General features: G+C 64.5%; 107 protein-coding genes and 1 riboswitch (2 of these 108 only partly in view). Of the genes, 54 read left to right on the top strand and 53 right to left on the bottom strand.

The window, feature by feature from the left end; all coding sequences use genetic code 11:
- A protein-coding gene (gene ptsP / locus AC3RCP_RS30285; protein WP_007927345.1) for a phosphoenolpyruvate--protein phosphotransferase crosses the window boundary here: on the top strand, window positions 1-1,697 show its 3' portion. It extends 583 nt beyond the left edge of the window; 1,697 of the gene's 2,280 nt are visible here — the last part of the coding sequence; its start codon lies beyond the left edge, outside the window; the stop codon is at window positions 1,695-1,697.
- A gap of 102 nt (window positions 1,698-1,799) precedes the next feature.
- Here the strand turns inward: ptsP and AC3RCP_RS30280 are convergent, their stop codons facing one another.
- Entirely contained in the window at window positions 1,800-2,546 is a 747-nt protein-coding gene (locus tag AC3RCP_RS30280; RefSeq protein WP_101336214.1) for an NRDE family protein, read from the bottom strand.
- Window positions 2,547-2,669: 123 nt separating this feature from the next.
- On the opposite strand from AC3RCP_RS30280, the gene AC3RCP_RS30275 reads away from it, so the two are divergent.
- The 3 genes from AC3RCP_RS30275 to AC3RCP_RS30265 all read left to right on the top strand — a co-directional run bounded on the left by AC3RCP_RS30275 (window position 2,670) and on the right by AC3RCP_RS30265 (window position 5,371).
- Complete coding sequence (locus AC3RCP_RS30275; RefSeq protein WP_053263017.1) at window positions 2,670-3,452, top strand: sulfite exporter TauE/SafE family protein; 783 nt, start codon at window positions 2,670-2,672, stop codon at window positions 3,450-3,452.
- A gap of 78 nt (window positions 3,453-3,530) precedes the next feature.
- Window positions 3,531-4,352 (top strand): prolipoprotein diacylglyceryl transferase, encoded by an 822-nt coding sequence (lgt, locus tag AC3RCP_RS30270; protein WP_007927350.1) that lies wholly within the window; start codon window positions 3,531-3,533, stop codon window positions 4,350-4,352.
- 47 nt (window positions 4,353-4,399) lie between these two features.
- Complete coding sequence (locus AC3RCP_RS30265; RefSeq protein WP_053263016.1) at window positions 4,400-5,371, top strand: thymidylate synthase; 972 nt, start codon at window positions 4,400-4,402, stop codon at window positions 5,369-5,371.
- A 138-nt stretch (window positions 5,372-5,509) separates the two neighbouring features.
- Here the strand turns inward: AC3RCP_RS30265 and cadR are convergent, their stop codons facing one another.
- Window positions 5,510-5,959: a Cd(II)/Pb(II)-responsive transcriptional regulator gene (gene cadR / locus AC3RCP_RS30260; protein ID WP_007930346.1), complete on the bottom strand. Its 450-nt coding sequence runs from the start codon at window positions 5,957-5,959 to the stop codon at window positions 5,510-5,512.
- Between the two features lie 85 nt (window positions 5,960-6,044).
- Between cadR and AC3RCP_RS30255 the strand changes: the two genes are divergently transcribed.
- From AC3RCP_RS30255 to AC3RCP_RS30225, 7 genes are all read left to right on the top strand, one after another.
- On the top strand, window positions 6,045-8,414 hold the full coding sequence (locus tag AC3RCP_RS30255; RefSeq protein WP_492570613.1) for a heavy metal translocating P-type ATPase: 2,370 nt from the start codon (window positions 6,045-6,047) through the stop codon (window positions 8,412-8,414).
- A 20-nt stretch (window positions 8,415-8,434) separates the two neighbouring features.
- The gene (locus tag AC3RCP_RS30250; RefSeq protein ID WP_101336212.1) at window positions 8,435-9,298 is read left to right on the top strand and encodes a LysR family transcriptional regulator; all 864 of its coding nucleotides are present in this window, start codon (window positions 8,435-8,437) and stop codon (window positions 9,296-9,298) included.
- 230 nt (window positions 9,299-9,528) lie between these two features.
- Window positions 9,529-10,605 (top strand): putative 2-aminoethylphosphonate ABC transporter ATP-binding protein, encoded by a 1,077-nt coding sequence (locus tag AC3RCP_RS30245; RefSeq protein ID WP_007921288.1) that lies wholly within the window; start codon window positions 9,529-9,531, stop codon window positions 10,603-10,605.
- 1 nt (window position 10,606) lies between these two features.
- Complete coding sequence (locus AC3RCP_RS30240) at window positions 10,607-12,331, top strand: putative 2-aminoethylphosphonate ABC transporter permease subunit (RefSeq protein WP_087092473.1); 1,725 nt, start codon at window positions 10,607-10,609, stop codon at window positions 12,329-12,331.
- Between the two features lie 51 nt (window positions 12,332-12,382).
- Window positions 12,383-13,408 carry a putative 2-aminoethylphosphonate ABC transporter substrate-binding protein gene (locus AC3RCP_RS30235; protein WP_007921284.1) on the top strand — a complete coding sequence of 342 codons (1,026 nt, stop codon included), beginning with the start codon at window positions 12,383-12,385 and terminating at the stop codon, window positions 13,406-13,408.
- A gap of 120 nt (window positions 13,409-13,528) precedes the next feature.
- Complete coding sequence (locus tag AC3RCP_RS30230) at window positions 13,529-14,662, top strand: TIGR03364 family FAD-dependent oxidoreductase (protein WP_492570614.1); 1,134 nt, start codon at window positions 13,529-13,531, stop codon at window positions 14,660-14,662.
- Window positions 14,662-15,216 (top strand): phosphonate degradation HD-domain oxygenase, encoded by a 555-nt coding sequence (locus tag AC3RCP_RS30225; protein ID WP_492570615.1) that lies wholly within the window; start codon window positions 14,662-14,664, stop codon window positions 15,214-15,216. Before AC3RCP_RS30230 ends, AC3RCP_RS30225 begins: the two co-directional genes overlap by 1 nt.
- A 111-nt stretch (window positions 15,217-15,327) precedes the next feature.
- Here the strand turns inward: AC3RCP_RS30225 and AC3RCP_RS30220 are convergent, their stop codons facing one another.
- Both AC3RCP_RS30220 and AC3RCP_RS30215 read right to left on the bottom strand, forming a co-directional pair.
- Window positions 15,328-16,716 (bottom strand): GTPase/DUF3482 domain-containing protein, encoded by a 1,389-nt coding sequence (locus AC3RCP_RS30220; RefSeq protein WP_492570616.1) that lies wholly within the window; start codon window positions 16,714-16,716, stop codon window positions 15,328-15,330.
- Window positions 16,709-18,088 (bottom strand): DUF2868 domain-containing protein, encoded by a 1,380-nt coding sequence (locus AC3RCP_RS30215; protein WP_492570617.1) that lies wholly within the window; start codon window positions 18,086-18,088, stop codon window positions 16,709-16,711. The genes AC3RCP_RS30220 and AC3RCP_RS30215 overlap by 8 nt, the downstream gene beginning before the upstream one ends.
- A gap of 96 nt (window positions 18,089-18,184) precedes the next feature.
- On the opposite strand from AC3RCP_RS30215, the gene AC3RCP_RS30210 reads away from it, so the two are divergent.
- Window positions 18,185-18,697 (top strand): dihydrofolate reductase, encoded by a 513-nt coding sequence (locus tag AC3RCP_RS30210; RefSeq protein WP_087092516.1) that lies wholly within the window; start codon window positions 18,185-18,187, stop codon window positions 18,695-18,697.
- Window positions 18,698-18,789: 92 nt separating this feature from the next.
- On the opposite strand, the gene AC3RCP_RS30205 is transcribed toward AC3RCP_RS30210, so the two are convergent.
- The gene (locus tag AC3RCP_RS30205; RefSeq protein WP_101336204.1) at window positions 18,790-20,181 is read right to left on the bottom strand and encodes an L-cystine transporter; all 1,392 of its coding nucleotides are present in this window, start codon (window positions 20,179-20,181) and stop codon (window positions 18,790-18,792) included.
- 240 nt (window positions 20,182-20,421) lie between these two features.
- On the opposite strand from AC3RCP_RS30205, the gene AC3RCP_RS30200 reads away from it, so the two are divergent.
- On the top strand, window positions 20,422-21,477 hold the full coding sequence (locus AC3RCP_RS30200) for an HAD family hydrolase (RefSeq protein ID WP_101336203.1): 1,056 nt from the start codon (window positions 20,422-20,424) through the stop codon (window positions 21,475-21,477).
- A 169-nt stretch (window positions 21,478-21,646) separates the two neighbouring features.
- Here AC3RCP_RS30200 and ilvD read toward each other — a convergent pair whose 3' ends face one another.
- The 3 genes from ilvD to AC3RCP_RS30185 all read right to left on the bottom strand — a co-directional run bounded on the left by ilvD (window position 21,647) and on the right by AC3RCP_RS30185 (window position 25,694).
- Complete coding sequence (gene ilvD, locus AC3RCP_RS30195; protein WP_101336202.1) at window positions 21,647-23,488, bottom strand: dihydroxy-acid dehydratase; 1,842 nt, start codon at window positions 23,486-23,488, stop codon at window positions 21,647-21,649.
- Window positions 23,489-23,829: 341 nt separating this feature from the next.
- Window positions 23,830-24,288, bottom strand: a complete 459-nt coding sequence (locus tag AC3RCP_RS30190; protein WP_007921264.1) for an REP-associated tyrosine transposase — start codon at window positions 24,286-24,288, stop codon at window positions 23,830-23,832.
- Between the two features lie 209 nt (window positions 24,289-24,497).
- Window positions 24,498-25,694, bottom strand: coding sequence for a class I SAM-dependent rRNA methyltransferase (locus AC3RCP_RS30185; protein ID WP_007921262.1), 1,197 nt, complete (start codon window positions 25,692-25,694; stop codon window positions 24,498-24,500).
- Window positions 25,695-25,969: 275 nt separating this feature from the next.
- Here AC3RCP_RS30185 and AC3RCP_RS30180 point away from each other — a divergent pair, with 275 nt between their 5' ends.
- Window positions 25,970-26,782: an HDOD domain-containing protein gene (locus tag AC3RCP_RS30180; RefSeq protein ID WP_164485824.1), complete on the top strand. Its 813-nt coding sequence runs from the start codon at window positions 25,970-25,972 to the stop codon at window positions 26,780-26,782.
- 34 nt (window positions 26,783-26,816) lie between these two features.
- The gene (mutM, locus tag AC3RCP_RS30175) at window positions 26,817-27,629 is read left to right on the top strand and encodes a bifunctional DNA-formamidopyrimidine glycosylase/DNA-(apurinic or apyrimidinic site) lyase (protein WP_007921258.1); all 813 of its coding nucleotides are present in this window, start codon (window positions 26,817-26,819) and stop codon (window positions 27,627-27,629) included.
- 128 nt (window positions 27,630-27,757) lie between these two features.
- Here mutM and AC3RCP_RS30170 read toward each other — a convergent pair whose 3' ends face one another.
- The 5 genes from AC3RCP_RS30170 to AC3RCP_RS30150 form a co-directional block, all read right to left on the bottom strand.
- Window positions 27,758-28,009, bottom strand: a complete 252-nt coding sequence (locus AC3RCP_RS30170; RefSeq protein WP_007921257.1) for a YfhL family 4Fe-4S dicluster ferredoxin — start codon at window positions 28,007-28,009, stop codon at window positions 27,758-27,760.
- A gap of 157 nt (window positions 28,010-28,166) precedes the next feature.
- Window positions 28,167-28,646, bottom strand: a complete 480-nt coding sequence (coaD, locus tag AC3RCP_RS30165; protein ID WP_003229157.1) for a pantetheine-phosphate adenylyltransferase — start codon at window positions 28,644-28,646, stop codon at window positions 28,167-28,169.
- 115 nt (window positions 28,647-28,761) lie between these two features.
- Window positions 28,762-30,357: a GMC family oxidoreductase gene (locus AC3RCP_RS30160; protein ID WP_007921255.1), complete on the bottom strand. Its 1,596-nt coding sequence runs from the start codon at window positions 30,355-30,357 to the stop codon at window positions 28,762-28,764.
- A 156-nt stretch (window positions 30,358-30,513) separates the two neighbouring features.
- The gene (locus AC3RCP_RS30155) at window positions 30,514-31,059 is read right to left on the bottom strand and encodes a twin-arginine translocation pathway signal protein (protein ID WP_492570618.1); all 546 of its coding nucleotides are present in this window, start codon (window positions 31,057-31,059) and stop codon (window positions 30,514-30,516) included.
- Between the two features lie 26 nt (window positions 31,060-31,085).
- Complete coding sequence (locus AC3RCP_RS30150) at window positions 31,086-32,516, bottom strand: coniferyl aldehyde dehydrogenase (RefSeq protein ID WP_102680472.1); 1,431 nt, start codon at window positions 32,514-32,516, stop codon at window positions 31,086-31,088.
- 145 nt (window positions 32,517-32,661) lie between these two features.
- Between AC3RCP_RS30150 and AC3RCP_RS30145 the strand changes: the two genes are divergently transcribed.
- Window positions 32,662-33,333 (top strand): TetR/AcrR family transcriptional regulator, encoded by a 672-nt coding sequence (locus AC3RCP_RS30145; protein ID WP_492570619.1) that lies wholly within the window; start codon window positions 32,662-32,664, stop codon window positions 33,331-33,333.
- 75 nt (window positions 33,334-33,408) lie between these two features.
- Window positions 33,409-34,263, top strand: a complete 855-nt coding sequence (locus AC3RCP_RS30140) for a sulfurtransferase (RefSeq protein WP_492570620.1) — start codon at window positions 33,409-33,411, stop codon at window positions 34,261-34,263.
- Window positions 34,264-34,384: 121 nt separating this feature from the next.
- On the opposite strand, the gene AC3RCP_RS30135 is transcribed toward AC3RCP_RS30140, so the two are convergent.
- The 5 genes from AC3RCP_RS30135 to AC3RCP_RS30115 all read right to left on the bottom strand — a co-directional run bounded on the left by AC3RCP_RS30135 (window position 34,385) and on the right by AC3RCP_RS30115 (window position 39,741).
- Window positions 34,385-35,218: an AraC family transcriptional regulator gene (locus AC3RCP_RS30135; RefSeq protein ID WP_053262997.1), complete on the bottom strand. Its 834-nt coding sequence runs from the start codon at window positions 35,216-35,218 to the stop codon at window positions 34,385-34,387.
- Window positions 35,215-36,219, bottom strand: a complete 1,005-nt coding sequence (locus AC3RCP_RS30130) for a hydrolase (RefSeq protein ID WP_150053297.1) — start codon at window positions 36,217-36,219, stop codon at window positions 35,215-35,217. The genes AC3RCP_RS30135 and AC3RCP_RS30130 overlap by 4 nt, the downstream gene beginning before the upstream one ends.
- Before the next feature lie 63 nt (window positions 36,220-36,282).
- Entirely contained in the window at window positions 36,283-36,903 is a 621-nt protein-coding gene (gene rsmD, locus AC3RCP_RS30125) for a 16S rRNA (guanine(966)-N(2))-methyltransferase RsmD (protein WP_274335409.1), read from the bottom strand.
- A complete protein-coding gene (locus AC3RCP_RS30120) occupies window positions 36,903-38,393 on the bottom strand; it encodes a M16 family metallopeptidase (protein ID WP_007921222.1) in 1,491 nt (496 codons plus the stop codon). The genes rsmD and AC3RCP_RS30120 overlap by 1 nt, the downstream gene beginning before the upstream one ends.
- Window positions 38,386-39,741 (bottom strand): M16 family metallopeptidase, encoded by a 1,356-nt coding sequence (locus AC3RCP_RS30115; protein WP_007921220.1) that lies wholly within the window; start codon window positions 39,739-39,741, stop codon window positions 38,386-38,388. The genes AC3RCP_RS30120 and AC3RCP_RS30115 overlap by 8 nt, the downstream gene beginning before the upstream one ends.
- A gap of 358 nt (window positions 39,742-40,099) precedes the next feature.
- Between AC3RCP_RS30115 and ftsY the strand changes: the two genes are divergently transcribed.
- From ftsY to rpoH, 4 genes are all read left to right on the top strand, one after another.
- On the top strand, window positions 40,100-41,677 hold the full coding sequence (gene ftsY / locus AC3RCP_RS30110) for a signal recognition particle-docking protein FtsY (protein ID WP_492570621.1): 1,578 nt from the start codon (window positions 40,100-40,102) through the stop codon (window positions 41,675-41,677).
- Window positions 41,674-42,345, top strand: a complete 672-nt coding sequence (gene ftsE, locus AC3RCP_RS30105; RefSeq protein WP_007921216.1) for a cell division ATP-binding protein FtsE — start codon at window positions 41,674-41,676, stop codon at window positions 42,343-42,345. Before ftsY ends, ftsE begins: the two co-directional genes overlap by 4 nt.
- Window positions 42,342-43,364: a permease-like cell division protein FtsX gene (gene ftsX, locus AC3RCP_RS30100; RefSeq protein ID WP_009046038.1), complete on the top strand. Its 1,023-nt coding sequence runs from the start codon at window positions 42,342-42,344 to the stop codon at window positions 43,362-43,364. Before ftsE ends, ftsX begins: the two co-directional genes overlap by 4 nt.
- Window positions 43,365-43,479: 115 nt before the next feature.
- The gene (gene rpoH / locus AC3RCP_RS30095; protein WP_007921212.1) at window positions 43,480-44,334 is read left to right on the top strand and encodes an RNA polymerase sigma factor RpoH; all 855 of its coding nucleotides are present in this window, start codon (window positions 43,480-43,482) and stop codon (window positions 44,332-44,334) included.
- 111 nt (window positions 44,335-44,445) lie between these two features.
- Here the strand turns inward: rpoH and mtgA are convergent, their stop codons facing one another.
- The gene (gene mtgA, locus AC3RCP_RS30090; protein ID WP_087092515.1) at window positions 44,446-45,168 is read right to left on the bottom strand and encodes a monofunctional biosynthetic peptidoglycan transglycosylase; all 723 of its coding nucleotides are present in this window, start codon (window positions 45,166-45,168) and stop codon (window positions 44,446-44,448) included.
- A 73-nt stretch (window positions 45,169-45,241) separates the two neighbouring features.
- Here mtgA and AC3RCP_RS30085 point away from each other — a divergent pair, with 73 nt between their 5' ends.
- From AC3RCP_RS30085 to trmB, 4 genes are all read left to right on the top strand, one after another.
- Window positions 45,242-45,613, top strand: a complete 372-nt coding sequence (locus AC3RCP_RS30085; protein ID WP_101336195.1) for a DUF423 domain-containing protein — start codon at window positions 45,242-45,244, stop codon at window positions 45,611-45,613.
- 90 nt (window positions 45,614-45,703) lie between these two features.
- The gene (thiS, locus tag AC3RCP_RS30080) at window positions 45,704-45,904 is read left to right on the top strand and encodes a sulfur carrier protein ThiS (RefSeq protein ID WP_007921206.1); all 201 of its coding nucleotides are present in this window, start codon (window positions 45,704-45,706) and stop codon (window positions 45,902-45,904) included.
- 209 nt (window positions 45,905-46,113) lie between these two features.
- Entirely contained in the window at window positions 46,114-46,908 is a 795-nt protein-coding gene (locus AC3RCP_RS30075) for a thiazole synthase (protein ID WP_007921204.1), read from the top strand.
- Window positions 46,909-46,917: 9 nt separating this feature from the next.
- Window positions 46,918-47,643, top strand: a complete 726-nt coding sequence (trmB, locus tag AC3RCP_RS30070) for a tRNA (guanosine(46)-N7)-methyltransferase TrmB (RefSeq protein ID WP_016704842.1) — start codon at window positions 46,918-46,920, stop codon at window positions 47,641-47,643.
- Between the two features lie 121 nt (window positions 47,644-47,764).
- Here the strand turns inward: trmB and AC3RCP_RS30065 are convergent, their stop codons facing one another.
- The 10 genes from AC3RCP_RS30065 to AC3RCP_RS30020 form a co-directional block, all read right to left on the bottom strand.
- The gene (locus AC3RCP_RS30065; RefSeq protein WP_007921199.1) at window positions 47,765-48,088 is read right to left on the bottom strand and encodes a DUF3392 domain-containing protein; all 324 of its coding nucleotides are present in this window, start codon (window positions 48,086-48,088) and stop codon (window positions 47,765-47,767) included.
- Between the two features lie 22 nt (window positions 48,089-48,110).
- Window positions 48,111-49,313, bottom strand: coding sequence for a radical SAM family heme chaperone HemW (hemW, locus tag AC3RCP_RS30060; RefSeq protein WP_101336194.1), 1,203 nt, complete (start codon window positions 49,311-49,313; stop codon window positions 48,111-48,113).
- Entirely contained in the window at window positions 49,310-49,906 is a 597-nt protein-coding gene (gene rdgB, locus AC3RCP_RS30055; protein WP_009046030.1) for an RdgB/HAM1 family non-canonical purine NTP pyrophosphatase, read from the bottom strand. Before rdgB ends, hemW begins: the two co-directional genes overlap by 4 nt.
- Window positions 49,903-50,337 (bottom strand): DUF4426 domain-containing protein, encoded by a 435-nt coding sequence (locus AC3RCP_RS30050; RefSeq protein WP_007921193.1) that lies wholly within the window; start codon window positions 50,335-50,337, stop codon window positions 49,903-49,905. The genes rdgB and AC3RCP_RS30050 overlap by 4 nt, the downstream gene beginning before the upstream one ends.
- Before the next feature lie 24 nt (window positions 50,338-50,361).
- Window positions 50,362-50,982 (bottom strand): methionine biosynthesis protein MetW, encoded by a 621-nt coding sequence (gene metW / locus AC3RCP_RS30045; RefSeq protein ID WP_007921185.1) that lies wholly within the window; start codon window positions 50,980-50,982, stop codon window positions 50,362-50,364.
- 7 nt (window positions 50,983-50,989) lie between these two features.
- Window positions 50,990-52,129: a homoserine O-succinyltransferase MetX gene (gene metX / locus AC3RCP_RS30040; protein ID WP_007921181.1), complete on the bottom strand. Its 1,140-nt coding sequence runs from the start codon at window positions 52,127-52,129 to the stop codon at window positions 50,990-50,992.
- 209 nt (window positions 52,130-52,338) lie between these two features.
- The gene (locus AC3RCP_RS30035; RefSeq protein ID WP_053262984.1) at window positions 52,339-52,632 is read right to left on the bottom strand and encodes a DUF167 domain-containing protein; all 294 of its coding nucleotides are present in this window, start codon (window positions 52,630-52,632) and stop codon (window positions 52,339-52,341) included.
- A 13-nt stretch (window positions 52,633-52,645) separates the two neighbouring features.
- Window positions 52,646-53,236, bottom strand: a complete 591-nt coding sequence (locus AC3RCP_RS30030) for a YggT family protein (RefSeq protein ID WP_007929986.1) — start codon at window positions 53,234-53,236, stop codon at window positions 52,646-52,648.
- A gap of 10 nt (window positions 53,237-53,246) precedes the next feature.
- Window positions 53,247-54,065: a pyrroline-5-carboxylate reductase gene (proC, locus tag AC3RCP_RS30025; RefSeq protein WP_101336192.1), complete on the bottom strand. Its 819-nt coding sequence runs from the start codon at window positions 54,063-54,065 to the stop codon at window positions 53,247-53,249.
- A gap of 34 nt (window positions 54,066-54,099) precedes the next feature.
- Entirely contained in the window at window positions 54,100-54,798 is a 699-nt protein-coding gene (locus tag AC3RCP_RS30020; protein WP_101336191.1) for a YggS family pyridoxal phosphate-dependent enzyme, read from the bottom strand.
- Between the two features lie 57 nt (window positions 54,799-54,855).
- On the opposite strand from AC3RCP_RS30020, the gene AC3RCP_RS30015 reads away from it, so the two are divergent.
- Complete coding sequence (locus tag AC3RCP_RS30015; RefSeq protein WP_492570622.1) at window positions 54,856-55,890, top strand: type IV pilus twitching motility protein PilT; 1,035 nt, start codon at window positions 54,856-54,858, stop codon at window positions 55,888-55,890.
- A gap of 76 nt (window positions 55,891-55,966) precedes the next feature.
- Here the strand turns inward: AC3RCP_RS30015 and AC3RCP_RS30010 are convergent, their stop codons facing one another.
- The gene (locus tag AC3RCP_RS30010; RefSeq protein WP_007929981.1) at window positions 55,967-56,599 is read right to left on the bottom strand and encodes a C40 family peptidase; all 633 of its coding nucleotides are present in this window, start codon (window positions 56,597-56,599) and stop codon (window positions 55,967-55,969) included.
- Between the two features lie 250 nt (window positions 56,600-56,849).
- Here AC3RCP_RS30010 and AC3RCP_RS30005 point away from each other — a divergent pair, with 250 nt between their 5' ends.
- Complete coding sequence (locus AC3RCP_RS30005; RefSeq protein WP_085532999.1) at window positions 56,850-57,269, top strand: NINE protein; 420 nt, start codon at window positions 56,850-56,852, stop codon at window positions 57,267-57,269.
- 88 nt (window positions 57,270-57,357) lie between these two features.
- Here AC3RCP_RS30005 and AC3RCP_RS30000 read toward each other — a convergent pair whose 3' ends face one another.
- The 7 genes from AC3RCP_RS30000 to gshB form a co-directional block, all read right to left on the bottom strand.
- Window positions 57,358-58,629, bottom strand: a complete 1,272-nt coding sequence (locus AC3RCP_RS30000) for a dihydroorotase (RefSeq protein WP_101339360.1) — start codon at window positions 58,627-58,629, stop codon at window positions 57,358-57,360.
- The gene (locus tag AC3RCP_RS29995; RefSeq protein ID WP_007929978.1) at window positions 58,626-59,630 is read right to left on the bottom strand and encodes an aspartate carbamoyltransferase catalytic subunit; all 1,005 of its coding nucleotides are present in this window, start codon (window positions 59,628-59,630) and stop codon (window positions 58,626-58,628) included. The genes AC3RCP_RS30000 and AC3RCP_RS29995 overlap by 4 nt, the downstream gene beginning before the upstream one ends.
- Before the next feature lie 26 nt (window positions 59,631-59,656).
- Complete coding sequence (pyrR, locus tag AC3RCP_RS29990) at window positions 59,657-60,163, bottom strand: bifunctional pyr operon transcriptional regulator/uracil phosphoribosyltransferase PyrR (RefSeq protein ID WP_492570623.1); 507 nt, start codon at window positions 60,161-60,163, stop codon at window positions 59,657-59,659.
- Window positions 60,164-60,284: 121 nt separating this feature from the next.
- Complete coding sequence (gene ruvX, locus AC3RCP_RS29985) at window positions 60,285-60,722, bottom strand: Holliday junction resolvase RuvX (protein WP_009046019.1); 438 nt, start codon at window positions 60,720-60,722, stop codon at window positions 60,285-60,287.
- Entirely contained in the window at window positions 60,722-61,291 is a 570-nt protein-coding gene (locus AC3RCP_RS29980) for a YqgE/AlgH family protein (protein WP_053262979.1), read from the bottom strand. Before AC3RCP_RS29980 ends, ruvX begins: the two co-directional genes overlap by 1 nt.
- A gap of 224 nt (window positions 61,292-61,515) precedes the next feature.
- On the bottom strand, window positions 61,516-62,415 hold the full coding sequence (locus AC3RCP_RS29975; protein WP_007929970.1) for an energy transducer TonB: 900 nt from the start codon (window positions 62,413-62,415) through the stop codon (window positions 61,516-61,518).
- A gap of 170 nt (window positions 62,416-62,585) precedes the next feature.
- On the bottom strand, window positions 62,586-63,560 hold the full coding sequence (gshB, locus tag AC3RCP_RS29970; RefSeq protein ID WP_007929968.1) for a glutathione synthase: 975 nt from the start codon (window positions 63,558-63,560) through the stop codon (window positions 62,586-62,588).
- A 236-nt stretch (window positions 63,561-63,796) separates the two neighbouring features.
- Between gshB and pilG the strand changes: the two genes are divergently transcribed.
- The 16 genes from pilG to madM all read left to right on the top strand — a co-directional run bounded on the left by pilG (window position 63,797) and on the right by madM (window position 82,398).
- A complete protein-coding gene (gene pilG, locus AC3RCP_RS29965; RefSeq protein ID WP_007929962.1) occupies window positions 63,797-64,204 on the top strand; it encodes a twitching motility response regulator PilG in 408 nt (135 codons plus the stop codon).
- A gap of 43 nt (window positions 64,205-64,247) precedes the next feature.
- Entirely contained in the window at window positions 64,248-64,613 is a 366-nt protein-coding gene (gene pilH / locus AC3RCP_RS29960) for a twitching motility response regulator PilH (protein WP_492570624.1), read from the top strand.
- 11 nt (window positions 64,614-64,624) lie between these two features.
- Complete coding sequence (locus AC3RCP_RS29955) at window positions 64,625-65,164, top strand: chemotaxis protein CheW (protein ID WP_101339359.1); 540 nt, start codon at window positions 64,625-64,627, stop codon at window positions 65,162-65,164.
- A gap of 97 nt (window positions 65,165-65,261) precedes the next feature.
- Window positions 65,262-67,325: a methyl-accepting chemotaxis protein gene (locus tag AC3RCP_RS29950; protein ID WP_037035562.1), complete on the top strand. Its 2,064-nt coding sequence runs from the start codon at window positions 65,262-65,264 to the stop codon at window positions 67,323-67,325.
- A 30-nt stretch (window positions 67,326-67,355) separates the two neighbouring features.
- Window positions 67,356-73,310, top strand: a complete 5,955-nt coding sequence (locus tag AC3RCP_RS29945; RefSeq protein ID WP_492570625.1) for a hybrid sensor histidine kinase/response regulator — start codon at window positions 67,356-67,358, stop codon at window positions 73,308-73,310.
- Window positions 73,303-73,758 (top strand): chemotaxis protein CheW, encoded by a 456-nt coding sequence (locus AC3RCP_RS29940; protein ID WP_009046013.1) that lies wholly within the window; start codon window positions 73,303-73,305, stop codon window positions 73,756-73,758. The genes AC3RCP_RS29945 and AC3RCP_RS29940 overlap by 8 nt, the downstream gene beginning before the upstream one ends.
- A gap of 935 nt (window positions 73,759-74,693) precedes the next feature.
- Window positions 74,694-74,954, top strand: a complete 261-nt coding sequence (locus AC3RCP_RS29935) for a hypothetical protein (protein WP_101339357.1) — start codon at window positions 74,694-74,696, stop codon at window positions 74,952-74,954.
- 147 nt (window positions 74,955-75,101) lie between these two features.
- Window positions 75,102-76,772 carry a malonate decarboxylase subunit alpha gene (mdcA, locus tag AC3RCP_RS29930; RefSeq protein ID WP_492570626.1) on the top strand — a complete coding sequence of 557 codons (1,671 nt, stop codon included), beginning with the start codon at window positions 75,102-75,104 and terminating at the stop codon, window positions 76,770-76,772.
- Complete coding sequence (locus tag AC3RCP_RS29925; RefSeq protein WP_492570627.1) at window positions 76,773-77,648, top strand: triphosphoribosyl-dephospho-CoA synthase; 876 nt, start codon at window positions 76,773-76,775, stop codon at window positions 77,646-77,648. It begins immediately after the preceding gene.
- The gene (locus AC3RCP_RS29920; protein ID WP_007932573.1) at window positions 77,648-77,947 is read left to right on the top strand and encodes a malonate decarboxylase subunit delta; all 300 of its coding nucleotides are present in this window, start codon (window positions 77,648-77,650) and stop codon (window positions 77,945-77,947) included. Before AC3RCP_RS29925 ends, AC3RCP_RS29920 begins: the two co-directional genes overlap by 1 nt.
- Window positions 77,940-78,791 carry a biotin-independent malonate decarboxylase subunit beta gene (locus tag AC3RCP_RS29915; protein WP_101339353.1) on the top strand — a complete coding sequence of 284 codons (852 nt, stop codon included), beginning with the start codon at window positions 77,940-77,942 and terminating at the stop codon, window positions 78,789-78,791. Before AC3RCP_RS29920 ends, AC3RCP_RS29915 begins: the two co-directional genes overlap by 8 nt.
- Window positions 78,788-79,591, top strand: coding sequence for a biotin-independent malonate decarboxylase subunit gamma (gene mdcE, locus AC3RCP_RS29910; protein ID WP_492570628.1), 804 nt, complete (start codon window positions 78,788-78,790; stop codon window positions 79,589-79,591). The genes AC3RCP_RS29915 and mdcE overlap by 4 nt, the downstream gene beginning before the upstream one ends.
- Before the next feature lie 5 nt (window positions 79,592-79,596).
- Window positions 79,597-80,217 carry a malonate decarboxylase holo-ACP synthase gene (locus tag AC3RCP_RS29905; protein WP_492570629.1) on the top strand — a complete coding sequence of 207 codons (621 nt, stop codon included), beginning with the start codon at window positions 79,597-79,599 and terminating at the stop codon, window positions 80,215-80,217.
- Window positions 80,214-81,149 (top strand): malonate decarboxylase subunit epsilon, encoded by a 936-nt coding sequence (gene mdcH / locus AC3RCP_RS29900; protein ID WP_492570630.1) that lies wholly within the window; start codon window positions 80,214-80,216, stop codon window positions 81,147-81,149. Before AC3RCP_RS29905 ends, mdcH begins: the two co-directional genes overlap by 4 nt.
- Window positions 81,150-81,215: 66 nt before the next feature.
- The gene (gene madL / locus AC3RCP_RS29895) at window positions 81,216-81,632 is read left to right on the top strand and encodes a malonate transporter subunit MadL (protein ID WP_492570631.1); all 417 of its coding nucleotides are present in this window, start codon (window positions 81,216-81,218) and stop codon (window positions 81,630-81,632) included.
- A 1-nt stretch (window position 81,633) separates the two neighbouring features.
- Entirely contained in the window at window positions 81,634-82,398 is a 765-nt protein-coding gene (gene madM / locus AC3RCP_RS29890) for a malonate transporter subunit MadM (RefSeq protein WP_007932567.1), read from the top strand.
- Between the two features lie 99 nt (window positions 82,399-82,497).
- Here the strand turns inward: madM and AC3RCP_RS29885 are convergent, their stop codons facing one another.
- On the bottom strand, window positions 82,498-83,415 hold the full coding sequence (locus AC3RCP_RS29885) for a LysR family transcriptional regulator (RefSeq protein WP_007932558.1): 918 nt from the start codon (window positions 83,413-83,415) through the stop codon (window positions 82,498-82,500).
- A gap of 153 nt (window positions 83,416-83,568) precedes the next feature.
- Between AC3RCP_RS29885 and trhA the strand changes: the two genes are divergently transcribed.
- Window positions 83,569-84,186 carry a PAQR family membrane homeostasis protein TrhA gene (gene trhA, locus AC3RCP_RS29880; protein ID WP_101339350.1) on the top strand — a complete coding sequence of 206 codons (618 nt, stop codon included), beginning with the start codon at window positions 83,569-83,571 and terminating at the stop codon, window positions 84,184-84,186.
- A gap of 35 nt (window positions 84,187-84,221) precedes the next feature.
- On the opposite strand, the gene AC3RCP_RS29875 is transcribed toward trhA, so the two are convergent.
- Entirely contained in the window at window positions 84,222-85,136 is a 915-nt protein-coding gene (locus AC3RCP_RS29875; protein WP_009051293.1) for a LysR family transcriptional regulator, read from the bottom strand.
- Between the two features lie 107 nt (window positions 85,137-85,243).
- Here AC3RCP_RS29875 and AC3RCP_RS29870 point away from each other — a divergent pair, with 107 nt between their 5' ends.
- Genes AC3RCP_RS29870 through AC3RCP_RS29860 form a run of 3 tightly spaced genes read left to right on the top strand, consistent with a single transcriptional unit; the run spans window position 85,244 to window position 87,793 of the window.
- On the top strand, window positions 85,244-86,485 hold the full coding sequence (locus AC3RCP_RS29870) for a D-amino acid dehydrogenase (protein ID WP_492570632.1): 1,242 nt from the start codon (window positions 85,244-85,246) through the stop codon (window positions 86,483-86,485).
- Window positions 86,486-86,512: 27 nt separating this feature from the next.
- Window positions 86,513-86,863, top strand: coding sequence for a RidA family protein (locus AC3RCP_RS29865; protein ID WP_101339348.1), 351 nt, complete (start codon window positions 86,513-86,515; stop codon window positions 86,861-86,863).
- A gap of 27 nt (window positions 86,864-86,890) precedes the next feature.
- Window positions 86,891-87,793 carry a transporter substrate-binding domain-containing protein gene (locus tag AC3RCP_RS29860; protein ID WP_007932538.1) on the top strand — a complete coding sequence of 301 codons (903 nt, stop codon included), beginning with the start codon at window positions 86,891-86,893 and terminating at the stop codon, window positions 87,791-87,793.
- 109 nt (window positions 87,794-87,902) lie between these two features.
- Here AC3RCP_RS29860 and AC3RCP_RS29855 read toward each other — a convergent pair whose 3' ends face one another.
- The gene (locus AC3RCP_RS29855; RefSeq protein ID WP_007932537.1) at window positions 87,903-88,622 is read right to left on the bottom strand and encodes a 16S rRNA (uracil(1498)-N(3))-methyltransferase; all 720 of its coding nucleotides are present in this window, start codon (window positions 88,620-88,622) and stop codon (window positions 87,903-87,905) included.
- Between the two features lie 97 nt (window positions 88,623-88,719).
- A complete protein-coding gene (locus AC3RCP_RS29850; protein WP_492570633.1) occupies window positions 88,720-90,126 on the bottom strand; it encodes an adenosylmethionine--8-amino-7-oxononanoate transaminase in 1,407 nt (468 codons plus the stop codon).
- 280 nt (window positions 90,127-90,406) lie between these two features.
- On the opposite strand from AC3RCP_RS29850, the gene AC3RCP_RS29845 reads away from it, so the two are divergent.
- Window positions 90,407-90,961, top strand: a complete 555-nt coding sequence (locus tag AC3RCP_RS29845; protein ID WP_053262962.1) for a cytochrome b — start codon at window positions 90,407-90,409, stop codon at window positions 90,959-90,961.
- 32 nt (window positions 90,962-90,993) lie between these two features.
- On the top strand, window positions 90,994-91,593 hold the full coding sequence (locus AC3RCP_RS29840; RefSeq protein WP_007932534.1) for a YceI family protein: 600 nt from the start codon (window positions 90,994-90,996) through the stop codon (window positions 91,591-91,593).
- 107 nt (window positions 91,594-91,700) lie between these two features.
- Here AC3RCP_RS29840 and rhlE2 read toward each other — a convergent pair whose 3' ends face one another.
- The 5 genes from rhlE2 to ahcY all read right to left on the bottom strand — a co-directional run bounded on the left by rhlE2 (window position 91,701) and on the right by ahcY (window position 98,263).
- Complete coding sequence (gene rhlE2, locus AC3RCP_RS29835; protein WP_007932533.1) at window positions 91,701-93,557, bottom strand: RNA helicase RhlE2; 1,857 nt, start codon at window positions 93,555-93,557, stop codon at window positions 91,701-91,703.
- A gap of 225 nt (window positions 93,558-93,782) precedes the next feature.
- Window positions 93,783-94,598 (bottom strand): substrate-binding periplasmic protein, encoded by an 816-nt coding sequence (locus AC3RCP_RS29830; protein WP_101339344.1) that lies wholly within the window; start codon window positions 94,596-94,598, stop codon window positions 93,783-93,785.
- A 55-nt stretch (window positions 94,599-94,653) separates the two neighbouring features.
- A complete protein-coding gene (locus AC3RCP_RS29825; protein WP_101339343.1) occupies window positions 94,654-95,736 on the bottom strand; it encodes a hypothetical protein in 1,083 nt (360 codons plus the stop codon).
- Window positions 95,737-95,818: 82 nt separating this feature from the next.
- Window positions 95,819-96,664, bottom strand: coding sequence for a methylenetetrahydrofolate reductase [NAD(P)H] (gene metF, locus AC3RCP_RS29820; protein WP_007932530.1), 846 nt, complete (start codon window positions 96,662-96,664; stop codon window positions 95,819-95,821).
- 189 nt (window positions 96,665-96,853) lie between these two features.
- Complete coding sequence (ahcY, locus tag AC3RCP_RS29815) at window positions 96,854-98,263, bottom strand: adenosylhomocysteinase (protein ID WP_009045993.1); 1,410 nt, start codon at window positions 98,261-98,263, stop codon at window positions 96,854-96,856.
- A 22-nt stretch (window positions 98,264-98,285) separates the two neighbouring features.
- Window positions 98,286-98,392, bottom strand: a riboswitch (S-adenosyl-L-homocysteine riboswitch).
- A gap of 197 nt (window positions 98,393-98,589) precedes the next feature.
- On the opposite strand from ahcY, the gene AC3RCP_RS29810 reads away from it, so the two are divergent.
- Together AC3RCP_RS29810 and AC3RCP_RS29805 are read left to right on the top strand one after the other, a co-directional pair.
- Complete coding sequence (locus AC3RCP_RS29810) at window positions 98,590-98,994, top strand: acyl-CoA thioesterase (protein ID WP_007932525.1); 405 nt, start codon at window positions 98,590-98,592, stop codon at window positions 98,992-98,994.
- 100 nt (window positions 98,995-99,094) lie between these two features.
- Complete coding sequence (locus AC3RCP_RS29805; RefSeq protein ID WP_101339342.1) at window positions 99,095-99,982, top strand: formate/nitrite transporter family protein; 888 nt, start codon at window positions 99,095-99,097, stop codon at window positions 99,980-99,982.
- On the opposite strand, the gene AC3RCP_RS29800 is transcribed toward AC3RCP_RS29805, so the two are convergent.
- Both AC3RCP_RS29800 and AC3RCP_RS29795 read right to left on the bottom strand, forming a co-directional pair.
- Window positions 99,976-101,235, bottom strand: a complete 1,260-nt coding sequence (locus tag AC3RCP_RS29800; protein ID WP_101339341.1) for a cation:proton antiporter — start codon at window positions 101,233-101,235, stop codon at window positions 99,976-99,978. The two genes, AC3RCP_RS29805 and AC3RCP_RS29800, sit on opposite strands and share 7 nt — an antisense overlap.
- A 181-nt stretch (window positions 101,236-101,416) precedes the next feature.
- Window positions 101,417-102,586, bottom strand: coding sequence for an MFS transporter (locus AC3RCP_RS29795; protein ID WP_492570634.1), 1,170 nt, complete (start codon window positions 102,584-102,586; stop codon window positions 101,417-101,419).
- A 209-nt stretch (window positions 102,587-102,795) separates the two neighbouring features.
- Here AC3RCP_RS29795 and AC3RCP_RS29790 point away from each other — a divergent pair, with 209 nt between their 5' ends.
- Entirely contained in the window at window positions 102,796-103,629 is an 834-nt protein-coding gene (locus AC3RCP_RS29790) for an EamA family transporter (RefSeq protein WP_062824360.1), read from the top strand.
- A 36-nt stretch (window positions 103,630-103,665) separates the two neighbouring features.
- Window positions 103,666-104,052 carry an MAPEG family protein gene (locus AC3RCP_RS29785; protein WP_274301955.1) on the top strand — a complete coding sequence of 129 codons (387 nt, stop codon included), beginning with the start codon at window positions 103,666-103,668 and terminating at the stop codon, window positions 104,050-104,052.
- 51 nt (window positions 104,053-104,103) lie between these two features.
- Here the strand turns inward: AC3RCP_RS29785 and mltA are convergent, their stop codons facing one another.
- Window positions 104,104-105,279 carry a murein transglycosylase A gene (mltA, locus tag AC3RCP_RS29780; protein WP_009045987.1) on the bottom strand — a complete coding sequence of 392 codons (1,176 nt, stop codon included), beginning with the start codon at window positions 105,277-105,279 and terminating at the stop codon, window positions 104,104-104,106.
- Between the two features lie 128 nt (window positions 105,280-105,407).
- On the opposite strand from mltA, the gene AC3RCP_RS29775 reads away from it, so the two are divergent.
- The gene (locus AC3RCP_RS29775; RefSeq protein WP_007922344.1) at window positions 105,408-105,857 is read left to right on the top strand and encodes a c-type cytochrome; all 450 of its coding nucleotides are present in this window, start codon (window positions 105,408-105,410) and stop codon (window positions 105,855-105,857) included.
- Window positions 105,858-105,909: 52 nt separating this feature from the next.
- Here AC3RCP_RS29775 and AC3RCP_RS29770 read toward each other — a convergent pair whose 3' ends face one another.
- From AC3RCP_RS29770 to AC3RCP_RS29755, 4 genes are all read right to left on the bottom strand, one after another.
- Entirely contained in the window at window positions 105,910-106,305 is a 396-nt protein-coding gene (locus AC3RCP_RS29770) for a DUF1090 domain-containing protein (RefSeq protein ID WP_062824362.1), read from the bottom strand.
- Window positions 106,306-106,402: 97 nt separating this feature from the next.
- Window positions 106,403-108,088 carry an NAD-dependent DNA ligase LigB gene (gene ligB / locus AC3RCP_RS29765; RefSeq protein ID WP_492570635.1) on the bottom strand — a complete coding sequence of 562 codons (1,686 nt, stop codon included), beginning with the start codon at window positions 108,086-108,088 and terminating at the stop codon, window positions 106,403-106,405.
- Between the two features lie 245 nt (window positions 108,089-108,333).
- Window positions 108,334-109,524 (bottom strand): methionine adenosyltransferase, encoded by a 1,191-nt coding sequence (gene metK / locus AC3RCP_RS29760; protein WP_009045984.1) that lies wholly within the window; start codon window positions 109,522-109,524, stop codon window positions 108,334-108,336.
- A 19-nt stretch (window positions 109,525-109,543) separates the two neighbouring features.
- On the bottom strand, window positions 109,544-110,502 hold the 3' portion of the coding sequence (locus AC3RCP_RS29755) for an ArsR/SmtB family transcription factor (RefSeq protein ID WP_037033913.1). Its footprint extends 37 nt past the window's final position; the window shows 959 of its 996 coding nt (coding positions 38-996); its start codon lies off the right edge, out of view; the stop codon is at window positions 109,544-109,546.

Raw genomic sequence — 110,502 nt, 5'->3', positions numbered from 1 at the left:
TGCTGCCGCCCGCCGACCTGGACGTGGTGCCTGACAAGAGCATTACCGACATCGACGCCGAGCTGGCGTTGTTCAAGACCGCCATCGAAGGCGTGCGCGCCGACATGCGCACCCTCTCGGAAAAACTCGCCACCCAGCTGCGTCCCGAAGAACGGGCGCTGTTCGACGTCTACCTGATGATGCTCGACGATGCCTCCCTGGGCAGCGAAGTGACCACCGTGATCAAGACCGGCCAATGGGCTCAGGGCGCGTTGCGCCAGGTGGTCACCGATCACGTCAACCGTTTCGAACTGATGGACGATGCCTACCTGCGCGAGCGGGCGTCGGACGTCAAGGACCTGGGCCGCCGCCTGCTGGCCTACCTGCAGGAAGAACGCCAGCAGACCCTGGTCTACCCCGACAACACCATCCTGGTCAGCGAAGAACTGACGCCGGCCATGCTCGGCGAGGTGCCCGAAGGCAAGCTGGTCGGTCTGGTCTCGGTATTGGGTTCGGGCAACTCCCACGTGGCGATCCTGGCCCGGGCCATGGGCATTCCGACAGTGATGGGCCTGGTCGATCTGCCGTACTCGAAAGTCGACGGCATCCAGATGATCGTCGACGGCTACCACGGCGAGGTCTACACCAACCCCAGCGACGTGCTGCGCAAGCAGTTCGCCGATGTGGTCGAGGAAGAGCGGCAACTGGCCCAGGGCCTGGATGCACTGCGCGACCTGCCATGCGTGACCCTGGACGGCCACCGCATGCCACTGTGGGTCAACACCGGCCTGCTGGCGGACGTGGCGCGGGCGCAGAAGCGTGGCGCGGAGGGCGTGGGCCTGTACCGCACCGAAGTGCCGTTCATGATCAACCAACGCTTCCCGAGCGAAAAGGAGCAGCTGGCGATCTATCGCGAGCAACTTTCCGCCTTCCACCCGCAACCGGTGACGATGCGCAGCCTGGACATCGGCGGCGACAAGTCACTGTCGTATTTCCCGATCAAGGAAGACAACCCCTTCCTCGGCTGGCGCGGCATTCGCGTCACCCTCGACCATCCCGAGATTTTCCTCGTCCAGACCCGCGCCATGCTCAAGGCCAGCGAAGGCCTGAACAACCTGCGCATCCTCCTGCCGATGATTTCCGGCACCCATGAGCTGGAAGAAGCATTGCACCTGATCCACCGCGCCTGGGGCGAAGTGCGCGACGAAGGCACCGACGTTCCGATGCCGCCAATCGGGGTGATGATCGAGATCCCGGCCGCGGTGTACCAGACCAAGGAGCTGGCGCGCCAGGTGGACTTCCTGTCGGTCGGCTCCAACGACCTGACCCAGTACCTGCTGGCCGTGGACCGCAACAACCCGCGGGTGGCGGACCTCTACGACTACCTGCATCCGGCGGTGCTGCAAGCCTTGCAGACCGTGGTGCGCGACGCCCATGCCGAAGGCAAGCCGGTGAGTATCTGCGGCGAGATGGCCGGCGATCCGGCGGCGGCGGTGCTGCTGATGGCGATGGGCTTCGACAGCCTGTCGATGAACGCCACCAACCTGCCGAAAGTGAAGTGGATGCTGCGTCAGATCAATCTCAGCAAGGCCAGGGAACTGCTGGCCGAGCTGATGACCATCGACAACCCGCAAGTTATCCACAGCTCGCTGCAACTGGCGCTGAAGAACCTGGGACTGGCGCGGATGATCAATCCGGCGTCGGCCAAGACCCTTTAAAGGCGATCGCGAGCAAGCTCGCTCCTACAGAGACGCTGCCAAACCCTGTAGGAGCAGCCGGTCGACGCCCGATTGCTCGCGATAGCGTACTTTCAGACGCCGCTAAACCCTCAGCTCCACTTCCCCCAGATGCCCGCCATAGGGCCCGAAGCTGCGCTCGACTATGTGCCTGGAACCATCGGCCTGGACGATCAGCGCCGTGCTGGCCCGCGTGCCGTAGCTGGGGCTGGCGATAAACACGCTCGACAGCAGGCTCTCGGTGGCCAGGCCGACCCCGGTATCGGGAAGGTCGGCAAACGGCGCGGTCTGCGTATCGCTGAGCAGGGCGAGCAGAGCCTGGGGCTGCGGGTCATGCAGTACTTCCTGTAATGCTGCCTTGGCCTTGAGCAGCTTGGGCCAGGGCGTGTCGAGGCCGGCATTCGACAGGCCATACACGCCGCTGCCCAGTTGCTGCGGCTCACGGGCCTGGGCGTTGTAGTGCCAGAGCTGATCGGGGGTACCCACCAGCAGATTGAAGCCGGCATATTCCAGCGATCGGCCGACAACGTCGCTGAAATAGTCGTTTATCGACATCCTGCTGCTGAGAAAACGCGCCACCAGTTCGCCTCGGGAGCGGCGCGCGGGGGGCTGATGGGGATTGCGGATATTGGTCAGGGCGGCGAAGCGTCCGTCGGCGCCCAGGCCGAGCCAGGTACCGCCCGCTTCCAGGTCGCGTCCGGCATAGATATCGGGGGCTTCGGGCCATTGCGCCAACGGCAGGCTGGGGCGGGCGTAGAACTCGTCACGGTTGGCCGCGACGATCAGGGGCAGGGCGTGGCCCGGCCGCCAGGCGAATACGATCAAGCACATCAGGTTGTCCCTTTTGTGTTTTTTGCTCACTTTACGCACAGAACGACTGGGTATCCATCGCCATCCAGTGGAGCCAAGGGCCGTGCATCCGTTACCATGCCGCTCTCTTTTCGGGATGCCTCCATGGAATTTCTGCTCTATCTGCTGCTGGGGGCCTGCGCGGGCATATTGGCCGGTCTGTTTGGCGTAGGTGGCGGCATCATCATCGTTCCCGTGCTGGTGTTCAGCTTCACCCTGCAAGGTTTCGATCCGTCGATCCTGACCCACCTGGCCGTTGGCACGTCGCTGGCGACCATCATTTTTACCTCGGTCAACGCGGTTCGCGAACACCAGCGCAGGGGCGCGGTGCGCTGGCCGATCTTTGCCTGGATGACCCTGGGCATCCTGCTCGGCGCCGGAGTCGGGGCGCTGACGGCCGAAGCGATCTCCGGGCCGAACCTGCAGAAAATCATCGGCGTCTTCGCCCTGGTGGTCGCCCTGCAGATGACCCTGGACCTGCGGCCCAAGGCCAGCCGCGACGTTCCCGGCAAGCTCGGGCTGACCCTGGCCGGCAGTGTAATCGGCTGGGCCTCGGCGATTTTCGGCATCGGCGGCGGCTCGCTGACCGTGCCGTTCCTGACCTGGCGCAGCGTGCCGATGCAGCAGGCGGTGGCCACGTCCTCGGCCTGCGGTTTGCCGATTGCCGTGGCCAGTGCAATAAGTTTCATGATTCTGGGCTGGCATGATCCGTTGCTGCCGGCTCATAGTCTGGGTTTTGTGTATTTGCCGGCGCTGCTGGGCATCGCCCTGACCAGCATGGTCTTTGCCCGGTTCGGCGCGCGCCTGGCCCATCGGCTGTCGGCGCGCCTGTTGAAGCGCTTGTTCGCCGGCCTGCTGTTTGTGGTCGGGCTGACGTTCCTGCTCTGACAGGTTCCGCAATCCTGGCTTAATCCGCGCGTGACATGGTCGCGGCGCAATCGAGTTTCACTCTAACGAGGAGTCGCAATGCTGCCTTACCCGCAGATCGACCCGGTGGCCCTGGCCATCGGCCCGCTGAAAATTCACTGGTACGGCCTGATGTACCTGATCGGCATCGGTGGCGCCTGGCTGCTGGCGTCGCGCCGGTTGAACCGCTTCGACCCGACCTGGACCAAGGAGAAGCTCTCCGACATGGTGTTCTGGATGTCGATGGGGGTCATTGTCGGCGGGCGCCTGGGCTATGTGCTGTTCTATGACCTGAGCGCCTACCTGGCCAACCCGACGCTGATCTTCGAGGTCTGGAAAGGCGGCATGTCGTTCCACGGCGGTTTCATCGGGGTGATGCTCGCGGCCTTGTGGTTCGGCAAGAAGAACGGCAAGTCGTTCTTCCAGCTGATGGACTTCGTCGCGCCGATGGTGCCGATCGGCCTGGGCGCCGGGCGCATCGGCAACTTCATCAACGCCGAGCTGTGGGGCAAGCCGACCGACCTGCCGTGGGCGATGATCTTCCCGCCGTTCAGCGACCCGGCCCAGCTGCCGCGCCATCCTTCGCAGCTGTATCAGTTCGCCCTGGAAGGCGTGGCGCTGTTCCTCATCCTCTGGCTGTTCTCGCGCAAACCCCGCCCAACCATGGCGGTTTCCGGGATGTTCGCCCTGTTTTACGGTATTTTCCGTTTTATCGTCGAGTTCGTCCGGGTCCCGGATGCGCAACTGGGTTATCTGGCGTGGAACTGGCTGACCATGGGCCAGGTGCTGTGCCTGCCGATGATCATTGGCGGCCTGTTCCTGATCTGGCTGGCCTATCACCGCGCTCCAGCGGCACCGGCGGCGAAAGACGCCGCGCTCTAATTCGGATCGCAGGGCGCGAGCCCTGCCTTCAAGGACACAGGTAATACATGAAGCAATATCTCGATCTGGTCGCCCACGTCATCAAGAACGGCACCAAACAGGCCAACCGCACGGGCGTGAACACCATCAGCTTCCCCGGCGCGATGCTGCGTTACGACCTGAAAGACGGTTTCCCGGCGATCACCACCCGCAAGATGGCCTTCAAGTCGGCCATCGGCGAGATGTGCGGTTTCCTCCGTGGGGTGAACAACGCCGCCGAATTCCGTGCCCTGGGCTGCAAGGTCTGGGACCAGAACGCCAACGAAAACGCCCAGTGGCTGGCCAACCCCTTCCGCCAGGGCGAGGACGACCTGGGTGAAATCTACGGCGTGCAATGGCGCAAGTGGCCGGCGTACAAGCAGATCCCCCTGAGCAACCCGGCCGCCATCGAGCAGACCCTGGCCCAGGGCTACCGGCAGATCGCCGAAGGCGAGGAAAACGGCCAGGCCTATGTGGTGCTGTACAAGGCCATCGACCAAGTGCGCCAGTGCGTGGACACCATCATCAAGGACCCGGGCAGCCGTCGTATCCTGTTCCACGGTTGGAACTGCGCCCAGCTGGATGAAATGGCCCTGCCGCCGTGCCACCTGCTGTACCAGTTCCACCCGAATGTCGAGACCCGGGAAATTTCCCTGACCCTCTACATCCGCTCCAACGACCTGGGCCTGGGCACACCGTTCAACCTCACCGAAGGCGCGGCGCTGCTGAGCCTGATCGGTCGCCTGACCGGCTACACCCCGCGCTGGTTCACCTATTTCATCGGCGACGCCCACGTCTACGAAAACCACCTGGACATGCTCAACGAACAGCTCAAGCGCGAGCCGTTCCCGATGCCGAAGCTGGTGATTTCCGAACGTGTACCGGAGTTCGCCAAGACCGGTGTGTACCAGCCGGAGTGGCTGGAAAAGGTCGAACCGAGCGACTTCTCGCTGGAAGGCTACGAGCACCACGCGCCGATGACCGCGCCGATGGCGGTCTGATCGATACACCCGGCGGCGGCTTCTGTAGCCGCTGCCGCAGGCTGCGATAAGGCCCGCAGGGCCTTCTAGCAATCCCGGAGACCACGCCTACACGTGGTCGATACGGGGCATCTGCCTCTCTGTAGGGGGGTGATGGTTTCAATGCCCGTGGCTACGGCCCACATGAGAGTCCTCGGCTTCGCTGGGGGCCACCGAGCCGCTGACTTCCAGGCGCTGCAAAATCCCGCACTGATCCAGGTCCGGCCCTTCGCTGCAGCGTTGGCGCAGGTCGAGCAACTGTGTCTGCAAGGCCAGCAGCCCGTCGATCCGCGCCTTGACGTGGTGGATGTGTTCGTCGATCAGCGCATTCACGTTCTGGCACTGGTCCTGGGGGCTGTCGCGCAGGTTCAGCAGGCTGCGGATTTCCTCGAGGGTCATGTCCAGGCTGCGGCAGTTGCGGATGAAGGTCAGGCGTTCGGTGTGGGCCTGGGTATACAGACGGTAATTGCCCTCGCTGCGGGCCGGCTCCGGCAGCAGGCCTTCGCGCTCGTAGTAACGGATGGTTTCGACCTGACAGTCGGTCAGTTTCGCCAGCTCGCCAATTTTCATCGCGACAATCTCCGAAAGGGTGCTTGACCCTATAGTGGCTACAGGGTGTTCACTTGGCAACAGGCACCTTTTCGGACGCGACCTTATGAGCGATTCCCTGCACACCCACGGCAAGCCCGGCGCTGACTCCAAGCATGCTGGCCACGATCATGATCATGATCATGATCATGGCCATGGCGCAAAACTGCATCCGCTGAAAAAACACGACCATGCTGGCCACGGCGCTTCCTGCTGCTCGTCGCCGTCGCTGGTCCAGTTGAGCGAGCCCCAGGCTGCCAGTCATGGCGATTCCTGCTGTTCGTCGGCCGCCGCGCCGTCGCGGGTTGTGCTCAGCGCGGCGTCGAGCGCCAATGCGCGCCTGAGCAGTTTCCGCATCGAGGCCATGGACTGCCCGACCGAGCAGACGCTGATCCAGAACAAGCTGGGCAAGCTGGCGGGCGTGCAGCAACTGGAGTTCAACCTGATCAACCGGGTGCTGGGCGTGACCCATGACCTGCAGGACGTCGCCCCGATCATCGCCGCCATCAAGTCCCTGGGCATGGAGGCCGAGCCCATCGGCCTGGGCGGCGAGTCCGATGCCCCGGTCGCGGCGCCGGTGAAAAAGCACTGGTGGCCGCTGGCGCTGTCCGGTGTCGGCGCGCTGGCCGCGGAGGTGATCCACTTCACCAGCGCCGCGCCGACCTGGGTGGTGGCGGTGATCGCCCTGGTATCGATCCTCAGTGGTGGCCTCGGCACTTACAATAAGGGCTGGATCGCCCTGAAGAACCGCAACCTCAACATCAATGCCTTGATGAGCATCGCCGTGACCGGCGCCGTGCTGATCGGCCAATGGCCGGAAGCGGCGATGGTGATGTTCCTGTTCACCGTGGCCGAGTTGATCGAGGCCCGGTCCCTGGACCGCGCGCGCAATGCCATCAGTGGCCTGATGCAGATGACCCCGGAACGGGTCACGGTGCAGGAGGCGGACGGCAGTTGGGTCGAACGGGAAGCGAAAAGCATCGAGCTGGGCGCGTTGGTACGGGTACGTCCGGGTGAACGCATCGGCCTCGACGGCGAGGTGGTGGCCGGCAGCTCGACCATCGACCAGGCACCGATCACCGGCGAAAGCCTGCCGGTGGAAAAGACCCTGGGCGACAAGGTCTTCGCCGGCACCATCAACCAGGCCGGCTCGCTGGAATACAAGGTGACCGCGGCGGCCAACAACTCGACCCTGGCGCGGATCATCCATGCCGTGGAACAAGCCCAGGGCGCGCGCGCGCCGACCCAGCGCTTCGTCGACAGCTTCTCGAAACTCTACACCCCCGCGGTGTTTGCCTTTGCCCTGGCCGTGGCGGTGATTCCACCGCTGTTCATGGGCGCCGCCTGGTTCGACTGGATCTACCGCGCCCTGGTGCTGTTGGTGGTGGCGTGCCCGTGCGCGCTGGTGATTTCCACCCCGGTGACCATCGTCAGCGGCCTGGCCGCGGCGGCGCGCAAAGGCATCCTGATCAAGGGCGGGGTCTACCTGGAGGGCGGTTACAAGCTCGACTACCTGGCGCTGGACAAGACCGGCACCATCACCCACGGCAAGCCGGTGCAGACCGATTTCCTGTCCCTCGACCCGCTGGCGGACAATAGCGCCCCGGCCATCGCCGCCAGCCTGGCGTCCCGTTCCGACCACCCGGTGTCTTTGGCCATCGCCAATGCGGCTGTGGATAAACAACTGAGCCTGCACCTTGTGGATAACTTCCAAGCCCTGGCCGGCCGCGGTGTGCGTGGCGAAATCAACGGCCAGCTCTACCACCTGGGCAATCACCGCCTGGTGGAGGAGCTGGGGCTGTGCTCGCCGGAGCTGGAAGAGCAGCTGTTCGCCCTGGAGAAACAGGGCAAGACTGTGGTGCTGTTGCTCGACAGCGCCGGCCCCCTGGCCCTGTTCGCCGTGGCGGACACGGTCAAGGAGTCCAGCCGCGAAGCGATCCAGCAGTTGCACGAACTGGGCATCAAGACCCTTATGCTGACTGGCGACAACCCGCACACCGCCGAAGCCATCGCCGCCCAGGTGGGCATCGATCAGGCCCGCGGCGACCTGCTGCCCACCGATAAACTGCAAGCCATCGAAGACCTGTACGCCCAAGGGCACCGGGTCGGCATGGTCGGCGACGGCATCAATGACGCCCCGGCCCTGGCCCGCGCGGAGATCGGTTTCGCCATGGCCGCGGCAGGCACCGACACCGCCATCGAGACCGCCGATGTCGCCCTGATGGACGACGATCTGCGCAAGATTCCGGCGTTTGTCCGGCTGTCCCGGCAGACCTCGAACATCCTCGTACAAAATATCGCCCTGGCCCTGGTCATCAAGGCGATCTTTCTTGGGGTAACCTTCTTCGGGTTGGCCACCATGTGGATGGCCGTGTTCGCCGACATGGGCGTCAGCCTGTTGGTGGTCTTCAACGGTTTGCGCCTGTTGCGCAAATAAAGGGATAACGAGAGCGTGCAGTGCTGAGTGCCGAGCTGAAGGCGTTTTACCTGGTGGCCCGCCTGGGCAGCATCACCCTGGCGGCGAAAAAGCTCGGCCTGAGCCAGCCCACGGTGACCACCCAGATCCGTCATCTGGAAAGCCAGTATGCGGTCGAGCTGTTCTATCGCGGCGGCCGCCGCCTCAGCGTCAGCGAAGAGGGTGCCCGGCTGTTGCCGATGGTCAAGGCGCTGTTGCAGCAGGAAGCCGATATCGAGTTTTTCCTGCGCAATAGCGGCCAGCTGCAAGGCACCCTGCGGATTGCCGCCACGGCGCCGTATTACATCCTCGATCTGGTGAAGACCTTCCGGGAGCGCCTGCCCCAGGTGGAAGTGTCGGTGGAAATCGGCAACTCGCAGCAGGTCCTGGAATCGCTGGAGGAATACCGGGTCGACATCGCCGCGTCGTCGCAGCTGCTGGAAGATTCGCGCTTGATCCGCCGGGTGCTCGGCAGCGACCCGCTGGTGCTGGCGGTGCACCGCAATCATCCGTTGGCGGCCCTCGACCACGTGCCCTTGAACGCCCTGGCCGGGCATACCCTGCTGATGCGCGAGCCGGGCTCCACCACCCGGCGCCTGACCGAAGAGCTGCTCGACGGCGCCCGGGTCAGCTTCGGGCCGCTGCTGGAGATCGGCAGCCGCGAGTCGATCCGCGAGGCGGTGCTGCGCAATATCGGCATCAGCATCATTGCCCGTCAGGAAGTCCCCCACGATCCGCAGTTGCGGGTGCTGACCATCGAGAACGCGCCGCAGATCGCCGAGTACCTGTACTGCCTCAAGGAGCGCAAGGGTGCGCGCCTGCCGGCGGCCTTCCTCGGGCTGGCGCAGGAAATGGCGCCGGCCTGATCCGCCCACACCTCATCCGTAGCCGCTTCCGAGCGCAGCGCCCGCAAAAGGCGCCCTGCGGTTGCTGCGCAACCGTTCGCAGCCTCGCGGGCTCGGCAGCGGCTACAAGGCTCTGCGTTCTCTTGAACCCAAATCCGCCAATACCACTATCGGCAGCTTTTGCCTCACTGCCACAGTAACTACGCATTCGTTCCCTAGGATGGCCTGCATCTGCTTGATGAGGTCCGTCCATGAACAACCCGATCGCAACTGCCCTGAGCAACCCCGGCGCGCCGATGAAAGTGCGCGGCATGCAGAAACGCTTTGGCGCTTTCACCGCCCTGGATAACGTCTCCCTGGACGTGGCGGCCGGCGAGCTGGTGTGCCTGCTCGGTCCGTCGGGCTGCGGCAAGACCACCTTGCTGCGCTGCATCGCCGGCCTCGAGCGCCAGGACCGGGGCGAGTTGTACCTGGGCAGCCGCGACGTCTCGCACCTGGCGCCCCAGGCCCGGGACTACGGCATTCTGTTCCAGTCCTATGCGCTGTTCCCCAACCTCAGCGTCGAAGCCAACATCGCCTATGGCCTGGCCGGCAGCGGTCGCGACGAAGTGCGCAAGCGCGTGGCGCAGATGCTGGAACTGGTGGGCCTGACCGGCAGCGAAAAGAAATACCCCGGCCAGCTGTCGGGCGGCCAGCAGCAGCGGGTGGCCCTGGCGCGCGCCCTGGCCCCGGCGCCTTCGTTGTTGTTGCTGGATGAACCGATGTCGGCGCTGGATGCGCGGGTGCGCGAGCACCTGTGCACCGAGCTGCGCCAGCTGCAGCGGCGCCTGGGCATCACCACCCTGATGGTCACCCACAACCAGGACGAGGCCATGTTGATGGCCGACCGCATCGCGGTGATGAACAACGGCAAGGTCGAGCAGTACGCCACGCCGCAGGAAATCTATGATCGCCCGGCCACCCCGTTCGTCGCCGAATTCGTCGGCCAGGGCAACTGGCTGCCGTTCCGCCGCAGCAGCGACAGCCACGCCCAGGTCGGCGGGATGAACGTGCGGTTGGCGGCCGACTCCGGCAAGGCCGCCTCGGGTCGGTTGTTCTGCCGCCCGGAGGCGATCAGCGTCAACCCGCCGGTGCACGAGGAAAACCTGTTCCCGGCCAAGGTCCGGGAGATCACCTTCCTCGGCAACCGCTGCCGCATGAGCTTCGAACTCAACCAATTGCCCGGCCATCCGCTGCTGGCCGAGCTGGCCCCGGAAGCCATGCCGCGCCTCGGTGCCCAGGACATCTGGGTTGCCTTGCCACCGCGCAGCCTGCAGGTGTTTGCCTGAGATGGCCGTTGACCTGACCCTGCCGCTACCCACAAAACGGGCGCGCCAGGCGGCCCGTGCGCAAATCGGCGACCGCCTCTTCGTGCTCGGCGGCAAGCTGGTCCTGCTGATGCTGCTGGGCCTGGCGGTGTTGCTGCCGTTGCTGGCGATTTTCTGGCGCGGTTTCAGCGGCGAAGCCGGGCAGGGCGGTGGCCTGGTTGCGGCCCGTGAGCTGGTGACCAGCGCCAACTTCCACTGGCTGTTGGGCAACAGCCTGAAAGTCTCCCTCAGCGTGGCCGCCATCGTGGTGCCGCTGGCCTACCTGTTCGCCTATGCCCTGCAACGCACGCTGATTCCCGGCAAGGCGATCTGGCGCGGCCTGTCGCTGCTGCCGCTGATGGCGCCGTCGATGCTGCCGGGGATCGCCCTGGTCTATCTGTTCGGCAACCAGGGCCTGCTCCGTGGCCTGCTCTCGGACAATATCTACGGTTTCTGGGGCATCGTTCTCGGCGAGGTGATCTACACCTTTCCTCACGCCCTGATGATCCTGCTGTCGGCCCTGTCCCTGGCCGATGCGCGGCTGTTCGATGCCGCGTCGAGCATGGGCGCCAGCCCGGCCAAGGCCTTTCGCAGCATCACCTGGCCGGCCACCCGGCAGGCGGTGTTCGCCGCGTTCTGCCTGGTGTTCACCCTGACCATCACCGATTTCGGCGTGCCGGTGGTGGTCGGTGGCGACTATCAGGTGCTGGCGCTGGAAGCCTACAAGGCGGTGGTCGGCCAGCAACAGTTCGGCCGTGGCGCCTTGATCGGCATGGTGCTGTTGCTGCCGGCGCTGTTCAGCTTCGGTGTCGATGCCTGGCTGCGCCGTCGTCATGGCGATTCCATGAGCGGCCGGGCTCAGGTGTTCCAGCCGGCGCCTTCCCGGCTGCGGGACGGTTGCTACCTGGCGATCGTCCTGCTGATCTGCGCGGCGCTGCTGCTGGTGTTCGGCATGGCGGTGTTCTCGTCGCTGGTGAAGTTCTGGCCCTATAACCTTTCGCTGTCGCTCAACCACTACCAGTTCAACGACACCGCCGGCGGCGGCTGGCTGGCCTACCGCAACAGCCTGACCATGGCCCTGTGCACGGCGCTGATCGGCAGCGCGCTGATCTTCACCGGCGCCTACCTGATGGAGAAGACCCATACCCAGCGCGGCCTCAACCTGGCGCTGCGCATGCTCAGCTTCGTGCCGATGGCGGTGCCGGGCCTGGTGCTGGGCCTGGGTTACGTCTTCTTCTTCAACCTCAGCGGCAACCCGCTGCATGTGTTCTACGGCAGCATGACCCTGCTGGTGGTGTGCACCATTGCTCACTACCTGACCACCGCGCAGATGACCGCCACCACCGCGCTGCGCCAGCTCGATGCCGAGTTCGAGGCCGCGGCGCTGTCGCTCAAGGCCCCGCTGTACCGCCATTACCTGCGGGTCACCGTGCCGATCTGCCTGCCGGCGCTGCTGGATATCCTGCGCTACCTGTTCGTCTCGGCCATGACCACTGTCTCGGCGGCGATCTTCCTCTACAGCCCCGACACCATCCTCGCGGCGGTGGCGGTGCTGAACATGGACGACGCCGGCAACGTCGGCGGCGCGGCCGCCATGTCGACCCTGATCCTCTTTACCTCGGCGGGCGTGTCCCTGCTCCTGGCCTGGGCTTCGCGCGGTTTGCTGCGCCGCTCCCAGGCCTGGCGGCAGACCGCGCCCGGCCATTGAATCTGCCCAACCCCCCACTAACAAGCCCCCACCCCAGAAAGGAACCGCACCATGTTCAAGCCCCTGGCTGTTGCCGCTGCTGTCCTCACTGCCTTCAGCATGAACGCCTTTGCCGCGAAGACCGAACTGACGGTCTATACCGCCCTCGAAGCCGAACAGCTCAAGAGCTACAAGCAAGCCTTCGAAGCCGCCAACCCGGATGTGGAAATCAAATGGGTGCGTGATTCCACCGGGATCATCACCGCCAAGCTGCTGGCGGAAAAAGCCCGGCCGCAGGCGGACGCAGTGTGGGGCCTGGCCGCTTCCAGCCTGGCGATCCTCGATCAGCAGGGCATGCTGCAAAGCTATGCACCGAAGGATCTGGGCAAGATCGGCGGCAACTACCGTGACGCCGCCAACCCGCCGGCCTGGGTCGGCATGGACGTCTGGGCCGCGACCATCTGCTTCAACACCGTCGAGGCACAAAAGCAGGGCCTGACCAAGCCAGTGAGCTGGCAGGACCTGACCAAGCCTGAGTACAAGGGCAAGATCGTCATGCCCAACCCGGCCTCGTCCGGCACCGGCTTCCTCGACGTCAGCGCCTGGTTGCAGACCTTTGGCGAGAAGCAGGGCTGGCAGTACATGGACGACCTGCACCAGAACATCGGCCAGTACGTTCACTCCGGTTCCAAGCCGTGCAAGCTGGCGGCGGCCGGCGAATTCCCGATCGGCATCTCCTTCGAATACCCGGCCGTGCAGCTCAAGCGCCAGGGCGCGCCGCTGGACATCGTGCTGCCCAAGGAAGGCCTGGGCTGGGAAATCGAAGCCACCGCGGTGATCAAGGGCACCCCTCATGAAGAAGCCGCGAAGAAGCTCGCCGACTTCTCCGCCAGCCCCGCGGCCATGGAGCTGTACAAGGAAAACTTCGCCGTGCTGGCCCAGCCGGGGATCGCCAAGCCGCAGACCGAACTGCCGGCCGACTACGAGCAGCGCCTGATCAAGAACGACTTCGCCTGGGCCTCGAAGAACCGCGACGAGATCCTCGCCGAGTGGCGCAAGCGTTATGACGGCAAGTCCGAGAAGGTCGCCGCCCAGTAACCAATAGACCGCTATCGCGAGCAATCGAGCGTCGACCGGCTGCTCCTACAGGGTTGGCCTTTGTAGGAGCGAGCTTGCTCGCGATTGACCTCGTAGGGTCATTTCCCAAGGACCACACCCATGAGCAACCACAACGACCTGCTGATCGTCGGCGCCGGCATTCTCGGGCTGTCCCATGCCTATGCCGCGGCCAAGCGCGGTTTGCGGGTCAAGGTTTTCGAGCGCAGCGCCACGCCCCTGGGCGCGTCGGTGCGCAATTTCGGCCAGGCCCTGGTGACCGGCCAGCCGCCGGGCGTGATGCTCGACCTGGCCAGGGCCAGCCGCGGCATCTGGGGCGACTGGGCACAATTGGCCGGCCTGCCGCTCAAGCGCAACGGCTCTTACCTGTTCGCCCGCACCGAGGCCGAGGAGCAATTGCTGCAGGCCTTCTGCGCCGGACGTGCGCAGGAACACGGCTACCGGGTCGAACTGCTGCGCGGCGCGGCGTTGAACGATCTGTACGGCGGCCGCTTCCGTCATCATCGCGCGGCGCTGCATGGCCTGGATGACCAGCAGCTGTATTCCCGGGAAGCCATCCCGATGCTGATCGACTACCTGCGCCGCGACCTCGGGGTGGAGTTTCATTTTTCCACCCTGGTGCGCGACATCGAGCCCGGCCAACTGCACAGCACCGCCGGCAGCTTTCGCGCGGGGCAGATCCTGGTCTGTTCCGGGCATGACTACCAGACCCTGCTGGCCGAGCCGATTGCCGCGCTGGCGCCGCAGGTCTGCCGCCTGCAAATGCTCCGCGCCCGGCCCGAGGTGTCACTGAACCTGCAACACGCGTTGCTCACCGGCCTGAGCTGCGTGCATTACGGCGCCTTTGCCGACCTGCCCGAAGCGGCGGCGGTACAGGCGCAGATCCTGCGGGACGCGCCGTACCTGCACGAAAACGGCATCCACCTGCTGATCAGCCCGACGCCCTATGGCGAGCTGATCATCGGCGACTCCCACCATTACGGCAGCGATCCCTCACCGTTCAATGCCGAACAGGTGGACACCTGGATGCTCGAGCTGGCCGAGCACACCCTGGGTTGCAAGGTGCAGGTGATCGAGCGCTGGCAGGGTGTCTATGGCGCCAGTGGCCCGGGGCCGTTTTCGTTCCTGCGCCCGGCCGTCGGGGTCAGCGTGGCGCTGATGCATACCGGCGTGGGCATGAGCGTCGGCCCGGCCATGGCCGAGGGCAATATCGCCCGTTTGCTGGAGGAAGCCTGATGGGGCCTGAGCAGCGGATCGCCGAGGTGTTCGGCCTGTACGAGCGCTTTGGCGACAGCGACTACATCGGCGAGCCGGTGTCGCAGATCGAACACATGTCCCAGGCCGCACAGCTGGCCATGGCCGAGGGCTTCGACGACGAAGTGGTGCTGGCGGCGTTCTTCCACGATATCGGGCATATCTGTGGGCAGGATGCCGAGAACATGGGCGGTTTCGGCGTGGCCGGCCATGAGCGGCTGGGCGCCGACTACCTGCGCCGCGCCGGTTTCAGCGAGCGCCTGGCGCGGCTGGTGGAGTACCACGTGCAGGCCAAGCGTTACCTGACCTGCAAGGAGCCGGGTTACTACGAGCGGCTCAGCCAAGCCAGCCGGCGCACCCTGGAATACCAGGGCGGGGTGATGAGCACCGAAGAGGCCCGGGCCTTCGAGCAGGACCCGCTATGCGCGGTCAGCCTGCGCCTGCGCCATTGGGACGAACAGGCCAAGGAGCTGTGGGTGCCGGTGATGGATTTGCAGGTGCTCAAGGACAAGGCGGCGCGGTTGTTGACTGCCTGACCCTGTGCTGTCTGGACGATAGCTATCGCGGGCAAGCCTCGCTCCTACAGAAGACTGGCGTCTGTAGGAGCGAGGCTTGCCCGCGATGGCGTCCGCGAGAACAGCGCCGACCTAATCCTCGACCACCAGCTTCTGCGCCAACACCTCGATCTGCTCCTGACGCTCGGCCTGGCTCAGGCGCGGCGCCGGGTTCAGCGACGACCACTGCGGGTGGGCGCGGGCCTTGTTCAGGGCTTCCGGCAGCTTGCCCTCGCGCCAGCTCTGGTCCTGGGGCGTGGCCAGCTGGATGCTGCCCAGCGCCGCATGCCCGCGCACATTCAACGCCTGCACCAGTTGCCGTTGGCGCAGGGCCAAGAGGCGCAGCACGCTGTCGTCCACGGTCAGTTCGCGCTGGCCCTTGAGCTTGCCCAGCAGGCGGCCGCCGTAGCTGCGGGCGGTTTGCAGCGCGCCACCGGCAATCGCCCCGGCCAGGGCCGCCGCGCCCAGGGTCAGGCCGCCCACCAGCAGATCGACGCCGGCCCCGGCCGCCGCGCCGGCGGCGATCCCGCCACCGACCCGGACCCCGAGTTGCTTGAGGGTTTCCGGGTTGAACAGGTCATCGCCCCAGCGTCCGTCGAGCAGCGGCACATCGCTGGCGGCGGCATCCTGCGGGCGGAAGGCGTAGAGCTTGAGCAGCGCCTCGACACAGCGCTGTTCGCGCTGGCGCACGGCCTGGCGCAGCTCGCCGATGGCCTGTTGTTCCTGCTCGACCTCGCTGACCACACTGCGCCGGCAGGCGGCGCAATCGATCAGCAGTTCGGCGATCAGTCGCGCGGCGCTTTGCTGGCGGGCTAGGCGCTGCGCCTGCTGGTCGGCGATCAGGCGTTCCAGCTGCGGCCGCGAGCTTTCCAAAAGCAACGCCAGGCTTTCATACAGCCGCCGCTCGCCATCCTCCGGCGGTGCCACGCTGTCGAAGCGCACCAGCGCGTGCAGGCCCAGGCGGGCCAGGGCTTCGCGCCAGTCCGGCTCACGGTGACTGGCGCTGCTGACGAAGTTCAGCACCGGCAGCAACGGCTTGCCGCAGCTGGCGAGGACTTCCAGCTCGTCGCGGTACTTGGCCAGTACCGGCTCGCGAGCGTCGATCACATACAGCCCGGCGTCGGAGTCCAGCAGCTGGCGCAGCACCTTGGCTTCCTGTTCGAAACGCTGGCGCGCCTCGCTGCCTTCGAGAAACCGCGCCAGGCGGGCCGGGCCGTCCAGGCGCTCGCCGGGGTGCTCCAGGCGTTCCAGGTAGTCGAGCAGGGCGATGGCGTCTTCCAGGCCGGGGGTGTCGTACAGGTCGAGCAGCGGTTCGCCGTCCACCGACAGCCGCGCGCCCTCGACATGGCGGGTGGTACTGGGGCGATGGGAGACCTCGCCGAACCCCACGTCCCGGGTCAGGGTACGCAGCAGGGAGGTCTTGCCGACGTTGGTGTGGCCGACCACCGCCAGCTTCAACGGCGGTTTGCGAGGATCAGTCATGCCCGGTCTCCAGCCAGTTCAGCGGTGCGCAATCGGCGAATGGCAGCTCCAGCTGTTGCAGCGCCACGTGCCAGTCGCCCAGGCGTTCGGCGTCCAGCGCTTCGCCGGGCGGCGCCTGCAATAGCCAGACCCGGGTGGCAGTGGCGCTGCGGGCCAGCTCGGCGATCAGCGCCAGGCTGCCACGGTCCGGCGAGCGCCGTGGATCGCAGGCGATGGCCAGGCGCGCCGGCGGAAAGCGGCTCATCTGTTCCAGCAGCTTGTGCCGGGATTCGCGGCTGTCGAGGATGCCGGCGTCTTTCACCGTGGCCGGCAATTGCGGTGGCCAGGGGCGCTGGTCGTCCAGTTCGATGGCCACCAGCAGGGCGCCATCGCTGTCCTGCGCGCTGACGCCGCCTTCGATGCGGTGCAGCAAGTCGGGGGCGGCATCGTTGATCCCCAGGCGTTCGCTGCTGGGCATCAGCGCTTCGCGCAGCTGGCTGTAGCCAGGGAGGTTGAGGTCCAGTCGCAGGCGCGCCTGCCCGTGCCTCCAGCGCCAGCGACAGAACAGCATCAATAGCAGGCGCGGCAGAACGCCGTAAATGATCAGCGAGGCCACCAGCCAGACGGCCCACATCTGGCGCACCAGTTCAGTGTTGTAAACATCCCGGGTGCTGGCGTGAATCATCTCTACGGTCGGTACCCCGAAACCTATGGCCCGGGGTATGGCGCTGAGGGCGTTGGTGATCGCCACGAAGGCATCCGCGCCGAGCAGGGTGCTTTCCCAGTAGAACCCGTAGCGCTTGGTGATCAGCAGCATCAGCAGGATCGCCACGGCGCTGAGCAGGGCCAGCAGCCACAGGCCGTTGACCAGGGTGCCGATGGCCCAGCGATTGAGTTTGCGCCGTTGCAGCAACAGCAGCAGGGCGGGCGCCAGCTGCGCGGCCTTGGCGTCGCGGGCGAGCTTGGCGCTGAGCCACAGCCACAGGCGGCCGAGGCTGGCGCCCTGTTCGCCGGCGAACAGCAGGCCGATGGCCCAGCTCAGCAGCAGAAGCAGGTTGAGGCCGAGCAGGCTGCCCAGGGCCCAGAACACGTTGACCGGCGCCTGCCCGTTACCCAGGGCGGCGAAGGCCAGGCCGGCACCGCTGACCATGGCCAACACGGCCATCAGCAACAGCGCCAGGCGCGCGCCCTGGACCCAGTGGCGCAGGGCAGCGGCCAGGCCGTCGCGTTCGGCCAGCCACAGCGCGCGGTATTGGAGGCGGCTCGCCAGGTCGCCGCCCGCGGTGCGCGCCAGGCGATTGGCTTCCTGGTCCTCCAGGGCGCCGGCGTGTTCCTCGCGCAGGCGTACGGCTTCGGTGAGCCAGAGTTTTTCCAGTGGGGTCAGTGCTGTCACGCGTCATTCCGTTGCTCAAATGAGCGGTGAGCATAACCGCTGTCACGCCTGTCGGGGTACGTTGCGGGATGCTGAGCCTCTGGTATGCTCGCCCGCATGAAAAAAACTCTTACTTTAAGTCTGATCGCAGCTCTTGGTGAAAACCGGGTGATTGGTGTCGACAACAGCATGCCCTGGCACTTGCCGGGGGATTTCAAGTACTTCAAAGAAAATACGCTCGGCAAACCGATCATCATGGGTCGCAAGACTTGGGATTCCCTTGGTCGTCCACTGCCGGGTCGCCTGAATATCGTGGTCAGCCGTCAAGCTGAACTGCAATTAGAAGGGGCGGAGGTTTATCCGTCTTTGGAGGCAGCGGTGACTCGGGCTGAAGAGTGGGCCCGTGAACAGTGTGCTGATGAAGTGATGCTGATTGGCGGAGCTCAATTGTATGCGCAAGGGTTGGATCACGCTGATCGGCTGTATCTCACTAGTGTTGCTCTGAGCCCGGAAGGGGATGCTTGGTTTCCCAAGTTCGACCAGAGCCAATGGAAAAAGGTGTGGGACAGCCCGAATCCGCCGCAAGGGGATAAGCCGGCCTATACATTCGAGGTCTGGGAAAAAGCCTAAAAGCTTCGCGGGCAAGCCTCGCTCCTACAGATGAAGGCGTTCTTCTGTAGGAGCGAGGCTTGCCCGCGATGACATTCTAAAGGTCGCAGCCCTCAAGCCTGCGCCAGCTCCGCATGCTCATCGGCATCGAGCTTTTCTTTATCGGTCTGCTGCATGATCTGGCTGGTGATCGCCCCGGCGGTCATCGAACCGCTGACGTTCAGTGCGGTACGGCCCATGTCGATCAGCGGCTCCACGGAAATCAGCAGCGCCACCAGGGACACCGGCAAGCCCATGGCCGGCAGCACGATCAGCGCGGCGAACGTCGCGCCACCGCCTACTCCGGCCACACCGGCCGAACTCAAGGTCACTATCGCCACCAGGGTCGCGATCCACAGCGGGTCCAGCGGGTTGATGCCCACGGTCGGGGCCACCATGACCGCCAGCATCGCCGGGTACAGGCCGGCGCAGCCGTTCTGGCCGATGGTCGCGCCGAACGAGGCGGCGAAGCTGGCGATGGACTGCGGAATGCCCAGGCGGCTGGTCTGCGCCTCGATGCTCAACGGGATGCTCGCGGCGCTGGAGCGGCTGGTGAAGGCGAAGGTCAGCACCGGCCAGACCTTGCGGAAGAAGCGCAGCGGGTTGATCCCGGCCAGCGAAACGAGCAGGCCGTGGACCACGAACATCAGGCCCAGGCCGATGTACGACACCACCACGAAACTGCCGAGCTTGATGATGTCCTGCAGGTTGGAGCTGGCGACCACCTTGGTCATCAGCGCCAGCACGCCGTAAGGGGTCAGCTTCATCACCAGGCGTACCAGGCGGGTGACCCAGGCTTGCAGGGTGTCGATGGCGTTGACCACTTTCTGGCCCTTGTCGGCGTCGTCCTTGAGCAACTGCAGGGCGGCGACGCCGAGGAAGGCGGCGAAGATCACCACGCTGATGATCGAGGTCGGCTTGGCCCGGGCCAGGTCGGCGAAGGGGTTCTGCGGAATGAACGACAGCAGCAGTTGCGGGATATTCAGGTCGGCGACCTTGCCCGCGTAATCGCTCTGGATCACCTGCAGGCGGGCCATTTCCTGGGTCCCGGCCACCAGCCCTTCGGCGGTCAGGCCGAACAGGTTGGTCAGGGCGATGCCGATCAGCGCGGCGATGGCGGTGGTGAACAGCAGGGTGCCGATGGTCAGGAAGCTGATCCGGCCCAGGGACGAGGCGTTGTGCAGGCGCGCCACGGCACTGAGGATCGAGGCGAACACCAGCGGGATCACGATCATCTGCAACAGTTGCACATAACCGTTGCCCACCAGGTCGAACCAGCCGATGGAGGTTTTCAGGACAGGGTTGCCGGCACCGTAGATGCCGTGCAGGGCAACACCGAAAACCACGCCCAGCACCAGCGCCAACAGGACCTTCTTGGCCAGGCTCCAGGTGGTGTGACGGGTTTGTGCCAGGCCCAGCAGCAAGGCGAGGAACACCAGCAGGTTGAGGATCAGCGGCAGGTTCATTAAGGCTCCATAAGACTTGTGCCAATCGCTTATGACTGCGATTGCGAACCGGCAAGCCTAACAGCTTGATATCTAATGAATTAATATCAAAAACGCATTGGGACTGTCGTTTTTGGAATAAGCCGCTGACGTTCAGGCACATGCCGATGACGGGATCAGGACGCGGGCGGTCGCCCACAGGCGAGGATTGTCACAGCGATTTGTTAGCGTCGATCTCTTTAAATCAGGGAGAAAACGCCGATGAAACTCGCTCCGAAATTTCTGGTTGCCGCACTCTGCCTGGGCCTTGCCGGCCAGGTTCTCGCCACCGACTTGAAGCACTGGCCCGCGGACCAGGCCAAGCAACTGGACGCGATGATCGCGGCCAACGCCAACAAGGGTAACTACGCGGTGTTCGACATGGACAACACCAGTTACCGCTACGACCTGGAAGAGTCGCTGCTGCCGTTCATGGAGAACAAGGGCCTGATCACCCGCGAGACCCTCGACCCCTCCCTGAAGCTGATGCCGTTCAAGGACACCGCCGAGCACAAGGAAAGCCTGTTCAGCTATTACTACCGCCTCTGTGAAATCGACGACATGGTCTGCTACCCCTGGGTGGCGCAGGTGTTCTCCGGCTTCACCCTCAAGGAACTCAAGGGCTATGTCGACGAATTGATGGCCTCGGGCAAGCCGGTGCCGGCCACCTATTTCGAAGGCGACGTGGTCAAGAACACCGAGATCAATCCGCCGAAAATCTTCACCGGCCAGAAAGAGCTGTACAACAAGCTGATGGAGAACGGCATCGAGGTCTACGTGATGACCGCCGCCTCCGAGGAACTGGTGCGCATGGTCGCGTCCGATCCGAAGTACGGCTACAACGTCAAGCCGCAGAACGTCATCGGCGTGACCACCTTGCTCAAGGACCGCAAGACCGGCGAGCTGACCACCGCACGCAAGCAGATCACCGCCGGCAAGTATGACGAGAAGGCCAACCTCGGCCTGGAACTGACCCCTTACCTGTGGACCCCGGCGACCTGGATGGCCGGCAAGCACGCGGCGATCCTGACTTACATCGACGAGTGGAAAAAACCGGTGCTGGTGGGCGGCGACACCCCGACCAGCGATGGCTACATGCTGTTCCACGGTGTCGACGTGGCCAAGGGCGGCATCCACCTGTGGGTCAACCGCAAGGACAAGTACATGGCCCAGATCAACGGCATGATGGCCAAGCACGCCGCGGCCCAGGCCAAGGAAGGGCTGCCGGTGACGGCGGACAAGAACTGGGTGATCGTCAAGCCGGAGGACATTCAGTAAGAACGGGTTGAATCCATCGCGGGCAAGCCTCGCTCCTACAGGATCAGTGCCGCCTGTAGGAGCGAGCGGGCGGCGATCCGACTTACCCGCGACAGGCCTCGCAGAGGCCGATCTCCAGACAAAAAAATGCCCCGCACTTGGCGGGGCATTTTCATTCAGTGGCTGGCAATCACAGACCGTCGAGCATCGCCTTGTTGCGCACCGCGCCCTTGTCGGCGCTGGTGGCCAGCAGGGCGTAGGCCTTCAGGGCAGTGGTCACCTTGCGTGGGCGTTTTTCCACCGGCTTCCAGCCTTTCTTGTCCTGCTCGACACGGCGCGCGGCCAGTTCTTCGTCGCTGACCAACAGGTTGATCGAGCGGTTCGGAATGTCGATCAGCACCTTGTCGCCGTCCTGAACCAGGCCGATGGCGCCGCCCGCCGCTGCCTCTGGCGAAGCGTGGCCGATGGACAGACCCGAAGTACCGCCGGAGAAGCGGCCGTCGGTCAGCAGGGCGCAGGCTTTGCCCAGGCCCTTGGACTTCAGGTAGGAGGTCGGGTAGAGCATTTCCTGCATGCCCGGGCCGCCTTTCGGACCTTCGTAGCGAATGATGACGATGTCGCCTTCCTTCACTTCGTCGGCGAGGATGCCGCGCACCGCGCTGTCCTGGCTTTCGAAGATCTTCGCGTTGCCTTCGAAGACGTGGATCGACTCATCGACGCCGGCGGTCTTCACCACGCAGCCGTCCAGGGCGATGTTGCCGTACAGCACGGCCAGGCCGCCTTCTTTCGAGTAGGCGTGCTCGACACTGCGGATGCAGCCGTTTTCACGGTCGTCGTCGAGGCTCGGCCAGCGGGTCGACTGGCTGAATGCGGTCTGGGTCGGGATACCGGCCGGGCCCGCCTTGAAGAAGTGATGCACCGCTTCGTCGTTGGTCTGGGTGATGTCCCACTTGGCGATGGCTTCTTCCATGCTACGGCTGTGCACGGTCGGCAGGTCGGTGTGCAGCAGGCCGCCGCGGGCCAGGGAGCCGAGGATGCTGAAGATGCCGCCGGCACGGTGCACATCTTCCATGTGGTACTTCTGGATGTTCGGCGCCACCTTGCACAGTTGCGGCACGCTGCGGGACAGGCGGTCGATGTCGCGCAGGTCGAAATCGATCTCGGCTTCCTGGGCGGCGGCCAGCAGGTGCAGGATGGTGTTGGTCGAACCGCCCATGGCGATGTCGAGCATCATGGCGTTCTCGAACGCCTTGAAGTTGGCGATGTTGCGCGGCAGCACCGACTCGTCGTTGTCGCCGTAGTAGCGCTTGCACAGCTCGACGATAGTGCGGCCGGCCTGCAGGAACAGCTGTTCGCGGTCGCTGTGGGTGGCCAGGGTCGAACCGTTGCCCGGCAGGGCCAGGCCCAGGGCTTCGGTCAGGCAGTTCATCGAGTTGGCGGTGAACATGCCGGAGCAGGAACCGCAGGTCGGGCAGGCGCTGCGCTCGTACTCGGCGACCTTCTCGTCAGAAGCGCTGGAGTCGGCGGCGATCACCATGGCGTCGACCAGGTCGAGGCCGTGGGCGGCGAGCTTGGTCTTGCCGGCTTCCATCGGGCCGCCGGAAACGAAGATCACCGGGATGTTCAGGCGCAGGGCGGCCATCAGCATGCCGGGGGTGATCTTGTCGCAGTTGGAGATGCAGACGATGGCGTCGGCGCAGTGGGCGTTGACCATGTACTCCACGGAGTCGGCGATGATCTCGCGGCTCGGCAGCGAATACAGCATGCCGTCGTGGCCCATGGCGATGCCGTCATCCACGGCGATGGTGTTGAATTCCTTGGCCACGCCGCCGGCGCGTTCGATTTCGCGGGCGACCAGCTGGCCCAGGTCCTTGAGGTGCACGTGGCCCGGGACGAACTGGGTGAAGGAGTTGGCAATGGCGATGATCGGCTTCTTGAAGTCGTCATCTTTCATCCCCGTGGCGCGCCACAGTGCGCGGGCGCCGGCCATGTTGCGGCCGTGGGTGGATGTTTTCGAGCGGTAATCAGGCATGGAGCACTCCGGGCGGCTAATCAGGTAACAAATGGGGAGTGAGCTTCTATTGACCCCTGGAACACTCAGAAATGGCCGTGTGTCCTGAAGCTGCCGATGACGCCGCGGGATCGCCGCGCGCCTCAGCCTGAGCTCATAAACCCGCCGGGGGATGACTGGCGATGAATCTCGCGATTCTACACCGCTGGCGCCAGGAAGGAATGGTGCGAATGACCGGCAGTACGAACACGCAGGCCCCTGTAGGAGCGAGCTTGCTCGCGATCAGCCGCCAGGCTGAAATCCGGCGGCGCCTGCAAAATGGCTATCGCGAGCAAGCTCGCTCCTACAGGTCGATCGGGGCATCAGAGCCAGATGGCGTCCCATAGGGGGTAGTCGCCGATGCGCCGGACCAAACCAGCGCGCAGCGGGTTGGCGATAATGTAGCGGGCCATGGCTTTCAGGTCTTCGTCACGGCGCAGGGCCCGGTCGAAATAGCCTTTCTGCCAGACAGGTTGCGAACTGTTGCGGATGCGGTTGATAGCCCTGGCACTACGGGATTTGCTGCCTTGCATCAGTTTTGGCAAGTCGCCGCTGTGCAGTTCGATCAGCCAGTGGAAGTGATCCGGCATGACGACCCAGGCCAGAGATATGGCGGTATCCGACTGTTGAGCGTGCCTGAATTCATTGGCCAGCAAGCGGCCGAGGCGCCAGTCGTGAAAGATGGGCTCGCGGCATTGGGTGACGGCGGTGAGCAGGTAGATACGGCCTGATTCCGAATAACGACCGATGCGCAGACGATGGGCATGGGGAGTGTTGGACATTCCGTTGTCCTCTTCGATGGATGGAAGAGCAACGGTAGGTGCTGTGAAGAAGGCTGTCGTAGTGACAATGGGGCTGGATGTATCTGTAGGAGCGAGCTTGCTCGCGAAAAAACATCAGGCACCGCGATCCGGCAGGACGGGCGCGTTATCGTTGACGTTTTTCGCGAGCAAGCTCGCTCCTACAGGTTTTGTGACGCCTTGTGTAGCGATTAGCTGTTAGGCAGCAGGCGGCAGGTGATGCTCTTGATGTAGCGGGTTTCCGGGATGGCCGGGTGCACCGGGTGGTCCGGACCCTGGCCGCCGCGTTCCAGCAGCTGGATATTGCGGTCCAGGTGGCGGGCGCTGGTGAGCAGGATGTTCTGCAGGTCGTCTTCGGGCAGGTGCATCGAGCACGAAGCGCTGACCAGGATGCCGTCCTTGCTGAGCAGGCGCATGGCCTGTTCGTTCAGGCGGCGGTAGGCGCCTTCGCCGTTCTTCAGGTCTTTCTTGCGTTTGATGAAGGCGGGCGGGTCGGCGACGATCACGTCGAAACGCTCTTCGGCGGCCTTGAGCTCTTTCAGGGCTTCGAACACGTCGCCTTCGATGCAGGTGACTTTCTCGGCGATGCCGTTGAGCGCGGCGTTGCGCTCGACACCGTCAAGGGCGAAACCCGAGGCATCGACGCAGAACACTTCGCTGGCACCGAAGGCGCCGGCCTGCACGCCCCAGCCGCCGATGTAGCTGAACAGGTCCAGTACGCGCTTGCCCTTGGCGTAAGGCGCCAGGCGGGCTCGGTTCATGCGGTGGTCGTAGAACCAGCCGGTCTTCTGGCCTTCCATCACCGGGGCCTCGAACTTCACGCCGTTCTCTTCCAGGGCGACCCACTCCGGCACCAGGCCGAACACGGTTTCCACGTAGCGGTTGAGGCCTTCGGCATCGCGCGCGGCGGAGTCGTTCTTGAACAGGATGCCGCTTGGCTTGAGGACCTGGACCAGGGCGGCGATCACGTCGTCCTTGTGCTGTTCCATGGTCGCCGAAGCCAACTGCACGACGAGGATGTCGCCGAAACGGTCGACCACCAGGCCCGGCAGCAGGTCGGAGTCGCCGTAGACCAGGCGGTAGAACGGTTTGTCGAACAGGCGCTCGCGCAGCGACAGCGCCACGTTCAGGCGGTGCACCAGCAGCGACTTGTCCAGCGCCAGCTTGGCGTCGCGCGACAGCAGGCGGGCGCAGATCAGGTTGTTCGGGCTCATGGCGACGACGCCCAGCGGCTTGCCGCCGGCGGCTTCCAGCACTGCCTGGTCGCCTGCCTTGAAGCCGTGGAGTGGGGTGGCGGCTACATCGATTTCGTTGCTGTAGACCCACAGGTGGCCGGCGCGCAGGCGGCGATCGGCGTTGGCTTTGAGGCGCAGGCTTGGCAGGGACATGACGTCGCTCCGGAAAAAAGAGCGGGAGTATAACGTGTTGCGCTCGCCGAGAGGCTGGCGAGTGGATATGCGGTGACATGGCAAACTCGCCGTGGATATCCCGCGCCGGCCCGGCATTGCCCCGAGGCGCCCGTTGTAAAGTTCCTTTCGGCTGGCCATGGGCGCCATCTAAAGGGTTAGAATCGCCGCCTAGCCCAGAGTGCGTACCTATGTCCCAAGCGATGTCCCAAGAGCTTTCCGCCGAACAGATTCAACAGGCCCTGCAAGGCATCAGCGTGCCGCCCCAACCGCAGATCATGGTGGATTTGCAGATGGAGCAGTACATGCCCGACCCTGACCTGGAAGTGATCGCGCGGCTGATCTCCCAGGACCCTGGCCTTTCCGGCGCCCTGCTGAAAATCGTCAACTCGCCGTATTACGGGCTGAGCAACAAGATCGCCTCGATCCAGCGCGCGGTGAACCTGCTGGGCAGCCGTTCGATCATCAACCTGATCAACGCGCAGTCGATCAAGGGCGAGATGAGCGACGAAACCATCGTCACCCTCAACCGCTTCTGGGACACCGCCCAGGATGTGGCGATGACCTGCCTGACCCTGGCCAAGCGCACCGGCTCGCAAGCGGTCGACGAGGCTTATGCCCTGGGTCTGTTCCACGATTGCGGCGTGCCGCTGATGCTCAAGCGCTTCCCCGACTACATGACGGTGCTGGAAGAGGCCTACGCCAGCGCGGGCCCCGAGAACCGCGTGGTGGATACGGAAAACCGTGCGTTCAATACCAACCACGCGGTGGTCGGTTACTACACGGCCAAGTCCTGGCGCCTGCCGGAGCACGTGACCAACGCCATCGCCAATCACCACAACGCCCTGGCGATCTTCAGCGACGAGTCGTCGCGCAACAGCCAGCTGAAGAACCTGCTGGCGATCCTGAAAATGGCCGAGCATATCTGCGCGTCCTACCGGGTGCTGGGCAATCAGGTCGATGATCATGAATGGAACAGCATCGGCCATCTGATCCTCGATTACGTCGGTCTGTCCGACTACGACTTCGAGAACCTCAAGGAAACCGTGCGCGAACTGGGCGCGCACTGATTCCCGACCACGTTATAGAGAACACGAGGCGCACATGCCTGAATTACCGGAAGTCGAAACCACCCGGCGCGGTATCGCGCCGCACCTGGAAGGGCAACGCGTCAGCCGCGTGATCGTGCGCGAGCGGCGCCTGCGCTGGCCGATTCCGGAGGACCTCGATGTGCGCCTGTCCGGCCAGCAGATCGTCAAGGTCGAGCGCCGCGCCAAGTACCTGCTGATCAATGCCGAAGTCGGCACCCTGATCAGTCACCTGGGCATGTCGGGCAACCTGCGCCTGGTGGAGGTCGGCTTGCCGGCGGCCAAGCACGAGCACGTCGACATCGAGCTGGAGTCCGGCCTGGCCCTGCGCTACACCGACCCGCGGCGCTTTGGCGCGATGCTCTGGAGCCTGGACCCGCTCAACCACGAGCTGCTGATCCGCCTGGGGCCGGAGCCGCTGACCGACCTGTTCGACGGCGAGCGCCTGTATCAGCTGTCGCGGGGACGTTCGATGGCGGTCAAGCCGTTCATCATGGACAACGCGGTGGTGGTGGGGGTGGGCAATATCTACGCGACCGAAGCGCTGTTCGCCGCCGGCATCGACCCGCGTCGCGAAGCCAAGGGGATTTCCCGGGCGCGCTACCTGAAGCTGGCGATCGAGATCAAGCGCATCCTGGCCGCGGCCATCGAGCGCGGCGGCACCACCCTGCGCGACTTTATCGGCGGCGACGGGCAGCCGGGCTATTTCCAGCAGGAACTGTTCGTCTACGGGCGCGGCGGGGAACACTGCAAGGTCTGTGGCACGGGGCTGCGAGAGATCAAGCTGGGGCAGCGTGCGAGCGTGTTCTGCCCTAAATGCCAGAGCTGATCGCCTGTAGCCGCTGCCGAAGGCTGCGATAGGTCCGTAGGACCTGTGGCGATCTTACTGGCGTCGCGGCCGTTTCGGCCGATCGCAGCCTTCGGCAGCGGCTACGGTCGCAAGTTTCGATGGCTGTGTTATGCCTTGCCGGTGATCTTCCGGTACTTGGCCATCAACTCTTCTTCGGTTTCCGGGTGGGCCTCGTCCAGCGGGATGCAATCCACCGGGCAGACCTGCTGGCATTGCGGCTCGTCATAGTGGCCGACGCATTGGGTGCACAGGTTCGGGTCGATCACGTAGATCTCTTCGCCTTGAGAGATCGCGGCGTTCGGGCACTCGGGTTCGCAGACGTCGCAGTTGATGCAATCGTCGGTGATGATCAGGGACATGGGGCACTCCGGCCGGGGCGGCGGGCCCAGGCATTTGAAAAACCAATGGCGCAATTGTGCCGCATTGGCGAGCGCAGTGCACGCGGGCGCGATGGGAGGGGCGTTTGCAGGTCGACTGCGCGGGAGCTGGCGCGGGCTGCGCCAGCTCCCGCGGGGGTTATTTCTTGAAGCGCAGAGTCAGGGCGTCGGCCACGGCCGGATGCACGAACTTGCTGATATCGCCGCCCAATGCCGCGATTTCTCGGACCAGGGTCGAGGAAATGAACGAATAACGCTCCGACGGTGTGAGGAACAGGCTTTCCACGTCCGGCGCCAGTTGGCGGTTCATGTTGGCCAGCTGGAATTCGTATTCGAAGTCCGAAACCGCCCGCAGCCCCCGCAGGAAGACATTGGCGTTCTGCTCCTTGGCGAAATGCGCCAGCAGCGTGGAAAAACCGACGACTTCAACGTTCGGCAGATGCTTGGTGACCTCGCGAGCCAGTTCCACACGCTGTTCCAGGGGAAAAAGCGGGTTTTTCTTCGGGCTGGCGGCGACGGCGATGATCACATGATCGAACAGGCGCGAGGCGCGTTCGACCAGATCGCCATGGCCCTTGGTAATAGGGTCGAAGGTACCTGGGTACAACACTCGGTTCATCGCGTCGTCCTGGCGGGAGTCCGTTGGGGAGTCGGATGGTATCGCAGCCTTTCCGGTCGGCCAAGTCGCCTGTAACGGAAGAAAGCACTATAGACGACGAAAATAAGCGGCGTTTTCACCCGCTTTTCAGCCGTTCGGCCAGGGCCGTGGCCAGTTGCGCGGTCAGGCCGTAGACCGACAGTTGCGGATTGGCGCCGATGCTGGTGGGGAACAGCGAACCGTCGTGGATCGACAGATTGGCCAGCTGGTGATGCCGGCCCAGGCTGTCGGCGACGGCGTTTTTCGGGTCTTCGCCCATGGCGCAGCCGCCCATCACATGGGCGCTGCCCAGGCGGGTGCGGTACAGCGCAAGGTTCAGGCCGTCGATCAGTGTCTTGGCCTCGGCCAGGGTCTTCACGTAGCGGGCATCGCTGTGCATCGGCATGACTGCCTTGGCGCCGCCGGCGAACTGGATCTGCGCCATGCTATGAAAGGCCCGGCGCACGCCATCCCAGGCGTAGTCCGAGACCTGATAGTCGAGCACCGGCGAGCCATCGCCGCGCAGTTCCACACTGCCGCCGCTGCTGTCCGGGTGAAAACCGTCGCGCAGCAGCGCGAGCATGGCGTGGGTATGGGGCAACTGCTGCATGTTCAGGGCGCTCTGCGGGCCGAAACCGCCGAGCAGGGTGGCGGCCAGCGCCGGTTGCAGCGGCGGCACCTCGAGTTTGTAGGACATTTTGCCGGTGGTGCCGTCCAGCCACTGGAAATGGTCGGAGTAGATCGACTGCGGCGCCCCGTAAAAGGGGTTGATCACCTGGTCGAACTGCCCGGCGGAAAAATTCACCAGGTGCAGGAAGGTGCGTTTGCCCAGGCGCTTGTGCGGGTCGGCAGCATCGGAGCGCAGCAGCAGGGCCGGGCTGTTGATCCCGCCACCGGCCAGCACATAGTGCCGGGCCTTGACCTTGATGGTGCGCCCGGTGGGCGCCACGCAGCGCTCGTCCATGGCCAGGCAGAGCAGGCTTTCGACCTGGTCACCCTTGATCTGCAGGCGCTCGGCGCGGGCCAGGTACAGCAGCTCGCCGCCTTTCTCCAGGGTCGCGGGAATGGTGGTGACCATCATCGACTGCTTGGCGTTGGTCGGGCAGCCCATGCCGCAATAGCCGAGGTTCCAGCAGCCGCGCACGTTGCGCGGGATCACGTGCCAGCTGTAGCCGAGTTTCTCGCAGCCGATCCTGATCACGTCGTTGTTGGCGTTGGGCGGCATGATCCACGGGGCGATCCCCAGGCGTTGCTCCATCTTCGCGAACCAGGGGGCCATCTCGGCCGGGCTGTGGCCCTTGACGTCGTGCTCCTTGGCCCAGTGCTCCAGGGTCGGCTCGGGGGTACGGAAGCTGGACGTCCAGTTGATCAGGGTGGTGCCGCCGACCGCGCGGCCTTGCAGGATGGTGATGGCGCCATCCTTGCTCATGCGGCCGATGCCTTCCTGATAGAGGCTGGCGTAGGCCTGGTCCTCGAGCATCTTGAAGTCGTCGCTGGTCTTGAGTGGCCCTTCCTCGATCAGCAGCACCTTGTAGCCGGCGGCGCTGAGGATCTCGGCGGTGGTGCCGCCGCCCGCGCCGCTGCCGATGATGGCGACATCCGCTTCGAGGGTCAGGTCCTCCTGCAATTGCGCGCCGTTGTAGGTTTTCCAGCCTCGGGCCAGGCCTTCGCGAAACAGATCGGGTACAGGCATATCAGGCACTCTCTAGTTGTTCTGGGGCTTCTGGGTGCTTGTGTAGCCGCTGCCGAAGGCTGCGACAAGGTCCGTAGGACCTTCCGAGGGCTTTAGGAGCGCGTCTCCTGCGGAGCCGATCGCAGCCTTCGGCAGCGGCTACAGAGCGAGCAGTCTTCAGATCCTGGGCGGCCCGGGATAACCGCAATGGGCCCAGGATTCGGGGCGGCTGTACCAGGCCATCATCACCAGTTGCAGCAGGGATGCGTGGCCCATGCGCAGCAGGCTGAGGGAGCTGGTTTCCCAGCGCTTGAGGAAGTGCCGGATATCGTCGGCGCTGGCGTTCTCCCAACTGCCCCAGATGCCGGTCAGGGGGCCGCGCGTGATGCCCATGCCCAGTACGTCGAACAGCTGCTGGGTGAGCTTGAGCATTTCCGGCGACAGGTGGTCGAGGCTGTAATCCAGGCTTTTCAGGGTGGCGTCGAGCGCCGCCGGCAACTTCTCGGCGGCCACGGCACCGTCGAGCATGACCGGGAGCAGCGCCCGCAGAATCGGCAGGTCGCTGCTGCGCAATGCGGCAAAGCCGCTGGCAGGGGTGCCGGACGAGCAACCACTGAGGCTGGCGCCGAGGCCGGCGGTGGTCAGGAACGCGCTGGCGCACAGGCCGATTTTCAACAGGCCACGGCGCGACAGTACGGGTGCGGCAGGCAGGCTGGGAGTCATTATTGTTATTACCCGCAATGGTCTGGTTAACGGATGAACAGCTTCTGGATCAGCTTCTGGATCGGTTTGCCATAGGGCGGGTAGATCAGCCGCGCGGCATTCAGGCGCTGCTTGCTCAGCACCCCCTTGGCCTTGCTGAAGGTCAGGAAACCCTCGTGACCGTGGTAATGGCCCATGCCCGAGTGGCCGATGCCGCCGAACGGCATGTCGTCCTGGGCGACGTGCAGCAGGGTGTCGTTGAGGCAGACCCCGCCCGAGTGGGTTTCGTTGAGTACCCGGTCCTGCTCGGCCTTGTCGTAGCCGAAGTAATAGAGCGCCAGCGGGCGAGGGCGCTGGTTGATGTAGGCGAAGGCCTGGTCCAGGCCGGTGTAGGGCACGATCGGCAGGATCGGGCCGAAGATCTCATCCTGCATCACCGTCATGTCGTCGCTGACATTCAGCATCAGGCTGTGGCCCATGCGCCGTTCCTGGTTCTCTTCGAACAGCGGGATCAGCAGCGCGCCCTTGCTGGTGGCGTCGCTGATGTAGCTGTTCAGGCGCGCCAGCTGCCGCGGGTTGATGATCGCGGTGTAGTCGGGGTTGTCGACCAGGGTCGGGAAGAAACCACGGACCACCTGGCGATAGACGTCGACGAAGGCGCCGACGCGGTGTTCCGGGACCAGCACGTAGTCCGGGGCGACGCAGGTCTGGCCGGCGTTCATGGTCTTGCCGAAGGCGATGCGTTCGGCGGCGTCCTTGAGCGGTACGTCGTCGGACACGATGGCCGGAGACTTGCCGCCCAGCTCCAGGGTCACCGGGGTCAGGTTTTCCGCCGCGGCGCGCATCACATGCTTGCCGATGCTGGTGGCGCCGGTGAACAGCAGGTGATCGAAGGGCAGCCGGGAGAAGGCCACGCCCACGTCGGCTTCGCCCAGCACCACGGCGACCAGGTCCTCGGGGAACGCCTTGGCCAGCAGGCGCTTGAGCAGCAGGCCGGTGGCGGGGGTCGATTCGCTAAGCTTGAGCAGTACCCGGTTGCCGGCGGCGAGCGCGCCCACCAGCGGGCCGATGGCCAGGTACAGGGGGTAGTTCCACGGCACGATCACCCCCACCACGCCCAATGGTTGGTAGACGACCTTGGCCGAGGCCGGCTGGAAGGCCACGCCGACCTTGCGCCGCGAAGGTTTCATCCAGCCCTTGAGGTGTTTGCTGGCGTAGTGGATGCCATGCAGGCTGGGCATGATTTCGGCGAGCAGGGTTTCGTCGGCGCTGCGATGGCTGAAATCTTCGCTGATGGCATCGATCAGGGCCTGGCGTTCGCTGTCGAGCAGCTCGCGCAGGCTCTTGAGCCATTGCTGGCGCTGGGCGGCGGGCGGCATGGGGTTGGCCGCGAAGGCCTGGCGCTGGGCGGCGAACAGACGGTGGAGCTCATCCAGCTGCTGGTGGGCTTCCGGCAAGTAGGCGATTTCGGCAGACATGGGCGGCTCCGGTTTTTGTGGGTGGGAGATTTTTAGAGTTTATGCTCTAAAATGTCAAATGACATCCCGGGCCGGCTTTGATTTATCCCGTTGGGGATAGGTCGTAAGATGCCGGGCAACGCCTTCTCGATTAAAGCCCACGCTCATGGCCCCACGCATAAAAACCCGCGAACGTATCGTCCAGAACAGCCTGGAGCTGTTCAACCAGCAAGGCGAACGCAGTGTCAGCACCAACCACATTGCCGCCCACATGGAGATTTCGCCGGGCAACCTGTATTACCACTTCCCCAACAAGCAGGCGATCATCGCCGTGCTGTTCTGCGAGTACGAAGCCTTGGTCGACAGCTTCCTGCGCCTGCCCCAGGGCCGCACCGTGACCGTCGAGGATAAGCGCTATTACCTGCAGGAGTTGCTGGCCGCTATGTGGCGCTATCGCTTCTTGCACCGCGACCTGGAACACCTGCTCGACAGCGACGCCGAACTGGCCGCCCGTTATCGGCGCTTCTCCCAGCGCTGCCTGATCCACGGCACGGCGATCTACGAAGGTTTCGTCGAGGCCGGCATCCTGCGGATGGACAAGGTGCAGATCGAGTCCCTGACCCTCAATGCCTGGATCATCCTTACCTCCTGGGTGCGTTTTTTGTGCACCACCCGGGAAAACTCCGCGCACCTGAGCGAAGAAGCCATCAAGCGCGGCGTGTATCAGGTGCTGGTGCTGGAAGCCGGATTTGTCACCGACCAGGCCCGGGGGGCAGTCAACGCGCTGTTTGGTGAGTTTTACGTGCCCCTGGCGCAAGCCCTGGAAGAAGTGCAGTAGGATCGCAAACAAACTGGCTACGCGTTTGCGTGCACATCATTGGATCAAGTCATCGTTCAATTACTGGAGCCCGTCATGCCCATCGCGCAACTGATCAGTCCACAGCAATTGGCCGCTCGCCTGGAGCAGCCCGGGCTGGTGATTCTCGATTGTCGTTTTGCCCTGGAAGACCCGGATTACGGCCAGCGCAGTTATGCCGGGGGGCATCTGGCCGGCGCGCATTTTGCCGATCTGGAACGCGACCTCAGTGGCCGGGTGGTCAAGGGCGTGACCGGGCGCCATCCGTTGCCCGAACCGGCGACGCTGATCGCGCGCCTGCAAGCCTGGGGCATCGACGCCGACAGTGACATCGTGCTTTACGACGACGGCCCCGGTGCCTATGCCGCCCGCGCCTGGTGGCTGCTGGCCTGGCTGGGCAAGCGCGATGGTGTGTTCATTCTCGATGGCGGCTTGAAAGCCTGGCACGCCGCAGGCCTGCCGTTGAGCCTGGATCCGCCGACCAATGTTCTCGGCCATTTCACGGGCCAGCCTGACAAAACCCTGTTGTTGAGTGCCGAGCAACTGCAAAAGCGCCTCGGCCAGCCGACCCTGACCCTGCTCGACGCCCGCGGCCAGCCACGTTTTCGCGGCGAGGTGGAGCCGATCGACCCGGTGGCCGGGCATATCCCCGGCGCGCAATGCGCGGCTTTCACCGACAACCTGGACAGCGACGGCCGTTTCCTGCCGGCCGATCAGCTCAAGAAGCGCTTTGCCGCGAAGCTGGGCGAGCGTTCGCCGAGCGAACTGGTAGCGTACTGCGGCTCGGGCGTGACCGCCTGTCACAACCTGTTCGCCCTGTGCCTGGCCGGTTATCCCCTGGGCAGGCTGTATGCCGGCTCCTGGAGCGAATGGATCACCGATCCGCAGCGCGCGGTCGCCACGGGCGACTGAGGCCCCTCACCGTAGGAGCGAAGCTTGCGCGCGATCCAGGCGCTGCGTTGTTTCTGCAGGGCCGCGTCGCCTGAGATGTTTTTCGCGAGCAAGCTTCGCTCCTACAGGGGCAGGCGCTGTTTCAGAGGGACTGGCGGGCGCTGCGATAGGCCGCCGGCCCCACGCCGTAGACCTGCTTGAACTGCCGGCTCAGATGGCTCTGGTCGGCGAACCCCAATTGTGTCGCCACTTCCAGCGGCAGGCAGCCGTCGCGCAGCAGTGCCCGGGCCTGGGCGATGCGCTGTTGCATCAGCCAGGTGTGCGGCGGCATGCCGGTGGCGCGGCGGAACACCCGGGCGAAATGGAACGGCGAGAGATTCACCGCCGCGGCCAGTTCCTCCAGGGAGGGCGGGGCCGCCAGCTGCGCTTGCAGCAACTCCTTGGCCTGGACGATCGCCCGGTGTTCCCGTCCGGGTTTGCCCGGCGCCTTGACTCCGGCGTGACGCCGCAGCAGCAAGAGCATCATTTCCCGCCACAGGGTCTGTTGTTGCAGGGCGGTGGCCGGGCTTTCCAGCAGTTGATGCAACTGGCAGAAACCGCTGACCAGATCGGGGTCGCGATACAGCGTGGCGCCGAAGGCCGGCAGGCTGTCGGTGGGCAACTCCAGTTCGCCGAGCATGGCGAGGATCTGCGCGTTGTCCGGATAAAACGCCCGGTACAGCCAGCCGTCCTCGGTGCCTTTGTGGCCGGTGTGCAGCTCGTCCGGGTTGATCAGCACCAGGGTGCCGCGCCCCGCCAGATGCTCGGCGCCGCGATAACGGTAGCGCTGGGCGCCGTCCATGATCATGCCGATTACATAGCCGTCATGCACATGGGGCACGAAGCGATGCTCGATGTAGCGCGCGGCCAGCAACTCCACGCCGGCCAGGGGCGCGGTCTGCCAGAAACGGATCGACTCGCCTTGGCCGCCATTCATCGCAACTCGCCCCCCAGGTTGGACAGCCACTGGGGAATGCGCCGCTCCAGGTAGTAACCCGGAGTCTTCACCGAACCCTCGACAAAACCGACGTGCCCACCCTTGGCCTGCAGCTCGAGGTGGGTGCTGTCGGAAAGCTCGCCGGCTTCCGGCAGGCTGTGGGGGAACACGAAAGGATCGTCCGCGGCCTGGATGATCAGGGTTTGCGTGCGGATTTCCCCGAGGAAATAACGGCTGGAGGCGCGCCGGTAATAGTCCTGGGCATCGGCGAAGCCATTCAGCGGCGCGGTGACCCGGCCGTCGAAGTCCCAGAAGGTGCGCATCTTCTCCAGCGGCCCGAGCCGCTCCAGCACGGCCAGGCCCTCATGGCGCCCGTCGTGCTGGAATTGGCGTTGCTTGTCCTTGATGTAGGCCAGCATCTCGCGCATGAAATGCGCCTGGTAGACCTTGGAAAACCCCTGGCCGATGCGGTCGGCGCACTGGTCCAGGCGAAACGGCACCGACACCGCGACGGCGCCTTGCAGCTGGCTGGCGCTGCCGCTTTCCCCCAGGTGCTTGAGCAATACATTGCCGCCCAGCGAGTAGCCCACCGCGAACAGCGGGGCCTGCGGGCGTTTGCTGCGCAGGTGGTCGATGGCGGCGGCCAGGTCTTCGCTGGCCCCCGAGTGGTAACTGCGGGGCAGCAGGTTGGGTTCGCCCGAGCAGCCGCGCCAGTTCAACGCCGCGCTGGCCCAGCCCTGGCTCGCCAGGGCCTTTTGCAGGCCGGCCACGTAAGGCGAGTTGGAAGAGCCGGTCAGGCCGTGCAGCACCAGCACCAGGGGCGCGGTGGCGGAGTGCGGGCCGTGCCAGTCGAGATCGAGAAAGTCGCCGTCGTCGAGCCACAGGCGTTCGCGCTGGCGCTCGAGGTGAGTGGTCTTGCGCCATAGCGGGCCCCACAGGGTCTGCAGGTGCGGGTTGCCGAGGCCGAAGGCGGGAATGAAACGATCTGACGGAGTAGGCACGGTGATTCTCGTAGCAGCGGTGCGCGTCCCCGGCGGGGTTGCGCACCTTTTCAGGCCAGTGGTTTAACCGGCGATCCCTGCCGTACGTTGCCACAAGGCGTAGTACACCTGCCCGGATTTTTGCTCGCGGTGCAGGCGCCAGTTCGCCGGGAGGCCGAGGGTCGAAGGCGCGGTTTCACTTTCGGTATAGACCCAGGCGTCGTCGGCCAGCCAGTCGCGTTCTTCCAGCAGGGCACAGGCGGCCGGCAGCAGGTTCTGATGGAACGGCGGGTCGAGGAACACCAGGTCGAAACGGCTGGCCGGCTGGGTTTCCAGGTAACGCAGGGCGTCGGCGGTCTGCACCTGGCCGACGGTGCAGCGCAGGGTGCCCAGGTGTTCGCGCAGGCGCGACACGGCCAGGTTGCTGGCATCCAGCGCCTGGCCCATGGCAGCGCCACGGGACAGGGCTTCGAGAAACAGCGCACCGCTGCCGGCGAACAGGTCGAGTACCTTGGCCCCGGCGACATAGGGCGCCAGCCAGTTGAACAGGGTTTCGCGCACCCGGTCCGGAGTCGGGCGCAGGCCCGGCACATCGGGGAAACTCAGGCGGCGGCTGCGCCACTCGCCGCCGATGATGCGCAGTTGGCCCACACCGTTGTGCTGGTTATGGACGGGTTTCTTGCTGGGACGCGATGGGCTGGCCATTAGTGCTCCGGAACCCCGAGCGGCTGCTCGGCGGGTTTGTCAGTAGGGGCCGGCAACGGCTTTTGCGGCACGGTCGGGCCGGCGGTGACGATGACCATCTTGTCGGCGCCCAGGTGCTTGTTCAGCACGTCCCGGACCTGCTCCACGGTCAGGCTCTGGGACTGCTGCATGAAGTCTTCAAGATAGCTCAGCGGCAGGTTGTAGAAGCCGATGGCGCCCAGTTGGCCGACGATGTCGGCGTTGCTGGCGGTGGACAGCGGGAAGCTGCCGGCCAGTTCGCGCTTGGCGTCGTCGAGTTCCTTCTGGGTCGGGCCGGTCTTGAGGTAGTCGGCGAGCACGTCCTGCACCAGCTTGAGGGTGCCCTCGCTCATTTCGGCACGGGTTTGCAGGTTGATCATGAACGGGCCACGGGCCTGCATCGGGCTGAAGCCGGAATAGACGCCGTAGGTCAGGCCGCGCTTCTCGCGCACTTCACTCATCAGCCGGGTGCCAAAACCACCACCGCCAAGGATCTGGTTGCCCAGGGACAACGCGGCGTAGTCCGGGTCGTCACGATCGATGCCCAGTTGCGCCAGCAGCAGGCTGGTCTGGCTGGAGGGGTATTCGATATGGCCGATGCTGGCTTGTGGCTCGCTCGGTTGCGGGATTTTCGCCAGCGCCGGGCCTTTGGGCAGGGCGGCGGAGATCTGTGCGGCAATCGCCTCGGCATCGCTGCGCGACAGGTCGCCCACCAATGCGATCACCACGTTGCCGGCGGCATAGGCCTTGGCGTGGAACGCCCGCAGTTGGGCCAGGCTGATTGGCGGTACGCTCTGCGCGGTGCCATCGCTGGAATGGGCATACGGATGGCTGCCGTACAGGCGGTTCATCAGTTCCAGGCTCGCCAGCTTGCCGGGGTTCTGCTTCTGGTACTCGAAGCCGGCGAGCATCTGGTTCTTGATGCGCGCCAGGGAGTCGGCCGGGAAGGTCGGCTTGCCGACGACATCGGCGAACAGCTGCAGGGCCGGCGTGCGTTTGTCCGGTGCGCTGAGGCTGCGCAGGGACGCGATGGCCATGTCCTTGTAGGCACCGTTGCCGAAATCGGCACCCAGGCCCTCGAAACCTTCGGCGATCGCGCCGACATCCTTGCCGGCCACACCTTCGTTGAGCATGGCGTTGGTCAGCATCGCCAGGCCCGGCGCGTCGCCATCCTGGCTGCTGCCGGCGGCGAAGGTCAGGCGCATGTCGAACATCGGCAGCTCATGGGCTTCGACGAACAGCACCTTGGCGCCTTCGGCGGTGCTCCAGGTCTTGATGTCGAGGCTGCGGCGGCTTGGGGCCTTGCCGTCGAGCTCGGTCAAGGATTGCAGCTTCTGGCTGCTCTTGGCCTTGTCCAGCGCCTGGCTGGCGTCGGATTGGTCCGCGCGCAGCAGATAAAGGCCGGCGGCGGTGATCAGGGCCACGAGTGCCAGGCCGAGCAGGACCGGGCTGGCGCTTTTGCGCTTACTCATGAGCGGACTCCTCAGGCAATACGTGGGCAACGCTCAGGCGTTCGCGGGTGAAATAGGTACGAGCGGCCTTCTGGATGTCTTCAGGGGTCACGCTTTGCAGTTCGGCGAGTTCGGTGTCCATGAGCTTCCAGGACAGGCCGACGGTTTCCAGCTGGCCGATGGCGGTGGCCTGGCTGGTGATGGAGTCACGTTCGTAGACCAGGCCGGCGATCACCTGGGCGCGCACGCGTTCCAGTTCTTCGGCGGTCGGCGGGGTGGTTTTCAGCTCTTCGAGCAGGCGCCACAGCCCGGCTTCGGCCTGGGCGATGGTTTTCTTCTTCTGACTGTTGGGCATGGCCGAAAGCAGGAACAGGCTGTCGCCGCGGGTGTAGGCGTCGAAGCTCGACGAGCCGCCGGACACCAGCTCTTCGCCGCGCTCCAGGCGCGTCGGGATGCGGGCGCTGTAGCCGCCGTCGAGCAGCGCGGCGATCAGGCGCAGGGCGTGCACCGAATGCTTGTCTTCGGCGGTGGCGATACTCGGCACGTTGAAGGCCAGCATCACGCTCGGTAGCTGGGTCTTCACCCGCAGGGTGATCTGCCGCTCGCCGGGCTCGGCCAGTTCCAGGGGAATCTTCGCCGCGGGCACGGCGCGCTTGGGAATGGCGCCGAAATAACGTTGGGCCAGGGTTTTGACTTCGTCCGGGGTCACGTCGCCGACCACCACCAGGGTGGCGTTGTTCGGCACGTACCAGGATTCATACCAGTGGCGCAGTTCCTCGACCTTCATCCGGTTGAGGTCGGCCATCCAGCCGATGGTCGGCGTGTGGTAGCCGCTGGCCGGGTAGGCCATCGCCTTGAAGCGCTCGAAGGCCTTGGACATCGGCTTGTCGTCGGTGCGCAGGCGGCGCTCTTCCTTGATCACTTCGATTTCGCGGCTGAACTCGTCGGGCGGCAGGCGCAGGCTGGCCATGCGATCGGCTTCCAGCTCGAAGGCCACGCCCAGGCGGTCACGGGCCAGCACCTGGTAATAGGCGGTGAAATCGTCGCTGGTGAAGGCGTTCTCTTCGGCGCCCAGGTCGCGCAGGATCAGCGAGGCTTCGCCGGGGCCGACCTTTTCGCTGCCTTTGAACATCATGTGTTCCAGGGCGTGGGACAAACCGGTCTGGCCCGGGGTTTCGTAGCTGGAGCCGACTTTGTACCAGACCTGGGAGACCACGACCGGAGCCCGATGGTCTTCGCGGACCACGACCTTGAGACCGTTGTCGAGGGTGAATTCGTGGGTGGGTTGTGGATCGGCAGCCAAGGCTGAAAGGGGCAGACAAACCGTACTGAGCAGCAGGCCTGCGGCGCGGCGGGCTAGAGCATTCATTCGTTTTTTAAACCTGTTGGACTGCCCGCTTGGTCTTAGCGTCGGCGGGCGAGGAGATGCTAGGATACTGATCCGTTTTACTGGCGGCCACGCCTATCAGGCTCGCATGGATCAATGTGTGCTTGAGCAGGTTGTATGGGTTCCCGGCAAGAAGCGCTGTTTTATCGACTAGACTTCGACTTTTCGCCGATTTTGCCGTTTCAGTCCTTTAGTAAAATCGATCCTTGAGATGCCATTGGGCACCTCGACAAAATGTTGCGCGTGAACAAGCCGGCGGAAACGCAGTCTGTTCTGCATCGAATATTTATTTGCCGGTGCGCCTTGATGGCGCGTCGCTACCTTGAGATAGCCGTCCTCCATGTTTGGTTCCAACGACGACAAGAAGACCCCAGCCGCGGCTGGCGAAAAGAAAGGCCTGTTCGGATGGCTGCGCAAAAAGCCGCAGGAAACCGTCGTCGAACAGCCACAAGTCCCTGTCGAGCCTGCCCCGGCTCCCGCTCCCGTGATAGAGCAAGCCCCGGTTGCCGAAGTCGCCGCTCCTGTGGTGTCGCCGATCGCCGAGCCGATCCGGCAGCCTGAACAGCCCGCACCAGCGGCCGAACCTGCTCCTGCTCCAGAACTGCCGCTGACCCCCGATCCCGAGCACAAGCCCTGGCTGACCCTGCCGGTGGCGGAAGAACCGGTGGCGCTGGTGGAAGACGAGCAGGCGCCGCACATCACCCCGCCGATTCCGGCCGCGACCGATCTGCAGCAAGCCGCCGAGCTGTTGGTGGCCGAGTTGGCCCACGGAAGCGAGCCAGTTGAAGCCCAGGCGCAGATTGAAGAAGAGGATGTGCCACAACCGGTGATCGCGGCTTTCGTGAAGCCCGAACCTGTACCAGAACCGGAGCCTGCCCCGGTTGTCGTTGCTCCAGTTGCTCCAGTTGCTCCAGTTGCTCCAGTTGCTCCAGTCGCGGCGGTCGAAGCGCCCGCTGCCGTCGAGCCGCCCCGTGCCGAGGAAAACAAGGTCGGCTTCTTCGCCCGCCTCAAGCAGGGCCTGTCCAAGACCAGCGCCAGCATCGGCGAAGGCATGGCCAGCCTGTTCCTGGGCAAGAAGACCATCGACGACGAACTGCTGGAAGATATCGAAACCCGCCTGCTGACCGCCGACGTGGGCGTGGAAGCCACCGCGGTGATCATTCAGAACCTGACCCAGAAGGTCGCGCGCAAACAACTGACCGACGTCGATGCGCTGTACAAGTCGCTGCAGGCCGAACTGGCGAGCATGCTCAAGCCGGTGGAGCAGCCGCTGCGGATCGCTTCGCAAACCAAGCCGTTCGTGATTCTGGTGGTGGGCGTCAACGGCGCCGGCAAGACCACCACCATCGGCAAGCTGGCCAAGAAGCTGCAGCTCGAAGGCAAGAAGGTCATGCTCGCCGCGGGCGATACCTTCCGCGCCGCGGCGGTGGAACAGCTGCAAGTCTGGGGCGAGCGCAACAAGATCCCGGTCATCGCCCAGCACACTGGCGCCGATTCGGCTTCGGTGATCTTCGACGCCGTGCAGGCTGCCAAGGCTCGTGGCATCGATGTGCTGATCGCCGACACGGCTGGTCGCCTGCACACCAAAGACAACCTGATGGAAGAGCTGAAGAAGGTTCGCCGGGTAATCGGCAAGCTGGACGCCGACGCGCCGCACGAAGTGCTGCTGGTGCTCGACGCCGGTACTGGCCAGAACGCCATCAACCAGGCCAAGCAGTTCAACCAGACGGTCGAGCTGACCGGCCTGGCCCTGACCAAGCTCGATGGCACCGCCAAGGGCGGGGTGATCTTCGCCCTGGCCAAGCAGTTCGGCCTGCCGATCCGCTACATCGGCGTCGGTGAGGGCATCGACGACCTGCGTACCTTTGAAGCCGAACCCTTTGTCCAGGCACTGTTTGCCGAGCGGGAGCGTTCATGATTCGTTTCGAACAGGTCGGTAAGCGTTACTCGAATGGCCATGTCGGCCTGCACGAGCTGAGTTTCCGGGTTCGTCGCGGCGAGTTTCTGTTCGTCACCGGCCACTCCGGCGCCGGCAAGTCCACGCTGCTGCGGTTGCTGCTGGCCATGGAGCGCCCAACCAGCGGCAAGCTGCTGTTGGCCGGTCAGGACCTGAGCACCATCAGCAATGCGCAGATTCCGTTCCTGCGGCGGCAGATCGGCGTGGTGTTCCAGAACCACCAACTGCTGTTCGATCGCACCGTTTTCAACAACGTCGCCTTGCCGCTGCAGATCCTCGGCCTGTCCAAGGCTGAAATCGCCAAGCGCGTGGACTCGGCCCTGGAGCGCGTGGCGCTCTCGGACAAGACCGATCTCTACCCGGGCGACCTGTCCACCGGTCAGCAGCAGCGCGTCGGCATTGCCCGCGCCATCGTGCACCGCCCGGCCTTGCTGCTGGCGGACGAACCCACAGGTAACCTCGACCCGCGTCTGGCGGCGGAAATCATGGGCGTATTCGAAGATATCAACCGTCTGGGCACCAGCGTGCTGATCGCCAGTCACGACCTGGCGCTGATCGCGCGCATGCGTCACCGCATGTTGACCCTGCAACGCGGCCGATTGATCGGCGACGGGGAGGCTGGCGTATGAGTGCGACCCGCAGCCCCAAAGTGGCCGAACGCGTGGCTCCGAAAGCCTCGGACCAGCCGCCGCAGAAGAAAAAGCGCGACGAAGACGACGGTCCGGATTTCGGCACCCTGCTGCACGCCTGGATCGAAAGTCATCGCGCCAGCCTGCTGGACAGCCTGCGTCGCCTGGGCAAGCAACCGATCGGCAGCTTCTTCACCTGCCTGGTGATGGCCGTGGCCCTGAGCCTGCCGATGGGCTTGTCGTTGTTGCTCAACAACGTCGAGCGCCTGGGCGGTTCCTGGCAGCGCGCGGCGCAGATCTCCCTGTATCTGGAGCTCGACGCCAGCGCCACCGAGGGCGAAAGCCTGAGCGAGCAGATCAAGGCCATGCCGGGCGTGGCGGATGCCGAGTTCATCAGCAAGGACAAGGCCCTGGACGAGTTCCAGCAGCAGTCCGGGCTGGGCGAGGCGCTCAAGGAGTTGCCGCAGAACCCGCTGCCGGGCGTGGTTCTGGTCACGCCGAACGAAGTGGACAAGGCAACCCTGGAAGCCTTGCGTCAGCGCCTGGCAGAAATGCCCAAGGTGCAACAGGCGCAACTGGACCTGGTGTGGGTCGAGCGGCTGGCGGCGATCCTCAAGCTGGGCGACCGGTTTGTCTTCGGTCTGACGGTGTTGCTGGTTTCTGCATTACTTTTGGTGATAGGCAATACCATTCGTCTTCATATTGAAAACCGCCGCACCGAGATAGAAGTGATTAAACTCGTCGGCGGCACGGACAGTTATGTGCGGCGTCCCTTCCTTTATATGGGCGCCCTGTATGGCTTCGGTGCGGGGATTCTGTCCTGGGGTGTTCTGGCGTTCGGCCTCGACTGGCTGAACGACGCGGTGGTGGGGCTGGCCGGTTTGTACGGCAGTGATTTTGCCTTGGCTGGCGTGCCGGTCGCCGATGGTCTATCACTCTTGCTTGGCGCGGTGTTGTTGGGGTATATCGGTGCGTGGATTGCGGTCGCCCGCCACTTGCGGGAGCTGGCGCCGAAATAGTGTCTTTTTGCTTGTATTGACCTTTTAGAATTTTTGGGAACTTGTTTTGCGGTTTCCGGTCAATTTTCAGCAGTGCTGAATAAGCACGAGTTATGTGAGTCGGAGGTTTTTTCGTATGACCACTTCTTTGCAACCTGCTTATGCCTTGGTCCCGGGTGCGAACCTGGAGGCCTATGTGCACACGGTGAACAGCATTCCATTGCTGACGCCCGAGCAGGAGCGTGAACTGGCCGAGAGTCTCTACTATGAGCAGGATCTTGAGGCGGCTCGGCAGATGGTGCTCGCCCACCTGCGTTTTGTCGTACATATCGCCCGTAGCTATTCCGGCTACGGTCTGGCCCAGGCCGACCTGATTCAGGAAGGCAATGTCGGGCTGATGAAGGCTGTAAAACGCTTCAACCCGGAAATGGGTGTGCGTCTGGTTTCGTTCGCCGTGCACTGGATCAAGGCGGAAATCCACGAGTTCATCCTGCGCAACTGGCGCATCGTGAAAGTCGCGACCACCAAGGCCCAGCGCAAGCTGTTCTTCAACCTGCGCAGCCAGAAGAAGCGTCTGGCCTGGTTGAACAACGAAGAAGTCCATCGTGTGGCGGAAAGCCTCGGTGTGGAGCCGCGCGAAGTGCGCGAGATGGAAAGCCGCCTGACCGGCCATGACATGGCCTTCGACCCAGCCGCCGAAGCGGATGACGACAGCGCCTTCCAATCGCCGGCCAACTACCTGGAAGACCACCGGTACGATCCGGCCCGTCAGCTGGAAGATGCCGACTGGACCGACAACTCCACCAGCAACCTGCACGAGGCGCTGGAAGTGCTGGACGACCGCAGCCGCGACATCCTCTACCAGCGCTGGCTGGCGGAAGAGAAAGCCACGCTGCACGACCTGGCGCAGAAGTACAACGTGTCGGCCGAGCGTATTCGTCAGCTTGAGAAGAGCGCGATGAACAAGCTCAAGCTGTCGATTGCCGCGTAATACGCCACGCAATAAAAAACGCCCCGATCCTATCGGGGCGTTTTTGTTTGTGGCGTTGGCGCTGTGGTGTCTGTGGGGACGTTATCGCGAGCAAGCTATAGATCCTGGGCGTCACTGCGCCCACAGTGCCTTGCGCGAATCGTTCAGGCCCAGCAGGTAGCTGTCGCCACCCAACTGGCTCATCTGCCGGCGGATCCAGCCGGCCCGTTGTGCCACGTAGCTGCTCGGATGGCTGGCGCTCCATACCCGAGGGTTGGGCAGGACCGCAGCCAGCAGGCTGGCCTGTTGCCGCGACAGCGAGCCCGCGCTGACACCGAAGTGATGCCGCGCCGCGGCCTCGGCGCCAAATACGCCTTCGTCCCACTCGACGCTGTTGAGGTAGACCTCAAGAATCCGTTGCTTGGGCCAGAAGATCTCGATCAGCCCGGTGAACCAGGCTTCCAACCCTTTGCGCAGCCAACTGCGCCCAGACCACAGGAACAGGTTCTTCGCCACCTGCTGGCTCAGGGTGCTGGCGCCGCGAATCGAGCCGCCGCGCTCGTTGTGGGCGAAGGCGGCCTGGATCGCGCCAATGTCGAACCCCCAGTGTTCAGGGAACTTCTGGTCTTCGCCGGCGATCACCGCCACCTTCAGGTCGTCGGAGATTTCCTCCCAGGGTTTCCAGCTGCGTTGCAGGTCGATGGGCTCACCATCGATCCAGGATTCGATCTTGCGTTCGACCATCAAGGCCGTGCCCGGAGGCGGCACGACGCGGAACACCAGCACCAGCAAAACGCTGCCGACGGCGAACCAGAACAGGGCTTTAGAGAAACGACGGAAAAATAAACGCAGCATAGAGATGGCTTGGCCGAACCCGTTGAGCGCGCCATTATACAGGCCCGACCGACGATTCTGACTGGAGTTCCTCATGCTGCGTGGCTTCCTGATGCTGGCCGCCTTTTTCGGCTTTACCGGCGTTGCCCTGGGCGCATTTGCCGCCCACGGCCTGAAAAATCGCCTGAGCGCGGAATACCTGGCGATTTTCCATACCGGCGTCACCTACCAGCTGGTGCACACTCTGGCGCTGCTGGGGGTGGCGCTGCTGGCCACGCAGATTCCCGGCCGTCTGGCGACCTGGGCCGGCGCTTCGTTCGCCATCGGCATCCTGCTGTTTTCCGGCAGCCTCTACCTGCTGACCCTGACCGGTTTCAGCAAGCTGGGCATAGTCACTCCCTTCGGTGGTCTGGCCTTCCTGGTCGGCTGGTTGTGCCTGGGTCTTGCCGCCTGGCGGTTGAGCTGACCGGCAGGTCCATTTCGAGACGAATGGCTTGGGTCGGCCAGACTGATCGGGCTAGAATGCTGGCCCCTAAAAATGATGGCGGCATTCGGCATGCGCATTCAGTTGAACGGCGAATCCTTTGAACTGCCCGACGGCGAAACCGTTGCGGCCCTGCTGACCCGTCTGGACCTGACCGGACGCCGGATCGCGGTCGAACTCAACCTGGATATCGTCCCGCGCAGCCAGCACGCCGAGACCACCCTCAACGAGGGCGATCAGGTCGAAGTGGTACACGCCATCGGCGGCGGCTAGCCAAACACCTTGAAAACTACTGCAGGCTTCGCGCGCAATACTGCGTTAAAAACAGGCTCGGAATGCTCATTTACAGCCAGTAAAGTCGGGTGCGACTCCAACCGTTCCTCGCCTGTTTTTGCCTTGTCTTGCCTTCGCTCGCTACGTTTTCACGGCGTTTGGTCTAATAAAGAATTCTGCAAGAACCTCACCCCAACAGAGGATTTCCGATGAGCAACGTTCGTAGCGACAAGCCTTTCGTCCTGGCCGGTCGTACTTACCAGTCGCGTTTGCTGGTAGGCACCGGCAAGTACCGTGACATGGAAGAAACCCGCCTGGCCATCGAAGCCTCGGGGGCCGAGATCGTCACCGTCGCCGTGCGCCGGACCAATATCGGGCAGAACCCGGGCGAACCGAACCTGCTGGATATCCTGCCGCCGGATCGCTACACCATCCTGCCGAACACCGCTGGCTGCTATGACGCGGTCGAGGCCGTGCGCACCTGCCGCCTGGCCCGTGAGCTGCTCGACGGTCACAATCTGGTGAAGCTGGAAGTGCTGGCCGACCAGAAAACCCTGTTTCCCAACGTGCTGGAAACCCTCAAGGCCGCCGAAGTGCTGGTCAAGGAAGGTTTCGACGTGATGGTGTACACCAGCGATGACCCGATCATCGCTCGCCAACTGGCGGAAATGGGCTGCATCGCGGTCATGCCGCTGGCCGGCCTGATCGGTACCGGCCTGGGGATCTGCAACCCGTACAACCTGCAGATCATCCTCGAAGAAGCCAAGGTCCCGGTGCTGGTGGATGCCGGTGTCGGCACTGCCTCCGACGCTACCATCGCCATGGAACTGGGTTGCGAAGCGGTGCTGATGAACTCGGCCATCGCCCATGCGCAACAACCGGTGCTGATGGCCGAAGCCATGAAGCACGCCATTGTGGCAGGCCGCCTGGCGTACCTCGCCGGCCGCATGCCGAAGAAACTCTATGCCAGCGCCTCCTCGCCGCTGGATGGTCTGATCAAGTAAGAGCCATTGATGACTGAATCAAACGACACGCCAATCCAGCCGGAAGCCGGCGACGAGCGCCAACACCGCCGCATCAAGAGTTTCGTGATGCGCGCCGGGCGCATGACCGAAGGCCAGCAGCGCGGCCTGGAGCAGGGCGCGCCGCTGTATGTGCTGCCGCTGGCCGACGCGCCGGTGGATTTCGATCAGGTGTTTGGCCGCTCGGCGCCACGCTCCCTGGAAATCGGCTTCGGCATGGGCCACTCGCTGCTGGAAATGGCCGCGGCCGCGCCGGAGCAGGATTTCATTGGTGTGGAAGTGCACCGTCCGGGTGTCGGCGCGTTGCTCAACGGCGTACTGACCCAGGGCCTGACCAACCTGCGGGTCTACGATTGCGATGCGATCGAGGTGCTCAACCGCTGCATCGCCGATAACAGCCTGGATCGCCTGATGCTGTTTTTCCCCGATCCGTGGCACAAGAGCCGTCACCACAAGCGGCGTATCGTCCAGGCGTCCTTCGCCGAGCTGGTGCGCAGCAAGCTGAAGGTCGGCGGCATCCTGCATATGGCCACCGACTGGGAGCCTTACGCCGAGTACATGCTGGAAGTGATGAATGTCGCACCGGGTTACCGCAACCTGGCCGAAGACGGCAAGTGCGTGCCACGCCCGGCCGAACGCCCGATCACCAAGTTCGAGCGCCGCGGCGAGCGCCTGGGCCATGGGGTGTGGGATCTGAAGTTCGAAAAGCTGGCGTAAGCCCTGCTGTGTAGGAGCATCCGTTCGATGCTCGATTGCTCGCAATCAGCTGCCAGGCTGAAAGATAGCGGCGCTGCGAAGTCCGCTATCGCGAGCAAGCTTCGCTCCTACGGGGCGTGGTTTATCGGCGGTCGGCGACGACGCCGATCAACACCAGCACCACCAGCAGCACCGGCGCCAGGCTGTAGTTGTTGAACTGGCTCAGGCCGCGGACGATCCATGGCGTGGCGTAGATCAGCGCGGCACCGCTGCCGATCATGCACAGCAGCGCCATCATCGGTACGCGCAGGGCGCCGGCGAGGCCGCCCAGGCGTGCTTCGACCCAGCCCTTGATATCGGCGCCGAACAGCACCAACAGGCAGCCGACGAGGGCCAGGGAGATTTCTGAAAGGTTGCTGCGACTCCAGCGGGACACGGTAGCGAGCAGGTCGAGTATCAAATCCATTCGTTTTCCCTTAGGGCTGAAATCAGCTCAGAAATTTCTGCAGCAAGTCATTGAGGAACAGCTGGCCGCGCGGGGTGGCGGCCAGGCGTGACGGTTCGACCTGTAACAGGCCGCTTTGTTCGGCGTCGCGGCGACCTTCGGCGAGGCTTTCCAGGGGCAGCCCGGTACGCTCCGGATACAGCCGCGCCTCGACGCCTTCGGTCAGGCGCAGGGCGTTCATCAGGAACTCGAACGGCAGCTCTTCGTTGCTCAGGTCCTTTTCGCCGGCCTTGAAGTGTTTCGCCGGGTTGAGGTAGTCCTTGGGCAGGCGGGTCTTCCAGGTGCGCACGATGCGCCCGTCCGGATGGCTGAGCTTGCCGTGTGCCCCGGCGCCGATGCCGATGAAGTCGCCGAAGCTCCAGTAATTGAGGTTGTGCCGGGCCGCCCGACCGGGCTGGGCATAGGCCGAGACTTCGTACTGGGCGTAGCCGTGCTCGGCCAAAAGCGCCTGACCGGCTTCCTGGATGTCCCACAGGGTGTCGTCTTCCGGCAGCGTCGGCGGCTGGTTCCAGAACACCGTATTGGGTTCCAGGGTCAACTGGTACCAGGACAGGTGGGTCGGCTTCATGGCGATGGCCTGGCGCAGGTCGCCCAGGGCGTCGTCCAGGGACTGGTCGGGCAGGCCGTGCATCAGGTCCAGGTTGAAGTTGTCGAACCCGGCCTGGCGCGCCATGCCGGCGGCGCGCACGGCTTCGTCGCCATTGTGGATGCGGCCCAGGGCCTTGAGCTTGTCTTCCTGGAAACTCTGGATGCCGATCGACAGGCGATTGATGCCCAGGGCGCGATAGGCGGTGAACTTCTCCTGTTCGAAGGTCCCGGGGTTGGCTTCCAGAGTGATCTCGATGTCGCGGGCGAACGGGATGCGTTGCTCCACGCCTTTGAGCAACCGGCCCAGGACCTGGGCGCTGAACAGGCTCGGCGTGCCGCCGCCGAAGAAGATCGAACTCAGCTCGCGGCCGTAGACGGCGGCCAGGTCCTGGTCGAGGTCGGCCAGCAGGGCGTCGACGTACTCTTCTTCCGGCAGCACCGGGCTGGCGGCGTGGGAGTTGAAGTCGCAGTAAGGGCATTTGCGTACACACCACGGGATGTGGATGTACAGCGCCAGGGGCGGCAGCTGGGGCAGGGCCGCCCGGGGCGTTTGCGCACCGCCGAGAATCAGCGGTGGCGCGGACGAATCAATGGTCATTGCAGGCTCAGGCGTTGCCGCAGAATGGCCATGGCGCGGGCGCGATGGCTGAGTTGGTTCTTTTGGATCGGGTCCAGCTCGGCGCTGGAGCAGTTGCGCTCCGGCACCCAGAACAGCGGGTCGTAGCCGAAACCGTGTTCGCCGCTGGCGGCCGTGAGGATGCGCCCGTGCCACAGGCCTTCGCAGAGGATCGGCAGCGGATCCTCGGCATGTCGCACCAGCGCCAGGACGCAGACGAACTGCGCGCCGCGCTCGGCCTCGGGAACGTCCTTCAGGGCGTCCAGCAGCTTGGCGTTGTTCGCCGCGTCGCCCTGGCCGTCGGCGTAGCGCGCCGAGTAGATGCCCGGCGCGCCGCCGAGGAAGTCCACCGCCAGGCCGGAATCGTCCGCCAGCGCCGGCAGGCCGGAAATGCGCGAAGCGTTGCGGGCCTTGAGGATGGCGTTCTCGACGAACGACAGGCCGGTTTCTTCCGGTTCGACGCTGCTGAACTCGCCGATCGAGCGCAGGTGCACCGAGTCGCCGAGCATGGCCTGGAGTTCCTTGAGCTTGCCGGCGTTATGGCTGGCCAGTACGAGTTGGGTAAAAGTCATCATTCGCCGGGGAAAAGCTCTTGGTTGAAGTTGATGGTGTTGATCGCGTCACCGGTCTGCACCTTGATTTCGAAGGTGCGGGTTTCCTGCTGTTCCACCGGGTACTGGGCGATGTAGTAGATCGCGCCCTGTTCGGTGACCTGCTTGAATTTCAGCGGCACCGACTGGCTGGTCAGGTCCTTGACAGTCCCGGTGACCTGGGCGACCAGCGGTTTGCCGGCCTTGAGCACGGAAACGTTGATCACGCCCTGGTTCTTGCTGCGCACCAGCTCCGCAGCCTTGGCGATATCCGGTTGCAGGAAGGTGGAGTTGAAGGTGTTGTAGTGCACGGTCACGTCACCGAACACTTCCTGGCGCTCGCCCTTGATGGGCTCGGCGGCCATCGCCGATGCGCTCAGGCACGCTGCCAATAGAAAAGTAACCAAGCGACCCATGATCGTTCTCCTTTTGAACCTGGTTTATACCGCGATCTGGTGATCCTGCAGGCCGGGGCTGCTGACGCGGTAGATGCCGATCTCACCTAACAGATTAGGCCATAGCTTACTGGCCCACCCGTGCCGGTGCTGTTGATCCACCGCAAGGCGATCGATGACCTTGGCTTCACGTTCGCGGCAAAGCTCTTCAAAGTCCTCGAACGTGCAGAAGTGGATGTTCGGCGTGTTGTACCAGGTGTACGGCAGGAATTCGGAGACCGGCATCCGTCCCTTGCTGGCCAGGTACCAGCGGCAGCGCCAGTGGCCGAAGTTGGGGAAGGTGATGATGCACTGGCGGCCGACCCGCAGCATTTCGTCGAGGATCCGATCCGGGTAGTGCACGGCCTGCAGGGCCTGGGTCATGACCACGATATCGAAGCTGTTGCTGGCGAAGTTGCCCAGGCCCTTGTCCAGGTCCTGCTCGATGACGTTGATGCCCTTGGCCACGCACTCGGCGATGTTGTCCGGGTCGTTTTCCAGGCCATAGCCGGTGACTTGCTTGTGATCGCGCAGCCAGCTCAGCAGTTCGCCATTGCCGCAACCGAGGTCGAGCACGCGGCTGCCGGCGGGGATCCATTCTTGGATGATTTCCAGATCGGCTCTCATGGCGTCCTCACAGCGTTATACGGTTCATGTAGTTGCCGAACGCCTGCAGGTAACGCGGGATCGGAATCAGAAAGGCGTCGTGGCCCTGTGGGGCATCGATTTCCAGGTAGCTGACGTCCTTGCGCGCGGCCATCAGGGCATCCACCAGCTCCCGCGAGCGGGCCGGGGAGAAGCGCCAGTCGGTGGTGAAGGACATCACGCAGAACTTGGCCTTGGCGCCTTCGAAGGTTTTCGCCAGGTTATCGTCGAAGTTCGCCGCCGGATCGAAGTAATCCAGGGCCTTGGTCATCAGCAGGTAGGTGTTGGCGTCGAACCGCCCGGAGAACTCCTCGCCCTGATAACGCAGATAGCTTTCGACCTGGAACTCGACGCTGTGGAAGTCGTAGTTGAGCTTTTCGCTCTTCAGGCCACGGCCGAATTTCTCGCCCATGGAGTCGTCGGACAGGTAGGTGATGTGCCCGACCATCCGCGCCAGCATCAGCCCGCGCTTGGGGATCACGCCCTGTTCCTGGAACGAACCGCCGTGGAATTCGGGGTCGGTGAGGATGGCCTGGCGCGCCACTTCGTTGAAGGCGATGTTCTGCGCCGACAGCTTGGGCGCCGAGGCGATGGCCAGGCAATGGCGCACACGGTCCGGGTAGGTGATGGTCCATTGCAGGGCCTGCATGCCGCCCAGGCTGCCGCCGATCACGGCGGCCCACTGGTGGATGCCGATGCGGTCGGCCAGGCGCGCCTGGCTGTGCACCCAGTCTTCCACGGTCAGCACCGGGAAATCGGCGCCGAACGGCTTGCCGGTGTCCGGATTGACGCTACTTGGGCCGGTGGAACCGTTGCAGCCGCCGAGGTTGTTCAGGCTGACGACGAAGAACTTGTTGGTGTCGATCGGCTTGCCCGGGCCGATGCAGCTGTCCCACCAGCCCGGCTTGCGGTCGTCGGGGCTGTGGTAGCCAGCGGCGTGGTGATGGCCGGACAGGGCGTGGCAGATCAGCACGGCATTGCTCGCCGTGGCGTTCAGCTGGCCGTAGGTCTCGTAGATCAGATCATAGGCTGGCAGGGAGCGGCCGCAGGCCAGGGCCAGGGGCTCGCTGAAATGCGCCACTTGCGGCGTCACCAGACCAACGGAATCGGCGGGAAAGGCAGTTGGCATCGACCCTGCTCTCGTTTAAATGAGGCGTAAGTCTAAAGACCGCTGCCCCCAGCGGCAAGCAAAGGCCGGGGCTGATTCTCCCGCGACCTGTGACGAACCTTGTAGCCGCTGCCGCAGGCTGCGATCGGCTCCGCAGGAGACGTGCTCTTGAGGGCCTCGAAGGGCCTTCGGCCCTTATCGCAGCCTACGGCAGTGGCTACAGAGAGTGATCAGGATGGACGCTGTAATTCCGGCAGGTCCGGGAGTTTTTTCGGTGCGTTGATCCGCACCCGTTTCTGCCGGTTCAGCTCGCCGCTGATCAGGCTGACCTGGCTCTTGGACACGCCGAAGGCCTTGGCCAGGAACGCCATCAAATAAGCGTTGGCCTTGCCCTCCACCGGTGGCGCGGTGAGGCGGATCTTCAGGCGCTCACCATGCAGCCCGGCGAAATCATCGCTACGGGCCGCAGGTTGCAGGTGGCACTCCAGGATCAGGTCGTCGCCGTCCCAGCGAAAGTAACTCATCACAGAGGCCGGGTCAGATCAGCAGACGCAGGATTTCCGGCATCATGGTCATGGCCGCCAGGTTGTTGATCACCAGCATGTCGATCAGCTTGAGCACCATGAACGCCAGGATTGGCGAGATATCCAGGCCGCCCATGCTCGGCAGGATGCGGCGGAACGGCGCCAGGGCCGGCTCGCAGATCTGGTTGACCAACTCGGCGCCCGGGTTATGGCTGCCCGGGGCGACCCAGGAAAGGATCACGCTGATGATCAGGGCGAAGAAGAAAATCTTCATGAACAGCGCGGTCACGCCAATGATCGACCAGATCAGCAGTTGCAGCGGGTTGCCGGTGGTGCCGTAGGTCAGCAGCAGGGTCAGGGCCATCAGCAGCAGTTGCACGACGATCGCCAGGATCAGCGACGACATGTCCAGGCCGAACAGGCTCGGGATGACCCGGCGCATCGGCTTGAGCAGCGGCTGGGTGGCGCGCACGGCGAACTGGCACAGCGGGTTGTAGAAGTCGGCGCGTACCAGTTGCAGCACGAAGCGCAGCAGCACGATCAGCAGGTACAGGCTGCCCAGGGTTTGCAGCACGTACACCGCCGCAGTGTTCAATCCAATCATCATTGGCTCCTTATTGGCCCAGTTGTTCGGCCATCTCGGCCGAGCGGTGCGCGGCGGCACCCAATGCTTTTTCCACCAGGGCTTCGAAGCCACTGGCCTGGAACGACTTGATCGCGGCTTCCGTGGTCCCGGCCGGCGAGGTCACGCGGCGGCGCAGTTCAGCCGCGTCCACGTCGCTGGAGGCCGCCATGTGCGCCGCGCCCAGCGCGGTCTGCAGGGTCAGTTGGCGGGCGGTTTCCCGTGGCAGGCCGAGTTTCTCGCCGGCGGCGGTCATGGCTTCGATCAGCAGGAAGAAATACGCCGGACCGCTGCCGGACACGGCGGTCACCGCGTCCAGTTGCTGCTCCTGTTCCAGCCACAGGACGATGCCCACGGCCGACAGCAGTTCTTCGGCCTGCTGGCGTTGCGCCGCGCTCACCGCAGCGGTGGCGTACAGGCCGCTGGCACCCTGGCGCAGCAGGGCCGGGGTATTGGGCATGCAACGCACGATCGGCTGCTCGCCGAGCCACTTGTTCATGCTGGCGCAGGTGATGCCGGCGGCGATGGACACGATCAACTGGTGCGGTTTCAGGCTGGGGCGCAGGGCTTCGCACACGGCCTTCATGGCCTGTGGCTTGACCGCCAGCACCACCACGTCGACGCCGGCGATAGCCTCGGCATTGTCGGCGAACAGTTCAATGCCGTGCTCGGCCTGGACCTTGGCGCGGGTTTCGGCGCCCGGGTCGCTGGCGCGGATCTGGCTGGCGTCCAGGCCCTTGGCGCGCAGGCCGCCGATCAAGCTGGCAGCCATGTTGCCGGCGCCGATAAAGGCGATACGAGTCTTGCTCATGACAGGTCCTTATTCAGAGGTGAGGCCGCCACAGTCATGGCTGGCCATAATCGCGTGCGCCAAACAAAGCGGTACCGATACGTACCCAGGTGGCGCCCTGGGCAATGGCCGCTTCGAGGTCGTGGCTCATGCCCATGGAAAGTGTGTCGGTTGGCAGGTCCAGGCTTTCGCGCAGGTTGTCGTTCAGGCTGCGCACGGCCGCGAAGGCGGCGTCCTGGGCGGCACGATCTTCGGTCGGCTCGGGAATCGCCATCAGCCCGCGCAGTTGCAGGCGCGGCAAGGCGCTGATGGCGCTGGCCAGGGCCGGCAGGTCGGCCGGTGTGCAGCCAGATTTGCTGGCCTCGCCACTGACATTGACCTGAATGCAGATGTTCAGCGGCGGCAAGTCGGCCGGGCGTTGCTCGGACAGGCGTTGAGCGATTTTCAAGCGATCCACGGAATGCACCCAGGCGAAGTTCTCGGCGATAGCTCGCGTCTTGTTCGACTGAATGGGGCCGATGAAGTGCCAACTCAAGGGCAGGTCGCCAAGTTCCGCCTGTTTGCCCAGGGCTTCTTGCAGGTAGTTCTCGCCGAAGTCGCGCAGACCGGCCGCGTAGGCTTCACGCAGCGCCGCGGCGGGCTTGGTCTTGCTCACGGCCAGCAGATGGATGCTGCTTTCGTCACGTTGCGAGGCCTGCGCCGCGGCACGGATCCGTGCGCTAACCAGGGCGATGTTGTCTGCTATCGTGGACATTCGATGTACGCCAGCGGGTCTTGGGTTCGCGGCATTCTACTGGAATTGGGGAACGCTATGGATATCACTGAGTTGCTGGCCTTCAGCGTCAAACAGGGCGCTTCGGACCTGCACCTCTCGGCCGGTTTGCCGCCGATGATTCGTATCGACGGCGATATTCGCCGGATCAACCTGCCGGTGCTGGAGGCGCAACAGGTGCACGAGCTGATCCTGGCCAGCATGACTGATCCGCAGCGGGCCGAGTTCAAGGCCGCGCTGGAAATCGACTTTTCCTTCGCGGTGCCGGGCCTGGCGCGCTTTCGGGTCAATGCCTTCAACCATCAGCGCGGCGGTGGCGCGGTCTTTCGCAGCATTGCGGCCAAGGTGCCGGGCCTGGACGAACTGGGCATGGGTGAGGTCTTACGCCGCATCAGCGAAGTGCCCCGCGGCCTGGTGCTGGTGACCGGGCCGACCGGCTCGGGCAAGTCGACCACCCTGGCGGCGATGATCGATCACCTGAATCAGCACCGGCACCAGCACATCCTCACCATCGAGGACCCCATCGAGTTCATCCACGAATCGAAGAAGTGCCTGATCAACCAGCGCGAGGTGCATCGCGACACCCGCAGCTTCTCCACGGCCTTGCGCTCGGCCTTGCGCGAAGACCCGGATGTGATTCTGGTAGGGGAAATGCGCGATCTGGAAACCATTCGCCTGGCGCTGACCGCCGCGGAGACCGGGCATCTGGTGTTCGGCACCCTGCACACCACGTCGGCGGCGAAAACCGTGGATCGGGTGGTGGACGTGTTCCCGGCCGAGGAGAAGGCGATGGTTCGCTCCATGCTCTCTGAGTCGCTGCAGGCGGTGGTTTCCCAGACGCTGGTGAAGCGTATCGGCGGAGGCCGGGTAGCGGCTCACGAGATCATGCTGGGCAGCGCGGCGATCCGTAACCTGATCCGCGAGGACAAGGTGGCGCAGATGTATTCGGCGATCCAGACCGGCGGGGCGCTGGGGATGCAGACCCTGGACATGAGCCTGAAGGCACTGGTGGATGCGGGGCTGGTCAGCCGGGAGCACGCCCGGGAAAAGGCGCGGGCGCCGGACAGTATTTGAAGAGGTATCGGGGCGGCCAATGCAATCGCGAGCCATCGAGTGTGGTGGCTCGATGACTCGCGATCAGGGAGGGCGATCAGCGCTGAACGATGCGCAGGGTGTTCTGCTCTTTTGGCAGGACCCGCTTGGCCACTACGTAGTTCTTGTCCCAGTACGGCTTCTTCAGGGTATCGATGGTCACCGACTTGCCGCGGCGCGGCGCGTGGATGAAGCGATCGTTGCCCAGGTAGATGGCGACGTGGTTGACCCGGCGGCTCTTGAGGTTGAAGAACAGCAGGTCGCCAGGCTTGAGGTCCTTGCGCTCGACTTTCTGCCCGTGACCGCTGGCCATGGCGTTCGAGGTGCGCGGCAGATCGACGGCGGCGACGTCGTTGAAGGCGTATTTCACCAGGCCGCTGCAGTCGAAGCCTTTACTTGGGCTGCTGCCGCCCCAACGGTAAGGAGTACCCAGTACGTTGACGGCACGGCTGAGCACGGTGCTGCTCTGCTTGGCCGCCATCTGCGGTACCGGCTTGCTGCTGACGCTGCTCAGGTGAGTCGGGCGTTTGACCGACAGCTTGTTCTTGGAGCTGTTCTTGCTGATTTGGGTGACGTGGGCTTTTGGAGTGAAGCCGTTCACGTTGGGAAGACGTTGCTCACGATTGGTGGCGTGGGCAGCCAGTGGCATCAATAGGCAAATGGTTAGCCATGTCTTGAAAAATGGACGCATTAGGCAAGGCTCATATGGGTTAGCGCGCAACTTTATAACAGCTTTTTTGTCACTTCTCAGGCCGTTGGTCGATTCAACCTGGAGGTCAAATTCGCTGAAGAGGCGGCAAATTGACGCAATTGTCCGACAGAAGTCAGGCAGTACAAGGGTTTCATGGCAGCGACCTTAACATTTGCCACACGTCGGCTGCCTGTAAAAAAGTCACAAAGAATTAAAGAAAATTTATCTATTGCGTGGAACGAGGTACTCAATGAACACCTATCGCCCGGACGGTTCGACCCATGACACCCACAGCAAGGTGATCGGTTACCTGTTGTGGATTTTCGGTTTTACCGGCTCCCACCGCTTCTATTACGGCAAGCCGGTTACCGGAACCCTCTGGTTTTTCACCCTGGGCTTGCTGGGCATCGGCTGGCTGATCGACCTGTTCCTGATCCCGGCCATGGACCGTGAGGCCGACCTGCGTTTTACCCCGGGACCCATCGAATACAGCGTCGCCTGGATCCTCCTGACCTTTCTCGGGATCTTCGGCGTGCACCGCATGTATCAGGGCAAATGGATCAGCGGCCTGCTGTACCTGCTGACTGGCGGGGTGTTCTTTCTGGGGGTCTTGTATGACTTCTGGACGCTGAACGACCAGGTGTCGTTGCGTAACGCGCAGCGGCGTTAAGTATCGAGAGCGTCATCGCGGACAAGCCCCGCTCCTACGGATGTTCTGTAGGAGCGGGGCTTGTCCGCGATAACAGGTGCCGCAGGACTCAGCCCTTGTGGCTGATCCGTCCATCCACCAGGGTGTAACGCACCACGCCCGGCAGGCTATGGCCGAGGAACGGGCAGTTCTCGCCTTTCGACAACCAGTGTTCGCCAGCCACGGTGGACGTGCTCGGGTCGAACAGCACCAGGTCCGCCGGAGCGCCCACCGCCAGCTTGCCGGCTGGCAGGCGCAGGGCGTCGGCCGGGCCGCTGCTCAGGCGTGCCAGCAGGGTCGGCAGGTCGAGCAGACCGTCTTCCACCAGGGTCATGGCCAGCGGCAGCAGCAGCTCGACGCTGCTGATGCCCGGCTCGGTGGCGCCGAAAGGTGCCAGCTTGGCGTCGCGTTCGTGGGGCTGGTGATGGCTGGAGATGGCCTGGACCACCCCGGACTTCACGGCCTCGCGCAGGCCTTCGCGGTCGGCGCGCGAGCGCAGCGGCGGCTGGACGTGATAGAGGCTGGAGAAGTCGATCAGCGCGTCGTCGGTGAGGATCAGCTGGTACAGCGCCACGTCGGCGGTCACCGGCAGGCCGCGGGCCTGGGCCTGGGCGATCAGGGCCACGCCCCGGGCGCTGGTCAGCTGGCTGAAGTGGGCGCGCACGCCGCTTTGCTCCACCAGCAGCAGGTCACGGGCCAGGGCCACGGTTTCCGCGGTTTCCGGAATGCCCGGCAGGCCGAGGAAGCTGGCGGTGGCGCCTTCGTGGGCCAGGCCGCCTTCGGCCAGGTCGCGGTCCTGGGAGTGGAAAATCACCGTCAGGTCGAAGGTCGCCGCGTATTCCAGCGCCCGGCACAGGGTGCGGGTGCTGCGAAAGCCCTCCAGGCCGTTGCCGAAGGCCACGCAACCGGCGTCGCGCAGGGCGATCAACTCGGCCAGCTGTTCGCCGTCCAGGCCTTTGCTCAGGGCGCCGATTGGGAACACCTTGGTGTTGCCGGCCTCGCGGGCGCGATCGAGGATCAGCTCGGCCACCGCCGAGGTGTCCAGCACCGGCTTGGTGCGCGGCGGGCAGCACAGGCTGGTGACGCCACCGGCCGCGGCGGCGCGGGTTTCGCTGGCGATGGTGCCTTTGCGGCTGTAGCCCGGCTCGCGCAGGGAGACGTTCAGGTCCACCAGCCCGGGCGCGGCCACCAGGCCCTTGGCGTCGAGGCTTTCAACCGCGCTGAAACCGGCGGGCGCGGCGCCGATGGCGACGATCTTGCCGGCTTCCAGATGGATATCGCTGACTTGATCCAGGCCGCTGCTTGGATCGATGACACGGGCGCCGAGAATGCTGAGCTTCACTGGGCGTTCTCCTGCTCGAATTGTCGCTGGGCGGTCTGCCCGCTCATGGCCATGGACAGTACGGCCATGCGTACCGCGATGCCGTAGGTCACCTGGTTGAGGATCACCGAGTGCGGACCGTCGGCCACCGCCGATTCGATCTCCACGCCGCGGTTGATCGGGCCCGGGTGCATGACGATGGCGTCCGGCTTGGCGCCGGCCAGGCGCGCGGTGGTCAGGCCGAACAGGCGGTAGAACTCGCCCTCGCTCGGCAGCAGGCCGCCCTGCATGCGCTCGCGCTGCAGGCGCAGCATGATCACCACGTCGACATCTTTCAGACCTTCGGCCATGTCGGTGTAGACCTTCACCCCGTATTGCTCGATGCCGATCGGCAGCAGGGTCTTGGGCGCGATCACGCGGATGTCCGGGCAACCCAGGGTTTTCAGGGCCAGCATGTTCGAGCGCGCCACCCGTGAGTGCAGGATGTCGCCGACGATGGCCACCGAGAGGTTTTCGAAACCGCCCTTGTGCCGACGGATGGTGAGCATGTCGAGCATGCCCTGGGTCGGGTGGGCGTGGCGGCCGTCGCCGCCGTTGATGATCGCCACCTGCGGGCACACATGCTCGGCGATGAAGTGCGCGGCGCCGGAGTCGCCGTGGCGCACGACGAACATGTCGGCGGCCATGGCTTCGAGGTTGCGCAGGGTGTCGAGCAGGGTTTCACCCTTGCTGGCCGAGGAGGTGGACACGTTGAGCGTGATCACGTCCGCCGACAGGCGCTGGGCCGCCAGTTCGAAGGTGGTGCGGGTACGGGTGGAGTTCTCGAAGAACACGTTGCACACGGTCTTGCCGCGCAGCAAAGGGACTTTCTTCACCGCCCGGGCGCCGACTTCGAGGAAGGAGTCGGCGGTGTCGAGGATTTCCGTCAGCAGCTCGCGACGCAGACCGTCGAGCGAGAGGAAGTGGCGCAGCTGGCCCTGATCGTTGAGCTGCAGCGGGCGCTTGGCGTCTAGAGGCGTCATCGCAATGGACTCTTTAGAGGGGCGAATTAAAGGGCGAGGTCTTGAAGCTCGAGTTGAAGCGGCGCAGGACCGGACAATTTTACCCGCTCGTGGGCGGCCAGCGACAGGGTGGCGCCGACCACGTTCGGACGAATCGGCAGCTCGGCGGCGTCCAGGTCCAGCAGGCAGACCAGGGTCACGCTGGCTGGGCGGCCGTAGTCGAACAGCTCGTTGAGGGCGGCGCGGATGGTGCGGCCGCTCATCAGCACGTCGTCGATCAGGATCAGGTGCTGGCCCTCGATCTCGAACGGCAGCTCGGAAGGGCGCACTTGCGGATGCAGGCCGTTCTGGCTGAAGTCGTCGCGGTAGAAGGACACATCCAGGGTGCCCAGCGGCGCGTCGCTGCCCAGTTCGGCGAGCAGGGCCTGGGCGACCCAGACGCCGCCGGTACGGATGCCGATATAGCGGGGCTCGCTGATGGCGCGTTGTTCCAGGTGGGTGGTGAGACGCACGGCCATCTGGCTGATCAGTTCGGCGGGATTGGGCAGGCTCATGATTGCTCCTTCGTGGGCCCGCGCCTGGTTGCATGCAGCAAGGCGCAGGGTCTTACGGCTGGTGTTGTGGCCAGGAGGCGCGTGGCCGGGGGTTGACCACGCATCTTCAGGATTCGGCGTTTCAGTTGTTCAACAGCGCTGCGTTTTCGTCGAGCCAGCCTTGCAGCAGCAGGGCGGCGGCGATGGCGTCGACCGGGTTGTCGCGGTAACTGCCTTTCTGGCCGCCGCGGGCCAGGCGTTCGCCCTTGGCCTCGAAGGTGGTCAGGCGTTCGTCATGGGTATAGAAGGGCAGGTTGTAGCGGCCATTGAGGCGCCGGGCGAACTTCTCGGCGCGCACGCACATCTCGCTCGGGGTGCCGTCCATGTTCAATGGCAGGCCGACCACCACCGCATCCGGCTTCCATTCCTTGATCAGGGCTTCGACCTGATTCCAGTCCGGCACGCCGTTCTGCGCCTTCAGGGTGCACAGCTCGCGGGCCTGGCCGGTGATGGCCTGGCCGACCGCCACGCCGATCTGCTTGGTGCCGTAGTCGAACCCGAGGATCAGTCGCAGGGCCATCAGGCGTGGCCCGCCTGGCTGGTCAGCAGGGCGAGGTTGATGCCCAGGTGCCTGGCCGCTGCTTCCAGGCGCAGTTCGCTGCTGGTGTTGAACAGGATGTCGGCGTCGAACGGGCAGGTCAGCCAGGCGTTGTCCGCCAGCTCGGCTTCCAGCTGTCCGGCTTCCCAGCCGGCATAACCGAGGGCGATCAGGCTTTTGGCCGGACCGACGCCATCGGCGATGGCGAACAGCACGTCCTGGGACGTCGACAGCGACAGGCCGTCCAGCTCGACCGTGGCCTGGAAGGTCGGGCCGCTGGGGTGCAGGACAAAACCGCGATCGGTCTGCACCGGGCCGCCGATGAAGATCGGCACATGCTGGCAGAGCGCTGGCGGGTCGATCTCGGGGCGCAATTGCTCGAGGATATCGGCGAGGTTCAGGTCCTGCGGACGGTTGACCACCAACCCCATGGCGCCATTGGCATTGTGCTCGACGATGTAGGTCAAGGTGTGCGCAAAGTTCGGGTCGGCCATGTGCGGCATGGCGATCAGGAAGTGATGCTTGAGGTAGCTGGGGCTGACGTTTTTCATGAGCGCTAGTGTGGCGGTGGAGGGGCGAACTGACAAGCTGGGGATGCTCTCATTCCCCACGAATCCTGTAGCCGCTGCCGAGCCTGCGAGGCTGCGTACGACTGCGCGGCAGGCGCAAATCTGCCTGCACGTTTTGCCTGGCACACCGCATGGACATTTTTTGCGGCCGCTACGCGCCCGTACGCAGCCTCGCAGGCTCGGCAGCGGCTACAAGAGGCAGGGAATCAGTTGCTGGACAGCCGGTCGCCGCGGGCGAACTTCCAGGTGCGGATGATCTCCAGGCGGTCGATATCCGACAGGTCGCCGGTAAAGGGCGCGAACGGTGCCGCCAGGCGTACGATGCGTTGCGCCGCCTGGTCCAGCAGCGGCTGGCCGGAGGACTCCAGCACCAGCACCTCGTACAGAGAACCGTCGCGGTTGATCGAGACCATCAGCCGCAGGTTGCCGTAGATCTGCTTGCGCCGGGCTTCTTCCGGGTAGTTGAGGTTGCCGATGCGCTCGACCTTCTTGCGCCACTCATCCTTGTACCAGGCGCCCTTGTCGCGCATGGTCGAGGCCGCGCTCAGGCGGTGGATGCGCGGGCGCTTGGCGTACAGCTGCTGCTCCTGGGCCAGTTCGGCCTCCAGGCTGGCGATGTCGCTGGACAGCTGCTCGCTGTCGAACGTCGGCACGGGAACCTTGGGTTTGGCCTCGGTCTTGACCTCTTCACGCTTGGTGACGGTCTTTTTCGGCTTCGGCGCGGTAGTGGCGACCGCGGCCTTGGGCGCGGCTTCCTTGACCTCGGTCTTCGCCGGAGGCGGCGGGGTGACCTTATTGACCTTGTTTTCCTGGAACGGCGCCACTTCGGTGGTCTTCGGGATCGCTTTCTTGTCCAGGGTGCCGCTGCCTTGCTGGTTTTCCTGGGCGAGGAAATCGGCCTTCTTCGGCTTGGTCTCGCTCTTGAAGGTGGCCAGGGTGATTTCCAGGGTCTTGCTGATCTGCTTGGGTTCGGCGAAGGAGAAACCCAGGCCGAGAATCAGCGCGATATGCAGCAGGGCAGCCAGGAACAGGGTAAACCCCAGGCGATCGGCCGGGCGCACGCCGCTGTGAGCCAGCTCGGGGGGCAGATCGGAAGGGAGAGCCATCAGCGGTTTACAAAAGTCATCAGCGGTTCACAAAAGTCATCAGCGGTTCAACATCACAAAAAGCATCACAAGACCAACATCGCGCGTTTCACAGGCGGCGCATGATAGCGCAATGTTGGTTTCAAGCCGTAAGCCTCAAGCTTCAAGCGACAAGCTGCATGTGACGCCGATCAAGCTTGTGGCTTGCGGCTTGCGGCTTGCAGCTTCTTCTCGATGGCATCCATCAGCATTGCGCCGATGTTGGTGCCAAAGGCGTTGTCGATCTCGCGGATGCAGGTCGGGCTGGTGACGTTGATTTCGGTCAGGTGCTCGCCGATCACGTCGAGCCCCACGAACAGCAGGCCTTTCTCGCGCAGGGTCGGGCCGACCTGTGCGGCGATCCAGCGATCTTTCTCGGTCAGCGGCCGGGCTTCGCCACGGCCACCGGCGGCGAGGTTGCCACGGGTTTCACCTTGGGCGGGAATCCGTGCCAGGCAGTAATCCACAGGTTCGCCGTCGATCATCAGGATGCGTTTGTCGCCATCGACGATGGCCGGCAGGTACTCCTGGATCATGATCTGCTGCTTGCCGTGCTGGGTCAGGGTTTCGAGGATCACCGAGAGGTTCGGGTGGCCGGCGGTGTGGCGGAAGATCGACGAGCCGCCCATGCCGTCCAGCGGTTTGAGGATCACGTCGCCGTGATGGTCGGCGAATTCGCGCAACACGTCCGGACGACGGCTGACGATGGTCGGCGGCGTGCACTGCGGGAACAGGGTGGCGAACAGCTTTTCATTGCAGTCACGCAGGCTCTGCGGCTTGTTGACCACCAGCACGCCGTCGCGCTCGGCCTGCTCCAGCAGGTAGGTGGAGTAGACGAACTCCATGTCGAACGGTGGGTCCTTGCGCATCAGGATCACGTCCAGCTCGCTCAGGGCGCTGTCGGTCTCGGCTTCCAGTTCGAACCACTTGTGCGGGTCGGCGAACACCTTCAGCGGGCGCATCCGCGCCCGGGCCACGCCACCGGTCGCCTGGTACAGGTCGCGCTGTTCCATATAGAACAGGGTCCAGCCGCGCTCCTGGGCGGCCAGCAGCATGGCCAGCGAGCTGTCCTTCTTATAGGAGATGCTGGCGATAGGGTCCATGACAATCCCGACGCGAACGCTCATGGGCGGTTTCCTCGAAAATTAGTGGGCGCAATGGCTTGCAAAATTGGCGTCAGAGTGGCGTCCGGGCGGTTCCCGGTCAAGGAAAAACCACCGCGCCGGTCGGCCGATAGATTGCATGGGGAGAGTATGCTAAAAAGGCTCGCATGCCGTGCTCAGGCCTTGAACATCAAGGGCTTGAGGCATTGGCCACCAGTACGGGCAGAAAATCGATTCGCTGTGGCGATGGTAGAGCAGATATGGAACAGCAATCCAGCGCCCTCAAGGTGATGGTGATCGATGATTCGAAGACGATTCGCCGCACGGCCGAAACGCTGCTGAAGAATGTGGGCTGTGAAGTCATCACCGCGGTCGACGGTTTCGAGGCCCTGGCCAAGATCGCCGACAACCACCCGGGCATCATTTTCGTCGACATCATGATGCCGCGGCTCGATGGCTATCAGACCTGCGCGTTGATCAAGAACAACAGCGCGTTCAAGTCCACGCCGGTGATTATGCTGTCCTCCAAGGACGGTCTGTTCGACAAGGCCAAGGGTCGCATCGTCGGCTCTGACCAGTTTTTGACCAAGCCTTTCAGCAAGGAAGAGCTGCTGAGCGCGATCAAGGCCCATGTGCCGGGGTTCGCCGCAGTAGAACAAGCACATTGAGGTTCGGCCAGCGGGCCGCACGCCTATTCGTATGGGGAAGACCATGGCTCGTATTCTGATCGTCGATGACTCGCCGACTGAAATGTACAAACTGACCGGCATGCTGGAAAAGCACGGCCATGAAGTCCTGAAGGCCGAAAACGGCGCCGACGGCGTGGCCCTGGCGCGCCAGGAAAAGCCCGACGCGGTCCTGATGGACATCGTCATGCCCGGCCTCAATGGTTTCCAGGCTACCCGTCAGTTGAGCAAGGATGCGGAAACCAGCCATATCCCGGTGATCATCATCACCACCAAGGATCAGGAAACCGACAAGGTCTGGGGCACTCGCCAGGGCGCCAAGGATTACCTGACCAAGCCGGTCGACGAAGACACCCTGATCAAGACCCTGAACAGCGTCCTGGCCGGCTGACCGCCCGCGCCATGGCCGAGTCGCAAACCGCCTTCGAACTGCTGCTCGAGATCGACCAGCGCTGCCGCCTGCTGGCAGCCGACCTGCCTTCCCAGGAAACCCGCCAGCACGGCTGGAGCGGTATCGGCTTTCGCATCGGCGAGCATTGGTATGTGGCGCCGATGGGCGAAGTCAGCGAAGTCCTGCACGAGCCCCGTTACACCCTGCTGCCCGGGGTCAAGCCCTGGGTGAAAGGCGTGGCCAACCTGCGCGGACGGCTGCTGCCGATCATGGACCTGTGCGGGTTCTTCGGCCATGAGCTGTCGGCCCTGCGCAAGCAGCGGCGGGTGCTGGTGGTCGAGCACAAAGAGGTGTTCGCCGGCTTGATGGTGGACGAGGTGGCCGGCATGCAGCACTTCGAGCAGAGCAGCCTGGAAACCGCGGCCAGCGCTAGCGGACAGGGCGCCATCACGCCGTACCTGCGGGGGTATTTCCCGTGTGAGCAGGTCTGGTGGGTATTCAGTCCCTTCGCCCTGGCGCAGTCGCCGGGGTTCCTGGATGTGGCGCTGTAGGCGCGAGACCTGCTCGCGATGAATATTGCGCGATGAACCTGCAGGACCGCGCCGTCCATGGCGCGGGCAACAGAACAACCGGAGTTCAGGTGTGCAGATGCTAAAAGCCAACCCAGGCAAGCCAATGGAAGGATCGCGCAGCCGCTCGCAGATCATCGTGCTGTTCATCGCGCTGATCGTGTTCATCATGCTGCTGTTCGCCAACTTCGCTTATCTCAACACCCAGGCCACGTACGACAAGCAGTACATCGGCCACGCCGGCGAGTTGCGGGTGCTGTCCCAGCGCATCGCCAAGAACGCCACGGAAGCCGCGGCGGGCAAGGCCGCGGCATTCAAGCTGCTGGGCGATGCGCGCAACGATTTCGCCCAGCGCTGGGGCTACCTGAAAAAAGGCGACCCGGCCACCGGGCTGCCCGCCGCGCCGGTGGCGGTGCGTCAGGAAATGCGCGCGGTGCAGCAGGACTGGGACAAGCTGCTGCACAACGCCGACGCGATCCTGGCCAGCGAACAGACCGTATTGTCCCTGCATCAGGTGGCCGCGACCCTGGCGGAAACCGTGCCGCAGTTGCAGGTCGAGTATGAAAAGGTCGTGGAAATCCTCCTGCAGCGCGGCGCTCCGGCGGCCCAGGTGGCCATGGCGCAACGCCAGTCGTTGCTCGCCGAGCGCATTCTCGGCGCGGTGAATACTGTGCTGGCCGGCGACGAAAACGCGGTGCAGGCCGCGGATGTCTTCGGCCGTGACGCGGCGCGTTTCGGCCAGGTGCTGAGCGGCATGCTCCAGGGCAACCCGACCCTGAAGATCAGCCAGGTCGAGGACCGCGATGCGCGGGCGCGCCTGACCGAGATCAGCGAGCTGTTCCAGTTCGTCTCCGGCTCAGTGGACGAAATTCTCGAAACCTCCCCTGAGCTGTTCCAGGTTCGCGAATCGGCGAGCAATATCTTCAGCCTGTCGCAGACCCTGCTCGACGAGGCCTCGCACCTGGCCATCGGCTTCGAGAACCTGGCCGGCGGGCGTTCGCTGGACACCATCGGCGGTTATGTCCTGGGCCTGGCTGCGCTGGCCTCGATCATCCTCATTGGCCTGGTGATGGTCCGTGAAACCAATCGCCAGTTGCACGAGACTGCGGAGAAGAACGAGCGCAACCAGAACGCGATCATGCGTTTGCTGGACGAGATCGAAGACCTGGCCGACGGCGACCTCACCGTGACCGCCTCGGTGACCGAGGACTTCACCGGCACCATCGCCGACTCGATCAACTATTCCGTGGACCAGCTGCGCGACCTGGTGGCGACCATCAACCTCACCGCCGGCCAGGTCGCCGGCGCGGTGCAGGAAACCCAGGCCACCGCGATGCAACTGGCCGAAGCCTCGGAGCATCAGGCCCAGCAGATTTCCGAAGCCTCCACCGCGATCAACGAAATGGCCCAGTCGATCGATCAGGTGTCGGCCAACGCCGCCGAGTCCTCGGCGGTAGCCGAGCGTTCGGTGGAGATCGCCAACAAGGGCAACGAGGTGGTGCACAACACCATCCACGGCATGGACAACATCCGCGAGCAGATCCAGGACACTGCCAAGCGCATCAAGCGCCTGGGCGAGTCGTCCCAGGAAATTGGCGACATTGTCAGCCTGATCGATGACATTGCCGACCAGACCAATATCCTCGCCCTCAACGCGGCGATCCAGGCCTCCATGGCCGGGGATGCCGGGCGCGGCTTCGCGGTGGTGGCCGATGAGGTGCAGCGCCTGGCGGAACGTTCTTCGGCGGCGACCCGGCAGATCGAGACCCTGGTGCGGGCGATCCAGACCGACACCAACGAGGCGGTGATCTCCATGGAGCAGACCACCTCGGAAGTGGTGCGCGGCGCCCGGCTGGCGCAGGATGCCGGGGTGGCCCTGGAAGAAATCGAAGGCGTCTCCAAGACCCTGGCGGCGCTGATCCAGAGCATCTCCAACGCCGCCCAGCAGCAGACGTCGTCGGCCGGACAGATATCCTTGACCATGAACGTGATCCAGCAGATCACTTCACAGACTTCGTCCGGCTCGACCGCGACGGCCGAGAGCATCGGTAACCTGGCGAAAATGGCCAGCCAGCTGCGGCGCTCGGTGTCCGGTTTCACCTTGCCGGCCGGTCGCGAGCAGACGCCGCGGGACAACCGCTGAGGCCGGAGCACGACTTTGATGGGAATGGTAATGGGTGATCGGCACGACTATGTGGCCCTGGAATGGGTCAAGGGCGAAATTGCCGAAACGCTGAAGCAGGCCCACCAGGCGCTCGATCATCTGGTCGACGAGCCGCAGGCGGTGGAAGCGCTCGAACAGTGCCTGGACTGCATCCATCAGGTCCACGGCAGCCTGCAGATGGTCGAGTTCTATGGTGCGGCGCTGCTCGCCGAAGAAATGGAAGCCCTGACCCTGGCCCTGCGCGAGCACCGCGTGGCCCAGCGGGACGAGGCGATCTATCTGCTGCGCCAAGCCATCAGCCAGTTGCCGCAGTACCTCGACCGGGTGCAAAGCGCGCGCCGCGACCTGCCGTTGGTGGTGTTGCCGCTGCTCAACGACCTGCGCAGCGCCCGGGGCGAAGGCCTGCTGAGCGAAACCAGCCTGTTCAGCCCGCAGCTGCCGGACCTGCCGGCGCTGGACCAGGCGGCACTGGACCGCCTGGCGCCCCCCGACCTGACCATCCTGCTGCGCAAGTTGCGGCACATGCTGCAAACCGCGCTGGTCGACCTGCTGCGCGAACAGGATGTGAAAAACAGTCTGGGCTACATGGCCAAGGTCTTCGAGCGCCTCCAGGTGTTGTGCCAGAACGCCCCGCTGGGGCCCTTGTGGCAGATCGCCCTGGCCCTGGTGGAAGGCATGGGCAGCGGGGCGATCGCCAACAGCCCGGCGGTGCGCAGCCTGCTCAAGGATGCCGACCGCGAACTCAAGCGTCTCTATGAACAAGGCATCGCCGGGGTCAACCAGGCGGCCCCCGACGAACTGCTGAAAAGCCTGCTGTTTTACATCGCCAAGGCCCGCTACCCCACCGCGCAGATGCAGACCATGAAAGACACCTACGGACTCGATGACGCTTTGCCCGACAATGCGCTGGTCGACCAGGAGCGGGCGCGCATGGCCGGTCCCGACCGCGACGCCATGCGCTCGGTGCTGGCGGCCTTGTGCGAGGAATTGGTGCGGGTCAAGGAACGCCTGGACCTGTTCGTGCGCAGCGACCGCCAGCATGCGTCGGACCTGGACAGCCTGCTGGCGCCCCTGCGACAGATCGCCGACACCCTGGCGGTGCTGGGCTTCGGCCAGCCGCGCAAGGTCATCATCGACCAGCTGGCGGTGGTGCTGAGCCTGGCCCAGGGCCAGCGCGAACCGAATGACGCGGTGCTGATGGATGTGGCCGGGGCCCTGCTGTATGTCGAGGCGACCCTGGCCGGCATGGTCGGCCCGGCCGAACCCGAGAGCCGCGAAGAAAGCCGCCTGCCGACCACCGACCTGACCCAGATCCACCAACTGGTGATCAAGGAGGCGCGGATCTGCCTGCAACAGGCCAAGGACCTGATCGTCGACTACATCGACGCCGGTTGGGACCGCGAACACTTGCAGGCGCTGCCGGAGCTGCTGACCCAGGTGCGCGGCGCCCTGGCGATGGTTCCCCTGGGCCGTGCGGCGGGCCTGCTGCAAGCCTGCATCGGCTTCGTGCGCGAACACCTGCTGCTGGACCCGCGCCAGCCCGGCTGGCAGCAGCTGGACAATCTGGCCGACGTGATCACCAGCATCGAGTATTACCTGGAGCGCCTGAGCGACGATCCCCAGGCGCCGGGGGAAAAGATTCTCGACGTGGCCGAGCAGGGCCTGGCCGCGCTGGGCTATGCGCCGCAAAAGCGGGCGCCGGACGAGTGGCTGCCGAACGAACAGGTGCCGCTGCTCAGCGATGTGCTCAGCCCCAACGAAGCCCTGGTGATGCAGGACCTGCAGGAGCTGGACAGCCCGGAAGTGGCGCAGTCCCTGGCCGATGTACTGGCAAGCCCGGTCTCGGCGCTCAACCCGCCAGCGCTGGACACGCCGGGCAGCCTGTTGCCGCCGCCGGGTGATGAAACGCCGGTGGACGACGAACTGCGCGAAGTCTTCCTCGAAGAGACCGACGAAGTGCTCGACGTGCTGCGCGAGTACCTGCCGCGCTGGGTCGCCGAGCCCCACGGCAAGGCGGCGCTGGGCGAACTGCGCCGGGCCTTCCACACCCTCAAGGGCAGCGGGCGGATGGTGCGCGCGCTGGTGCTGGGCGAGCTGGCCTGGGCCGTGGAGAACCTGCTCAACCGGGTCCTGGAACACAGCGTGGAACCGGGGCCGCAGGTGCGGCAATTGCTTGAAGAGGTCGTGCAGTTGCTGCCGGAGCTGGTCGCCGAGTTCGCCGCCCAGGCCCAGCGCCAGCGCGACGATGTCGACCGCCTGGCTGCCCGGGCGCATGCCCTGGCCAAGGGCGACACGGCGTTGCTAGACGGCTTGGCAGACGAGCTCGACCCGCAGTTGCTGGAGATCTTCCGCAACGAGGCCGAAACCCATCTGGAGAGCATCAAGCGCTTTCTCGAGCAGGCTGCCGAGCACCTGCCGCTGCAGGCCAGCGACGAATTGCAGCGCGCCTTGCACACCCTCAAGGGCAGCGCCTACATGGCCGGCGTGCTGCCGATCGCCGAGCTGGCGGCGCCGCTGGACCTGCTGGCCCGGGAATATCGCGCGCACCTGATGGCCCTGGACCTGGACGAGGTCGAGCTGCTGCTGGAGGCCGAAGGCCTGTTTCGCCGCAGCCTGCAACAGCTGGGCAGCGATCCGCTGGCGCCCATCGAAGGCGCCGCCGACCTGATCGAACGGGTCAAGGCGCTGACCGCCGAGCGCCTGGAAGCCCTGCTCAACGCCCCCAATACCGGGCTGCGGGTCAAGCGCGATGCGCAGTTGATCAGCAGTTTCCTGGCCCAGGGCATGGACATCCTGCTGGATGCCGAAAACCTGCTGCGCCGCTGGCAACAGCACCCCGGCGAGCGCCAGGAACTCAGCGCCCTGCTGGACGAGTTGACCACCCTTGGCGAAGGCGCGCACCTGGCGGACCTGCAGCCGATGGATGAGCTGTGCGAAGCGCTGCTGGACCTGTACGGCGCCGTGGAAGAAAGCAGCCTGGCGGTGGGCGAACGGTTTTTCCATGAGGCGGAAAACGCCCATGAAGCCCTGATCAACATGCTCGATGAACTGGCCGCCGGCCAGGAAGTCAGCCCGCAACCGGCGATGGTCCGGGCCTTGCGCGAACTGCTCGAGGAAAGCCTCGACCCGTCGGCCATGGGCCTGATCCGCAGCGACGGCAGCCGCACCCTGAGCATCACCGACCTGGCCAGTGCTACCGCCGAGATGGAGCAGAGGGCGCAGATCGAGGTGGAGGAGCCGGATGACGAGATCGTGGCGATCTTCCTCGAAGAGGCGATGGATATTCTCGAAAGCGCCGACCAGGCCTTGCAGCGCTGGCTGGCCGACCCGGACAACGGCGCGCCGCTGTCTTCCCTGCAGCGCGACCTGCACACCCTCAAGGGCGGCGCGCGCATGGCCGAAGTCGGGCCGGTGGGCGACCTGGCCCAGGAACTGGAGAATCTCTACGAAGGCCTGGTGGATCGCCGGTACCAGCATGGCGAGGCCTTGGTCGATCTGCTGCAACGCAGCCATGCGCAACTGGCGCTGCTGTTGCAGCAATTGCAGGCACAGCAAGCGCTGAGCGACCCCAAGGCGCTGATCGAAGCGATCCGCGGTTTGCGCCAGCGCAGCGGGGTCACCAGCGAGGTGCCTGAGGCTGCGGTGACCGACGATTCGGCGGCCCACGATCCGGAGCTGCTGGAGATCTTCCTCGAAGAAGGCTTCGACATCCTCGACAGTTCGGGGGCGGCGCTGACGCGCTGGCAGGCCGAGCCGGCCAGCCGCCAGGAAGTGGAAACCCTGTTGCGCGACCTGCACACCCTCAAGGGCGGCGCGCGCATGGTGGAGATCGTGCCGATCGGCGACCTGGCCCATGAACTGGAGTTTCTCTATGAAGGCCTGTCCGCGGGCCTGCTGCAACCGACACCGGCGTTGTTCGGCCTGTTGCAGAAAAGCCAGGACCGCCTGGCGCAGATGCTCGACGCCGCCCGCGCCGAGCAACCGATCAAGCCGGCCGACAGCCTGATCGAGGCGATTCGCGGCTTTACTCATCCGGCCCAGGCCGAAGCGCCGCCTCTGCTGCTGCCCGATCTCACGCCGCCTGCCAAGCCCGAACCGCCGGTGGCGCCGGCGGAAGCCGCGGTGGCCGGGGATATGGTCAAGGTCTCGGCCGAGCTGCTGGACGACCTGGTCAACCTGGCCGGGGAAACCTCGATCTTCCGCGGGCGCATCGAGCAACAGGTCAACGATGCGCGGGTGGCCCTGAGCGAAATGGAAACCACCATCGAGCGTATCCGTGACCAGTTGCGCCGCTTGGACACCGAAACCCAGGGGCGGATTCTCAGCCGCCAGCAGGTCGAGGCCGAGCGCCTGGGCTACGAGGAATTCGATCCGCTGGAGATGGACCGCCATTCGCAGTTGCAGCAACTGTCGCGGGCCCTGTTCGAGTCGGCGTCCGACCTGCTCGACCTCAAGGAAACCCTGGACCGGCGCAACCAGGACGCGGAAAACCTGTTGCAGCAGCAAGGGCGGGTCAATACCGAATTGCAGGAAGGCCTGATGCGCACACGCATGGTGCCGTTCGAGCGCCTGGTGCCGCGCCTCAAGCGCATCGTCCGCCAGGTGGCGGAGGAGTTGGGCAAGGATGTCTCGTTCAGCGTCGGCAACGCCGAGGGCGAGATGGACCGCAACGTGCTGGAGCGCATGGTTGCGCCCTTGGAGCACATGCTGCGCAACGCCGTCGATCATGGCCTGGAGTCCGCCGAGGTGCGCCGTGCCTCGGGCAAGCCGGAGCAGGGGCGGATCACCCTGGACCTGTCCCACGAAGGTGGCGATATTGTTTTCGACATGCGCGACGACGGCGCCGGGGTGCCGCTGGAGGCGGTGCGGCGCAAGGCGATCAAGCGTGGCCTGCTCGCCCCCAATGCCGAGATCAGCGACCGTGACGTGCTGCAATTCATCATGCAGCCGGGGTTTTCCACGGCGGAGAAAATCACCCAGATTTCCGGGCGCGGGGTGGGCATGGACGTGGTCCATGAAGAGGTGCGCCAGCTCGGCGGCTCGATGACCATCGACTCGATCCCGGGGCAGGGCGTGCATTTCCGTATCCGCCTGCCGTTCACCCTGTCGGTCAACCGCGCGCTGATGGTGCAGTGCCTGGAGGAGCAGTACGCGATCCCGCTGAACACCATCGAAGGCATCGTGCGGGTGCTGCCCAACGAACTGGAAAGCCATTACCAGCTCGACCCGCCCCATTACGTATACGCCGGCCAGCGCTATGAGCTGTGCTACCTCGGCGAGCTGCTGCACACCGTGGCCCGGCCGAAGCTGCTGGGGCAGAGCCTGCCGCTGCCAGTGCTGCTGGTGCATTACAACGAGCACCGGATCGCCGTGCAGGTGGATGCCATGGCCGGCACCCGGGAGATTGTGGTCAAGAGCCTGGGGCCGCAGTTCGCGGCGGTGCAGGGGCTGTCTGGCGCGACCATCCTCGGCGATGGCCGGGTGGTGCTGATCCTCGATCTGCTGGCGCATATCCGCGCCCTGCAAACGCGCTTGCCGGTGCCGCGCATGGCGGCCGGCGACGAAGTGATTGCCGAGGTCGAACCGCTGCGGCCGAGGCTGGTGCTGGTGGTCGACGATTCGGTGACGGTGCGCAAGGTCACCAGCCGCCTGCTGGAACGCCACGGCATGAACGTGCTGACCGCCAAGGACGGGGTCGACGCCATGGCGCTGTTGCAGGAGCACACCCCGGACCTGATGCTGCTGGACATCGAAATGCCGCGCATGGACGGCTTCGAGGTGGCGATGCAGGTGCGCGCCGACCCGCGCCTGCACCAGCTGCCGATCATCATGATCACTTCGCGCACCGGCCAGAAGCACCGCGACCGGGCCATGGCCATCGGCGTCAACGACTACCTCGGCAAGCCTTACCAGGAGTCGGTGCTGCTGGAGAGCATCGCCCAGTGGAGCAGACCCCATGCATGACTACCGCGCCAGCTTCCTCACCGGACTGCTGCTGCCCCTGGCCGACCGCACTCTGATCCTGCCCAACGTCGCGGTGGCCGAATTGATCGACTATCAACGCGGCGAGCCGGCCAGCGACGCGCCGCCCTGGTACCTGCGTTCTGTTGCCTGGCGCGACCGCCAGCTGCCGCTGATCAGCTTCGAGGCCGCTTGCGGCCAGCCTCTGGCTATCGGCGAGCGCGCCCGCATCGTCGTGCTCAATACCCTGGGCGGTCGCGAGCGCCTGAAGTTCATTGCCTTGGTGATCCAGGGCATCCCGCGCTCCTGCCGGCTCGACAGCCAGCTGAGCTACGTCGACGTGCCGCTGTGCCGGCTGGAGAAGGCCGCGGTACAGGTGGGGGAGCAGGTGGCGAAGATTCCGGATCTGTTGGGGTTGGAGGAGATGCTAGTGAAGGCGGGGTTGTCCTAGGTCCTGTCGAGCGGCTTGACCGGTCCCTTTTGGGGACTGATGGGGCGCCACTGATCTGGAGGAGCGGCCGGTTGACGTTCGATTGCCTGTGATGGCCTCGCTACTGATGTTGGACGGTGTACATATCCATTCCTGCGGTCACGGCTACTTATGGTTCCGCCCTTACGGCGGGTCACTTTTGGCAAACGCCCGGAATGCCGGCCCAGCCAAAAGTAACCAAAAGGTCTCGCCCCTGGCGTACGGCCTTCGCTGCGCTCAGGTTCCCTCGCTCCGACGTCCATCAGGGGGCATCGACTCCGGTCGGCTTCGCTTCGACCTCCATACGATGTCCTCGACTGCGTCGAGGGGCGCTGCGCGCCTGTCCCCTGATGAACGCCGGAACGAAGCCTCCCGATGGGGCGGGTAGATCAAGATCAAAAGCTGGCGCTGGCGCGACCTACCGGTCGGCGCAAACCCTGTAGCCGCTGCCGAGCCTGCGAGGCTGCGTACGAGGACGTAGTCCTCGCCAAACCTGGCGACGCGGTCTATCGGGAGAAATGAGGTGTCTGCTTTTGCGCCCGCTTCGCGGTCGTGCGCAGCCTCGCAGGCTCGGCAGCGGCTACATGCAGTGTCCGGAGGTGTTAGCGGGCATTTCAGCCGTAGAGAGTGGCAACAGTTTGCCGGTTGCTGGGGCGGATATCAGGCTCCATAGTCCGGGCTGTCGCCGACGCATCGGCGACCGATCTTAGCCGGTCGAAACAAGTTAATGGATGCATCAGTGCCCCGTATAATACCGAGCGCTTGTCGCTTGGCATTTGCTATGGCGGCTGTGCGCGGGACACCTTCGGGTGTGTCGGGCTTCCATTCTTGTCCCGGCCGGCTAACCCGCGCCCAGCTGCCACCTATTTTGTTTAGCCGCAAAGGGTGGTTGCTCTACACAAGATGGAGAAACACCCATGACTGAGTTCATCCCGCTGCAAAGCAATCTCACCTCCACCCCAGTGCTCTACCTCAACCCCAAGGCCTCGGCGGCCGACCTGCACGGCTGCGCTGTGCAGCGCATCAAAGCCACCCGCGACCTGATGCACAGCCTCAACTGCCTGAGCCTCAAAGGCGTCCACGACCAGGACTTGCAGCACATCGTCAATGCGGCCCATCTGCTGCTGCAGGATGGCTGCGATGCGCTGGATGCGTTGCAGTGGCGGATCGAGGCTTAAGCGCAAGGTTGTCTATGGGGCGTAGGCGTGATGGCCTGCGCCCTTGACCATTACCCTCACCGTAACGATCCACCACTCTGCTTGATTGATGCCATGCCTCCTGCGCTCCTAAGGTAGCGGCCACGACAGCGAACCCGTGGAGTGAGCATGACAACAACAATATCCCCCGACTCGCGCTGGACGCGGCGGCGCGCTGAAAAGCAGCGGCGTCTCGAGCAGGTGCGGGGTCTCGCCGATGGTGCGGTGTTGCCCACCGACAAGATAGTCGCGGCGCTGGAGGCGTTGATTCTGCCCGGCGACCGCGTGGTGCTGGAGGGCAACAACCAGAAGCAGGCGGACTTCCTGTCGCGCGCCCTGGCCAAGGCCGACCCGGGCCGCCTGCACGACCTGCACATGATCATGCCCAGCGTCGGCCGCTCGGAGCATCTGGACCTGTTCGAACGCGGCATCGCCCGCAAGCTCGACTTCTCCTTCGCCGGCACCCAGAGCCTGCGCATCAGCCAGCTGCTGGAAGACGGCCTGCTGGAAATCGGCGCGATCCATACCTACATCGAACTCTATGCGCGGCTGGTGGTGGACCTGATCCCCAACGTGGTGCTCTCGGCCGGGTTCATGGCCGACCGCGCGGGCAATATCTATACCGGGCCGAGCACCGAGGACACCCCGGCGCTGATCGAGCCGGCGGCGTTCAGCGATGGCATCGTCATCGTCCAGGTCAACCAGTTGGTGGACGACGTCAGCGAGTTGCCGCGGGTGGATATCCCGGCGTCCTGGGTCGACTTCGTGGTGGTGGCCGACAAGCCGTTCTACATCGAACCGCTGTTCACCCGCGACCCGCGCCACATCAAGCCGGTGCATGTGCTGATGGCGATGATGGCGATCCGCGGCATCTATGAAAAACACAAGGTCCAGTCGCTGAACCACGGCATCGGCTTCAACACCGCGGCCATCGAGCTGATCCTGCCGACCTACGGCGAATCCCTGGGCCTGAAAGGCAAGATCTGCCGCAACTGGACCCTCAACCCCCACCCGACCCTGATCCCGGCCATCGAAAGCGGCTGGGTGGAAAGCGTGCATTGCTTCGGCACCGAACTGGGCATGGAAAACTACATCGCCGCGCGGCCGGATGTGTTCTTCACCGGGCGCGACGGTTCGTTGCGTTCCAACCGGATGTTCTGCCAGCTGGCCGGGCAGTACGCGGTGGACCTGTTTATCGGCGCGACCCTGCAGGTCGATGGCGACGGCCATTCCTCCACCGTGACCCGTGGCCGCCTGGCCGGCTTCGGCGGTGCGCCGAACATGGGCCACGACCCCCGTGGCCGGCGCCACGGCACCCCGGCCTGGCTGGATATGCGCCACGACGACGCGCAACAACCGATGCTGGAGCGAGGCAAGAAGCTGGTGGTGCAGATGGTCGAGACCTTCCAGGAAGGCGGCAAACCGACCTTCGTCGAAACCCTCGACGCCGTGGAAGTGGCGAAGAAAAGCGGTATGCCCCTGGCGCCGATCATGATCTATGGCGACGACGTCACCCACCTGCTGACCGAAGAGGGCATCGCCTACCTGTACAAGGCGCGTTCCCTGGAAGAGCGCCAGGCGATGATCGCGGCGGTGGCCGGGGTGACCGCCATCGGCCTGCGCCACAACCCGAAAGACACCGCGCGCATGCGCCGCGAAGGCCTGATCGCCTTGCCCGAAGACCTCGGTATCCGCCGTACCGACGCCAGCCGCGAGCTGCTGGCGGCGAAAAGCGTCGCCGACCTGGTGGAGTGGTCGGGTGGCCTGTACAACCCGCCCGCCAAGTTCAGGAGCTGGTAAATGCACGCCTTCAACCTGCAAAGCAAACCCCTGAGCCTGGCCGAGCGCCTGGCGGACCTGGCGGTGGACGCGCTGATCGACGAGGCCGACCTGTCGCCGAAACCGGCCCTGGTCGACCGTCGCGGCAACGGCGCCCATAGCGATCTGCACCTGGGGCTGATGCACGCCTCGGCGCTGTCGCTGTGGCCGGCCTTCAAGGAAATGGCCGACGCCGCCAGCGTGTTCGGCGCGGTCGGCCTACCCCTGCGCGAAGCCCTGGGCCGCATCGGCCGTGAAGGCGAAGCGGCGATGCTCGCTACGACTAACGGGGTGAACACTCATCGTGGCGCGATCTGGGCCCTGGGCCTGTTGGTGGCCGCCGCCGCGCTGGAACCTCAGGCCAACAGCGCCGGCGCCCTGTGCCTGCGGGCCGCGCGCCTGGCGCTGCTGGACGACCGTTACGCGCCGCGACCCCTCAGCCACGGCGCGCAAGTGGCGTTGCGCTATGGCGTGCGCGGCGCCCGCGAAGAAGCCCAGCTGGGTTTTCCAGCGGTGCTGCAACGGGGCCTGCCGCAACTCGAACGCAGCCGTGCCCAGGGGCATGGCGAACAGAACGCCCGGCTCGATGCGCTGCTGGCGATCATGACCAGCCTGGCCGACACCTGCGTGCTCTATCGCGCTGGCGAGGCGGGCCTGCGGGCCATGCAACAGGGTGCCCAGGCGGTGCTCGACGCCGGCGGCAGCGCCAGCCTGGCCGGGCGTCGCCGCCTGCATGAGCTGGACCAGTGCCTGCTGGCCTTGAACGCCTCGCCCGGTGGCGCCGCGGACTTGCTCGCGGCCTGCCTGCTGATCGACCGGATCGCCTCCGGCGCCGCCTTTATCCAGGGAGCAGTGTGATGGAAACCTTGTCTTTCGAATTTCCCGCCGGGCAACCCGCCCGGGGCCGGGCGCTGGTGGGCTGTGTCGGCTCGGGCGACCTGGAGGTGCTGCTCGAACCCGGGCAGCCCGGCAAGCTGAGCATTCAGGTGCAGACCTCGGTCAACGGCAGTGCGTCGCGCTGGCAGCATCTGTTCGAGCGCATGTTCGACGGCCAGACGCCGCCGGCCCTGAGCATCGACATCCATGATTTCGGCGCCACCCCGGGCGTGGTACGCCTGCGCCTGGAGCAGGGCTTCGAGGAGATCGGCCATGACTGACAGCGCCCGGTTGCTCAACAAACACAGCTTCGTCGAACTCAGTGCCCGGCAGCGGGCCAAGGCCCTGCTCGACGCCGGCAGCTTTCGCGAGTTGCTTGATCCGTTCCAGCGCGTCATGTCGCCGTGGCTGGCGCGCCAGGGCGTGGTGCCCCAGGCCGATGACGGGGTGGTGATCGCCAAGGGCCGCATCGACGGCCTGCCGGTGGTGATCGCCGCCATCGAAGGCGCGTTCCAGGGCGGCAGCCTCGGCGAGGTCGGCGGGGCGAAGATTGCCGGCGCCCTGGAGCTGGCGGCCGAAGACAACCGCAAGGGCATTGCTACCCGCGCCGTACTGCTGCTGGAAACCGGTGGCGTGCGCCTGCAGGAAGCCAATCTCGGGCTGGCGGCGATTGCCGACATTCACGCAGCCATCGTCGACCTGCGCCAGTACCAGCCGGTGATAGGCGTGGTGGCCGGCAGCGTCGGCTGTTTTGGCGGCATGTCGATTGCCGCCGGGCTGTGCAGCTACCTGCTGGTGACCCAGGAGGCGCGCCTGGGCCTCAACGGTCCGCAGGTGATCGAGCAGGAAGCCGGCCTCGAGGAATACGACTCCCGCGACCGACCCTTTATCTGGAGCCTGACCGGCGGCGAGCAGCGTTTCGCCAGCGGCCTGGCGGACCGCTATGTGGCCGACGACGTGGCGCAGATCCGCCAACAGGTCGGCGAACTGCTGGCCCAGGGCCTGCCCAGCGCGCAACGCAGCCGGCAGGCCGAGCTGTACCTGCAACGCCTGGCCCGGCTGGACAGTCACCCACAGATCGACCCGGCGACGGTTCGCCAGCTGTATCGAGGAGACCGCTCATGAGTGCTTATTCCCTGCGGGGCCTGCATTGGTTCACGGCCCTGAGCGCGGGCGCCGCCCCGGTAGCGGGTTTGCCGGCCTCGTTGAAGGTGGCGGACGCCACGCTGGAGCAACAACCGGTACGGTTTATCGCCGTGGTCGCCGACCCGGCCAACCCTTTTGTGCGGGCGCGCAATGGTGAGGTCGGCCTGCTGGAAGGCTGGGGCCTGGCCAAGGCGGTGGACGACGCGATCGAGGCCGACCGTGAGCAGAGCCTCAAGCGCGCGCTGATCGCCATAGTCGATGTGCCGAGCCAGGCCTATGGGCGTCGCGAAGAGGCCCTGGGCATCCATCAGGCCCTGGCCGCGGCCGCCGACAGCTATGCCCGGGCCCGGCTGGCCGGGCATCCGGTGATCGGCCTGCTGGTGGGCAAGGCCATGTCCGGGGCCTTCCTGGCCCACGGTTACCAGGCCAACCGCCTGATCGCCCTGCGCGACCCGGGGGTGATGGTGCACGCCATGGGCAAGGTCTCGGCGGCGCGGGTCACCCTGCGCAGCGTCGAGGAACTGGAGGCCCTGGCCGCCAGCGTGCCGCCCATGGCCTACGACATCGACAGCTATGCCAGCCTCGGTCTGCTCTGGGAGACCTTGTCGGTCAGCCAGATCGAACAGCCGAGCGCCGACGACCTGACCCTGGTGCGGCAATGCCTGGGCCAGGCGATTGCCGATGTACGCACCCACGGCCGCGATCTGTCGGGACGCCTGGGGGCCAGCAACCGTGGCGCTTCCAGCCGGGCCCGCCAGCTGTTGCGCGAGCAATGGTGAGCGCCATGACCAGCGCCTTGCTGCCCCATGACCTGCTGTGGGGCCTGTCCCCTCGGCAACTGCCCGCCGATGCCCCGGCCTGGGTGGTGGCGGCCATGGCCGCCGGGCAACCGGTGGTGGTGCGCCGTGCGTTGACCGCGCCCGGGCAGGTGGCGGTGGGCGTGCGTGGGCGGCTGCGCGAGCAACGCTACGGGACGCTGATGGCGGTGGCGGCCATCGAGCGCCGGGTGCGCCCGGAAGAGCTGTGCCATGTCGAGTCGGATCGGGACTGGCCAGCGCTCCAGGCGCTGGCTCGGTTGCGTGAACCTTTGGATGCCCTTGGCCTGGCCTGGGGTGTCAGCGGCAGCGCCGGTTTTGAACTGGCCAGCGGCGTGCCGGCGCTGCATCGACACAGCGACCTGGACCTGATCCTGCGCGCTGCGCAGCCCATGGACCGGGTCGAGGCCCGGGCGTTGCTGGCGCTGCTCGACGCCGCTGTCTGCCCGGTGGACCTGCAATTGCAGACACCCAACGGCGCCGTGGCCCTGCGCGAGTGGGCCGGGACATCGGCGCGGGTGCTGCTGAAAAGCGCCAGTGGCGCGCGTCTGGTCGGCGATCCGTGGCAGGCCCTGGAGCAGGTGGCGTGAGCAGCCTGCTGGTGTTTCCGGGCCAGGGCGCGCAGCAGCCGGGGATGTTGCATCGCCTGCCGCCCAGCGCCCTGGCCGAGGCCTGCCTGCAACAGGCGAGCGAGGTCCTGGGCGAGGATGCCCTGGCCCTGGATTCGCCCCAGGCCCTGGCGACTACCCGGGCGGTGCAGTTGTGCCTGCTGATCGCCGGCGTGGCCCATGCCCGGGTGTTGCTGGAAAACGGGCCGGGCGCGGATTACGTGGCGGGCCTGTCGATCGGCGCCTACCCCGCCGCGGTGGTGGCCGGCGCCCTGGATTTCGGCGATGCGCTGCGTCTGGTCAGCCTGCGCGGCGAGCTGATGCAGCAGGCCTACCCACAGGGTTATGGCATGACCGCGATCGTCGGCCTGCAACTGGCGACGGTGGAGGCCTTGCTGGCCCAGGTGCACAGCCCGGACAACCCGGTGTACCTGGCCAATATCAATGCCGATAGCCAGGTGGTGATCGCCGGCAGCGATGCCGCCATGGCCCAGGTCGCCGAGCTGGCCCGCGGCTGCGGGGGCGGCGTGGCCAAGCGTCTGGCGGTCAGCGTGCCGTCCCATTGCCCGCTGCTGGAGCAGCCGGCCCAGGCCCTGGCCGAGGCGTTCGCCAGGGTGGCGTTGCAGCCGCCGCGCTTGGGTTACCTGAGCGGCAGCCGCGCGCGGCCGCTGCGTACGCCGGAGCAGTTGCGCGACGACCTGGCGTTCAACATGTGCCGGGTGGTGGATTGGCGCGGCACCGTGCAAAGCGCCTACGAGCGCGGCGTGCGGCTACAGATCGAACTGCCGCCCGGCGCGGTGTTGACCGCTCTGGCGCGCCGGGTGTTCGAGCAGGGCACCGTGATGGCCTGCGACGGGGTCCGGCTCGACACCTTGCAAGCGCTGTTGCGTGAGGAGGGAAACCGCCAACCCTAGACACCGACTCAAGCTGGCGAAGCACAAGAACAACAACTTCGACGATGCACTTTGAGGACTACAACAATGATTATTTACGGTGTGGCGCTGCTGGCGATCTGTACGCTGGCAGGGGTGATTATCGGTGACATGCTCGGCGTCCTGCTGGGGGTGAAATCCAACGTCGGCGGTGTCGGCATCGCGATGATCCTGCTGATCTGCGCGCGGCTGTGGATGCACAGGCACGGCGGCATGACCAAGGACTGCGAGATGGGCGTCGGCTTCTGGGGCGCCATGTACATCCCGGTGGTGGTGGCCATGGCCGCGCAACAGAACGTGGTCACCGCCCTGCACGGCGGCCCGGTGGCGGTGCTGGCGGCCATTGGTTCGGTGGTGCTCTGTGGTTGCACCATCGCCCTGATCAGCCGCACCAACAAAGGCGAACCGTTGCCGGACGAACCGGACGCTATCGCCCCTGGTGCCGCTCCGGCAGGGGGACGCTGATATGTGGGATCTGATCGAGAAAGGCCTGGAACACAACGGCCTGGTCACCGCTTTCGCCTTCGTCGGCGTGATCATGTGGGTCTCGGTGCTGCTGTCCAAGCGCCTGACGTTCGGCCGGGTGCACGGCTCGGCCATCGCCATCGTCATCGGCCTGGTGCTGGCCTGGGTTGGTGGCACTGTCACCGGTGGGCAAAAGGGCCTGGCGGACCTGGCGCTGTTCTCCGGCATCGGCCTGATGGGCGGTGCCATGCTGCGCGACTTCGCGATTGTCGCCACGGCCTTCGAGGTCCAGGCCACCGAGGCGCGCAAGGCCGGGATGATCGGCGCCATCGCGCTGTTTCTCGGCACGGTGCTGCCGTTCATTGTCGGGGCGAGCATCGCCTGGGCCTTCGGTTATCGCGATGCGGTGAGCATGACCACCATCGGCGCCGGCGCGGTGACCTACATTGTCGGTCCGGTGACCGGGGCGGCGATCGGCGCCAGTTCCGATGTGGTGGCACTGTCCATCGCCACGGGGCTGATCAAGGCGATCCTGGTGATGGTCGGCACGCCCATGGCGGCGCGCTGGATGGGCCTGGACAACCCGCGTTCGGCGATGGTCTTCGGCGGCCTGGCCGGCACCGTCAGCGGGGTGACCGCGGGCCTGGCGGCGACCGACCGGCGCCTGGTGCCCTATGGCGCGCTGACCGCGACCTTCCATACCGGGCTGGGTTGCCTGCTCGGGCCTTCGTTGCTGTATTTCATCGTGCGCGGGTTGGTGGGGTAGGGCGGCTGGCTTCATCGCGAGCAAGCTCGCTCCTACAGAGGTATACGGTCTCTGCAGGAGCGAGCCTGCTCGCGATAGCGCTCGTGTAAACACCGCGCTTTATGTGTCTTGCCGGTTGGCATACATCCGGCACTCGGCCAGCAGCGCCAGCAGGTTCGGGTCGCGCTCCTTGGCCTTGAGGAACACCACGCCGATATGCTGTTGCAGCCGGTAGCGCGCCTGCAGCGGAATCAACTTCACGCGGTTTTCGTACACCGCGGCAATCCTTCCCGGCAGCAGGGCATAGCCCACCCCCGAGCTGACCATGCTCAGCAGGGTGAAGATGTCGTTGACCTGCATCGCCACCTTCGGCTCGAACCCCGCCTGCTTGAACACCCGCACCCCGTCCTGATGGGTGGCGAAGCCCTGGGTCAGGGTGATGAAGGTCGCGTCGCGCACATCGCTGAGATCGACTTCCGCCTGCCGGGCGAACGGCGAGTCGGCCGGCGTGGCGAGGAAGATATCGTCGGAAAACAGCGGGATCTGCTCGCAGTCCGGGTCGCTGACGCTGTCGTCCAGTGATACCAGGATCGCGTCGACCTCCATGTTCTTCAGCTTGTACAGCAGGTCGATGTTGGAGCCCAGGATCAGGTCGATATTCAGCTCGCTACGGCGCAGCTTCAGGCCCATGATCAGCTGCGGCACGGTCTTCACCGTCAATGAATACAACGAGCCGAGCTTGAAGCGTTCCGCCGAGAACCCGGCGGCTTCGCGGGTCAGGCGCACGCTTTCGACCACGTCCTGGATCAGCTTCTGCGCCCGTTCTTCGAGGACGAAGGCGCTTTCCAGCGGTGTCAGGTTGCGTCCTTCATGCTTGAACAGCGGGCAGCGCAGGGCGCTTTCCAGGGAGTGAATGGCCCGGTGCACGCTGACATTGCTGGTCTGCAACTCGGCGGCGGCGCGTGCCAGATTGCCGGTGCGCATGAACGCCAGAAACACTTCGAGCTTTTTCAGGGTCAACTCTTCATCGATCAGCATGATGGGCGCTCTTATTCGAATGCTTCGATTGTGCCTGCCGGGTCATGACTTGGCTGGAGGTTTTTTCGTCCATGGCTTTATTTGGAAACATTGCGCTTTCAGGCTACAGGCCTGAGCCTTGCGCAGATTTTCGCCTTGGGAGGTGAGTGGCACATGTATCACGGGGAAAGACTCAACGCCTGGACGCATCTGGTGGGCGCGATTGCGGCACTGGTCGGGGGGATCTGGCTGCTGGTGCTGGCCAGTCTCGACGGCAGCCCTTGGAAAATCGTCAGCGTGGCGATCTACGGCTTCACCTTGCTGGTGCTGTACAGCGCCTCGACCCTGTACCACAGCGTGCGCGGGCGGGCGAAAAACATCATGCAGAAGGTCGATCACTTCTCCATCTACCTGCTGATCGCCGGCAGCTATACGCCGTTCTGCCTGGTGACCCTGCGCGGGCCCTGGGGCTGGACGCTGTTCGGGATCGTCTGGGGGCTGGCGCTGATCGGCATCCTGCAGGAGATCAAGCCGCGCTCCGAGGCGCGCATCCTGTCCATCGTGATCTATGCGGTGATGGGCTGGATCGTGCTGGTGGCGGTCAAGCCGCTGCTGGCGGCCCTGGGCCCCGCCGGCTTTGCCTGGCTGGCCTCGGGCGGGGTGCTCTACACCGTGGGCATCATCTTCTTCGCCCTCGACAGCCGTTTGCGCCACGCCCACGGGATCTGGCACCTGTTCGTGATCGCCGGCAGCCTGCTGCACTTCGTGGCGATCTTGTTCTACGTGCTCTGATCGGCGACAGCGTTATCGTTCATCGCGAGCAAGCTTCAATCCCCGGTCATCAACCGATCCAGCTGCTCCTGCGCCCGGCCGCCGAAGATCTCCAGCAGGCTGCTCAAGGTGTGTGGCAGCGCCTCCGCCGCGCGGGTCACGGCATACAGGGTGATCGGCAGCGCCGGGGTCAGCGGGCGAATCGCGGTGCTGGCGGGCGAGGCGCCGAGGGCGGTGAAGGGGTCGATCACCGCCAGCCCGGCCCCGGATTCGACCATGGCCCGGGCCAGGGAGTAGGTCTGCACAGCGATGCTGACCCGCGGCGCCGGTTCCACGGCTTTCAGGTAACCGTCGAGTTTCGCCGCCAGCGGGTCGGCGCTGGACAGACCGATCAAGGGCGCCCCCGCCAGCTCCATCAACGGCAGCGGCGTGCCCCTGGCCGCCTGGGGCCAGTAATCCAGCGGCGCCAGCGCCACCAGCACCCCGCTGGCCAGGGCCTGGGCGGTCAGTCCCGGATGATCCGGGCGTTGCAGGGTCAGGGCCACATCGATCTCGCGCATCAGCAGGTTCTGCACCAGCTCGCGGCTGTGGGCGCTGGACAGCTCGCAGACGATGTCCGGGTAGCGCCGGGTCCACTGGTTGATGGCCGGCGGCAACAAGGACAAGGCCAGCGCCGGCGTGGCGCCGATCCGCAGGCTGTGGCCCGGCTCGCGACGCAGGCTCTGGGCCAGGCGCCGCACCCCTTGCAGGCTTTCGCTGACCTTGTCGACCTCGCGCTCCAGCTCCAGGGCTTCCGGGGTGGCCTGCAACTTGCCCTTGACCCGCAGGAACAGCGGGAAGCCCAGCTGCTGCTCGGCGTGCTGCAAGACCTTGGTCACCGCCGGCTGGGAGACGTGCAGCAGTTGCGCCGCGCCGCTGATCGAGCCGGTCTGGCGGATGGCCTGGAAAATCTCGATATGGCGCAGTCGCATGATGAGTCCATAACCTTTGTTTATGGGTGGTCCATCTTTATTCATTGTCCCGGGCCTGTCACCTGGTCCTAACCTGAAGCCCGCTCAACAAGGCTTTAAGGACTGACATGGCACAGCGGGTTTGCATCATCGGCGGCGGGGTCATTGGCCTGGCCAGCGCCTACGCCCTGGTTCGCGAGGGGTTCGACGTCAGCCTGGTGGAGGCGCGCGAGGCCTTCGCCAGCCAGACCAGCTTCGCCAACGGCGGCCAACTGTCGTACCGCTACGTGGCGCCGCTGGCCGATGCCGGCGTGCCCTGGCAGGCCCTGGGCTGGATGCTGCGTGGCGACTCGCCGCTGAAGCTGCGCCTGCGCCTGGACCCGGCGCAGTGGCGCTGGATGGCCGGGTTCCTGGCGGCCTGCCGTGGCTCGGTCAACCGTCGCAACGGTGCCCATCTGCTGCGCCTGGCGCTGCTGAGCCAGGCCACCTTGCAGAGCTGGCGCGAGGAGGACCGGCTCGACGGTTTCCACTGGCGGCGCAACGGCAAGCTGGTGACCTTTCGCGAAACCACGAGCTTCGAGCACGCCCGCCACGGCCTGGCCGATCCGCGCCAGCAGCAGGTGCTGTCCGCTGACGAATGCACGGAACTGGAGCCGACCCTTGGCGGCGCGCCCTTTGTCGGCGGCATCTTCACTCCGGACGAAGAAGTGGCCGACTGCCACGCCTTCTGCCAGCAACTGGTGGCGCGGTTGCAGGCTTCCGGCCGCTGCCAGCTGCTGACGGGGCGCCAGGTCACCGCTATTCGCCAGGCGGGCGGCCAGGTGCAGGCCATCGAGTTGGGCGACGAGGTGCTGGCGGTGGACCAACTGATACTCGCCGCCGGTCATCGCAGTGGCGAACTGGCGTTGCCCGGGCTGAAGCTGCCGCTGTACCCGCTCAAGGGCTACAGCCTCAGCGTGCCGATCGGCGCGGGGCACCGGGCGCCGGAAATCAGCATCACCGACTACAACCGCAAGATCGTCTATGCGCGGATCGGCCAGCAGCTGCGGGTGGCGGCCATGGTCGATATCGTCGGTTTCGACCCGGCCCTGGACCCCAAGCGCCTGGCCCTGATGCAGCGCCAGGCCCGGGAAACCTTCGCCAATGCCGGCGACTACGATGCCGCCATCGAGTGGGCCGGCATGCGCCCGGCGACCCCCAGCGGCGTACCGCTGATCGGCGCCACCGGCTACCGCAACCTGTGGCTCAACCTCGGCCACGGCGCCCTGGGTTTCACTCTGGCCTGTGGCAGCGGGCGCCTGCTGGCCGAGCTGATCGGCCAGCGCCGCACTTCCATCGACATGCAGGGGCTCGCGCCCCATGCCGCCTGATTTCTTTCGCGTACAAGGAGCTGTCCCATGACCATCCAGCGTCTCCACAGCAATGACCGCCTTAGCGCTGTCGTGGGTTTTGCCGATCTGCTGTTCCTGTCCGGCCAGGTGCCGGGCCCGGCCACCGATGCCGCCGGCCAGACCCGCGAAGTGCTGGCGAAGATCGACGCCTTGCTGGCCGAGGCCGGCAGCGACAAGGATCATCTGCTCAGTGCGACCCTCTACCTGAAAAACATCCAGCAGGACTTTGCCGCGATGAACGAGGTCTGGTCGGCCTGGCTGTCCCCGGGCCAGGCGCCAAGCCGCACCACGGTGCAGGCCGCCCTGGCGCGCCCGGACATCCTGGTGGAAATCACTGTCATCGCGGTTCGCCGCTAACGCCTTCACCCACAACGGAGAATAACAATGCAAAAAATCACGTTGCTCGGCTGCACCCTGGGCCTGTTGCTCGGCTCCCCGCTGTACGCCAGCGAGGCGCCGCTGACCGGCACCCTGGGCAAGATCGCCACCGCCGGCAGTATTACCCTGGGTTATCGCGATGCGTCGGTGCCGTTTTCCTACGTGGGTGACAACAGTGGCAAACCCATGGGCTATTCGGTGGACCTGGCGAGCAAGGTCGTCGAGCGCATCCGCGACAAGCTGGCGCTGCCGCAACTGGCGGTGAAGTACAACCTGGTGACGTCGCAGACGCGCATTCCGCTGGTGCAGAACGGCACCGTGGACCTGGAATGCGGCTCCACCGGGGTGACCGCCGAACGGCAGAAGCAGGTGGCGTTTTCCTACGGCTTCATCTACGTCAAAGGCCAGTTGCTGACGGCCAGGGACAGTGGGATCAAGAGTTTCGCCGACCTGCGCGGCAAGAACGTGGTGACCACCGCCGGCACCACCAACGAGCGTTTCCTCAAGAGCTACAACGTCGAGCACAAGATCGACATGTTCGTGATCAGCGCCAAGGACCACGGCGAAGCCTTCCAGATGCTGCAATCGGGTCGCGCCGCGGCGTTCTACATGGATGACGCGCTGCTCTACGGCGAACGGGCCAAGGCCCGCGATCCGCACAACTGGGTGGTGGTCGGCGAGGAGCAGTCGCGGGAAATCTACAGCTGCATGGTGCGCAAGGACGATCCGCAGTTCCTGGAGCTGGTGAACGCCACCCTGGCGGACCTGTACCGCTCAGGGGAAATCAACGGCATCTACCAGCGCTGGTTCGAGCAGCCGATTCCGCCCAAGGGCCTGAACCTGGAATTCCCGATGACCAGCGAGCTGAAGGCGATCATCGCCAAACCAGTAAGCGATCCGGTGGAGTAAGCGTTGAGTGGCCTCTGTAGGAGCGAGGCTTGCCCGCGAAGCGTTTTGTCTGACTCACCGCAGCGCCACCATCGCCGGCAAGCCTGGCTCCTACAGAGGCGGGGACGGGTTAGAAGTCGCCCCACAGCTGTTGGGCTACCGCCAGTGCTACCACTGGCGCGGTTTCGGTGCGCAGCACCCGCGGCCCGAGGCGCGCCGGCAGGAAGCCCGCACCCTGGGCCTGGTCCACTTCGGCATCGGACAGACCGCCTTCCGGGCCGATCAGGAATGCCAGGGTCGCAGGCTTGGCGTGGCTCACCAGCGGCTCGGCCACCGGGTGCAGCACCAGCTTGAGGTCGGCCTGGGTCTGCTTGATCCAGTCGGCCAGCAGCACCGGCGGATGAATCACCGGCACCCGTGAGCGCCCGCATTGTTCGCAGGCGCTGACGGCCACCTGGCGCCAGTGGGCCAGGCGCTTGTCGGCGCGCTCATCCTTGAGCCGCACCTCACAGCGCTCGCTGAAGATCGGGGTGATTTCATTCACCCCCAGCTCGGTGGCCTTCTGAATCGCCCAGTCCATGCGCTCGCCCCGGGACAGGCCCTGGCCGAGGTGGATCTGCAGCGGCGACTCGACCTGCCCGGCGAAGCTTTCATCGAGCCGGACCACCACGCGCTTCTTGCCGACTTCCAGCAGCGTGCCGCGAAATTCGTTGCCCGAACCGTCGAACAGCTGCAGCGCGTCGCCCTCGGCCATGCGCAGTACGCGCCCGATGTAGTGGGCCTGGGCTTCCGGCAGCTCGTGCTCGCCGAGGCTCAGGGGGGCGTCGATAAAGAAGCGGGACAGTCTCATGGTGGTTCTCTGGGGAAAATTCGGTTCGAGGTGGGTCAATGGATCTTTGCGTCGGCAAGCCCGCTTCTGCAAAACGGCGGGCTTGCCGGCGAGGGACTCAACCCGGATCGCGGAAGCCTGGGTGGAAGTCCTTGGGCACCGCCACGCTGACCTTGTCGTTGGTAGCAATGTCGATGCCTTCGCTGGCAACGATGGCGAGGAAGTCGATCTGATCCGGGGTGATCACGTAGGGCGGCAGGAAATACACCACGCTGCCCAGCGGACGCAGCAGGGCGCCACGCTCCAGGGCGTGCTGGAAGACCTTCAGGCCACGGCGTTCCTGCCACGGGTAGGCGGTCTTGCTGGCCTTGTCCTGGACCATCTCGATGGCCAGCACCATGCCGGTCTGGCGTACTTCGGCAACGTGCGGGTGATCCGCCAGGTGCGCGGTCGAGCTGGCCATGCGCTGGGCCAGCGCCCGGTTGTTCTCGATGACGTTGTCCTGCTCGAAGATATCCAGGGTCGCCAGCGCCGCCGCACAGGCCAGCGGGTTGCCGGTGTAGCTGTGGGAATGGAGGAAGGCGCGCAGGGTCGGGTAGTCGTCGTAGAAGGCGCTGTAGACTTCGTCGGTGGTCAGGCACGCGGCCAGCGGCAGGTAGCCGCCGGTCAGGGCCTTGGACAGGCAGAGGAAGTCCGGGCGGATGCCGGCCTGTTCGCAGGCGAACATCGTGCCGGTACGACCGAATCCGACGGCGATCTCATCATGGATCAGGTGCACGCCGTAGCGGTCGCAGGCCTCGCGCAGCAGCTTGAGGTACACCGGGTGGTACATGCGCATGCCACCGGCGCCCTGGATCAGCGGTTCGACTATCACCGCGGCAACGCTGTCGTGGTGTTCCGCCAGGGTCTGCTCCATGGCCGCGAACATGTTGCGCGAGTGTTCTTCCCAGCTCATGCCTTCGGGGCGCAGGTAGCAGTCCGGGCTCGGCACCTTGAGGGTGTCCAGCAGCAGGGCCTTGTAGGTCTCGGTGAACAGCGGCACGTCGCCCACCGACATCGCGGCGATGGTTTCGCCGTGGTAGCTGTTGGTCAGGGTGACGAAGCGCTTCTTGTCTTTCTGGCCGCGGTTGAACCAGTAGTGGAAGCTCATCTTCATCGCCACTTCGATGCACGACGAGCCGTTGTCGGCATAGAAGCAGCGGGTCAGGCCTTCGGGAGTCATTTTCACCAGGCGCTCGGACAGCTCGATCACCGGTTGATGGCTGAAGCCGGCGAGGATCACGTGCTCCAGCTGATCGACCTGATCCTTGATGCGCTGGTTGATGCGCGGGTTGGCGTGGCCGAATACGTTGACCCACCAGGAACTGACCGCGTCGAGGTAGCGCTTGCCTTCGAAGTCCTCCAGCCACACGCCGTCGCCGCGCTTGATCGGGATCAGCGGCAGCTGCTCGTGGTCTTTCATCTGGGTGCAGGGATGCCATAACACCGCGAGATCGCGTTGCATCCACTGGTTGTTGAGGCCCATGTTCAGTCTCCTGGAGGCGGCTCTAAGTACGCGAGCAAACAATCGCGCAAGCCTATGCAATGCCAGGCCGTGTCACAACCCATTGCATGCCTGGAAGGGTGAATTGATCGCGGTCGCAGGACGGTCTGTCACGTTTTTCCCCCGTAGACCTTAATGCCTGGTTAATTTAGTGTTCGTAGGATCAACATCGTATTTCTCGATATTTCAAAGCGAAAATTTCCGCTTTAATTCGATAGTTAAATCGATAGTCTTGGGCAGCAGTTCTTACAGGATTCAAGTGATGCAGCTAGGTAACTCTTCTTCCCGCTACGGCTGGGTAAGCATTTTTCTGCACTGGAGCGTGGCGCTGGCAGTCTTTGGATTGTTCGCCCTGGGCCTGTGGATGGTCGGCCTGGATTATTACAGTGCCTGGCGCAAAGATGCGCCGGACCTGCACAAGAGCATTGGCTTGACGCTGTTCGCGATCATGTTGCTGCGGGTGCTGTGGCGCTTTGTCAGCCCGCCGCCGCCGGCACCGGCCAACCACGGTCGCCTGACGCGCCTGGGCGCCACCTTCGGCCATGCCTTCCTTTATCTCAGTCTGTTCGCTGTGATGATTGCCGGTTACCTGATTTCCACCGCAGACGGTGTCGGGATTCCGGTGTTTGGCCTGTTTGAAATTCCTGCCCTGGTTTCCGGACTGCCGGACCAGGCAGATGTGGCCGGCGAGGTGCATCTGTACCTGGCCTGGGCCCTGGTGATCTTCGCCGGAGTGCATGCTCTGGCTGCCTTGAAACACCACTTTATCGATCGTGACGCGACCCTGGCTCGTATGCTGGGGCGCAAAAAAGCCTGATGCTCAACCTCGACTCAAAAGGAATAGAAAGCATGTTGAAAAAGACTCTCGCCGCTCTGGCAATCGGTTCTGCTCTGTTGTCTGCCGGTCAGGCGATGGCCGCGGACTACGTGATCGACAAGGAAGGCCAGCACGCCTTCGTCGACTTCAAGATCAGCCACCTGGGCTACAGCTTCATCACCGGTACCTTCAAGGATCTGGACGGCAAGTTCAGCTTCGACGCGGCCAAGCCTGAAGACGCCAAGATCGAAGTCAACGTGCGCACCGCCAGCGTGTTCACCAACCACGCCGAGCGTGACAAGCACGTCAACAGCAAGGACTTCCTGGAGTCGGGCAAATTCCCTGACGCGAAGTTCGTTTCCACCAGCGTCAAGCCAACCGGCAAGAATGCTGATGGCAAGCAGACCGCCGATGTGGCTGGCGACCTGACTTTCCACGGTGTGACCAAGCCTATCGTGGTCAAGGCCACCTTCCTGGGTGAAGGCAAGGATCCATGGGGCGGCTACCGTGCCGGTTTTGAAGGTACCACCAGCATTAGCCGTAAAGAGTTCAACAAGGACGGGATGGATGTTGGCCCGCAGTCCGACACCGTTCAGCTGTACATCACCTTCGAAGGTGTGAAAGCGAAGTAATGCTTCGCCTGTAGCCGCAGCCTCGCAGGCTCGGCAGCGGCTACAGAGAACATAAAAAAACGCCCCTGATCGCGAGATCAGGGGCGTTTTTTATTGTCGCGAAAACTTCAGCGATTGCGGGTCAGCAAGGCTGGCTTCTCGCCACGTGGACGGCTTGGCAGTTGATCGAGCTGCTCGGGTGTCGGGAAGCGGTCGGCTTTCGACTCCTTGTGCATGATCTTCGGCTGGTTGCCGCGCGGGTTCTGCACCGCCGGCTCCTGACGCGCCTGGTCGTCACGGGCCGGACGACGATTGCGCGACTCTTCGCGACGGGCCTGGCCGTCACGTGGAGCGCCGCTGCGTGGGCCGTTGCGCTTGGCAGGCGGGGTGCCGGTGCTGGCACCGTTGCTGGTGCGCGGACCGCCGGAGCGACCCTGGCCGCCGCTGCGTGGCGCGTTGCTGCTGGTTGCACCCTGGGCTGGCGCGCCAGGACGACGGCCGCGGCCCTGGTTGTTCTTGTTCTGGTACGGGCTGACGTAGTCGGCGCGATTGCCGAAGTTGTCCACGTCGTCGTCCAGGAACTCATCCGGGGCGCGGTCGGCGCGTGGCGTCGGCTGGCGCTGTTCGCGGGCCGGGGTGCCTTCGCGAGGCTTCTGCTCACGGGCCGGGCGGTCGCCGCGAGCGGCCGGTTTGTCCTTGCCCTTGTCCTTGCCTTTGTCTTTACGACCGCCGCCGCCACCGCCGCCATTCGGACCGTCGCCACGCGGGCCACGGGAGTTGCGTGGGTTACGCACGTCCGGACGCTCGCGCACTTCCGGTTTCTCGGCTTCCACGGCGCTGGCATCGAAGCCCATCAGATCGCCGTCGGGGATCTTCTGCTTGGTCATGCGCTCGATGCTCTTGAGCAGCTTCTCTTCGTCCGGCGCGACCAGCGAGATCGCTTCGCCCGAACGACCGGCGCGGCCGGTACGGCCGATACGGTGCACGTAGTCTTCGTCGACGTTCGGCAGCTCGAAGTTGACCACGTGTGGCAACTGGTCGATGTCCAGGCCACGGGCTGCGATATCGGTGGCGACCAGGATCCGCACTTCACCGGCCTTGAAGTCGGCCAGGGCCTTGGTGCGGGCGTTCTGGCTCTTGTTGCCGTGGATGGCGACGGCGGTCAGGCCGTGCTTGTCCAGGTACTCGGCCAGGCGGTTGGCGCCGTGCTTGGTGCGGGTGAAGACCAGCACCTGTTCCCAGGCGCCGGCGGTGATCAGGTGGGCCAGCAAGGCGCGCTTGTGGCTGGCGGCCAGGCGGAACACCCGTTGCTCGATACGCTCGACCGTGGTGTTCGGCGGCGTGACTTCGATGCGCTCGGGGTTGTGCAGCAGTTTGCCGGCCAGGTCCGTGATGTCCTTGGAGAAGGTCGCGGAAAACAGCAGGTTCTGGCGCTTGGCGGGCAGGCGCGCGAGGACTTTCTTCACGTCATGGACAAAGCCCATGTCGAGCATGCGGTCGGCTTCGTCGAGCACGAGGATTTCCACGTGGGACAGGTCGACACTGCCTTGGCCGGCCAGGTCGAGCAGGCGGCCGGGGCAGGCCACCAGCACGTCGACGCCACGGGCCATGGCCTGAACCTGTGGGTTCATGCCGACACCGCCGAAGATGCAGGCACTGACGAACTTCAGGTCGCGGGCATAGACCTTGAAGCTCTCGTGCACTTGCGCGGCCAGTTCGCGGGTCGGGGTCAGGACCAGTACGCGCGGTTGGCGCGGGCCGTGACGCTGGGATTTGTCCGGGTGACCGTTGGGAAACAACCGTTCCAGGATCGGAAGGGCGAAACCGCCGGTTTTACCAGTACCTGTCTGTGCCGCGACCATCAGGTCGCGACCTTGCAACACGGCGGGAATGGCCCGCTGTTGCACCGGAGTAGGCTGGGTGTAGCCGGCGGCTTCGATGGCGCCGACTAAAGCCTCGGAGAGACCGAGGGAAGCAAAGGACATGAGTAATCCTGTTTTAGTGAGGGCTTGGCCCAGAGGGATAGTCTTGCCTGGCGCGAATGGCGTTTAAGAGGACGCAATCCCGTCCGGTCCTGCTGGCTCCTGAAGGCTCATCGGCGAGGGCTCGCGCGGGCCTTGTGGCTGCGCTGTAGCGGTATCGAGATGCCTTGAACAGGATCGAGCGTCCGGGCGTGAGCCTGGCGGGAAGGCCGGAGTATAACAGAGCAATCAGCGTGCGCTGCTTTCCTGCTGCTCAACGGTTTTCAGTGGTGTGCCGGGCGGCATTGCGCTTGAGTCGGCGATGGCCGGCGCCGCGCCATAGCGGGCGCTCAGTTCGGCGTAGGCCGGCTCGCGCTTGAAGCGCTTGAGTTCGGCGCCGAAACGCTGCACCAGCAAGTCCATGCCGGCATTGCGCCGCACCGCGAGAAACTGGCTCTGGCGGCTGATGACCACCGGGTTCTCGGTGATCTGCTGGCGAATGTTCAGTTGGTCGAGCAGATGCTGGCCGACCCGCCGATCGGTGATCAGCAGGTCGATACGGCCGCGCAGCAGCTTGCCGAAGTTGGCTTCGTGGGTCGGCGCCGGTTCGTGCTTGAACAGGGTGGATTCCCTGAAGTCCTGGCTGTACAGGTAGCCGGGGGAGGTACCCACGGTCAGCCCGCGCAAGTCTTCCAGGGTACGGAACGGAAAGGGCCGGGCATTGGCATAGAACATCACGAACTCGACGTCCGACAGCGGCTCGCTGGGGTAGAGCAGGCTGCTTTCGCGTTCGTTGCTGTGAAAGATGTCCAGGGCACCGTCGGCCTGGCCTTGTTCGAGCATGGCCAGGCAACGTCTCCAGGGCAGGAACTGCCATTCGACTTCGATCCCCAGGCGCTGGAAGACGATGGCCGTGGTTTCGTAATCCAGGCCCTGGGCCTTGCCCTGTTCCTCATAGACATAAGGGGCCCAGGGCTCGGTGACAATGCGCAGCTTCTCGCCATGGGCGGTGAGGCTCAGGCAAGCGCAGATAAAGGCTGTCAGCAGCTGGGCAATGACGGGCATCGCTGGAGATTACGACGGGAGGTCGTCCAATGCTAGAGGCCGTCTAGCTCAAGCCTCAGTCAGCCTTTGTCTCGATCAGATGCAGGTAGATGGCCTTGCGCCGCTGGCCCAGTACCAGGCGAATCACCGGGTGATTGAACCAGCGCTCGAGTTGATGGCTGTTGAGCGGCTTTTTCAGGCGGCCTTCGGCGTTTTCCCGGGCTTTCTCCCACCAGACCGGGGCGCAGGCCTGGTCGAATTCGTTGGTGTGGCGGTAGCAGCCGTAGAGGATTTCGCGCATGAACTGCCGCTGGTGCCCGGGCAGGGCCAGGGTCACGATCTTGTAGGCCAGGCGTTGCAACGCCGGCGGGCGTGGCAGGGTCGCGGTGACCAGGCGGGTTTCGTCCAGGGCGACGCTGCTGGTGGGTGCTGCGCCGTGCTTGTCCAGCCAGGCCTTGATCTTGGCGCGAAACAGCTGCTTGCGGCTCCAGTAATGGTGGATCAGGTCGGGGCATTCGCGAACCTGCTTGGTGCGGTAGGCCGCCACCGACAGGCAGAACTCTTCGAGGGTGTAGGCGCCATTGGCCAGCGGGTACAGCTCGTCCATCAGGGCGATGGAGCGGTCCAGCACATCGGCGTCCGCGCGGTGCAGGCCGATCACGCCGGAGTTCAGCAATGGCATCTGGTCGTCGGCGAGTTTTCGTTCCCGCAGCAAGCCGGCCAGGGACTGGTAGAGGCCGGACTCCTTGTTGGCGCCGTAGCACATGCCGAATGCGTTACACAGCAGGGTGCCGGGCTGGATGCGGCGAAACAGCTCCAGCGGCGAGCAGTGGAAAAAGGTATCGGTGTCGATCAGCAGCGCCAGTTCGGACTCTTGCAGCACCTGCTGCATCACCACGTGCTTGGCGCGAAAGTGGTAGCCGTGTGGGGCGATCCAGGCCTGGCGGGTGTTTTCGTCCAAGGGGCGCACGCGCACAGGCAGGTCGCGGTAAGGCGCGGGATTGTCGGTGAAGACCTGGATATCGAGGGCTTCGCCCGGTGTTTCGCGCAGCCCGGCCAGGGCGCTGGCAATACTGAACGCGGCTTCCTGGTGATAGGTCGCGGCGCCGTAAACCAGATAGATCAATTGTGGGCGTGCTGCGGTGCTGCCTGTGGACATCTACGGCGATCCTTCGGATGTATGGAGGTTAAAAAAAAGGCCCTGGATTTCGCCAAGGCCTTTTTCCGATGCTGTCGGGCGGTTAACGCGGCAGCTTCAGGTTGTTCCAGACGGCCAGGCTTGGCTCGGCTTGGTTCAGAGTATAGAAGTGCAATCCTGGCGCACCGCCTTGCAACAAACGCTCACACATTTCGGTGATGACCTGTTCGCCGAACGCCTGAATGCTTTGGCTGTCGTCGCCGTAGGCTTCCAGTTGCTTGCGGATCCAGCGCGGGATTTCCGCACCGCAGGCGTCGGAGAAACGCGCCAGCTTGCTGTAGTTGGTGATCGGCATGATGCCGGGCACGATCGGGATGTTCACACCCATTTGTTGCACACGTTCGACGAAGTAGAAATAACTGTCGGCGTTGAAGAAATACTGGGTGATCGCACTGTTGGCGCCGGCGTTGGCCTTGCGCACGAAGTTGTTGAGGTCGTCTTCGAAATTGCGCGCCTGTGGGTGCATTTCCGGGTACGCCGCCACTTCGATGTGGAAGTGATCGCCAGTCTCTTCACGAATGAAGCTCACCAGGTCGTTGGCGTGACGCAACTCGCCGCTGGCCATGCCCATGCCCGAAGGCAGGTCGCCGCGCAGGGCGACGATACGGTTGATGCCGGCGGCCTTGTACTGGGTCAACAGGCCACGCAGGTCGGCCTTGCTGTCACCCACGCAAGACAGGTGCGGTGCGGCGGGGATCTTCACTTCGCTTTCGAGCTGCAGCACGGTGTTCATCGTGCGGTCGCGGGTCGAGCCACCGGCACCGTAGGTGCAGGAGAAGAAGTCGGGGTTGTAGCTGGCCAGCTGGCGGGCAGTGGCGAGCAGTTTTTCATGCCCAGCATCGGTCTTGGTCGGGAAGAACTCGAAGCTGTAGCGACGGTCTTGGGACATGGAGGAAACCTCCAGCTACAAGCTGCAAGCCACAAGCTGCAAGAGTAGCGGAGGTGCGCTCAGCTCTTGTGCCTGGAACGGGCTGCTTGAAACTGTTTAAGCAAATAGGGACGAAGCCGAAAGCTTCGAGCGGCAAGCACGGCTTGTGGCCTTTGCTTGCCGCTTGAAGCTCAAGGCTTGCAACTGCTCTTAGTACCGGTAAGCGTGCGGCTTGAACGGGCCTTCGACGGTGACGCCGATGTAGTCAGCCTGCTGCTTGGTCAGTTGGGTGACCACGCCACCGAAGCCGCGGACCATTTCCAGGGCCACTTCTTCGTCGAGTTTCTTGGGCAGTACTTCAACGGTCAGGCGCTCGGCTTTCTGGGCTGGCGACAGGTCGGCGTACTTCTGGCCGAACAGGAAGATCTGCGCCAGAACCTGGTTGGCGAACGAACCGTCCATGATGCGGCTTGGGTGACCGGTGGCGTTGCCCAGGTTCACCAGGCGGCCTTCGGCCAGCAGGATCAGGTAGTCGTCGTTCTGGGCGTCGAAAGCGCCTGGGCCGGTGCGGTGAACCTTGTGCACCTGCGGCTTCACTTCTTCCCATGCCCAGTTCTTGCGCATGAAAGCGGTGTCGATTTCGTTGTCGAAGTGACCGATGTTGCAGACAACGGCGCGCTTCTTCAGGGCCTTGAGCATGTTTGCGTCGCAAACATTGACGTTACCGGTGGTGGTCACGATGAGGTCGATCTTGCCCAGCAGGGCCTTGTCGATGCTCGCTTCGGTGCCGGTGTTGATGCCGTCGATGAACGGCGAAACCAGTTCGAAACCGTCCATGCAGGCTTGCATGGCGCAGATCGGGTCGACTTCGGAAACCTTGACGATCATGCCTTCCTGGCGCAGGGACTGGGCCGAGCCCTTGCCCACGTCACCGTAGCCGATGACCAGCGCTTGCTTGCCGGACAGAAGGTGGTCGGTACCGCGCTTGATCGCATCGTTCAGGCTGTGACGGCAGCCGTACTTGTTGTCGTTCTTGCTCTTGGTCACCGAGTCGTTGACGTTGATGGCCGGGATCTTCAGCTCGCCCTTGGCCAGCATGTCCAGCAGGCGGTGCACGCCGGTGGTGGTTTCTTCGGTCACGCCGTGGACGCGATCCAGCACCTGCGGGTACTTCTTGTGCAGCAGCTCGGTCAGGTCGCCGCCGTCGTCGAGGATCATGTTGGCGTCCCAAGGCTTGCCGTCCTTGAGGATGGTCTGCTCCAGGCACCACTCGTACTCTTGCTCGGTCTCGCCTTTCCAGGCGAATACCGGGATACCGGCGGCAGCGATGGAGGCAGCGGCCTGGTCCTGGGTCGAGAAGATGTTGCAGGACGACCAGCGTACTTCGGCACCCAGGGCAACCAGGGTTTCGATCAGCACGGCAGTCTGGATGGTCATGTGGATGCAGCCGAGAATCTTCGCGCCCTTGAGCGGTTGTTCAGCGGCGTACTTGCGACGCAGACCCATCAGGGCCGGCATCTCCGATTCGGCGATGATGGTTTCGCGACGGCCCCAGGCGGCCAGGGACATGTCGGCGACTTTGTAGTCGGTAAAATCTGCAGGCGTGATGACAGCGCTCATGAAGAGCCTCCATTCGTAAGTATGCGAATGGGCGCCGTTGTGCGTTTAGTGACTGACCGAACCATCACGGCCAGACAACGCCCCATCCGAGCCTGACAGGTCGAACCTGCTGCAGCGCCCCTCGGACAGGTGGCGGGAAAACGGTATCAGGTGATCGTTACCGTTTTGAAACGGAGGCGATTATAGCCGTCTGCCAGCGACTTCCCAAGGATTTCTGTCGGACGATGATCGAACGGTTATCGCGACCATAGTAGAAGCTCAATAGAGCTCTGCGCCGGGGTCTGCCATGATGCCGGCATCAATCGGCAAGACGGTCAGGAGTGAGTATGAATTTCCACACCCGCAAATGGGTAAAACCCGAAGACCTCAACCCCAACGGCACGCTGTTCGGCGGCAGCCTGTTGCGCTGGATCGACGAAGAAGCGGCGATCTACGCCATCGTCCAGCTGGGCAACCAGCGCGTGGTCACCAAGTACATTTCCGAAATCAACTTCGTCAGCGCCTCGCGCCAGGGCGACATCATCGAGCTGGGCATCACCGCCACCGAGTTCGGCAGGACCTCGATCACCCTGACCTGTGAAGTGCGCAACAAGATCACCCGCAAGAGCATCCTCACCGTCGAGAAGATGGTCTTCGTCAACCTGGGCGAGGACGGCTTGCCGGCTCCTCACGGTCGTACCGAGATCCGGTACGTGAAAGACCAGTTCAAGGACGACGAGCCCATCGCCTGACCGCTGTAGGCGTGAGTCTGCCTGCTCCTGCATGAGGGCACTGAACGAGCCCTGAACCCTGGATGTCGTACCTGACAAGGTACCCACAGGTTCAGGAGCCATTAACGTGCAGACAGACGGCAAGACCCCGGGCCTTTCTCCCGAAGAGCAGCACGACGTAGACAAGAACCAGCCGCCCCGCGCGGCGGTCTTGCACGAGATCATCCGTACCCAGGGCGACAAGGAGCTGGAGCGCAGCGTCGCAGCGCTCTGGTGGTCGGCCCTGGCCGCCGGCCTGACCATGGGCCTGTCGCTGATGGGCATGGGCCTGCTCGACTCGCGCCTGCCCGACGGCGAAGGGTTCAAGGTGATTGCCAGTTTCGGTTACTGCGCGGGGTTCCTGGCGGTGATCCTGGCGCGCCAGCAACTGTTCACCGAAAACACCCTGACGGCCGTGCTGCCGATCATGAGCAAACCCACCCTGGGCAATTTCGCGCGCCTGTGCCGCTTGTGGGGCGTGGTCCTGGTGGGCAACCTGTGCGGCACGCTGCTGGTGGCCTACGTGATGCTGCACCTGCCGATTTTCGACGCCAGGACCGACCTGGCCTTCCTCGATATCGGGCGCAAGGTCATGGAGAACGATGCCGGGCAGATGTTCGCCAAGGGCATCGTCTCCGGCTGGATGATCGCCACCATGGTCTGGATGATCCCGTCCATGGAGAGCGCCAAGATGTGGATCATCATCCTGATCACCTACCTGATGGCCCTGGGGGACTTCACCCATATCGTGGTCGGTTCGGTGGAGGTCTCGTACCTGGTGTTCGCCGGCGAGTTGCCGTGGCGGGATTTCTGGTGGGTGTTCGCCGGGCCGACGCTGGCGGGGAACATCATCGGCGGCAGCTTCATCTTCGCCCTGATCAGCCATGCCCAGGTGCGCAGTGAAAGTGGCCTGCCAAAAACGACTGCGGACCCTGGGCGGGTCCGCGATCGATCAAAAAGCGATCAGTGAGCGTCCTGGGTGACCGCCGGTGCATCCTGGGTGACATGGCGCACCAGTTTGCCGATGGTCAGGCCCTGCAGGAGGATCGACGACAGCACCACGATGTAGGTGATGCTCAGCACCAGGTCGCGCTCCGGGCCCAATGGCAGGGCCAGGGCCAGCGCCACCGAAACCCCGCCGCGCAGGCCACCCCAGGTCAGCACCCGGATAGTGCCGCGCGGCACGCTGCGCCAGCGGCGTAGCAGGACGATGGCTGGAGCCACGGTGAGCAGGCGCGACAGCACGATCGCCACCGCCAGCAGACTCGCGGCCAGCAGGTGCAGCCAGTTGAACGGCAGCAGCAACAGCTCCATGCCGATCAGGGCGAACAGCAGGGCGTTGAGCATGTCGTCGAGCAGTTCCCAGAAACCGTCCAGGTAACGCCGGGTCATGTCGTTCATCGCCAGGTTGCGCCCCAGGTTGCCGATGATCAGGCCCGCCACCACCATCGCGATCGGTGCCGAGACGTGCAGTTCGCTGGCCATCGCCGAGCCGCCGATCACCAGGGCCAGGGTCAGCATCACCTCGATCTGGTGTTGCTCGATGCTCTTGATCATCAGGTACACCAGGTAGCCGATCAGCCCGCCGAACACCACGCCGCCGATGGCTTCATGGGCAAACAGCAGGGCGGTGGCGCCGACGGTCGGGGTTTCGCCGAGCTGGGCGATTCCCAGCAGCACGGTGAACACCACCACCGCGGTGCCGTCGTTGAACAGCGACTCGCCGACGATGGTGGTTTTCAGCGGCTTGGAGGCGTTGGCGGTACGCAGCACGCCAAGCACCGCGATCGGGTCGGTCGGCGAGATCAGGGCGCCGAACAACAGGCAATAGAGGAAGCTCACGTGCCAGCCGAACAGGCCGAAGATCCAGTAGGCCAGGCTGCCGATGACGAACGTGGCGATCAGTACGCCGACCGTGGCCAACAGGCCGATGGGCCAGCGATAGCTACGCAGGTCGTTGAGGTTGACGTGCAAGGCGCCGGCGAACAGCAGGAACGACAGCATCCAGTTCATCAGCAGGTCGCCGAAGTCGATCTGGCCGATCAGCTGTTGCACATGCTCTTCCAGGCCGGGATAGCCGAGGACGCTCAAGCCTTGCAGCAGCAGGGAAAACAGCAGGGCGGTGACCATCACCCCGATGGTCGGCGGCAGGCCGATGAAGCGGAAGTTGACGTAGGTGAGCAGGGTGGTCAGGCAGATGAAGGCGGCAACGAGTTCAAGCATCCGGAGTCCCTTGGATAGAAACGTGAAAAGAAAGCCCGAAAGCCATCGAGCAAGGGTTTGATGGGCCACTGGCGGCCCGGGGCACACCGACAAGGAAAGTTCAGATTCTTCTGTCGGTGAGCCGGTCGGCCAGTGCGCGGTTCTGCAGGCGACCGTGGGTCAGTCGCGCGCTCGTCGGGGCTCAGCCGGATACATTGATCGCGGCCGCCTGGCGACGTTGCAGGTGAATGAACAGCAGTGCGGTCAGCACCGTCAGTCCGCCGACCAGTGCGCCGGTCCACGGCAGGTCGGCCAGGTCGGCGCCGCTGGCGACGACCAGCCCGCCGATCCAGGCGCCGGCGGCGTTACCCAGGTTAAAGGCGCTCTGGTTCAGGGTCGAGCCCAGGTTGGGCGCTTCATGGGCCTGGTCGATGATCAGCAATTGCAGGATCGGGCACAGGGCGAAGGCGAAGATTCCCCACAGTAGCAACGTGATCGCCGCCGGGATCAGCAGATGGCTGGTCTGGCTGAACGCGGCCAGCACCAACACCACGGCCAGCGCCATGGTCACCAGCGACGGCAGCAGGCGGCTGTCGGCCAGGCGGCCGCCGAGCATGCTGCCGGCCGTCAAGCCGACGCCGAACAGCAGCAACATGATGGTCACGCCATGGGGGCTGACGCCGGTGACGTCCTGCAGGATCGGCGCGATATAGGTGAAGACGCTGAACAGGCTGGTGGAGGCCAGCACGCTCATGCCCAGGGCCAGCAGCACGTTGGTCTTGCCCAGGACCTTGAACTCGCTGGCCAGGTTGGCCTTGTCCATGGCGATGTGCCGGGGCAGCCAGAACCACTGGGCAATGGCGGCGAGTACCCCGATCACCGACACCGCCCAGAAGGTCGAGCGCCAGCCGGCGTATTGCCCCAGTGCCGTGCCCAGCGGCACGCCGAGCACATTGGCCAGGGTCAGGCCGGTGAACATCATGGCGATCGCCTGGGCGCGTTTGTTCGGCGCCACCAGGCTGGCGGCGACCACCGAGCCGATGCCGAAAAACGCACCGTGGCACAGCGCGGTGATCACCCGCGCGGCCATCAGCGTGGCGTAGTTCGGCGCCAGCGCGCAGAGCACGTTGCCGAGGATGAACATCAGGGTCATGCCCAGCAGCGTGGCCTTGCGCGGCATGTTGGCGGTGCCGACGGCGAGGATCGGCGCGCCGAACACCACGCCCAGGGCGTAACCGGTAATCAGCAGGCCGGCATGGGGAATGCTGACGGACAGGTCGCGGGCGACATCGGGCAGCAGGCCCATGATGACGAATTCAGTGGTACCGATGCCGAAGGCGGCAACAGCCAGTGCGAGCAAGGCGAGTGGCATGCGAGGATTCTCTGTCTGTAGTCTTGACGCCCTGATCAGGCATACGCATGCCGGCATTGCTCCTCCATCGGATCAGGTCCGGCGGATCGGGCAGCGGCAGGAATTATTGGAATGGATATGCGCAACTGAGTGCGGCGTGGTCGGCGTCAGTATAGACAGCCGAGGCCCTTAGGTGAATCGATTCTCTTATAGCAAACAGGGAGTGTGAGGTGCTGGCGACAACTCTGGTTCTGGTGGCGGCGCTGCTGCATGCGGCGTGGAATACCCTGATCAAATTCAGTGGCGAACGGTTATTGGTGGTGGCCTGCATGGACAGCGTCGCCTTGTTGTTCGTGGCATTGATGCTGGGGTTCGTCGAGTGGCCGCCGTTGCAGATCTGGCCGTGGATCCTGGCGTCGGCGGTTTTCGAGTTGCTCTACCGCTACCTGCTGATCCAGGCCTATCGAGTCGGCGACCTGGGTCTGGTCTACCCATTGATGCGCGGTCTTTCGCCCCTGGTGGTGCTGGCCCTGACCCTGATCTTCGCGGGCGAGGTGCTCAGCCCCCAGCAGATCCTCGGCATCCTGTTGATCCCTTTCGGCATGCTGTGCCTGCTGTGGCAGGGCGGTGGCGGCGACCGCCTGCCATGGTCGATGTTGCCGGTGGTGGCGCTGATCGGCCTGTGCATCGGTTGCTACACCTTTATCGACGGCCAGGCATTGCGCCGCTGGTCCCATCCGCTGGATTACCTGGTGTGGGTGACGCTGCTCAGCGCCTGGCCCTTTCCGTTGCTGGCGCTGTTGCGCAAGCGTGCGGCCTTCAGCCTGTTCTGGCGCGAGCAATGGAGGCTGGGGTTGAGCGTCGGGTTCTGCGTATTGTTCAGCTACGCTCTGGTGCTGTGGGCCATGCAGCTGGGGTCGATCGCCGAGGCGGCGGCGCTGCGGGAAATCAGCGTGATCCTGGTGGTGTTGTTCGGTATGCGTTACCTGAAAGAACCTTTCGGCCGACCTCGGCTCTTAGCTTGTGGGCTGGTGCTGATCGGCATGCTGGTGATGAAGTTCTGACCCCGCTCCCCTCATGACTTTAAAAAGGACTCTGCCATGACCGTCGCTTTCTGGTGTGTATTGATCGCCATCTTCCTGCCGTACCTGTGCAACAGCATCGCCAAGTTCAGCGGGGGCGACTTTGGCCTGCGGCAGAACCATGACCCGCGGGCCTACCTCGAAACCCTCGAGGGTTTCGCCCGGCGGGCGCAAGCGGCGCAGCTCAACAGTTTTGAAGTGACCCCGGCCTTTGCCGCGGGGGTGATCATCGCCCACATCGCCAACGTCGCCGAACTGGTGACCATCGATGTGCTGGCGGTGCTGTTCATCACCAGCCGCCTGCTGTACATCATCTGCTACCTGGCGGACTGGGCGATCCTGCGGTCGCTGGTGTGGTTCGTCGGCATGGCGCTGATTGCCAGCTTCTTTTTCGTTTCTATCTGATCTTCGTCACTACTGCCGCCGCCTCTCGACGAGGCGGCAGCGGTGCCAGGGCTATTTGCTGTCGGTGACTTCAGGCACTTTCGGCAGCGTGGCGCCCTTGGGCCAGAGCATCCAGATCTGGCCCTGCTGTTTCATGTCTCCCGCCAGTTGCCCGGCCGCGTCGCCGGTGCCCCAGAACAGGTCGGCGCGAACTTCGCCGGCGATCGCGCCACCGGTGTCTTGCGCCGCCACCGGACGGATCAGGCTGCTGCCATCCGGTCGGGTGGTGGAGAGCCACAACAGGCTGCCCAGGGGGATCACCTTGCGGTCCACCGCCACGCTGTAGCCGGACGTCAGCGGTACGTTCAGCGAGCCGCGCGGGCCTTCGTTGCTGTCCGGGTTGCGGTTGAAGAACACGTAGCTGGGGTTGCTGCCCAGCAGTTCCGGGATGCGATTGGGGTTGGCCTTGGCCCAGGCCGCGATGGTGCCCATGGTCACGTCTTCTTTCTTCAGTTCGCCCTGATCCACCAGCCAGCGGCCGATGGGACGGTACGGGTGGCCGTTCTGGTCGGCATAACCGATGCGCAACTGGCGCCCGTCTTCCAGCTGGATACGACCCGAGCCCTGGATCTGCAGGAATTGCAGGTTCATCGGGTCGGTCAGCCAGGCGATTACCGGCGCCTTGACCCCCTTGGTCTCGATGGTCGCGGCATCGTCGTAGGGTTTCAGCACCCGGCCTTCGAGGCGGCCGCGCAGGCGCTTGCCCTTGAGTTCGGGATAAATGCTGTCGAGGGCGACGATGATCATGTCTTCCGGCACGCCATAGACTGGCACTGACGCAGCCTGGGTCTGGGTCAGGCTGCCCGGATAGACCGGCTCGTAGTAGCCGGTGATCAGGCCGTTGCTGCTGCCGCTGGCCGAGCGCAGGCCGTAGACGTCCAGGTGCTGCTTGAGGAAGCTGCGGACATCGAGGGCGGTGAGCGGCACATTGGCCGCCGTCGCGCAGGTCGGGCCCCACACCGGGTCGGCTTTCAGCCGGGTGCAGGCACTGCGCCAGGAACCGAAGCCGGCCAGCAGGTCGTCGTCGGACACAGTGGGCAAGGTTTCCCAGCTGGCGCTGGTATAGGTGGCGATGGCGTGAGGCTGGGGTGGCTTGCCGACTTCGCCGCCATTGCATCCGGCCAGCAGGATCGCGGTCGGCAAGGCCCAGGCCAGGTGTCGACGCCACAGCTTGAAACGGGTGTTCATTGGGTACTTCCTTTGTGGCTTGCCTGGGCGCATGGCAACGTCAGGCAATCCATATTGTTAATAGGGCTATTGGTCTTTGCCGGACAGGCGAGGATACTGGCGGCCGTTTCCCGTGACCCGAAGCCACCATGACGCTTAAAAGACTCTCTGTTGTATTGCTGGCCTGCCTGACGTTGTCCGCCTGCGGCGGTGTCGATCCGAACTCCCCGCTGGGTCAGCGCAAGGCGATCTTCAAACAGATGCTCAAGACCGGTGAAGACCTGGGCGGCATGCTCCGTGGGCGTATCCCGTTCGACGGCCCACGCTTTACCGAAGGCGCGATCAAGCTGGACAACCTGTCCCACGAACCCTGGAAGCACTTCCCGCAGGTCAAGGAACAGGAGCACAGCAGCGCGACTGACGATGTCTGGCAGAAGCAGGCACGTTTCCAGGAACTGGCCCGCACCCTCGAGGCGGCCACCGGTGAACTGGTCATCGCCAGCAAGGTCCAGCCGTACAAGGCCAGCAACCTGGGGCCGGCGGTACAGAAAGTCGAAGATGCCTGCAGCGCCTGCCATAAAGAGTTTCGCGATCACTGATCCTGTCGCCTGAGGTGTCTGCGGCGGGCACATCTGCCGCAGCGGCTCGAACTTACTTGTCCAGTTCGTCGAGGGCTTCCTGCAATTCCTTGCGGGACTCGGCCAGCTTGTCCTTGCGCTTGTTGATCTTCTCGGCGTCGCCTTTTTTCATGGCCTTGTCCAGGTCGGTCTGGCGCCGGCTGACTTCATGCTTGGCGTCCAGCACCTTGTTTTCGCGTTCCTTTTTCAGCGAGGCGTCGGTGCAGTTCGCGGTGGCTTCGCTCAGGGCTTTTTCCAGGCCGGCCTGTTGTTCGCTGTTGCCGTGGGCCTTGGCCTGTTCGAGCTGGGTGCTGATGGCCTGGCGCTTGGCGGCGCAGCCGGTGAGTTCCGGGGCCTGCTCGGCGGCCATCAGGGCTGGGGTTGTCAGGGCGAATGCGGCGAAGAGGGTGAGCGGTGCAAGAAATTTCATAAAGGCTCCATGTGAAAAGATGAATAGCAGGAGTGGGGCGACGGGCTGTTTGAGCCATCTGCGTCCCCGGGGTTCAACGCCGCCGGCTGTAAAAGCCTCAGAAGCCTTCGATTCCGGCGGCACGTAATTCTTCACTCACGGCCAGGACCTGCGGATCGCGGAAAAAGGCGCTCAACTGAGCGGCGCGTCCCGGGCCGATAGCGCTTTGGGCCTGCCATTGTTCGGTGGTTCTGGCCGCCAGCGCCGCCCAGCCATCTTCGAGCCTGGCGTCGCCGGTCGGTGGCAGTCCAAGGGCTTTGAGCCAGCGATGAAACGGCTGTCGGCGGGCGCTGTGCAGGCTGCTCAGCAAACGCGCGATGCTGCGTTCGCCAAGGCCGGTAATGTTAGCAAGCTCTGCAGGTTCAAGGGTCAACCAATCGACCAAGCCGTTGATCAGTCCGGCGTCCACCAGCTTCTCCCAGGTGCCGGCGCCGACATGGGGCAGGTCCAGCCCGGATTTTCCGCTCAGCCAGGTCAAGCGTGCGAGGAACTGGCTCTCACAGCCGGGCAGGGGGTGCCAGCAACTGAGCGCATGGAAGGCCGAGGCATCCGGAACCTGCAGCGGAACACGCTGGGGCGTGCGCAGTATCACCGCGTTCAGGCGCGGGATGGTCAGGCCGGCGAGGCTGATCGACACCTGGTCGCCAGGGCGGATATCCAGCTTTTGCCAGCGCGGCAGCGAGCCGACGCTGACCCGCCTGATCTGCCGGTCGTCGAGCAGGACCGGCTCCAGTTCGAGCATCGGGGTGATCCGGCCGGTGCGGCCGATCTTGAAGTCGACCTTGCGCACCCTGGCCAGGGCCTGGGCGAACGGGTATTTCCATGCGGCGATCCAGTAGGGCGCCTTGGCCTGCCAGCGTTGCGCCTCTGGGCGTCGGCTCTGGCGCAGGACGATGCCATCGCTGGCGAAGGGCAGGGCCGAGCGATACCAGTGCTCTCGCCAGTGCCGGACCTCGGCGAACGTACTGACGCGCTGGCTGTACTCGCTGCTGTGGGCAAACCTCAGGGCCTTGAGGCCGGCCAGGCGCTGCGCCAGGGTGCTCGGGCCTTGGGGCCAGTCCCAGACGAACAGGCCGATCCGGCTGGCTTGCCGAGGCTCCAGCTGGTTGCGCGCCAAGAGGCCGGCGACCTGGCCGCGGGCATTCAGGCTGCCGGCCTTGGCCTGTATGTGATCGTTCTGGCGCCAATAGAGCTCGCCCTGTAGCAGCAGGTCCCGCGGTTCGGGCAGGCGTTTGGGGATGGCGCTTATCAGTTGCGCGGGCCCGGTCCAGTCCTGGCCCTGAAGGCCATCCCCGCGGCTGATGGCTTGCTGGAAGCGTCCCTGGCGATAGACCAGGGTCACGGCCACGCCGTCGATCTTGGGCTGGACCCAGACCTCCTCGCGGCCGGCGAGCCACTGGCGTACGGCACTTTCATCGGCCAGTTTCTCCACGCCGGTATGGGGAATGGGGTGCGGGACAGTACCGCGTGCGGTGCGTAGCGGGTTGGCGCGGTCTGCGCTGACGGTGGGGAAACAGCTTTGCCAATGTTCGAGCCGGGCGCGGGACTGGTCGTAGAGCTCGTCAGTCACCGGCGACAGGCCTTCACGGTGGTAGCTGTCGTCCCAGCGATTGATTTGCTGTTGCAGGGTGGCCGTTTCGGTTTGCGCCTGGGCAGGTGCCCAGTCGGGGCACGAGCTGGCGACGCTTGGCAGGGCGATGGCGCTCAGGAGGATTGCGGCCAATAGCGTGGCTCTGTAGGGCATGGGGAGCATCCTTGCTCGGGGGAGTCAGGCTGCAGGCTAGAGGGGTGGGCGGGAGGGAGAAAGGGCGTATGGATTGCCGGGTATTTCGCGGGCTGGTTGGACGATGCGCCGGTTTTTCGCGAGCTGGCTTATACCCCTGGGAATCAGGCTGACTCCATAGGCGCGCCCTGCAAATCATGAAACCTTCAGCCACAAAAAAGCCCCGCAAGGCGAACCGTGCGGGGCTTGGGTAAGTGCTGCCGGGATTACAGGTTGGCAGCGGCGCGCAGGGTTTCGGCGCGGTCGGTCTTTTCCCAGGTGAAGGTGGTGAAGGTGTCATCACCCACGGTCTTGGTTTGCGGGGTACGGCCGAAGTGGCCGTAGGCCGCGGTTTCGCGGTACATCGGGTGCAGCAGGTCGAGCATGGTGGTGATCGCGTACGGACGCAGGTCGAACACTTCGCGCACCAGCTTGATGATCTTGTCGTCGCTGATCTTGCCGGTGCCGAAGGTGTTCAGCGAGATCGAAGTCGGTTGCGCCACGCCGATGGCGTAGGACACCTGGATCTCGCAGCGCTCGGCCAGGCCGGCGGCGACGATGTTCTTGGCCACGTAACGACCGGCATAGGCGGCCGAACGGTCGACCTTCGATGGGTCCTTGCCGGAGAACGCGCCGCCGCCGTGACGGGCCATGCCGCCGTAGCTGTCGACGATGATCTTGCGACCGGTCAGGCCGCAGTCGCCGACCGGGCCGCCGATGATGAACTGGCCAGTCGGGTTGATGTGGAACTGGGTGTCCTTGGACAGCAGTTCGGCCGGCAGCACGTGCTTGACGATCAGTTCCATCACGCCTTCGCGCAGGTCTTTGTACGACACGTCAGGGTTGTGCTGGGTCGACAGGACCACGGCGTCGATGCCGACCACCTTGCCGCCTTCGTAGCGGCAGGTGACCTGGGACTTGGCATCCGGACGCAGCCACGGCAGCAGGCCGGACTTGCGGGCTTCGGCCTGGCGCTGCACCAGTTGGTGCGAGAAGGTGATCGGGGCCGGCATCAGCACGTCGGTTTCGTTGCTGGCGTAGCCGAACATCAGGCCCTGGTCGCCGGCGCCCTGGTCTTCAGGCTTGGCGCGGTCGACACCCTGGTTGATGTCGGGGGACTGCTTGCCGATGATGTTCATCACGCCGCAGGTCGCGCCGTCGAAACCGACGTCGGAGCTGGTGTAGCCGATGTCGGTGATGACGTCACGAACGATCTGCTCCAGGTCAACCCAGGCCGAGGTGGTGACTTCGCCGGCGACGATGGCCACACCGGTCTTGACCAGGGTTTCCACCGCTACGCGGGCGTGCTTGTCCTGGGCAATGATGGCGTCCAGCACCGCATCGGAAATCTGGTCGGCGATTTTGTCCGGATGCCCTTCAGACACGGACTCGGAGGTGAAAAGGGAGTATTCGCTCATCTCGACGGTTTCCTAAAATTTACCGATGGTGAGTGTCGCCAGCCGGTCGCTGAAAGTGGCGGACCTGGATCTGGAAACCATTACGTAAACCTACATACAGACTTTCTCCGGGAACCAGTCCCGCAGCGGTGGCCCAGCGGGCCAGATCATCCTGGTCAAACCCCAGCCAGAGATCACCGCAGGCCTCCCTGGCCCAACTCTGGTTGTGGCTGCACAACTCTGTCACTAACAGGCTGCCGCCCGGTTGCAGCAAGCCGGCCAGGCGCTTGAGCGCATCGGCCGGCGCGGCGAAATGGTGCAGGACCATGTTCAGCACCACGCAATCGGCCGCCAGGCTCACGCCATTCAGTGCATCGGCCAATTGCAGGCTGACGTTAGCCAGCGTTTCGCGTTCACAGACCTGGCGTGCCAGTTCGAGCATGGCCGGGCTGTTGTCCAATGCGGTCACCCGGGCGAAGCGGCGGGCCAGTTCCGGCAGGAAACTGCCATCCCCGGGGCCGACTTCGATGGCCGTGGCGGTGTCCGTGAAGTTCAGCTTGTCGAGCAGCGCCAGCACGCTTTCGCGGTACTGGGGCAGTCCTGCGATCAGGTCCTGCTGGGCGCGAAACTTCTCCGCGACCCGTGAGAAAAAGTCCTGGCTGGCGGCCGCCCGCTGGCGGTGCACCAGGCCGATACGCGATTGCACTTCGCCGGGCAGCGTCAGGTTGTCCACTTCATCCAGCAGGGCGGCGTGCAGCCTGCCGCCCAGCAGTTCGGTGTGGGGCAGGGCGCGCCGGTAGAAGATCGCGTTGCCTTCGCGGCGGGTTGCCACCAGGTCGGCCTGGGCCAGGACCTTCAGGTGGTGGCTCATGCCGGATTGGCCGATGGCGAAGATCTGTGCCAGTTCCAGTACGCCGAACGAGTCGTTGGCCAGCGCGCGCAATACATTCAGCCGCAGCGGGTCGCCGCCGGCCTTGCACAGGGCTGCTAGCTCGTCGC

This window comes from Pseudomonas sp. GW822-FHT05A08, assembly GCF_058800485.1.
This window is presented reverse-complemented; position numbering and strand designations above follow the sequence as displayed.

What these genes read in the sequence shown, in the direction of transcription:
- AC3RCP_RS29995 (WP_007929978.1), bottom strand. Translation starts at nt 59,630, where the DNA reads ATGACGCCTCTAGACGCCAAGCGCCCGCTGCAGCTCAACGATCAGGGC.
- AC3RCP_RS30035 (WP_053262984.1), bottom strand. Translation starts at nt 52,632, where the DNA reads ATGAGTTACTTTCGCTGGGACGGCGACGACCTGATCCTGGAGTGCCAC.
- AC3RCP_RS30160 (WP_007921255.1), bottom strand. Translation starts at nt 30,357, where the DNA reads ATGCCTGTACCCGATCTGTTTCGCGAAGGCCTGGCCCGAGGCTGGAAA.
- ilvD (WP_101336202.1), bottom strand. Translation starts at nt 23,488, where the DNA reads ATGCCTGATTACCGCTCGAAAACATCCACCCACGGCCGCAACATGGCC.
- AC3RCP_RS29830 (WP_101339344.1), bottom strand. Translation starts at nt 94,598, where the DNA reads ATGCCCGTCATTGCCCAGCTGCTGACAGCCTTTATCTGCGCTTGCCTG.
- proC (WP_101336192.1), bottom strand. Translation starts at nt 54,065, where the DNA reads ATGAGCAAGACTCGTATCGCCTTTATCGGCGCCGGCAACATGGCTGCC.
- AC3RCP_RS29865 (WP_101339348.1), top strand. Translation starts at nt 86,513, where the DNA reads ATGACCATCCAGCGTCTCCACAGCAATGACCGCCTTAGCGCTGTCGTG.
- rpoH (WP_007921212.1), top strand. Translation starts at nt 43,480, where the DNA reads ATGACCACTTCTTTGCAACCTGCTTATGCCTTGGTCCCGGGTGCGAAC.
- AC3RCP_RS29775 (WP_007922344.1), top strand. Translation starts at nt 105,408, where the DNA reads ATGACGCTTAAAAGACTCTCTGTTGTATTGCTGGCCTGCCTGACGTTG.
- AC3RCP_RS29885 (WP_007932558.1), bottom strand. Translation starts at nt 83,415, where the DNA reads ATGCTGATCGATGAAGAGTTGACCCTGAAAAAGCTCGAAGTGTTTCTG.
- madM (WP_007932567.1), top strand. Translation starts at nt 81,634, where the DNA reads ATGTGGGATCTGATCGAGAAAGGCCTGGAACACAACGGCCTGGTCACC.
- AC3RCP_RS30255 (WP_492570613.1), top strand. Translation starts at nt 6,045, where the DNA reads ATGAGCGATTCCCTGCACACCCACGGCAAGCCCGGCGCTGACTCCAAG.
- ftsE (WP_007921216.1), top strand. Translation starts at nt 41,674, where the DNA reads ATGATTCGTTTCGAACAGGTCGGTAAGCGTTACTCGAATGGCCATGTC.
- AC3RCP_RS29915 (WP_101339353.1), top strand. Translation starts at nt 77,940, where the DNA reads ATGACTGACAGCGCCCGGTTGCTCAACAAACACAGCTTCGTCGAACTC.
- rsmD (WP_274335409.1), bottom strand. Translation starts at nt 36,903, where the DNA reads ATGGCCAGCCCATCGCGTCCCAGCAAGAAACCCGTCCATAACCAGCAC.
- AC3RCP_RS30085 (WP_101336195.1), top strand. Translation starts at nt 45,242, where the DNA reads ATGCTGCGTGGCTTCCTGATGCTGGCCGCCTTTTTCGGCTTTACCGGC.
- AC3RCP_RS30020 (WP_101336191.1), bottom strand. Translation starts at nt 54,798, where the DNA reads ATGTCCACGATAGCAGACAACATCGCCCTGGTTAGCGCACGGATCCGT.
- thiS (WP_007921206.1), top strand. Translation starts at nt 45,704, where the DNA reads ATGCGCATTCAGTTGAACGGCGAATCCTTTGAACTGCCCGACGGCGAA.
- AC3RCP_RS30280 (WP_101336214.1), bottom strand. Translation starts at nt 2,546, where the DNA reads ATGTGCTTGATCGTATTCGCCTGGCGGCCGGGCCACGCCCTGCCCCTG.
- AC3RCP_RS29770 (WP_062824362.1), bottom strand. Translation starts at nt 106,305, where the DNA reads ATGAAATTTCTTGCACCGCTCACCCTCTTCGCCGCATTCGCCCTGACA.
- AC3RCP_RS29875 (WP_009051293.1), bottom strand. Translation starts at nt 85,136, where the DNA reads ATGCGACTGCGCCATATCGAGATTTTCCAGGCCATCCGCCAGACCGGC.
- AC3RCP_RS29955 (WP_101339359.1), top strand. Translation starts at nt 64,625, where the DNA reads ATGGCCGAGTCGCAAACCGCCTTCGAACTGCTGCTCGAGATCGACCAG.
- mtgA (WP_087092515.1), bottom strand. Translation starts at nt 45,168, where the DNA reads ATGCTGCGTTTATTTTTCCGTCGTTTCTCTAAAGCCCTGTTCTGGTTC.
- madL (WP_492570631.1), top strand. Translation starts at nt 81,216, where the DNA reads ATGATTATTTACGGTGTGGCGCTGCTGGCGATCTGTACGCTGGCAGGG.
- AC3RCP_RS29840 (WP_007932534.1), top strand. Translation starts at nt 90,994, where the DNA reads ATGTTGAAAAAGACTCTCGCCGCTCTGGCAATCGGTTCTGCTCTGTTG.
- AC3RCP_RS29810 (WP_007932525.1), top strand. Translation starts at nt 98,590, where the DNA reads ATGAATTTCCACACCCGCAAATGGGTAAAACCCGAAGACCTCAACCCC.
- AC3RCP_RS30140 (WP_492570620.1), top strand. Translation starts at nt 33,409, where the DNA reads ATGCCCATCGCGCAACTGATCAGTCCACAGCAATTGGCCGCTCGCCTG.
- AC3RCP_RS30170 (WP_007921257.1), bottom strand. Translation starts at nt 28,009, where the DNA reads ATGTCCCTGATCATCACCGACGATTGCATCAACTGCGACGTCTGCGAA.
- AC3RCP_RS30065 (WP_007921199.1), bottom strand. Translation starts at nt 48,088, where the DNA reads ATGGATTTGATACTCGACCTGCTCGCTACCGTGTCCCGCTGGAGTCGC.
- AC3RCP_RS29860 (WP_007932538.1), top strand. Translation starts at nt 86,891, where the DNA reads ATGCAAAAAATCACGTTGCTCGGCTGCACCCTGGGCCTGTTGCTCGGC.
- hemW (WP_101336194.1), bottom strand. Translation starts at nt 49,313, where the DNA reads ATGACCATTGATTCGTCCGCGCCACCGCTGATTCTCGGCGGTGCGCAA.
- AC3RCP_RS30235 (WP_007921284.1), top strand. Translation starts at nt 12,383, where the DNA reads ATGTTCAAGCCCCTGGCTGTTGCCGCTGCTGTCCTCACTGCCTTCAGC.
- coaD (WP_003229157.1), bottom strand. Translation starts at nt 28,646, where the DNA reads ATGAACCGAGTGTTGTACCCAGGTACCTTCGACCCTATTACCAAGGGC.
- lgt (WP_007927350.1), top strand. Translation starts at nt 3,531, where the DNA reads ATGCTGCCTTACCCGCAGATCGACCCGGTGGCCCTGGCCATCGGCCCG.
- AC3RCP_RS30185 (WP_007921262.1), bottom strand. Translation starts at nt 25,694, where the DNA reads ATGTCCCTGCCAAGCCTGCGCCTCAAAGCCAACGCCGATCGCCGCCTG.
- AC3RCP_RS30155 (WP_492570618.1), bottom strand. Translation starts at nt 31,059, where the DNA reads ATGACTCCCAGCCTGCCTGCCGCACCCGTACTGTCGCGCCGTGGCCTG.
- gshB (WP_007929968.1), bottom strand. Translation starts at nt 63,560, where the DNA reads ATGAGCGTTCGCGTCGGGATTGTCATGGACCCTATCGCCAGCATCTCC.
- AC3RCP_RS29980 (WP_053262979.1), bottom strand. Translation starts at nt 61,291, where the DNA reads ATGAAAAACGTCAGCCCCAGCTACCTCAAGCATCACTTCCTGATCGCC.
- AC3RCP_RS30005 (WP_085532999.1), top strand. Translation starts at nt 56,850, where the DNA reads ATGAACACCTATCGCCCGGACGGTTCGACCCATGACACCCACAGCAAG.
- AC3RCP_RS30210 (WP_087092516.1), top strand. Translation starts at nt 18,185, where the DNA reads ATGAAAAAAACTCTTACTTTAAGTCTGATCGCAGCTCTTGGTGAAAAC.
- metF (WP_007932530.1), bottom strand. Translation starts at nt 96,664, where the DNA reads ATGTCCCAAGACCGTCGCTACAGCTTCGAGTTCTTCCCGACCAAGACC.
- AC3RCP_RS29935 (WP_101339357.1), top strand. Translation starts at nt 74,694, where the DNA reads ATGACTGAGTTCATCCCGCTGCAAAGCAATCTCACCTCCACCCCAGTG.
- AC3RCP_RS30265 (WP_053263016.1), top strand. Translation starts at nt 4,400, where the DNA reads ATGAAGCAATATCTCGATCTGGTCGCCCACGTCATCAAGAACGGCACC.
- ftsY (WP_492570621.1), top strand. Translation starts at nt 40,100, where the DNA reads ATGTTTGGTTCCAACGACGACAAGAAGACCCCAGCCGCGGCTGGCGAA.
- AC3RCP_RS29975 (WP_007929970.1), bottom strand. Translation starts at nt 62,415, where the DNA reads ATGGCTCTCCCTTCCGATCTGCCCCCCGAGCTGGCTCACAGCGGCGTG.
- pilG (WP_007929962.1), top strand. Translation starts at nt 63,797, where the DNA reads ATGGAACAGCAATCCAGCGCCCTCAAGGTGATGGTGATCGATGATTCG.
- AC3RCP_RS30010 (WP_007929981.1), bottom strand. Translation starts at nt 56,599, where the DNA reads ATGCGTCCATTTTTCAAGACATGGCTAACCATTTGCCTATTGATGCCA.
- AC3RCP_RS30205 (WP_101336204.1), bottom strand. Translation starts at nt 20,181, where the DNA reads ATGAACCTGCCGCTGATCCTCAACCTGCTGGTGTTCCTCGCCTTGCTG.
- AC3RCP_RS29940 (WP_009046013.1), top strand. Translation starts at nt 73,303, where the DNA reads ATGCATGACTACCGCGCCAGCTTCCTCACCGGACTGCTGCTGCCCCTG.
- AC3RCP_RS30075 (WP_007921204.1), top strand. Translation starts at nt 46,114, where the DNA reads ATGAGCAACGTTCGTAGCGACAAGCCTTTCGTCCTGGCCGGTCGTACT.
- AC3RCP_RS29850 (WP_492570633.1), bottom strand. Translation starts at nt 90,126, where the DNA reads ATGGGCCTCAACAACCAGTGGATGCAACGCGATCTCGCGGTGTTATGG.
- AC3RCP_RS30275 (WP_053263017.1), top strand. Translation starts at nt 2,670, where the DNA reads ATGGAATTTCTGCTCTATCTGCTGCTGGGGGCCTGCGCGGGCATATTG.
- cadR (WP_007930346.1), bottom strand. Translation starts at nt 5,959, where the DNA reads ATGAAAATTGGCGAGCTGGCGAAACTGACCGACTGTCAGGTCGAAACC.
- AC3RCP_RS30120 (WP_007921222.1), bottom strand. Translation starts at nt 38,393, where the DNA reads ATGAGTAAGCGCAAAAGCGCCAGCCCGGTCCTGCTCGGCCTGGCACTC.
- mutM (WP_007921258.1), top strand. Translation starts at nt 26,817, where the DNA reads ATGCCTGAATTACCGGAAGTCGAAACCACCCGGCGCGGTATCGCGCCG.
- AC3RCP_RS30030 (WP_007929986.1), bottom strand. Translation starts at nt 53,236, where the DNA reads ATGATTGGATTGAACACTGCGGCGGTGTACGTGCTGCAAACCCTGGGC.
- AC3RCP_RS30240 (WP_087092473.1), top strand. Translation starts at nt 10,607, where the DNA reads ATGGCCGTTGACCTGACCCTGCCGCTACCCACAAAACGGGCGCGCCAG.
- AC3RCP_RS29870 (WP_492570632.1), top strand. Translation starts at nt 85,244, where the DNA reads ATGGCACAGCGGGTTTGCATCATCGGCGGCGGGGTCATTGGCCTGGCC.
- trhA (WP_101339350.1), top strand. Translation starts at nt 83,569, where the DNA reads ATGTATCACGGGGAAAGACTCAACGCCTGGACGCATCTGGTGGGCGCG.
- mdcE (WP_492570628.1), top strand. Translation starts at nt 78,788, where the DNA reads ATGAGTGCTTATTCCCTGCGGGGCCTGCATTGGTTCACGGCCCTGAGC.
- ligB (WP_492570635.1), bottom strand. Translation starts at nt 108,088, where the DNA reads ATGCCCTACAGAGCCACGCTATTGGCCGCAATCCTCCTGAGCGCCATC.
- AC3RCP_RS30190 (WP_007921264.1), bottom strand. Translation starts at nt 24,288, where the DNA reads ATGTCCAACACTCCCCATGCCCATCGTCTGCGCATCGGTCGTTATTCG.
- AC3RCP_RS30230 (WP_492570614.1), top strand. Translation starts at nt 13,529, where the DNA reads ATGAGCAACCACAACGACCTGCTGATCGTCGGCGCCGGCATTCTCGGG.
- rdgB (WP_009046030.1), bottom strand. Translation starts at nt 49,906, where the DNA reads ATGATGACTTTTACCCAACTCGTACTGGCCAGCCATAACGCCGGCAAG.
- AC3RCP_RS29905 (WP_492570629.1), top strand. Translation starts at nt 79,597, where the DNA reads ATGACCAGCGCCTTGCTGCCCCATGACCTGCTGTGGGGCCTGTCCCCT.
- trmB (WP_016704842.1), top strand. Translation starts at nt 46,918, where the DNA reads ATGACTGAATCAAACGACACGCCAATCCAGCCGGAAGCCGGCGACGAG.
- AC3RCP_RS30135 (WP_053262997.1), bottom strand. Translation starts at nt 35,218, where the DNA reads ATGAATGGCGGCCAAGGCGAGTCGATCCGTTTCTGGCAGACCGCGCCC.
- rhlE2 (WP_007932533.1), bottom strand. Translation starts at nt 93,557, where the DNA reads ATGTCCTTTGCTTCCCTCGGTCTCTCCGAGGCTTTAGTCGGCGCCATC.
- AC3RCP_RS30015 (WP_492570622.1), top strand. Translation starts at nt 54,856, where the DNA reads ATGGATATCACTGAGTTGCTGGCCTTCAGCGTCAAACAGGGCGCTTCG.
- AC3RCP_RS30150 (WP_102680472.1), bottom strand. Translation starts at nt 32,516, where the DNA reads ATGTCTGCCGAAATCGCCTACTTGCCGGAAGCCCACCAGCAGCTGGAT.
- AC3RCP_RS30050 (WP_007921193.1), bottom strand. Translation starts at nt 50,337, where the DNA reads ATGGGTCGCTTGGTTACTTTTCTATTGGCAGCGTGCCTGAGCGCATCG.
- AC3RCP_RS29925 (WP_492570627.1), top strand. Translation starts at nt 76,773, where the DNA reads ATGCACGCCTTCAACCTGCAAAGCAAACCCCTGAGCCTGGCCGAGCGC.
- AC3RCP_RS30145 (WP_492570619.1), top strand. Translation starts at nt 32,662, where the DNA reads ATGGCCCCACGCATAAAAACCCGCGAACGTATCGTCCAGAACAGCCTG.
- AC3RCP_RS29945 (WP_492570625.1), top strand. Translation starts at nt 67,356, where the DNA reads ATGGGTGATCGGCACGACTATGTGGCCCTGGAATGGGTCAAGGGCGAA.
- AC3RCP_RS29800 (WP_101339341.1), bottom strand. Translation starts at nt 101,235, where the DNA reads ATGCTTGAACTCGTTGCCGCCTTCATCTGCCTGACCACCCTGCTCACC.
- AC3RCP_RS29845 (WP_053262962.1), top strand. Translation starts at nt 90,407, where the DNA reads ATGCAGCTAGGTAACTCTTCTTCCCGCTACGGCTGGGTAAGCATTTTT.
- AC3RCP_RS30225 (WP_492570615.1), top strand. Translation starts at nt 14,662, where the DNA reads ATGGGGCCTGAGCAGCGGATCGCCGAGGTGTTCGGCCTGTACGAGCGC.
- AC3RCP_RS30220 (WP_492570616.1), bottom strand. Translation starts at nt 16,716, where the DNA reads ATGACTGATCCTCGCAAACCGCCGTTGAAGCTGGCGGTGGTCGGCCAC.
- pilH (WP_492570624.1), top strand. Translation starts at nt 64,248, where the DNA reads ATGGCTCGTATTCTGATCGTCGATGACTCGCCGACTGAAATGTACAAA.
- AC3RCP_RS29825 (WP_101339343.1), bottom strand. Translation starts at nt 95,736, where the DNA reads ATGTCCACAGGCAGCACCGCAGCACGCCCACAATTGATCTATCTGGTT.
- ftsX (WP_009046038.1), top strand. Translation starts at nt 42,342, where the DNA reads ATGAGTGCGACCCGCAGCCCCAAAGTGGCCGAACGCGTGGCTCCGAAA.
- AC3RCP_RS29920 (WP_007932573.1), top strand. Translation starts at nt 77,648, where the DNA reads ATGGAAACCTTGTCTTTCGAATTTCCCGCCGGGCAACCCGCCCGGGGC.
- pyrR (WP_492570623.1), bottom strand. Translation starts at nt 60,163, where the DNA reads ATGAGCCTGCCCAATCCCGCCGAACTGATCAGCCAGATGGCCGTGCGT.
- metK (WP_009045984.1), bottom strand. Translation starts at nt 109,524, where the DNA reads ATGAGCGAATACTCCCTTTTCACCTCCGAGTCCGTGTCTGAAGGGCAT.
- AC3RCP_RS29795 (WP_492570634.1), bottom strand. Translation starts at nt 102,586, where the DNA reads ATGCCACTCGCCTTGCTCGCACTGGCTGTTGCCGCCTTCGGCATCGGT.
- ahcY (WP_009045993.1), bottom strand. Translation starts at nt 98,263, where the DNA reads ATGAGCGCTGTCATCACGCCTGCAGATTTTACCGACTACAAAGTCGCC.
- AC3RCP_RS30245 (WP_007921288.1), top strand. Translation starts at nt 9,529, where the DNA reads ATGAACAACCCGATCGCAACTGCCCTGAGCAACCCCGGCGCGCCGATG.
- AC3RCP_RS29785 (WP_274301955.1), top strand. Translation starts at nt 103,666, where the DNA reads ATGACCGTCGCTTTCTGGTGTGTATTGATCGCCATCTTCCTGCCGTAC.
- metX (WP_007921181.1), bottom strand. Translation starts at nt 52,129, where the DNA reads ATGCCAACTGCCTTTCCCGCCGATTCCGTTGGTCTGGTGACGCCGCAA.
- metW (WP_007921185.1), bottom strand. Translation starts at nt 50,982, where the DNA reads ATGAGAGCCGATCTGGAAATCATCCAAGAATGGATCCCCGCCGGCAGC.
- AC3RCP_RS30200 (WP_101336203.1), top strand. Translation starts at nt 20,422, where the DNA reads ATGAAACTCGCTCCGAAATTTCTGGTTGCCGCACTCTGCCTGGGCCTT.
- ruvX (WP_009046019.1), bottom strand. Translation starts at nt 60,722, where the DNA reads ATGGCCCTGCGACTGATCCTCGGGTTCGACTACGGCACCAAGCAGATC.
- AC3RCP_RS30115 (WP_007921220.1), bottom strand. Translation starts at nt 39,741, where the DNA reads ATGAATGCTCTAGCCCGCCGCGCCGCAGGCCTGCTGCTCAGTACGGTT.
- AC3RCP_RS29950 (WP_037035562.1), top strand. Translation starts at nt 65,262, where the DNA reads ATGCTAAAAGCCAACCCAGGCAAGCCAATGGAAGGATCGCGCAGCCGC.
- AC3RCP_RS29855 (WP_007932537.1), bottom strand. Translation starts at nt 88,622, where the DNA reads ATGAGACTGTCCCGCTTCTTTATCGACGCCCCCCTGAGCCTCGGCGAG.
- mltA (WP_009045987.1), bottom strand. Translation starts at nt 105,279, where the DNA reads ATGAACACCCGTTTCAAGCTGTGGCGTCGACACCTGGCCTGGGCCTTG.
- mdcA (WP_492570626.1), top strand. Translation starts at nt 75,102, where the DNA reads ATGACAACAACAATATCCCCCGACTCGCGCTGGACGCGGCGGCGCGCT.